The following is a 115,343-nucleotide window of genomic DNA, read 5'->3' on the forward strand; positions in this document are numbered from 1 at the left end:
GATGATTTTCCTCATATTGGCAGGACAACCCTGGTCCCTTGCTCTGCTCGAGTCCGATGGCGCGCAAGAGTTTAAAATTGCATGTTTAAGCATTATATTGGAAGCTTTTCCTTTCATCCTTCTTGGCGTTATCTTCTCTGCCTTGCTCCAGGTATTCGTAACCGACGAGATGATCCGGAAGCTGACGCCCAAGCATCACTTGGTCGGCATTCTCTTCGGCACCCTGCTTGGTCTTGTGTTCCCGTTATGCGAATGCGGAATGATTCCCGTTGTGCGGCGTTTGATCCGAAAAGGCATGCCCGCTTATATCGGTATTGTGTACTTGCTCGCGGGACCCATTATTAACCCGATTGTCTTTACGTCCACTTATGCCGCTTTCCGCTCGGAGCCGCAAATGGCCTACGACCGCCTTATCATTGCTTTTATCGTTACAGTTGTCATCGGGCTTCTCCTTCACCGGTTCATGAAAGGCAGCCCTCTGAAAGAAGCGTCGTCCGTCAACATCCCTGCGCATCGCCATGAACATCACATTGAACATGCACATCGGCATGCAAAGGAACATTCGCCCGAACCGGTCAAGAAAAACAGGCGACTGTCGGCAACGCTTAGCCATGCTTCAGACGAGTTTTTCGACATGGGCAAATATTTGATCTTTGGCGCATTGCTCACGGCCTTTATCCAGTCCTTCATTGACCGTCAGGCGTTTGAGGCCGTTGCCGGTCAGCCGGTTCTCTCCTATTTCTTCATGATGGGGCTAGCCTTCCTGCTGTCCATCTGCTCGACCTCGGATGCTTTTATAGCCGCTTCGTTCGGAGGCATGTTCCATACGGGACCGCTGCTTGCTTTTCTCGTGTTTGGCCCTATGATCGATTTGAAAAATACGCTGATGATGCTGTCCGCTTTCCGCGCGCGAATCGTTCTATCGGTTACGCTGATGGCCTTCGCCCTTGTGCTGGTTAGCGTATGGCTGCTGGAGGTGCTGCGATGAATCATAACTGGATACGGGCTGGCTTTCTTGCGGGATTTGCCTTTCTGATCATTTACCTCGACCGGTTAGGCCAGCTGCCGCTGTATGTATCCCCCGGGATTAAGCTATACGTCAAGCTGTCGGCCGTTGTCCTGAACGTCGCCGCCATTCACCAGGCTATGCTGGCCATGAAGCGCAAGCCCGATGCGGACTGCGAGGAATGCGGCCATATTCATTCCCATCATGACCATGACCACGACCACAATCATGACCACGATCACGATCATTCCATGTCCCCTCTAAAAAGCCTTCTTGTCTACGGATTGTTCCTTCTCCCGTTATTGCTCGGCTTCCTGCTCCCTGCGGCTGCGCAGGAGCACGAGGTCAACAGCGGCGGCATTCCCCATCTGCATTCGGGAGGCCATGAAGTTAAGTAAGCAAAAAAACAGCCGTGCAGGAAATCCTGCACGGCTGTCCGAATAAATAATGGCTCTAGCCTAAAAATCAAAGCCGGTATGTTCGCCGTTCTTTTCCCGCAGCATTTGTGGCTTCGGCTGCTGGTAACGATAACTCCAGTTGGCTGTATTATAATTCGATTCGTAACAGATGCTAGCCGACCAGGTGCCCGCGTGCTGCCGGACAGCGAAATCGTACATAATTTCGCCATGAGTCCAATTCCTTCTCAATTTCAAAGCATCAATCGCAAGTTTGCGGAACGCCTGGACCTGAGTCGGCGTCATTCCGCCTTCTCCGTCTTGCTCCAGCTTGCCGTTACTAGTCTCAATCGGATTGTGGCGAAGGCCGAATTTGCCCACCGCGTTATTCCGAATGTGAATATGAACCGTCCCCCCAACCGCATTTGTAAGTTCCTCTTCTAATTGGCGAAAAACAAAGTCAACTTGCCGTGCCAATGGCATAGCATCCAAATTCATATAATTTCTCCTCCTTTCTACCCTAAAATAGTTGTAATTAGTTGTTTCCAACTAGTTCTCAGGTCTGATTATAGAATCTTTTCAATAAATTGACAATATAGTAAATTATAATTTTTTACAATTATCGCGCAATTACATCTATTTTCCCGAAACTTATCTCGATCTTATTCGACATTTATAGACCAATTTCACCGCTGATGCTATAATATGGTTATTCTATAAAAAGGAGCGCTTACATAATGAGCCAATGGTACTATTCCTTATCCGTTAGAAGTAAGCTGATGACCTCCATTTATTTAAATTTGGTCCTAGTTGCAATCGCGCTGAACCTGGTTATTTTATTCAGCGGGGGCTCCATCCTGGCCGGCCTTATTGTAACGGTGGTACTGGCGGTTCTTGCTTATCCAACCGTCGGCTTTATCGAAAAGGCTTTAAACTCCTCCTTTGAAGAGATGTCAAACGCGGCGTTCCGGATCTCCAAAGGCGATTTTACGCAACGAATCGATACGGCTGCAAACGCGTCTCTTGGCGAAGTAGGCCATGCCTTCAACAGCATGGTGGACAAGCTGCGTGATATTTTGACCGAAACCTCTAATATTACAAGGCATGTATCCGAAACAAGCCGCAATATTTTCGATAAAAACAATCATATTCAGATCGCGATGGAGCAGGTTGCCGCCTCCTCCAACGAACTGGCTACGGGCGCTAACGAAATATCCGAGGATGTTGCGGACATGAGCGAATCCATTGCCGAGATCGAGAAGAAGGTTGCGAATTATGCCCATGCGACGAAAGAAATGAACGAACGCTCCGAACTCACCTTGAGTCTCGTAGACAAAGGACGCGGAGCACTGGAAGCGCAATCCGAAGGGATGCGCCGCAACGTGGAAGCAACGGAGAAGGTATCCGAGACGATTACCGACCTGGCTCGCAAGGCGCAAGGCATTACGGCAATGACTACGGCCATTTCCGATATTGCCGAGCAGACCAACCTGCTCTCGCTTAACGCCTCTATCGAGGCTGCCCGTGCGGGCGAGCATGGCCGAGGCTTTGCGGTAGTCGCCCAAGAAGTGCGTAAGCTGTCGGAAGAAGCTACGGTTTCCACGAAGGAAGTATTCAGCCTCGTGAAGAGCATCGATCAAGGCATTAAACAAACGATCAATCACATGAAGGTAAACGAAGAGGTCGTTAAAATGCAGACGGAGCGGATCCGCGAATCCGAGATGGTCTTCGCCGAGATCGTTCAAAGCGTACAGTTCATTACGGAGCAGATTGCGGCATTCGCAAGCGAAAGCGACCAAATGCTGGAGAGCGCGCGTAAAATTTCCGACGCCATCCAAAATATTTCCGCCATCACGGAGGAATCCGCAGCCGGCACCCAGCAGGTATCCGCCTCCATGAACGAGCAGATTTCATCCGTTCAAGGCGTTGTGCAGGAGACGGAGCGAATGCTCAATATGGCTACCCAGCTTCAACGCACGATTCAAGTGTTCAAGATGAAATGAGATCATATAATGAAACAGCCGCATCCGGCTTACCGGATGCGGCTGTTTTTATGATGCGCATGATCCCTTCCATTCCGGGGAAAAATAGCTTCGCGACTACATAAGAAACGGAGGCTTTATACGAATGAAGGGAATGCCGACGATGTCCGGCAATTACAAACGATGGCTTGCCTCTCTGCTTACCATCGTATTGCTGCTTGCTTCCGTAGAGCTGGCCTATGCCTCTGCACCCGCAAAGCAAAAAAAGAAAAAAACGGCGGATACGTCCTGGGTAAGGATGCATAAGCAGTTTCCCGATACGTTTATCCTTAACGGCCCAAGAAACGCCAAGCGGGTAGCCCTTACTTTCGATGATGCGCCGGATCCTCGGTTTACGCCTCAAATCCTTGACGTTCTCGCGAGCTACGACGTTTGCGCAACCTTCTTTGTGGTTGGCTCCCGGGCAGTGAAGCATCCGGCTCTGGTCCGGCGTATTCACCGCGAGGGGCATACCATTGGCAATCATTCTTACAACCATGCCGTCATGTCACAGCTTAGTTCCCGGGAATTCCATACCCAAATCTGGCGGACGGACGCGATCGTAAGCAAAATTATCGGGTATCATCCCCGCTTCATCCGCCCACCGTACGGGGAGATGCGGCCGGATCAAGTGGCATGGTCGGGCAAAAGCGGATATACCGTCGTCAACTGGGATGTGGATTCCGTGGATTGGCGCAACAATCCGAACAGCGGCATCGTATTGCATAACATTAAGAAGACGCTTCAGCCAGGTTCGATCGTCCTGCAGCATGCGGGCGGCGGCTACGGTCAAGATTTGTCCGGAACGATTGACGCGTTGCCCGTTCTAATCACGCAGCTTCGTAAAAAGGGATACAAGTTTGTCACGCTCCCTGAGCTGCTGAATCAGTCCGCGGATAAAATGAAATAACCGGCAGCCCAAGAGGCTGCCGGTTATCCGGTTACTTAAGAATAAATACCTTTACGTCCTGAATGCCGAAATGGCTTACCTCTGCGGGCGTGCCCGGCAAATAAATATCGATGCGATTGCCTTTAATCGCGCCGCCTACATCGGATGCCGTCGCGATCATCCCGCCTGTTGGGAGACCGTCGGAGTTATAGCCCGTAATGTACAGCTTGGTGCCGAGCGGAATAACCTTAGGATCAACCGCAACCGTGCCTACCTTCAGCTTATTGCCGAAGTAATCCAGACCTGCCCAGCCGCCGTTCTCGGAAGCATCGCCGCTGTAAGCCGTCGCTTGAATGGACAGCTGCTTGCTGAACGTATGGATCGTGCCTGCTTGATCCGTTACGCTTTGCGCCGTAACTTTAGCCGCTTTCGCCGTTGCTGCCTTGGCGGTAGATGTCGTTTTTGCCGTTGCCGCAGCTTTAGCCGTTGTTGTTGGAATAACGATCTTAAGACCGGCGTAAATATTCAGCGGATTAATCTTTGCATTCGCTTTCATTAATTTATCAACCGACACGCTGTATTTCTGCGAGAGCTTCCAGAATGTATCGCCCTCAACAGCCGTATGTGTCTTGCTGGCCGCATGAACCGATCCTGTGGCAAAAATAAGAGATAAGCCGAGTACTGCCGTCGTCATCATCGATGCTTTCTTCATTTGTGTTGTCCCCCTGGTTTCTGCGTATGGTAAGTACGGATTCCTTACTTATGTGAAGAAAAGAAAAGCGTCAGGCGGAACCGCCTGACGCTTGGTTCTTCCGGTTTAAATGACTTCAATAGCTTTATTGAAGGGTTAGCCCGTGAATTCTTGTACCCACTCGCCATTCACGTAAGCTACGCCGATTTTCGTGTAGTTTGCGTTCAGAATGTTAGCGCGGTGACCGGCACTGTTCATCCAAGCTGTCATAACTTCAGTTGGCGATTTTTGACCCATAGCGATGTTCTCGCCAGCGTAGTTGTAAGTCACGCCAAACGATTTCATCATGTCAAACGGCGAGCCGTAAGTTGGAGAGTTATGGTCAAAGTAGTTGTTTTGGTACATGTCTTGTGCTTTTGCCGTAGCCACTTTAGTCAGAAGAGCGTCAGATGTCAAAGCTTTCAGACCGGCATTAGCGCGCTCTTTGTTAACAAGCGTTACAACTTGGGATGCGAACTCGCTTTGCGATACGGTACCGCTGCCTGCGTTGCTTCCAGTGTTGCTGCCTGTGTTTCCTGTACTGCCAGTGTTACCGGCGGTGCTTCCAGTGTTGCCGGAACCCGTGCTTGGTTTAGACGGCGTAGTTGGCGTTGTTGGTTTAGATGGTGTAGTTGGCGTTGTTGGTTTAGATGGTGTAGTTGGTGTTGTTGGCTTAGTAGGCGTTGTTGTATTGCCAGTACCCGTGCTTGGGTTCGTTACTTGCGTTGGCAATTGAATCGTAATGCCGCCAAAAGTAATCTTGCTCAAATCGATACCGTATTGCTGAGCAATTTGATTAATTGTATCCATCGAAACATTATTACAATTAGTGGAGTAAGTCTTCACAGCTGGTGCTGCACCTGCAGTTGGAGTCGTTACACCTATGCTGATCAAAGCTGCTGCTGCTAAGCTAGTGACACCCACTCGTAATGTTTGCATCTTCATGATTTCATCCTCCTAAAATTGTATGTGGTATAAAAGTTGTTGTCTTGTTTGCTTGTGAGCTCGTTAAGCACTTGCCCTCCGACGCCACTTATCGTAACATGTGTTTCGAACTTGTTTCATGGCACAAAAACTGGTAAGTTACGCGTTTTCACTGTAAAAACAGGCGGTTGAGCGTGTTTATGAGAATGTGCTCACTTTTCGCTAAAACCGCAAATTCAGGCGGCCGTTGGCTATTCCGCATAAATGTCAGAATTTTTAAACTCTAGGAGGATGAAACATTAGAATCCTTTAAGAAAGCGATTTCAAAAAGATCGCAATAAACAAAAAAACTCCCCAAAAAACCGCCTTTTCGGGCAGCCTCTTGAGGAGTTTCTTCAATATATAGCGATATCGATATCGATTAGTTTACTTTGATGAATTGGCCTGTTGCTTGGGATTCAAATGCGCTCAGAATAACCTGAAGCGATTTGCGGCCTTCTTCGCCAGGGATAGCCGGCACAGTGTCGTTAACGATCGAATCGATGAACGCATCCACTACGCCGCTCGACAGCTGTTTCGTGTTTGTGGAGATTTCGCCGACTTTGTGCTTTTCGACGGAACCGTCGCGAAGCTCGACGATAACTTGATCTTCCGGATGCGTGCCGATCTTCATCACGCCTTTTTCGCACCATAGAACGGTGCTGTTGTCTTCGCCTTTGTAGTACGTCCAGCTTGCAACCAGGGAGCCGATTGCGCCGCTCTTCATACGCACAACAACGTTAGCGTTGTCGTCAACGTCGCCGGCTTTGTCGATTGTACCGATAAACGCGGCAACTTCCGATACTTCATCGTTCAGCAGGTAACGGATGAGGTCGGATTTGTGCACGCCAAGGTCACCCATTGCGCCCATGATAGCTTCAGGCTTGCGGAAGAACCAGCTTCCCGCGCCGTCGATGCTCCAGCCGTCCGGACCCGGATGGCCAAACGATGTGCGGAAGGTCAGAACGCGGCCAAGAACGCCGGATTCGAGAATTTGTTTAGCTTTTACGTGAGGAGGCATCAGACGTTGGTTATGTCCAACCATCAGCTTCACGCCGTTTTTCGCAGCAGCTTCAATCATAGCAGCCGCTTCTTCGTCCGTTACAGCCATTGGCTTCTCAACAAGGACATGCGCGCCAGCGTTAGCTGCCGCAATCGACATGGACGCATGCAGGTAGTTAGGCGTACATACGCTTACCGCATCCGGCTTAACTTCAGCCAGCATAGTCTCGTAATCGGCATAAGCTTTGCCGCCGTGTTTTGCGGCATACTCTTCCGCGCGCTCGATTACCGGATCAACGAATGCAACCAATTCAACATTCTCGTTGCTTGCATACTCAGGAATATGACGATGTTTGGAAATGGAACCGCAACCGATTACTGCTACTCTTACTTTGCTCATTTTTTTCCCCTGCCTCTTCTATAGTCAAAAGTCGAAATTTATTGATTCAGATAGTTCGTTTTCAGCCAGTTGAAGCTTTCTTCAACCGATTGAAGCGGCGGATTCGCGCAGCGGTCCTGCTCAACGATCAGCCATTTTACGTCCGCTTGCTCGGATTGCTTAATCAGAGGAAGCAGATCGAGATCGCCGCGGCCAAGTTCAACCGTGTCGATTTCGGCTTTTTCCGTATTTTTAACGAAGTCCTTCAAGTGAACAAGCGGCAGTCTGCCGGCATATTTGGAGATGTATTCAAGCACGTTGCGGCCTGCGTATTGCACCCAGCCAAGATCCATCTCGACTTGAAGCAGGTCAGCGCTAACCGTTTCGTACAGCTTGTCGAACACGATTTGTCCATCGATCTCAACTTCGAATTCGAATTCGTGGTTATGGTAGCAGAAAATAATGCCGGCTTCTTGGAATCGCTTACCGTATTCCGCGAAGTTTACGAGATGCTTCTTCCAGGCATCCGCGTCGCGCACTTCAACAGGGAGCCAAGGGCAGATGGCATATTTCGCTCCGATTGTAGTCAAATAAGCAATTTCCTCTTCAATCTTGGATTCAAGATTCACGAGAGGCACGTGATTGCCGATTGCAACCAGACCAAGCTCGTCCAGCAGCGCTTTCATTTGTTCGGCGGGAATATCCCCGTAACCGGCAAATTCAACACCTTCATAGCCCATTGCCGCAACCTTGCGCAGTGTACCTTCAAAATCTTGAGCTGTTTCTTCACGAAGCGTATACATCTGTAAACCGATACCCGGACGTGTCACCTGTTAAGCACTCCTTTATCATTCGATTCATTGTTGCTGTCTGTATTTTAAAGTTCCACGATTCTCATTATACGGGCTAAGGGAAACAAAAAAACAGTTGTCTTATTACTATTTTCTTATGCGATTTTGCCATTTCTTCGGTTTGAGCCCCTCAACCTGCCCTCTTTGGCGCCTGTCGTCGTCAGATTCCTTGAATTGTAAAGAAATCATAACCATTTTTTAAGTTTATCTTAATCTTTATCGCTTAAAATAAGATAATAAAGTAAGCTAATTAATATTCGGGCGAAACCTTCTGCGGGTTTTATCCGTATATGTTATATCAAAGTCTATTAATGGAATGGAGGCATTCCCCTATGAAAACAATGATTTTATTTAATAACCGCACAATTCCCGTCTATTTAACCGATACGAATAAAAAAGCAATCGAAAAATTGTCCGATGTCCTGAACCGCAAGCTTACAACGGGTAAAAATGCCTTAAAAAACTGTATCAAATCATTGATCAGCGTTGAAATCAACGGCAGTGAAGCCACGCTTCACTCGTTGTACGAGAAAGATACTTTAACGATCTCATTGTACTAATGTACTAAGCCTAATAGGAAATATTACAATAGCATGTCCCAAGCCGGCTGTTATCCATACGATGCAGCCGGCTTTGCTTGTTTTTGATGCTCAGCAAAAAAGAAGCCCTCCCGGGCTTCTTTTTACTTTGTTGCCGTTTGCTGATCGGACTGCTGCCCGTTCTGCGCGCCGCCGCCATTCTGGAATTGACCGCCGCGCCCGCCGCCTCCGAATCCTCCGCCGCCAAAGCCGCCGAGACGTATGGATTCCGCTTCCTGCGTATCATCCTTCAATTGCACCGTAATAATATCGTCGGCCTTCAAATCAGCCAGCGTCTTGTCTGTTTCCGTCATCTTCCCGTCGGTGAAGGATGCCGATACAATCTTGGTTGCATCCGTTACCGTAATATCCATCGTCTCATCGGAGAACATGTTCTGCATGTTGCGCTGGCGCCCGCCGCCGGAGTTCTGTCCGTTGCCCGCTTGAGGCGCCGAGCCGGCATCCCCTTGAGGCGGATCACCCGAAGGAGGGTTGCCGTATGCTGCATCGCCTTGATGAGGCTGTCCACCGCCTTCCGGTCTTTGAAACGATGATTTGTAAATCGTAATGGTCTGCCCGTTAATCGATTTGATTTTGCCGATCGTGCCCATCATCGCTCTGCCTTGGAAGCCTTGTTTTCCCTGATTTTGCTGTTGGGCTTGTCCGGTTGTTCCGTTTGCGGCAGTGCCGGACTCGCCTGATTTAGAACCGCAGCCCGCCAAAGCGACCGAGATGGCGACAGCGCTTAGCGCAATTTTCCAGTTGTTCATCTCTCGTATTCCCCTTTATGGCCTTTTGTTTGCATTGTAGCAGACCAATATGAACGAGAAATGAACATGCCTATTCCAACTCTTCTTCCCCGCCGAACATCGCCGTGATTAACTTCGGATTCTTTAGGGAAGCCTTTTTATGATGAATTTCCAACCCTACAAATAAAAAAGGACTTTATTCGGGTCTTTATTATATCCGTTAACTTGAAGCCGAGCGTTCGATTAAAGCTTTGCGGTTGCCGAGCAGGAACAGCGCGGTTCCGATCCAGCCGCATACGGAGGCAATCACAAGCAGCATCGTTAACGATACGCTGTCCGATAACCCCGCTCCAAGCAACGGCCCCAGCGTGCCCCGCACGCCAAACAGCATAAGATGCACGCCAAACACGGCGGCTTCCCTGCCCGGTGCTAATCTGGATACAAAAGCAAGGATGCCGATATCCCAGATGGCCTCGCCTATGCCTTGAATGCCGTTGCCCGCGATAACAGCCGAATAGCTACCCCATAAGCCATATAACATAGGAACTACCGCATACGCGCTGATTCCGCATAGAAGAACGTGTTTAATGTCAATCCGGTCAATCAGCCTTCCGGCGATTAAATACGTCAATAGCAAGCCTGCATAATAGGATACCCGGGCAAAGCCGATCTGCACGTTGCTCAGTTCCAGCACTTGCACTTGAATGATCTGGTACAGCGGATTGGACAGCATATTGCCGAAGCCGGAAAAGGTGGTCGCCGCCAGAAATACGGCCAGCTTGCGGTTTCCCGACACCAGTGCCCATTGATCGGGGAGCGAGAATCTCGCCCTTGTTCCGGCAGGCAGGGACATGGCCTGCTTAGGCAGTCGGAGAGAATTAAACAAGAAAATCGAAGCCACTCCGAAAATAGAGGCCGTTACCAGCGGACCCGACGGTCCCGACGCGTCAGCCCAGGAGCCAACGACATACGCAAGAGGAATCATTAATGCTCCGCTCGCGACGCGCACATAGCCCATCAGCCTGCCCCTGACATCCGCCGGATACATCCGCGCGACAAGAGAAGCATAAGCCGGAGCCTGGATTCCCATGAGAATTTGGAAGACCAGAGCGGTTGCTACGTAAACGGACGGATAAGCAAACAAAGCCGGAAAAATAATAAGCAATCTGCCGATGACGTTCGGAACGATAACAAACGGTTTGGGATTGCCCGTCTTCTCGATCCATGCCGCCCAAATCGGCGAGAACAAGAGACCTACCGCCGGCGCTGCGGACAAAAGCCCAACCTGCAGGTTGGTAGCCCCTTCGCGAATCGCGAACGGCATAAAAAATTGATTCAATACTACGTTAAAGATACTGAATAATAAAGTCGCGCTGAAATCGATCCGCGCATTAAACCAAACCCGCGGCATCATCTGCATGCCAAGCCTATAAACACTGCCCTTTGTTTCCATCCCGCTGCAATCCTTTCGCTCCACGATCCGTTTCGATTTTGCAAGTCATACCCATTAGAGCAGAGAATTCCGGAAAGCGCAACAAACATTTTTACCGGAGCTTGTCATTCCCGAAAACGGCCCTTATCGGACGAAAGAACCTGCGTTACACCAGTATAAGCAACAAACCGAAGCAGGCCGCGGATACGCCGGTATAACACCAGGCTGCTGCCTTGCTGCAATCCCGGAGACGCCAAATCCGGACGAGATACCCGATTGTGAACAGAACGGAGATAATCATAATTCCCATCATAATGCCGTCCATAAAAGGATCGTTCATCATGCCTTTCATTCCGCCGCCATGATGCTGCATGTTAGACCATTCCATAGCGCTAATGCCGCCCGTAAGGAGCAGCGGAAGAAGCAAATGTATGCCGTGCACAACGATCGGAAATAACATGCCTCCTATTGATAGAAGGGAGCTGCGCGGCAATCGTTTATCGGTCACGTAGAGTCGCCTCCATCCCTGTTGCGTTACAACAGTATATGGCGCATCCACGCATAGATTCGATTTTTTTCACGGATCGTGATGTTGTACTGGCAAGGTGAACCGGCTTTGGCGTCCTTAGGCGGCAGAATGCGTTTCAATCCCGAGAATTCGCTTGGAAATCGCAAAAAAAAAGAAGCAGGCATCGCCTGCTCCTCCTCCTAACTATTCCGGCTGCTCCTTGCCGAGGAAGCGCCAGAAGTTCCGGTTGAACAAATCGTCAAGATCCCGCTTGATTTCATCCTCCGTTACCTTCCAGCCGTTGTTGTACAAACGCTCGTATTTCGAGGCCAGCACCTGCCCGATGATCCGGCGCGAGTGCTCCCACTTGTAAATCAGCTGTTCGAATACGCGGCAGTCCGAGTGCTGCGGAATAACGGAAGTGCCGAGAAGCTCGAGACGGAACTTCGTCATCTCCTCCACCATCGATTCGATGTGAAGGAACCACCAGCAGCCAAACACCATCAGATTGCGGAATTTACGCGCAAGCACGGTCAGCTCATGCTGATTGCTGCGGGCCAGCATCGTGATAAGAAACTTTTGCTTCGGATAATTACGGCATAAAGCTTCAACAGCGGACACGTCCGAATCCATGCTCATATCGCCCGCAAGACGAAGCTCCGGATTCACGCGGCGGCGAACGCCGATCATAAGGGCAAACGGGATGCCGTGCTTCTGGCAGACCGGCACCATCGCTTCGTCAATCATGCGGGTGCGGTGATCCTCGGCGGGATAAACGAAATCGCCAGGCATCGACACCGCGAGATACAAAGCGTCCATTCGTACAATCCATTCGGACAGGAAGCGGCGTACCTCTTCCTTCGTTTTCTCCGTCCACTCCTCGGCGGCATCGTAACCAAGGGAACGAAGCTGCACAACCGCATTAGGCCAGTCATTCAGCAGGCTGTCGACCCGAAGGGCGGCGGAGAACCGGGAATCCGTATTGCCGCCGCGGTTAAGCCATACCTCGCGTTCTTCCGGATCAAACGGATCGTTGGTCATAAGGACATGCTTTACGTTCGAGATCCGGAGAACCTCGTCTACCTGCTGGGCGGTCGTGCGGCTGGCAAGCGCCTCGCGGTAATCATTCAGGTTGCGCGAGGATACATCAAGACCAAGACGGTGCAATATCGTAATAAAGCCGTTTGCCGCTTCGCTGACCGGCGAATGCTCGATAAAGAGCTTGTTCCAGATCCAGTCGGCCTGCTCCCGCTTCGACATAGCCCAGAACGCGTCATACGATTCCCCGTCATCGGCCCAGCGGAACGACTCCGAAATGAGATAATGATATATAAGCAGTTCATCGATGCCCCACAGCAGCAAATTGCCGAAATCGGCGGAAAACAAATGGGTATGCATATCCGTTACCGGCATGGTCATCGCCAGACGTTCAACGGTAGCTTTCATAGCACTGACGGATTCTATAGCCAGTTGTTCCTTGATCATCGCGTATTATCCTCCTCAACTTGTCCTATTCACATCGTACCACCGCCGGGGACTAACCGCTTCTATCCGGTTATCGTTCATCGCTTGCCGATTTATACGTGGTTGGTGTATTTGAAGGCCGAGCAGTATAATAAAACAACCGCTATTTCATTCGTGGAGGAATCGCATGAGCGTTCAAGAACGATACCCGCTTCCCGTTGAAGCGATGTACAATACATCCCAGATTCCAACCGACTTTCATTCCCATCTGGAATATGAAATCTATTATTTTCACAGCGGCAAATGCAAGCTGCTGATTGGCGACAGCATCTATGAGCTTGCTCCCGGCAACCTGATTCTGATGAACGGGATGACACTTCATTATCCATCCATCGATAACCGGTACGAATATTGCCGGACGGTTGTCCATTTTGACCCGGCTTTTGCTTCAGGTCTGTTCCAGCCGCCTTTTCTTGTGCCGCTGCTGCTGCCGTTCGAGAGACAGACGAACCGCCTGATCTCCCTCAAAGCCGAGGAGCAGGCAAGAATCGAGCCGTTGCTGGAGCGGTTATGCCAGCTTCGGCAAAGCGATGATCCGCTGTCGCATGACCGGTTAATCCTCTGTTTCCAGGAGCTGCTGCTGCTTATTTACGAATTCGCCCATATGCCTAGCTACGGACAAGCCTCACCGCCGAGCAGCATTAAGCATCAGAACGTCCAGAAGCTGATCGCTTATATCGAGGAGCATTACCGGGAGGAGCTTGAGCTGGACGATATCGCCGATTATATGCATCTGAACAAGCATTACCTGGTAAAGATCTTCAAGGAAACGACCGGCATTACCTTGTTCCATTACCTGTATCAACGACGGATCAACCAGGCTAAAATGCTGTTTACAATGAATCCGGACCGCTCCATAACGGAGACTGCCTTTGAAGTTGGCTTCAAATACGTCTCTCATTTCAGCCAAACGTTCAAAAAATTTACCGGACAATCCCCCGATGACTATCGGAAGGGGATCGCCCGGCCTCTTGCGTAAATCGGTATTGGATTCAAGAACGGAATTGCTCTCGGATCCCGGCCAGATAGACCTTAAGCACAACCTGAATACTCTCGTCCAGATTTACCGGTAGTCCGAAACCTCCGCTTCTCTCCAGCGTTGCGAAACCATGCATAAAGCTGCGGAAGCCTCTGACGAGATGGATCGTATCCTCCTGCTTCATCTTATAGGCATAGTCCATCACCGTAATAATGAGCCGAATCAATTCTTCGCTTACTTTGATCAGCTCCGCGTCCTCTGTCTGCTGGGCCGGAAGCGTTGCCTCGTACAAGCCCGGATGCTCTCTCGCGAATCCGATATAGGCCAGCCCAATGGCAAAGACGGCATCATCGCCAGATCTTCCGGCAACGGCGCGAAGCAGCCTGTCATGCAGATTTTTGAGTCCGTGCAAGGCAAGCTTCTCCTTAAGACCGGTTAATCCGTCCACATGGTTGTATAAAGAAGGAGAACGGATGCCGAGCCTCTGGGACAACGAGGCGAGGGTAACGGATTCCAGTCCGTTCTCGTCCGCCAGCTCGGCAGCCTTTTGTATGATGGTTGGCAGATCCAATCCTAATCTTGGTGACATGCTCTATTCTCCCTTTCTTAACGAACAATTACGGTATCAAGCTTGCTTGATGCATGCTGAATGGCCAACTCCATCAGCGCTTCCGGTTTAACTATCAAATCCCCGTGACCAACGGCCAGCAAGGATGGCTTCAGCGTCAGCAGCTTCATTGCGCTGCGGAGCGATTCGACCTTATTCCAGGTTGCCATAGCGGGAAAAGGAAACTTCCAGCGCACCTGTCCGCTTACCGCGATTCCCCCGCGAACCTGAAAAGCATCCCCCGCAATCAAAGCATGGCTTCGAGAGTCGAGAAAGGACATCGAGCCCGGCGTATGGCCCGGCGTCGAAATCGCCAGCAAGGAACCTACGCGGTCGCCGTCCTGCAGCAGCACATCCGAGCGTGTTGCGATTTTGCCCGGCTTAGGCACGCCGCCCCGAATTGGCGTATCCGGCTCGTTGGGATCAAGCGAGCGGTCGCCGTTAAGCAGTCTTGAATCCCGGGCAGATATATACACTGTTACATCGGTCAGTTGTTGCCTCAATGCATCCAAAGCTCCAATGTGATCGCTATGAGCATGGGTCAGAACAATACGCGTAATAGGCTTGCCGATTTGCTTTGCCGCTTTCAGAATAGCTTCGGCGTTACCCGGCATTGCGGCGTCAATCAGCGTCAAGCTCTTCTCTTCCTCCACCAAATAGCAATTCACCGGGAACATTGTCGGCATAAAAGTAAGCTGATAAACCTGTTCATGACGTGTCATCCTCATTTTAATTAACCACCTTCGCTTATAAACTAATGTCGTTAGTTTTATAATAACTAATGCCATTAGTTTTGGCAAGAGGTATTTTGCCCAAAAAAGTGAGTACAACACTTCAAAGACAAGAAAATCCCGATTAAGTTTTGAAACACGCATTCAACTGCCCCTAGCTGAGAAACATCAGCAGCAGGTCTTTATTGATCGGCTGCTGCACTGTTCTTATTAAACTAAAGTCCCTCGTTTAACGTAAGAGCTGTTGATCCAAAAAAAGCAATCAGCACCATTTCGTTTATGTCAGCCCAGTATAGAGGAATTTTCACGTCCAAAAAAAAGACATAAAAATACGTACCAATGAAAAAGAACCTTGATTTATCAAGGTTCTAAATCGGGAAATACAGAATCTGACCACTAACCTGTGCTGAACCTCCCATTTTGACCCTAACGAGTTCTTAAACTCGTTGTCGAACAACTAGCTGCGGACTTGCTTTCTTGTCGTTCTCCCGATATGGGGGCTCAGCACTGGTTGTTCTGGCAGCATTTCGGAAATCCTGGAGCCATTCCGAAAAGGCATTACCATAAGCATGTCCCGTAAGGGAACGCCCGTTGCTAATGCCCCATCGAACCATTCCATTCCACTTTAAAGTCTGAAAAGTTGCTGAATCCGATCTACTGGAAAAACTCTCTGAATAGCTTAATGGCCGCTTTAGGATTCTCCTCCATAATCCAATGTCCGGTTTTTTCTAGCTTCACCGTCTTTGAATTCGGCGCATGCTCGTTTAAGAACTGCTCCAGCATGCCGTAACCGGACACACCGGCGATACCAAGCGCGGGCACGGACAGAGGTTTGTACGTTTTAAATGTTTCGATATCGTCTCTGAACGATTTGTACCATTCGTTCCCGGCTCGGAGCGCATCGGGCTGGGAGTAAGCCGCGAGGTAAACCTCACGTTCCTTTTTGCTGAGAGCATTCTTGGTGTAGCCCATATAATCGTAAATCCAATTATAAACGAGATCCAGCTGTTTGCCCTGCAGCATTTGCTCCGACAAGCCCGGAATGGTATTAGTGGCAAACCACCAGTAGAACTTCGCGCGTTCGGGATTACTCTCGTCGTACACTCCCGCCGGTGGCAAAATCGGGATTTTCAAAAAGTTCTCATTCGGATGGGAAGCATCCATCAACACGACTTTCTTCGTGGCTTGCGGGTAATTCGCAGCATAAGCGTACGCGATTGTCGCGCCAATATCATGTCCTGCGATGTTAATGCTCTTGTAGCCTAGCGCTTTGGCCAGTTCATAAATATCCTTTGCCATTGTCTTCTTGTCATAGCCCGATTGCGGTTTGTCCGAGCTGCCCATGCCACGGTATTCCACGACATAAACATGATAGTTCTTGGCCAGCTCCGGCATCATTTTAGAGAATGAATACCAGGTAACGGGCCAGCCCGGCAGGATAAACAGCGGCTCGCCCTTCCCGCCTTCGACATAGTGAAGCTTGACGCCGTTCGCTTCCTTGTAGACGTTCTTGAAGCCTGGGAGCTCTTTGACCAGCTCTTCGTCGGAATTCGGCTTATTTGAGTTTGGCTTGCCTGCAGTTGTTAAGGCCACTTTCTTCGGATTGATATCCGCGGCGCTTTCGCTGACTTGCTGATTGCCGTTCTGCCCGCAGGCAGAAAGCAAAACAAGCATAAATGATGCAATGAGCAGAATTGCCATGCTTTTAGCCGGCCATCTCGATTGGTTCCCTAACATCACATTCACTCCTATGTGCATTTTATGGTTGGGCTGAACAGAGTCGCCTATTCAACGCACATCCTCATTTTGAAACGATCGCTGTCTTTCTATCCCCCTAACTGCGGTGCGGAGTTCGTGCAACCCTTTTTCTCCGCCATCACTTTTGATATTGAATCGCTAAATGTACGCGAGCCAAAGTGTTTCGTTAGTTCTTACACCTAGATCTTACCAAGGATAACGGAGTACCAAACCTGTTAAAGGTCATGAATATGCACAAAAAAAAAGCATCGCCTTCGGTCATTGCACATGACTTTTTTCATGCGCAAAGGCCAAAAGTAATACTTCATTTACTTAAATCGAATGCAGTGTTCCCGCTCTCGAAGGTACACTTTAAACTGCGGTAGAGCTTCTGTAACTTATTTTGATTGAACTATAGTCTCCCGATAGCTTAATCACTGGTTCTAATTGATACAGAAATGCATTTCACTATATCACCAGAATTTAAGATAACGCTTGTAATAATACGATTATCCTCTGCTAACTCTGCTTCTATAGAAAAAATATAAAATCCACTACCCCATGGCTCTTTAATAGGGACATGGATGTAACTTACTTGCTCAAATAAAAACTCAACCGTTTGGGAGGGGTTCTCTCTTGTAACTGCTGTAACCAATTTCAAACTAACTTCTTTACCTCTGTAATTTATCGTTATCTCTTGCAATTCACTATCATGTAAGTAAATGTTCTCTATTTCATGGTAATTGTCTAAAGAGTAGTTTGCCATTACGTTCTCCACCCCCAATAGGTTAATTTATCCCAATATTAACATGAAAACGGAGGAATGATTCGCTTCTGTTTTAGGATAAATTCATTGAATCTGTTGGTCGTCTTTAAGCGCCGCGATCACATCGGCAACCAGCCGATCGGCCCCAGCGATAAGACCATCCGGGTGATGTGACATGCCCAATCGTACCACTACCAACTGCTGTGAAGGGACGATTACAATTTGCTGACCCATATTGCCCATGGCGAAAAAGGCATCATGCGGCACATGGGGCATCCCCCATGGAAGACCATACGGCGCATTACCACTGGTAGTAAGGTTAATCCAGAAGCCAGCACCGTAACCAGTGTCGAGCGTCTGTGAGGTCGAGAATTTAACCCACCCTTCCGGCAGGATACGGTTAGTACCTGACATTCCGTCATTTAGGTACAATAGCCCGAAACGGGCCCAATCACGGGCGGATGCCAACATAGACATCGCACCGTTAGGTGTGCCGGTCGCATCAAACTCCAGCGTCACGTGGTTCATGCCGATTAGCCCGAAAAGTTCACGCTGTGCAAACTGTCTTACATCCGAGGCTCGGCCACCAACGGCATCACGAATGATGCGAGAGAGAAGGATATAGTTGCCATCGGTGTAAGCCCATTGGCTTCCAGGCGTCGTAACTAATTCTGCATTCTCGGCGTAACCGGCCATGTCACGCTCAAGAAAAATCATTCTGGATGCAGGATCGAAACCTGAACTGGTTTGTTTAAGAGCGAGGCCGCTTGTTTGCCGTAACAATTCTTCAATTGTTATTCTTTGGCGCGGATCACTTTCATTACTCCAAGCTGCAATCGGTGCGGGTTGGTCGATTGTCAATTTTCCTTGCCGGACCAGAATGCCAATAAGTGCATTAGTGACCGATTTTGTCGCAGAAAAACCCAATAATGGAGTATCCGCTTCTATGCCAGAAGCATAGCGCTCGGCAACGATCTCACCGTCTTTGACTACGACGACCGCTTGGGTGCGTATATATGGCGCTTGCTCACGCTCTTCAAAAGCCCGGTCGAGCGCGGTGCTAAGTTGTTCGTTCCTTGGTTCAATAGCAGCAGGTCCCACTATCTCTGGAGTCTGTGAATTGGATGGGCCAATTTGGGTAATAAAATCAGCAGATGCAGCCAAATGATCATCCTCAGGTTTATGTACCAGCATGCAACCAATGCCTTTGCTGTACACTGCCTGAGTTTTGTAAAATCCCGCGATTGTGGTTGTGACTTTGTGCTTGTCACGGTTAACATCGAAGTGGATCAAACGATTAATATACCTAATAGCCCCCTCTGGTTTAACCATATCGGCGTAAATCTGATCGGGATCCATGCCCGAGACGAAGGTTCCTGAACAGATTTCCTTGCTGGAATACCCAGAAGCAACCATCAATGGCTGATAAAACACGAAACCTAAGATAGCGGTTAGTGCCATCAAGGTTATAATAGCAGCTAACGTAAATCTGCGTTTTACTTTGCTTTTCAATGAAATGATCAACTCCCAAAAAAAGTATACACCGTATACATTGCATTATAAGTATACAGTGTATACTCGTCAACTTTCTTTTGTTATACTAAACCTTATACTTTTTCTTTAGGGAGCGTCGAACTGTGGTTCATAATAAAAATGATCAATTACCTGAAGGTACCCCTAACAAAAAAAGCTCTGTTCGCCTTAATCGAGAAGCAATCGTAGCGCTGGCTTTAAATATTGCGGATACGGAAGGAATCGAAGCAGTGAGTTTCCGACGATTAGCCCACGAATTTGAAGTAACAGCCATGGCCATCTATCGGTATGTGAACAACAAGGATGATCTTTTAGATGCCATGACCGAATATATGCTCGCTTCTTTCGATACCTCTGCAGTAAAGGAAACGGACTGGCGAGAACAGGTCACAGGATTACTTTATGCTTTGCGTCAGGTGCTGCTTGTCCATCCCTCAGGAAGTAACTTATTGTCCAGGCGATCTCTGCCTTTGACAAACAGGCTCAATATATTCGAGACTTCTCTTGGCATCCTGCGTGACGCTGGCTTCGAGTCTCAGGAAGCGTTTTTAATTTTTGAACACCTGTTGAATCAAGTCGTATCGTTGGTTGCAACGGGAGATGGTTACGTAAAAGGGGCAGAAGAAGAGCGCCAAAAGTGGGGGGCTAAATTGCTGAAGTTCTATGGCAGCCTTCCGAAGCAAGAATATCCTCGGCTCGTAGAGGCAGCCCCGAATATTGCTGCTTGCGTCGATACGAATGACCACTTTAAATTTGGTATCGAGCTCCTAATGGCAGGAGTAGAGGCGATGGCGTCCTCCAAACGATCAGACAAACTGTAACCCTTCATAGTAAGGCAACACCTTCAATATACTTCCCTTTAGTCAAATGAAAAAATGAGCAGATCCGCGGCGGACTGCTCATTTTGTCTGGTTGAACTAAAGTTCCCCGATAGTGAAAGTGAAGGTTGAGCCGTCTTTTGAAGGTATGAATTTATAAGAATTTAAGGCTACCGGTTTTTTATTTTAAACGTGAGGCTTTCTTCTACCGCGAAAATAAAGGTAAATGCCCACTAGAAGCATCAATATGCTTAGAATGAATATGACTATGGGAAAGAGATAAGACAGAATATTCATGGACGTATGTCCGAATTATAGCCTATCATCGGTCCCCCACTGTACTTTACGACCATTATATTTAAATAATTTTTTCTCGATGATTTAATGAAAAACGTGCCTGCTCCACTTTTTTGTTCTCGTTAATGTAATAGATCTGCCATTCTTCCGATCCAGGATGTGTTCCCAGTTAGTGTAATAACATGACATATAAGCTATGGTACAGCTCACCGGTCATGTATCTAACAGTTTATGATTTTTGAGTATACAGTTAGTATGTAATCTCTTTCTGTTTCATCATCATTTAAGTTTGAATCTTCCGTTTCAGCAATCGTAAAACCATGAAACTGTGCTTCCTCTTTGTATTGAAGCAGTACGTTCTGTATGTTACTAACCTTGTTAAATGTACCTCCAAACGGCAACTCTAACCCCTCATAATAGGAAACAACTGATAACCTTATGGCAGGTATTTGAAAATCTCCCCAAACGTAAAAAACAAATGATTTTCCCCTAAAATACTTATTTAAATACACCGACCATGAGTTTTCAATATAGATAAGAACCTTTTCTAACTCATAAATTGAAACATTGTCTTTTTTGATTAATTTGTTTAGCTTCTGAATGGTGTAAAGATTATAATTAGCTTCCGCATTATACTGACCACTGTCATTAGAGAACAAGAGGTTTGGTTGTTCTGCTATCTCAACAATTTCGTTGTACGCTTTAATTCCTTTATTTTTTAGAAATTCAATCATTAAACTGTTATCACCACTTTCAATTTACCATTTTGTTTTTGAACTAATGTTCTCCGTAAGCTCAATCATTTAAGACCTTACAACTTTTTTATTGCCGATTCAATTGTATCGCCAAACTTTTCAATCTTGCCGCCGTAGGCGTAATAAACAACAAACGCATTTTTTTGCTTGTAACTTTCACGAGGAGTAGTTTCTTCTGCGAAGACAAAGTTCTTGGTTGCTTCCATCATAGCCGTCTCAGATTCAAAAATATAAACTTTAATTTCTTCAGGTTTGACTACATCTTCATTTGCATTTGCTATGGTGAAAAAAGAAGGCTTCACATTGTTAAGAGCGTAGGACTTACCATCACGTGATAAAGGAACCACCGAAGGACCTTCAGTTCGAATTGCTGTTATGACGTCATCCAACGTCAACTTGCTTCCTGCTTCCCCCCCATTTGTGCAACCAGATAAAACTAAAACAACAGCAAAGATGAAGAGTACTGCTCGAAATTTCATTTCGCATTCCCCTTATTTCGTAGATACTTCATTTGACGTTCTATTTATCACGATTGTTACGTTCAAGCTTTAGTAATTAATGGTTGGTCTTCTTCGTTGCGGTTAAGCAAACCTGCCCGTTACTTCAATGAAAACGGCAGTTGACCATCGAGCCAGCTGCCGTCGTGTTGTATTGAGCTATCGTTCCCCGTTTAGTGTAATGAAACATACCGAATGGCCTGAAGCGTTAATTTGGTGTCTTCTGAAGAAACCGACTTCTTCGGAAATGCCTTCTAACTGTTTTATTGGCTCTTATTTATACTTTCTATTGCAAAAATAGATGATTCTTTTATATCGCGAATATTACTTCTTGAGAGTTCTTCTAATAAAGCTAAATCATCGTAAATTCCAATATATGACAATGTAGAGACCGCATATATTATGTCATATTTATTCTTTTTAATATCTTCCTTGTTAGTTAATATATTATCCAAAATCACTTCCCTAGCTCTTGGGTTTCTAGATCTCTTAAGTGAATTGATTGCTGAACGCCGAATTAACCAATTTCGATGTTGTGTGTGCTGAAAAATGGGGTCTAAATCTGTAGATTCAGGTTTTTCTAAATCTGATATTCGATCTAATAAGGTACTGATAACAAACTTGTCCTTCTCTAAATTAAGTTGATTAATCAGAAACTGAAGTGCTTCTTGATCCATATGCTTTAATAACAACTTTGAAAGAATGAAATACGCTTCTCTCCTGGATATCTTATTCTCCGATGTAATCGAGCTGTTAATAAGTTCAATTAAGATCGGTATCATCTCTTTATCGTTTAATGCTTCGGCTTCTCTATGCGCTTTGAAGCTAATTGATTCATCTGAACTCTTTGCATTATTAATAGTTGACATTCGATTAATGAGATTTTTAATATATTTTTCTTTTCTATTTATTGAAGAAGTATTAAGAAAATTTTCAAGAGTCCTTATCATTTAACCCCTTCTTTCGGTTTTCGGTTCTCTCCTTGACGTCTTGCTCGCGATTTCTCGCGAACTTCGCCAAATCGCCATGTCTAAGGCATTCGGTGAAATGATTCAACTATCCTGCCCTTTCGTATTCCTGTATAACGAATAATTTGGAGTTTGAACAAAAACGAGCTCCTCTGTATATCAACTCATTGAAACATTACCGTTAATCACTTGGTTATCGGCATAGATAGGGTACAAGAAGTCCATGTAGCTCTCGCGGTCAGCTTTCGAGGAATTGCTTTGCTTTGGGAACGAGTTCGGTAACCATCGTGAAGGGTTTAATTTGTTCGCACATCGGATTCAGATCTATACAAATCCTAAAAACTTAACAGCGTCATCGTTGGTATGGAGCCCACAGACACGTAGTCGGAATCAGCTTCGCAGCATTACTTCACTTTTGATCGATTTGCTCTTATGGATTCCGGTTTGAGAACGCCGCCCTATTAGAAACTTCTGGCAACCTCCTTAGCATGTGCAATTGCTTTTTCTTTAATTGCTGGAGCTTGCTTCTGTGATGTTAATGCCGTTCCTTCAATAAAAATTGCCTCAATAGATTGAATCCCATAGAACTGTAAAACCTTATTTAGATAGCTGTATCCCATTTCAAGTGGAGCTAAAGGACCTTCCGAATAAACAGAACCACTGGCTTGAATGTGTAAGACTTTCTTACCGGTCAACAAACCTTCAGGACCGTTTTCGGTATACCTAAAAGTCTTACCCGGAATTGAAGTCGCATCAGTGTATGCTTTCAAAACCGGTGGGATCGAGAAATTCCACATCGGGGAAACATATACATACTTATCGGCAGCAACGAATTGATCAACAACCGCTTCAAGACAAGCTACTTTTGACTTCTCATCATCAGTCAGTTGATCGAAAGATGAACCCGACCGAAGTTTTTCCCAACCTCTTAAAACATCAGCATCAAATTGCGGAATATTCTCTTTGTAGAGATCCAAATGAATAACTTTATCTCCCGGGTTTGCCTTGCGGTACGCCTCGATAAACTCTTTGCCTACCGCGAGGCTATACGATGATTGAGGATCGAGAGGGTGTGCGGTGATGTACAATACGGTTGCCATGAACCAAAACTTCCCTTCTGTAATCAGTTATACTTTCAAGGATAATCATATTATATATACTTACATATTTTAAGTACGCACAATAATGTGGTATAGTATTAAAAAAGGTACTGTAAACGGAGGCCTATGTATGCAAAAGAACCCTGTCCAATGTCAATTCGTTGTAGCGTTGGATTCGATCGTCGGCAAATGGAAGCCGATTATCCTTTATCATTTGCTTCAAGGTAAACCTTTGCGGTTCAATGAGCTAAGAAGATTGCTGCCCGATATCACTCAAAGGATGCTTACGCTCCATCTGCGCGAATTGGAAGAGGAAGAGATTGTTACTCGAGTCATTTATCCGCAAATCCCGCCGAAAGTAGAATACTCCATCACGGAATACGGTATGAGCCTGTCTCCCATTTTGGAAACCTTGCATCAATGGGGAGTGGCCCATGTTGAGCGAAAGCAGCTCAAAAAGGGGAAAAATGAACAAAATGAAACGGACTAGCGTTCGATATTACGCTAGTCCGTTTCCTTTTTCTCCGAGTCACAATATAACAAAAGTGATTACGAGGCATGTCCCGCAACGCGGCCTGTCCTCATATCCTTATTTCATTTTCACGAAATCTATTTTGTGCAAATCCTCATTTTACTCGTTATTGTTCCTCAATCAGGATATTCTTTACTCCGCATGCCCATATAATTCTTGGTCCTTTAGATTAGGTGTAGGAGCCAGAATATTATCTAAAGATGATTCAATCGGAAGACCATTCTCTGCTTTGAACACCCAGTCATGATTAGCTAGTGCGGCTTTTCCTAGTGAAATCAAATCTGAGCCTGCCTCCAGCGCCCTTTCGGCGTCCTCTGGCTGATCCAGTTGCCCATTAGCAATAACTGTCGTATTTCCATATTTTTTCGCTAATTCAGCTAGTGTTGAACCGCTATCCCCGAAGGCAGGTAAAAGGGCATTATATTCCGTGATGTGGATATAATCGGGCTTTTCTGCACCAATGGCTTCGAAAATGATTCGGGCGTCTTCTTCACCGTTCGCCCACTTGTGCACGAAGTAATTGGCTTTAGCCTGCGATATTCGAACGCCGACAACAAGGCGTTGACCAACTTTCTCCTTGACGGCTCTAATAATTTCGGTTACAAAACGTACACGGTTCTCCGTTGATCCGCCATATTCATCTTGACGCAGATTTGTGAAATCCGTCAAAAATTCGTCCAATAAATAACCGCTTGCCGCGTGAACCTCTACCCCGTCGAAGCCTGCTTGTTCGGCTCTTAAAGCTGCTTCCGCAAAACCGGCAATGATAGCTTTGATTTCTTCCAGTCTAAGTTCTTTCGGCGTTAAATACTCGCCTTCACCTCCGAATGCTGGTGATTGCTCACCTAATGGCTTAACAGCCGAAGGAGCCACTGTCCCTTTTTTATAAATATTACCCATAGAAAGAGCACCAGCATGGGCAATTTGCAATATTATTTTACCACCCTTAGCATGAACAGCTTCAGTTACTTGTTTCCATGCTCTGACATGTTCAGCATTTGCGATTCCTGGTTCCCCAATATACGCTTGACTGTATTCTTCATCTGGGTATGTTCCTTCGGTAATTACAAGACCAAATCCACCCGCAGCAAAGCTTTCATAATATCTCGCCATTCTATCGGTTGCATTACCATTCTTTTCGGCAGAAATGCGAGTCATCGGGGCAAGTACTACTCGGTTTTTCAAGGTGAGATTTCCTAGATTATATGTGGAAAGAAGTTTTTTAGGTGCTGTCATGAAAAGTATCTCCTTTAATGTAAAAAAGTTATTTTCTCCAAAAAATCACTAAGTCTCTAAGGTTTGAAAAATTCTTCCGGCCAGCTATTGCTTTAGTTGGACTAGCTGACTGGACATGTTTTATTCCTCCTTTAGGCTAGTTAGATGTACCGCATTTCCGTGAGCGCATATCGTATTGGCCTAACGGATGAACGATAATCAGGTATGACTCCTTTCCCCAACTCTCCGAAAGGATGAATTAATCATAATCCTAGATGAATAATTCCTCAGTAATATAGATTACCTAAACATGAAGCAATAAGAGGGAAATTTCCCCATCATACAAATCAAGATAATTCTTTCATGACTTTTTCGATATGAATCATAACCATCCTTCGGCTGGTAACGATAATACCTTCGTTCGATAGTTCTTGTAAGGTGAGTGACACCGCTTCTCGTGTTGCACCGATCATATTCGCCAATTCTTGATGAGTAAGCGGGATATCGATTTTCAGATATCCATTTTCTTCAATGCTGAATTTTTTGGATAGCCGGTTTAAAAAGTACAACACTTTTCCTCGAAGATCTCTAAAAACAAGTTTTTCCGCTAATTCAGCCTGCTCTCGTAATCTCTTACTCATTTCCGATAAAAATCGTAATGCAAGTTCGGAATACTTGCTCAAAAGCGGCTCGAATTGTTCAGCCGGGATCGAATAAATCATTGTTTCCTCCATCGTCTCTACGTAAGTTCCGCCTATGCCGAGAGAAAACGATTCAACTTCACCGAACATTCCGCCGTCGCTAAGGATGCAAACCGTATATTGTTTACCGTCCGAATCGGTTTTATAGGATCGAAGCTTGCCGGCGATTACGAAGCTCAATCCAGTCTTCTCGGTTCCAGGCGTTTGAATAATGGTTTTTTTAGGATACGCATTCAGATTGGATCCATTAGCCAGCTGTTCGATCTCATGGATAATGTGCGATGGAAGCGATTCGAATAGCTTGATCTGAGATAATATTGATAATTTCTTATTGTTCTGTTCCATAATCTTCGTTTACTTCCCTGCAGAGGAAACAGCGAGCTTATTCAGATAATCTCTGATTTGAGTCGGCGTTTTCGCGAATTTACTATGCAAATGGTCCAATTTTTGACCGTTCCTGAATACGAGCAAGCTTGGAATTCCTCGTACGTCGTATTTTTCCGCGAGCGTATCGAATTGTTCCGAATCAACGGCAAAGAACGATTTATCCTTATGCTCGCTCACGATATCTCCGATAAATCGGTCTAAATTTTTGCAATCCGGACACCAGGTTGCGTCGAATTTCATAATGGTATATTTATCTTGCGCAATTTCATCTTGAAATTGCTGTTGATTGTCGATTCTGTTCATTGCGTATCCCTCCTTGGTATGTCGCCATCTTAGCTCAATAAGCTGCACTTGTTCTGTAATGTAAATTACAGAAGGCCACCGTCATAGGTTTAAACGGTAAAATACCAAGTTCCATACGTTTAAACATTCCCCAGTTTCTCCATCGTTATCCCGCCGTTTCGGCGCGTCAATGCCCTCATCATGCGATCCACTTCGTTTGTTTTAGCAAATCAGCATTTCTATTTCTAATGGTGCATCAACATCGGTTTCTTGCGCTGCTACGAATATGTTAACTCCAGTATTTCCGCTACTTTAACGGGTGAAATGGAAATCGATTTCCGTCCGGTCTGAATAACATTGTTCTTCGCAAGCGTTCTTAAGATTACGGAGACCGCCTCGCGCGTGGCACCTGCCATATTCGCAACATCCTGATGCGTTAACGGCAAGTCAATTCTTATATTCCCCTCATCCTCGACACCGAATCGTTCGGAAAGATTGAGCAATAGATAGAGTATGCGGTCACGGACATCGCCAAGTGCTAACTTTTCGAGCATCTCATCCTTGAACTTAAGCACCTTGCTCAATTCGGTCAACATTTTCATGGCAAGCAACGGACGTTCGGCTAGGAAGTTTTCAAATTCTTGTTTAGGCACCGAACATATTAACGTTTCCTCCATTGTTTCGATGTAAAAACCTTTCGTTCCAAAAGAAAAGGTATCGATTTCACCAAAGACATTGCCTTTTCCCAAAATCACTATCGTGAATTGTTTTCCTTCCGAAGTCATTTTATATAAGCGGACCTTCCCTTCTTTTATAAAGAACAGTCCGTCTCGGGCAGTATCCGGCTTCTGTATGATACTACCTTTAGGCAGAGCATTAAAATGCTTCATCGGTGTTATTTGGTCCAGTTCATTTAAATCATCAGGAGTCAGCACATCAAAAATGCTCATTTTCGATAAATAGTATCGTTTATCTGACAATTTCTAGTACCCCTCCTGCTCTTCTTTTAGATCAATTCGAATGGCAGCCATTATTCTCATCCATGTAGCCATTGTTGCCATTCAACTTAAGACTATTCATAACATAGGGACGAACAATATTTAGAAGCAAATCGGTCTGATCATTTTCCCCAACCGTTAACCAATGAAATGTTGCGCCATAAATTGCTGAGCCTGTCATGGCCGAAAGGATCTCTGTACGGTAACGATCCGTTCTATGGAAGTTATCCTCTTTCAATAAAATACTTACTATTGTCTGCTGCAGCATTTTCTTTATTTTATCATCTACAATCGTTGCCATCGATTTGGAATCCATTCTGCATTTCCGATAAAAATCCATGATGTAGCGGTAAGTGAGCAAGATCAGTTGATCACATACTTCATCTGTAAATTCAAGTGCATCCATCACTTCTTTTGGCGTCATTTCCCGAAAAGCCTGTTCTGTGATCTCTTCCAGCAAAGCATACTTATCTTCATAATGGGCATAGAAGGTAGCTCGGTTAATGGTAGCTCTCTGGGCGATATCGTTTATCGTTATTGGCTGTCAGCCAAAAAGCGGAAATTATGTTATTGGATGAGTTGTTTCAAAAAAAATTCAAACAGAATGACAGCTGATATAACCATTGTTAGAAGTATGACATCTCATTTATGTACCAATACCAACAAAAATCTAACAGGATGCTCTCTATATGAAATAAAGAGCATCCTTTCTTTACCCTTCTGTCCGGTGCATACAATTATCACCCTTTATGCGATCTGCATAATAACAAGATGCGCGGAATCCGACCTGGTCCCTCCAGCTAATGGAGTGATAGTAAGTGCCGTGGAATTACCTGCAGGATTTCGAACTGTGAGTACTGAATTAATGACTGTTGTTTGCACTAGCGCCATTCCTACTATTTGAGTTGTTCCTGTTGCACGTCCGACCACCGTATAAGCTAGGTCAGCACCATTTAGTGTTAAAAGCAATTGGCCCGCTTCATTTACATTTACCTGAAACAAAACCTGATAGGTGCCAATTGCAGCCAAGTTAAATGAGCTCGCATTTATACGGGTTATCGCAGTCCCACTAACTGGGCCATCTTGCGGAAAACTCACATCTGTATTGGGAGCAACAGTTGCTGCATTGTCAGGAGGCATCAAGGCAAAGAAATCTGCAAAGCCTAACACTCCACCAGCCGGCCCTACAGGTCCTGCTGGACCCGCCGGTCCCGTTGCTCCTGTTAGACCCGTCAATCCGGCTGCGCCAATTGCTCCTGCAAGCCCCGCTAATCCTTGGGGTCCAAGTGCTCCTGCAAGTCCTTCAGGTCCAAGTGAACCGATCGCTCCTGCAAGGCCTGCTGCTCCTTGGGGTCCAAGTGCTCCTGCAAGTCCTTCAGGTCCAAGTGAACCGATCGCTCCTACAAGGCCCGCTACTCCTTGGGGTCCAAGTGCTCCTGCGATTCCTTGGGGCCCAAGTGCGCCAATCGCTCCTGCTAGGCCCGCTGCTCCTTGGGGTCCAAGCGCTCCTGCTAATCCTTCAGGTCCAAGTGCACCGATTGCTCCCACAAGTCCTGTTAATCCTTGAGGTCCAAGTGCTCCTGCAAGTCCTTGAGGCCCAGCATCTACAATTGCGTCAGCAAGTCCTCTTAATAATTGCTGTCCGTTCAGCGGGGGACACTTTATGCAAACATGCTTTTTATGCGGATGACGTTTCTTTTTCTTTCCTTTCGGATGGCATACAATAATGGGTTTCTTTTTGCACCGTTTTTTTGTATCGGAACAACTCAACCATGACACCTCCTATATAGATTGTACAGTGTACGTGAGTTGTTATTCTTCAGCATGGACCAATAACTACTATTAGCTAGACTGGAAACTATTTATAGAAAAATGGGTTAATGATATGGAGGTGCATGTAACTACTATTTTCCCGTTAGAATTCCTGTAAAACGAATAACTTGGAGGCGCAATATGGATTCTCATGTCCATAAAAACGACAAGTAAATACATATAAATGAAAAAGAACCTTGATTTATCAAGGTTCTAAACCGGGATTAAACGACCGTGTCATCCTACAGTCCGGCAAGCGCCTTGCGCTTAAGCGGCTTCATGTAGTAATACAAGACCTAGATCCGCACCAGAGTTAACGGCACTATCGATCGCAAACGGCAAGACGATCGTTTGGGTTCCATCGGCTGAAGTCACTTGAAGACAATGACCGGTTGTAATAGCTTCGGTTGAAGCAACGGCATGGCCACTACCATCTACAACGGAAATCGTCTGGACACCATTCAAGGATATTAACTCGTCTAACACATTGCCAGCCGTAGTTCCAGCCTTAATGACAATTGCGCGGCTTGAAATGGAATTAAGATGCGTGCTTGTATAGGCAATATCTACAGCTCTGTCAGTGGCAATGCTCGGGAATACGTAGGACTGTGACAGATTTGCCTGGACGGAACTATCGAACTTGGTACTGCCGTTCGCGTCAGGATACACCGTTGCCGTTTGCGTTTTATAATTTTTATTGAACGTTTTAATAGCAATATGGCTAAAATTATAGCTGGAGTTCCCTCTAACTTGTACGGCACTGCCGATTAACCCGCCTTGCAGAATATTTAGGTTACTTAGATGAACGTCAGTTCCATTGTCCACAACAATCGCAAATCGGTCATTTCTTAACGTGTCCTCATATTGGATTGAACTGTCTTGAATCGTGACATGGTCGACGTATTTCATAAGTATGCCATAGGCAGGGAATGAACTCGCATTTGAATAGGACGATGTTCGATAGTTGCCCCCGTTTTTAGCTTCGGCTATAACTTCCGTCGTGTTTGATAAAACGGGCTTGGAAGCAGGTTTGGCAGGATTATAGGATGCCGTAAGCTCCAGGTTTTTAATCGTTACATTACGAACGGGATACGTTTCCCCATCCACAATCGATCCTACGGAACCAACGTCAACCTGGCCTGCGGATCCGGTGCTTGGAAAACGTTTATAGCCTTGAATCACAATGGGAAAAGCTCCGTCTCCCCCTGCGTTCTTGGATAAAACAGCCCCGTCAACCGTTACGTTTGAAATCGAACCGGGTCTTCTTATTCCTTGAGGCAGCCTTGCGGTTTGGAGACTTCCGTCTTCGTCGAACCCGGCGCCTTCAAAGCGAGGTGAAACGCCAAACGCAATTCCGCCGGAAGTGTTTTCTAAATGCAGATCCGACAAGGTGACGTTACTTACGTTTGAACCGTCGTTAACCCAGATCGCAACGCCGGTTTTATTCGCATTTGTCGTTAACGTTAAATTTTTCGCGGTTATATTCTCCATATCTCCAACGGTTTCGGAGCCTAATTGGAACACGTTTCCGCCTGCGATGTCACCGGCAACAATTTTTTCGATATCGTTGTTGGAAACATGCCTAATAAATCCTAAAGAAAAGTCGCTTCCTAATTTGGCTACGTCGTTACTGGATTTCAATGTTGTAATGTTATAAGCGGACGCGTTGTTATTTTCCATAAAGTTAAAGGTGTCTCTTTGACGACCGGATGCAGAGTCAGGCAATAAGATATTCTGAACCCGAATGTTATCGCAGCCGGTTGTCAGTACAGAAAACCAGCCGCCTTGCTCGATAGTGAAAACATGATCCTCATCCGTTCCGCCGATCACGATATTTTTCGATAGTTTGAGCGAAATGGTTTTTGTTCCGTTGCCAGGAACATAAGGTTCACTATAGCCCGTGTATAAATTCATATTTCCGTATATTTTGGCTGAATTGCCGATGATTTTGATATTCTCTACGCGAACCCCCCACAAAAGAGCGTCCTCCCAATAGCCATGTCCGTCATCCTGCCCCAATGCAAAAGGATAATTTAAAGTGGCTTCTCTTGCGTCGATATGGTCTAAAGCGATAAGTTGAGCGTTTTTGTCCAAATATAAATGTACGTTGCTTCTTAAATGGATGCTGTTAGAGGCGAAATTGGAGTCTCCTTTGAAGTAAACCGTTCCGCCGCCATTTTTGCTTGCTGCAATAATGGCTGCATTAATAGCAGCAGCGTTGTCCGATCCGGTATATTTTATAATGCCGCCCTCGCTGTCCGATACTTTTGCGTCAGCAACCGCGCCATAATCCGTTACGTCATAATTGCCTGAATAATAGCTTACCATGTTGGAGCTTCCATCGGCTGTTACCAGCTTAAAGTAATAATTTGTTTCCGGTATTAGGTTCGTAAGTACCGCTTGTTGAGATTTGAATACGGCTCCTGTTCTCACCCAAGTTAAACCTTTGTCTAAACTTGCATACACATCCGCTTGTTTAGTCAAAGAGTCCGCTTCCAGCACAGCAGTTGTAGGAGTGCTATAGGACACATCAGCAGCTTTTCTGACTATATTTGTTACATTAGAAGTTACATTGAAATTTGCCTTCCCTGTTTCCGTATAATCCGCTTCGCGAGGTGTCCCTGAATAAGCCTTGCCGCTAAAGGTTGCGCTGAAGGTTCCGCCATGACTTGGCATTTTCTTGTTCTTCAAAACAAGCGTAACGTCAACGCCATTGTAGGCGCTAAAATCCGTATTTTTTATAGAAACCGTCTTTCCCCCGTCCGTTATTTCCACTTTGGTTCGCAAATCTTCATTTGAATCAATATCTCTAGCCCAGTCTCTTCCCGAATGGTTATAGTCTTTTGCGGCCGCGATAGCCGCATCATTTAATTGCACGAAGCCTCGGCCAATTAAATCGAACGTATCCGTTGAGGAGGCTCTTATTCCGTCCGGCAAATGAAAGGTTAACGTCCCGTATAAATATTTTCTTTCCGGGGTGGTTCTATTGATTGAGTATTCTAATATTACATCTTGAGTTTGACCTATTGTATATTGCTGCAGGTTGGCCTTCAAAGTGGATAGTTCGATTGTAAACTGCCTCGATGTTCCATCTTCAGCAACTACAGTTAGTCTATCCGTATTTACGATCTCATCAGATAGCTTCTTTTCGTTTCCCGAACGATCTGTCACCGAATACTGCTGAATCGAATGGTCGGTTGAGTCAATTTCAGCAAGCAATTGTTCCACGTCATATTGAGGTATCATGTAAATCGTGCTTCTGGCGTTGTCGATGCTTGATAGGTGAATAGCGTTATTCAGCATTCGGAGATCCGTGTTGGAGGAATTGGCCGGTTTAAAGTCAGCTTTTTTCAATGTAATTTTAGAATGATTAATTTCCAGCCTGTACGACTTAGCTTTATTAACGGCTGGTAAATTAGTTAGCGCGTAGGCTATTCCATCCGTGCCCTTTAGTACATTCATTTTAGCTTTAGACAAATCCAGTTTATTCGTTCCATCACTTATAGAAATATAAGAAGGAACACTGCCGCTTGTCATGTTCAATACGTCTATCGTTGAAGATGTCTTAAACGAAAAGGTATCCGACGTTCTTGCGTTAGACGAAAAGCCAAGTGGAGTTATTTTCTTGGACTGTCCGTGATTATCCTGTTCCGCTTGTTTCGAGCTGTCGTTAAGCTGCGGATTAGAGGCAGCCCAGGCACCGTAAGCCAGACTAAACATCATAGTTAGCGCAATAATAGTGGTTATAAGCAACCTATTTTTCAACTTCACTCTCTCCTCTTTCTATTTAATCGACTCCGTACTAGCATAAATCAGTTTTGTTTCATGATTGTTAACTAGTAAATAATTGAGTACAAAGTTGTATTTCGTGATTGAATAGCGACATTAGCCCATAACATAAAAAATCTGCGATTTACGCGGTCTTGCTGATCGAATTGTCATCGGATAATGATTCAACACTTCAATAAAAATGACAGCCGATCTTGTGATCGGCTGTCATGTTGTTTAGTTCAAAGGTATTAGTTTATGCAGAAGCTCGCGAGCCGTTTAGAGAATCACACCTGCACTTGCTCGCGCTTTCGGAACTGCTCCGGCGGCATGCCGGCATACTGCTTGAACAGTCTGCTGAAATGAGCCAGATGCTTGAAGCCCAGTCGGAAGCATACCTCCGTAACGGACAGCTCCGGCTGCATGAGGAACAGGATTTTTGCCTCATTGATCCTTCTTGTATAAATATAATGAAAGATCGTAACGCCTGTTACTTCTTTAAACAGCTTGGAAAGATAAGATTTGCTTAAGTGAAGCCTTTCTTCCAGCCGCTCCATGTTCAGATCCTCGGTATAATTTTCCTCCAGCACCGAAATAATGCGCTGCACCGTCGCTTCCTTCTCGGAGCTGTATTCCTGCCTGTTGCGGTTCAGAAGCGGCTGCTCGCAATGATCAAGGATCATATAGAGCAGATCCACAAACGCCAGCCGGAAGCGGTTGTCGCCAACCGCATCGCCGCGTTTCTGGTATTCGTCCATTCTGGCCAGAATCCGCTCCACCTCCGCTTTATCCTCTCCCCGAAGACGCAGCCGGTAATTGTTCAGCTGCTGAAACGGCTGAAGAATATTGCGGGCATGCGGCAATTCGAGATAGGGCTGCAGCGAGGTCGGCTCGAAATGGATGATCGAACGGATATATTCTTTCGACGGATCCGCCTTGGCGCAATGCAGCGTCATGCCGTACATAAGGATCAAATCGCCCGGTGCAAGCTCGTAAATCTGGTCGCCGATCAGATAATTGCATTTGCCTCCATGGAAGTAATAAACCTCGTAATGCATATGGGAGTGAAAAAACGGCTCGATCGGCTGGTCTGACCAGTAATGCAAATCCAGCATATTAACCCTCGGCTTGCAGCAGCTCGCGCATGTACAATACAAAATGCTTCAGCATTTGCTGAGTCTCGGGGAATTGTCCGCTGAAATCCTCCACGCCGAGATAACCGTCGTAACCTACCGCTTTCAGATCGGCAATAACCTGTTTCCAAGGCACGACGCCTTCCTTGACGCCGCTCCATTCCGATTTCCACTTCACGCTTCCGTCTTCGGCCATGCCGTCGGTTGCGAAGGCAGCGTTCTTCACATGGACATGGGCGAGGTAAGGACCAAGAATCTCCATTCCCATTCGGTAATTTTCAAAGCCTTCATGCACCATATTGCCCGGATCGTACAGGACGCCTATAAAGGAAGGATCAAGGCCTTCGACAAGGCGGTAAGCGGCCGATGCGCTTGGAGCGATTGTCTGATGGTGAGTCTCCACCAGCCCTTTAATGCCGTATTGGCGGCATAAGCCTTCCGCATCCTTCAAATATCGGCGCGCCAAGGTGAACAGCTCGCCGAACGGGCGGGAACGGTCATAGCCCGGAACGCCAAGGCGAATAAATTGCGCGCCTACTCGTTTGGCTTTACGGAGTACATCCTCCGTTGCTTCCAAATCGCCTGCCGTCAAATACGGCGTTACGCTGATCGAGCTTAGGCCTTGCGCTGCCGCGATTTCGCGGAACCGGTCCGCCATTTCTTCCCCGCCGGAAGGAAGCAGCGTACAGAGGTTGTTCCCCCAGAAGGACGGCTTTTGCTCGGACGCATTCTCGGGAGCTTCCTTGTAACGCCATTCAATGCCGTCGATGCCGGCCTCGCTTGCCACGCGCACCAATTCCTCGGGGGAAAGCTCGGGCGTTGCTACTGTAAAGATGGACAGCTTCATGATCAGAATCCCTCTTTCGCTTTTTGTTGTTCTATTCGACTTTGACAGCTTGTCTCTGCGCTTCGAGGCACAGCTCAGCAGCCTTAAAGGTATGCTCCTGCGGCATCGCGAGATCCGTGCCGTTTAAGATATCAAGGATAAGTGCGCCAAAGTAAGGGAAGCCTACTTGATCCTTCACTTCGATTTTATGCTCGCCTTCGCCGTTCACGAGGAACAGGTGATCGCCCGTATTGCTTCTGGCGATATCCACGTATTTGCGAAGCTCGATGTAACCGTCAGTGCCAAGAATCATCGTCCGGCCGTCTCCCCATGTGGACAGGCCGTCAGGCGTGAACCAGTCTACGCGGAAGTAGTTGGTCGCCCCGTTATCTCCGATAAGAGTAGCGTCCCCGTAATCCTCAAGCTCCGGATACTGCTTGTTATTATAGTTAGCCACCTTGCTGCTTTGCACTTTAGCATCCTTGGCGCCAGAGTAATAAAGGAACTGTTCGATCTGATGGCTGCCGATATCGCACAGGATGCCGCCGTATTTCTCCTTTTGGAAGAACCATTCGGGACGCATACGCGCATTCAGGCGGTGCGGCCCCAAGCCGATTACCTGCAGAACGCGGCCAATCGCGCCGTCTTTAATAAGCTGCCCCGCAAATTCCGCGCTTTCCACGTGAAGGCGCTCGCTGTAATAAACCGAGTATTTTTTGCCCGTCTCGGAAGCGGTTCTCTTGGCATCGGCCAACTGATCCAGCGTTGTAAACGGAGCTTTGTCCGTAAAATAATGCTTGCCATGCTTCATCGCTTTTACGCCAAGCGGCCCGCGCTCGTTCGTTACGGCTGCTGCGGCAACCAGCCGCACTTCGGGATCCTGAAAGATTTGTTCCTGCGAAAGAGCGACTTTCACTTCCGGGTACGCGCGGCAAAATACTTCCACCTTGGCAGGATCCGGATCGTACACCCATTTCAAGGTGCCGCCCGCTTCGCGGAGGCCGTTACACATGCCGTATATATGACCGTGATCAAGCGACATCGCGGCAAAAATAAATTCGCCTTGCTGTACGACAGGACGCGGCTTTCCTTGAGGCGCGTAATTCATTCCGTTTGCTTTCGACATTGTCAGGCCTCCTGATTAGTGCGTGCCGGATACGTCCAGCGTGCGGTATTCGTTGGCGTTTTTCTTCGAATCGGACTTGGCGATTTGCTCCTGAAGCTTCTCATAGAACAGATCTTCGTCAATCGGCAGATCTACCCAGTTATCCGTCCAGGTAGACAGCAGCATCGCGTTCGAGATCATGAGACCCTTGATGCCTTCTTCCCCCGGCGCTACGAGCGGCGTTCCTTTGTTAATCGCATCCGCCCAGTTTTGCGTAATTTCTTGGTGGCTGCCTCCGCTGCCCGTGATCGGAATCTCGAACTTCCAGCATTCCGGCTGGCCGAATCCGCCCGTATACGTCTCGTTAAATTCGGATTCCAACACGCGCAGGCGATGGAAGGTCAGCTTGTTGTCTTCGATCACGATTTTGCCGCGGTCGCCCGATATTTCAAAACGGTTCGTACCCGGCGATTCAAACGTCGAAGTTACGAACACGCCCGTAGCGCCGTTCTCGTATTCGACATAAGCCGTAACGTCGTTTTCGACTTCGATATCGCGGTGCTTGCCGAATTGGCAAAACGCGCGCACGCGTTTGGGCATAAGCCCCGTTGTCCACTGCCACAAATCCAGCTGATGCGGATCCTGGTTAATCAGAACGCCGCCGCCTTCGCCGGCCCAGGTTGCGCGCCAGCCGCCGGAATTATAGTAGCTTTGCGAACGGTACCAGTCCGTAATAATCCAGTTCGTGCGGCGAATCTCGCCCAGCTCGCCGGCAGCAATCAGCTCTCTCAGCTTTGCGTACAGCGGATTCGTGCGCTGGTTGTACATGATGCCGAATACTTTATCGCTTTTTGCGGCGGCATCGTTCATCTCGCGTACAGAGCGAGTATAGACGCCTGCCGGTTTTTCAATCAATACATGCAGTCCCGCGTTTAATGCCGCGATAGCCTGCTCCGGGTGATCGTAATGCGGCGTACAGATAATTACGCCGTCTACCGCGCCGGATTCGAACATTTCCTGCGGGCTCAAAAAGCCTTGGATGTGCTCGCCCCACTCTGCTTTCACCTCTGCCAGACGTTCCGGACGAACGTCGGATACTGCTGTCAGTTCAGCGCCTTTGACGCCGCCTTTAATCAAATAATGGGCATGCCCCGTCCCCATGTTTCCTAAACCGACGATACCGATACGTACCATGATTACACCCTCTCCATGCTTGATGAAATAAGGAATCTCTTTCTCCATTCTAGCACGCGGCATTGTGAAAGCGCTTGATTCTAATGAGCCAAAAACGACTCTCATTTAACTGTGGTTGTTCTAAAGGGGCGAACCGGGTGATGGCGAGGAGTGAGGCTGTGGCTTCTCTTGTGCTTTTGATCTAGGTTGAACTGTAACTTGGAATACAGTTTAACTGTGGTTGAACCTCATTTACCGTAGGGTCGCACTGCGAGAAAGCTTGGGCTTCGGCCGCTGTTGTTTTTGAATCTCCTGAATTTGACTGTAGTTGTCGAGATTCAAAAACAAAGGCGGTCGCTCACGCTCCTCAGCCTCAAGCTCTCTCTCCGCGCTCACACCCGGTTCTTGAAAAGGAATGATGTAAGCCGCCTGCTTCCATGGCGGCTTTTCTTTTTTAGGGTCGCACTGCGAGAAAGCTTGGGCTAGGAGCAAGCGATTGCGTTAACACTGCGCGAGAGCTTGCGCCGGGCTCCCAATTAAAAAATGGGTACGGCCTATCCACACGAATAACCTCTTATGGGAATATGATTGTTTAGATACGAACCTCCCAGGTTACGAGAGCTTACAAGGAGAAGTGGTTGAATGACGCAAAGCCGGGCGAAAGTTTCCAGACCTGTTCAGCTCTATTCCGGTCACGCCTACCGGTTTCTTGAAAAACTTGGCTGCAAGCCGGACGATCAATTGCATTTCTTATTAGTCTCTGACGCCAAAGGCAAAAACCGGGGCTATAGCTTTGCTACCGAGCTTCCCGCAATTACCTTGCGGAAGCCTTTTCGTTCCTTGGAAAAGCGGGTTCCCCAAATCAAGCTTTTTTCAAGAAGGAACAAGCTCGTTAACGTATTGTGGCTTAATAAGAAGGGGTATGCCGTTTTCGTGGAAATTAACGGCCGGGAATCGGCGAAGGACAGCCCGTTCAAAGCGATCAGAGCACAGTTCATCGATGTCGACCTCAACAAAATTACCGCGCGCTGCAAAACGAAAGAACAGATCCAGCAGAAGATAGAATCCATTCTCTCCGACCCTTCGGAACGGCTTCAATCCATTACGCTCACGCAAAACAAAAATGGCCAATACCAGCTCTTAGCCCAGCGGACAAGACAACGAGTAGCCGAATTGAAAAAACAATTCATGAACAAACACGCAGAGCGCGTTAAGGATACGATGATCGTCGAAACGAAAAACGGTTATCACATCTACTGGGTCATGCAAGGCGGAGACATAAGCAAATTCGTCCCTATTCAAAAAGCGTTAGCCCGAACCTTCGAGTCCGATCCGATGATCACCAACTTATCCAGGGTTATGCGCATACCCGGGTTCTACCATATGAAAAATCCCGAAAGTCCCTATATGGTCAAGGTCATCCAATGGGGCAGGGAAAAGCCGTTCACGCAAGAGGAGCTTATGAATCGGCTGGAATTAAAACCCGTAGTCACGGCGAAGCTGAGGCAAAAGCGCCGCAAGCTCCATGCCCGAAAAGTTTCGTAAGGCATAAAACGACAATAACCCCTGGCCTCCTCCGGCCAGGGGTTTACGCGCCTCCAATTAACGGCTATTCATCCTTCAATAATCCTCTGCGATAGATAATCGTCAGAATTCTAAAGAAATCGCGGGAGTTTCCGTCCGCGGGGGCTTCGATAAGCCCCAGCTCAACGGCCCGGTCTACCGCCGGTTTTGCCCAGGCGGGAACCTTCATGTTATGCTGCGCCTCCAGCTCGGCTACACGGCTTGCCAACGCTTCGAACTGCTTTCTTTCCGCTTCCGTCATCGGTACATCTTCCTCCCCCAAGTGAGCATTCAGCTGATTCCGGACCCCGTCTAGAAAGCTCTCCCAGCCGTTCTTCCGGGCCCTTATAAGATGCGGGCAGTTTTTCCCGCTCCAGTGGTTATGCTGAACAACCGCCGCGATCGGAAGCTTCAGCTTATACAGCAGATCCCCAATCAGTCTAGCGGCACGAGCCTCGGCCTCCGCGCGATTGCCGTCCTCGTTTTCGCAAATTTCAATCCCGATGGCGCTTAGGTTCCCCTCTCCCCGGCTCCCGTCACCCGCGTGCCAGCCATGCTCCGTTATCGGCAAATGCTGGACCACCCGCGTATCGTCAACGGTAAAATGCCAGGATACCGGCAAAGCCTCGGCGGCCTCACCTTTCAAATATTTGGCATGCATCAGGGCATTCGCGCCTTTTCCCGGATTCGCCGTATCGTGCACGGTAATAAAATAAGGGCCGTTAATCGGAGTGCCGGGACGATTGTTACGGCCGGCGGGAATCATATCGACTTGGATCGTCTCGAACATACGCCTCACTCCTTTGCAGCTGATCTTCTGGTTATAGTTATATTTATACTAAGAAGAGGCTTAAAGGGTTTGTGTGCTGACGAATAAAAAAAATCAGCCAGGCCAAGGGCCTGACCGCCTATATGTATGTACACCGTCATTGTTTGTCCGCTCTTCTTCTTAAAAAACCAAGCAAGCCGCTCTTTCGCTTCTCCTGCTTCTCCTCCAGGATCCTTTTTACGCCATGCAGCAGCAGCTTGGATCGAAGCTCGTCCTCGTGGCTGATTTTTCTCATTTCCGCAAAAAACTCTTTGTTCATCTCATCCGCTACCCTCTCCGCCACTAGCATCTAGATGCATCTTAAGTCCCAATTTATTGTAACGCCGCTACGGGGATCTGTCAAAATTTGTCGCATCTAGACGTAAAAATCCCACATATCCCCTTTTTTAAAAAGGAATACATGGGACTTTACACTTATACACTCTTTACGCTTTTCAAAACCTAAATTAGAAGCTTGCTGCCACTTTCTCCGCTTTTGCAACGCCTTCGGAAATGATTGCTTCCGCTTTGTCGCTGAATTGGTTGTGGCCTTCAACGATAACCGTCTCGAAGTTCGTTACGCCGAAGAAGCCCATGATGTTCTTCACATAGTTCAGGGACATTTCCGCTGCCGCGAAAGGACCTTCGGAATATACGCCGCCGCGTGCGTTCAGCAGTGCCACTTTTTTGTCGCCTTGCAGGCCGACAGGACCTTCAGCCGTATATTTGAATGTTTTGCCCGCACGGTTCAGGTAGTCAATGTACGTGTGCAGAACGGCAGGAATCGTGAAGTTCCAGAGCGGGAAGCCGAATACGACTTTGTCTGCGGCGATAAATTGATTCAGGTATTTGTCCGCAATGCTTACGGCAGTTTGCTCTTCGGGGGTCAGCTCAAGGCCTTGAGCCGCTTTGAAGCCGCCGTTGATCAGGTTGGCGTTCAGGTAAGGAAGCTCCTCCTTGAACAGATCCAGCTCAATTACAGTGTCTTGCGGGTGAGTTGCTTTATAGCTAGCGAGGAAGGCTTCATACAGTTTTACGCTGACAGCGATATCCCCGCGGTCATTTGCTTTTACGAACAGTACAGTACTCATCTTATTAATTCCCTCCATAAAATAATGTGTGGTTAACTTTTTGTAACTGTCTTTATTTTATAGAGTTTTACTTTCGCCAGCATCGGCAAATAGGCGGAAAAATAAAGCGAGACTGGTCTTACGACTATAGGCTGAGACCCGCTTAAGCCATCTGCCCCTTATTCTGAAAGAGCGGTGCCGCAAACAGGGCGGCTTGCGTGCGGTCTGACAAATCCAGCTTGCTTAAAATGCTGCTGACATGCGTCTTTACCGTTTTTTCGGCTACAACCAGCGTTTGCGCAATATCTTTGTTGCTCAGCCCCTTCGTCAGCAGCTCCAGCACTTCAAGCTCTCTTGGCGTCAAAGCTTCCAGCGACTTATCCTTATTCAAACTCCGGAGAACCGACTCCGGTCTTTGCTCCGGTTCCCGTTCCGGACGGCTCAGCAGGGCGCGCGAAATATCCGGATGCAGCTGAATATTTCCCTTGTACGCGCTTCGGATGGCTTCGGCAAGCTGGTCCGGCTCCACATCCTTCAGCATATAACCGATCGCGCCGGTCTGCAGCGCGGGGACGATATGACTCTGGTCGGCAAAGCTGGTCAGCACCAGAACCTTGATATGCGGATGCTGCTCCTTGATTAAGGCGCTTGCCTCAATGCCGTCCATAATCGGCATATTCAAATCCATCAGGACGATATCCGGCTGAAGTTCGCCGGCCTTCTCGACCGCTTCCTTGCCGTTGTGGGCCTCGCCGACCAATTCGAAATCCGGCTGCAACGCAAGAAAAAACGATATTCCTTTCAAAACGATCTGATGATCGTCCGCGAGTAAAATTTTGATCTTCATATTAAGTAATCACCGCTGCTTCCCTTCTCTTCCATGCAATGCGCTTGTACCGATTCCAGCGGAATCGTTGCCCGGACAATGGTCGGTGTTCCCCGTCCGCTCGTAATCGTCAGCGAGCCGCCAAGCGTTTCCGCCCGCTCCCGCATGGAGCGCATCCCCATCGTCTGGCGTCCTTTTTTCCGGTCAACCTGAAAGCCGATCCCTTCGTCCCTAACCTCCAGCACTGCCGCCCCGTCCTGCTGTTTAATCAGCCGGATATAGGCCGTCTCCTTGCCGGAATGCTTCCTTACATTGTTCAGAGCCTCCTGGCCAATCCGCCAGAACGCTTCTTCAATCGCGCGCGGCAGCTCCTGCACCCCGTCCGTCCGGTCATAGACGGTCAGGTTCAAGCCTTGCCCGTATTGCTTGAGCGCCGGCAGCAGCCCATTCTCGAGGCCTGCCGGATGCAGCTGCCAGATCAACGTGCGCATTTCCTTCAGCGCCTCCTGCGACAGCTGCTGGATCTCGCTCAGCGACCGCTGCACGACGGGATCGCGCCCGGCAAGCACGTTTTCCGCCCCTTTCGCGAGGAAGGACAAGGAGAATACCTTTTGCACGACGGAATCATGAAGATCCCGCGCCATGCGGTTCCGCTCCTCCATCCGGGCAAGCTCGCTGCGGTGCTCGTAAATACGGAGGTTTTCCACGCATAACGTAAAATGATCCCCCAGCGAGTACATAAAGTCCTCGTTAAGATCGTCGAACTGCCGCTGATCCGGACTGCTGATGAACATGACGCCAATCGTCCGGTTGCGCACGCGAAGCGGAATAGCCGCTGCCGACCGGTAAGGCGGAATGCCGACGGAGTCCAATTCATTGCCTTCCATGCAGGACGACTCGATAACAATCCTGTTGTCCCTGAGCGAATCTTTAATCGGACCGGCAGCTTCAACCGCAAGCGTCTGCCACTCCTTGGTCAGTTGGCCGTTCGAATACAAAGCCCGGAGCGACAGCTGCTGTCCGTCATACATAAACAAGGAGACATTCGGCCAGCTGAAGGCGTCTCCTATATACTGAACGGCCTTGATCGGCAGCTGATTAACATCCTGGACGCCGTTAATCCGCTGGATCACATCGCCTAGCTTGGCGTACAGCACCGCGTTCCGCTCTTGCGTCTGGTACAGGCGAATCCGGTTAATCGCCGTCCCGATCTGCAGAGCAACAGCCTGCAGCAGCGCCAGCTCCTCCTCGCTGAAATGCTCTTTGCCCGCCTGCGCGATATTGAGGAGCCCAAACCGGTCCTTGCCGGCCTTCAGCGGTACCGTGGCATGATGGGTAATGCCGTCCGTACTGCCAAGCTGATGGCTTACCGCATACGTAATGCGTTTGCACTCAATAATATTAACGGCATGGGTAAGCTTGCGCTGGCGGTAGCGCTCCACGCACCAGCAGTCCTCCCCGCACATAAGCGCATAGTTTCCGGCGGTCAAGGCGGGAGGCAGGTTATGATGGGCCGCGCAAGTATTTCCCGGCACGTCGTCATCGATCAGGAAAATCCAACCCGTCGTAAAATCCGTTACTTCAAGCAGCTTCGCCAGCACATCGCTGAGCATCTGATCCATGTCATTGGTCGTGTTGAGCATCTCCGCGATTTCTTTCAGCGCGGCGAGCTCGCTGACCCGAACTTCCCTTGGCATCCGGCTTCCCTCCTTCTCTGCCCCCATTATACACTTACTGTTCCCCATGCCTCCAGCAGGGCATCCCGAAAGAGCAGGTCCAGCTGTTCGTCCGACAAGCCTTCCGCCGTGTCCAAGGCTCCGGCCGCCTGCTCAAAATAACCGATTCGCTCCTCCAGATAATCATTAAGCCGCCCGATACGCGGCTCCAGACGAAGCTCGTCTCCGGCTCGTTTTCGGATGAGGAGATGCGCAATAATGCTATGGAGCTCACGATCGGCGGGAATCAAATCCTCCACGAGCTCCTCGAATAACATCGGCGGCATCGCGTTATATTTCTCAATCCAGCCGCAAGCCAGCAGCGGACGGAGCACGTAAAAATATTTTTTCGCCCGGACCGTTTCGCCCTGCAGATAATCCCGGTAATTGCCCTTAGCCATATGAAGATAATGGTACATGCAGGACTTAGGCGAAAAGGTTGCTCCGGACAAGCTGCGGATACGTTCCGCCGTGGAATAGGGCTCCTTGTACCTGATTGGCGACCGCAGCCATTCGAGCAAAGGCGGGTTGGACTTGTTAAACAGCGCTAGCGCTTTGCGGAGATCCCAGCCGTTAATGTCCAGCATATCGCTGATCGGTCGCTCGATCACGTCCCGGCGCTCGCGAACGGACAGATACCATTCCACCGGCCGCACGTAAAGAAAGCGGACATCGTAATCGCTGTCTTTGGACGGGAAACCCCAAGCCCGTGAGCCGGACTCGCAGGCATAGAGGATGCGGATATTCTCTTCCGCTTCCATGCGCGCAAGCTCGGCTTCGATTTTTAACCGGTACTGCTCATCCATTATGCTCACCTCCCTATCCTGAACGTTTGCCGCCAAGCAGCTGGTTCAATTGCTCAACCAGATTGCCTCCGCCCGTGAGCGATACGCTGCCGACGTTATCGCAAATTTTCTCCAGAAACTCGAGCTCCTTCAAGCGATACAGCGTGGCGTTCTCATCCATCAGCTTCGCCGTATTCAGAAGGCTTCTCGTGGAAGCCGTCTCTTCCCGGCGCGTGATAAGGTTAGCTTGCGCTTTTTTCTCGGCCAGAAGCACGGTATTCATAATGTCTTTTACTTCACCCGGCAGAATGATATCCTTCACGCCCGCGTTCAGGAACGTTACTCCATACTCCCCGCTCCTTGCCGCCAGCCTCTCCAGCACGAAAGCCCCAATCTCTTGCTTCGTGCGCAGCAGCTCATCCAGCTTCATTGTCCCTACGTATTCCCGCAAAATCAATTGAAGCTGGATGTAGAGCTGCTCTTCATAGCCCTTAATCTGAAGCGCCTTCAATGGATTGTGCAGTACGTATTGGCTGACAAAGTTAAGGCGAAGCGTTACTTTATCCTCCGTCATCATTTCCTGCCCGATCAGGTCGAGCTGCTGCCGGCGAGTATCCATCGTCTGCACGATAACCGACACCGGCGTACGCCAGAACCGGTATTTACCCGGACCAAGCTCGCGCTGCAGCCTATTGTCGTAGAACAGGAAGCCCTTCTCATGGCCGGCTACTTCATACGTGTTGTACAGACCGTTCAGCTTCATCAGGTCAGCCGCGTTTAAGGAAGCAGGCAGCTCAAGGCTTTGCGTATTCATTCGATTGAACGTATGCTTGATGGCGGATTTCCAGTAAGCATGCTTGCCGGCTTTTAACACGCTGCTGCATCTGCCGTCCTCGTAATGAAGCACGTATTCGTCATCGGCAACGTCAATGACATGTAGCTCCTCAAGCAGCTTCTCGTCATGCAGGAACAAGACCAGCTCCTTGCCAGGCACCGCAAACGGCTTGGTGACATCCATGATCGTTACCGTCGTTTTCGAGAACAACGGAAAGCGGTGTTTGCCAGGGCCCAGCAGCCTTACATAGCTTCCGTCCTTAAACAGCAGCCCGCGTTGATCGTTTTGAATCGTAATTTTGTTTATATATGCAGTCATAGGTATATAACCTCCTTTGATTTTGGGCGTTGTTTGGCGAAAATGCTCCCGTACCCGCGGCGGAGACCGCTTAAGAACGGCATTTTACCTGCCGGCCGGCCAGCTCCTACGGCAGCGCGGCAGACTTTTCTTGCATCCGGTCTGTCCGCGGTGCCTTTGGCAGCGGCCTTTCGCGCAGGTTTCTTCCCGTCCGGTATCCGCGGACTGCAAAGCTGCGGCGCAAGGTGCAGCTGTATAAGCCTGCTGAGCATTTTCCCAAGGCAACTTGAATAATTGGATTGGACTCGATTTGCAGTCGAGTTAAATTCAACCATGATCGTCTCCGTGAGGACGATGGAGGATTCGAACCTCCTTAACTTGGCGTAAAGTACGTACCCAGTCCGACAGCATACCGCGTACAGAGACTGTACGGGCACTGCGGGAATCCTACCGAAATCCCTGCCCGGTTCAGCCCGGCCGTTGCTTTACATCCTCATTATCTTCGATGCTCGGTTTCCGGAACATGGTAAAAGTATGGCGAAACGGAAAAAATGAATTTCTTTTTCTGTTCAAATCGACGCAGCTCCCTCAGGTGCCGCCCTGTGATGTTACTTAGCTATCGTTGCACGAAATACAGGATTTTCGCCCATTTGAGAAATGATGGACGCAATATATTGCACAGAATGCAGGATGTTGCGGCTATAAGGGTCGATTTGAGGACATTTTTCTCCGATATCCTGCATTCCGTGCATGATATATTGGATTACTGGACTAGATCACGCTATTATGCTGCTTTTCGTGCAACGTTGGCGAGAGGCGGGACTTTAAGAGCAAGTATCTCGCTATACAACGAATGATTACCTATCCTCTTTTACCGTGCCAAGTTACAATAGAGCTAACTACCTCTTCGGCAATGAAAGGGGCTTATGAACCGTGGCTAAAGAAAGCTTCGATAAAGAAATCCAGTTTCTGAGGATGCTGGTGCTCACTAGCGGCGCTTATAACCGGCAGCAATTCGCCGACCGGCTTGGCATCTCCGTACATACCTTCGACAAGACCATCCGGCGCCTGAAGGATATCGCCGAAACCGTCCAGCAGCCGGCAGCCGAAGAACAAAATAAAGCGATAGCCGACATGCTGCGAACCAGCTATTACGAAACGGCCGATCCGCTGCTGCTCTTCCTGTTCCGCTCCAAATCTCTGAAGGAATCCGAGAGCTACCGTTTGTCTATCCTGATCTCCGCCCTTCAGGAGCAGTCGCTCACTCCGCTGGAGCTGCTCGATCTATGCTGCGAAGGCATGCCGGAGGAGCTCGCGCTGCCGGATGAGAAGACCATCCGCTCCGATCTCAAATACTTGGAGCTGGCTGGCGTCATCCGCCGGCTTCCGGGCGGAAGACCCTACAAGTATACGGCCCACAATGACTTCGTGAATGTGCTCTCAAACGAGGAGTTGTCGGATCTGTATGCTTTTGTTGACGTGATGGCTAACACGCAGGTGCCTTCCGTTCAGGGCTATCTGCTGCGCGACAGCTTGAAGAAAGCGATGAAGCGGCGGCAGCTGCCGGACGGGGCAGGCGATCTATTCTTATACAAATACCATTACCATTCGCGCATTCTGGACGAAGCGCATTTGTACACGATCATGAGGGCGATTGAGACAAGGCGGAAGCTGAGCTTCCATTACTTCACGCCCAAATCCAATCAGAGCTATCATTCCAAAAATACGAATCCCATGTTCCTCAAGCCCTCCGAAGGCCGGCTCACCGAGATGCTGCCGCTTAAGGTCGCTTACGACCATCAATACGGAAGATGGTATTTGCTTGGCTACAGCTCGGGCCGGTCCCAGGTCGCGATTTTTAGAATGGAAGGAATAACGCAGCTTGAGGAAAGCAGCCTTGTAACGGAGGACGAATATGCGGCAAAGCTGGCAGCGCTGGAGCGCAACACGAGTTTCAGCTGGCTTGTCGATTTGGGCCGACCTGCCTCGGTGAAGGTTAGATTTTTTAATCCGGAAGGGGCAAAAAGAAACTTTATCAAGGACCGGGTGCAGCTGCAGGGGCAATGGGGCGTTATTACGGAGGAGGACGAAGCTTCATTCCTGTTCGAAATTACGGTGAACGGCACGCAGGAGATCAAGCCTTGGCTGCGCAGCTTTGGATCAAGCTGCGAGGTGCTTGAGCCGCTTTCATTAAGACGGGAATTGATCAAAGAATGGAAGGAGCTGGCGGAATACTATGAACCTGTTCGAAAAAATATTCAATTTCCGGATGATGGCACAGCTTGACGAGCATGGCGCCCTGGCGGTTACGGCTCAGGAACGCCGCTGGCTTCTGATGATGCTGGAGCATCCGGAGGCGGCAGCTGCCCTGTCGCCGGATACGCTGGAGAAGCTCCGGCAATGTCTTGACGGTTCGGATGAACGCTATGATTCGCTGCGATCCATTATTGTCGAGAAAGCAGGCAGTGCCGCCCCTTCCCTCTACCACCCTCTGCTGAGAACGCTAAGGCAGATGATCGTGAAGAAATCGGGCATGCAGCTGAGCCATACCCGCAAAGACGGCTTTCTCCTTCCCAGCCAAGCCGGCGTACCGTATAAACTGGAGTATTCGATGGTAAAGCGCGAATGGTATTTGCTCTGGTATAACCGGAGAACGCGCTCCCTGATGACAACCAGGCTGCGGAGTATTCACAGCGTGGAAGAAATGCCGGTAAGCGAGGAATTTTTCAACCAGGCGGCTGCGACGCTTGCCCAGCAGCTGGATAAGCGAATGCAGCACGCCACGATTGAGATTATTCCGGATTATAACAAGGAGTTATCCCGGATTTTGTATGCCTTCTCCTGCTTTGACAAGCAGGTACAATATGATGAATTATCGGATACCTATACGATCAGACTGACTTTTCTTGGCGACGAAACGGAATACGTGCTGTCCAAGCTCCGTTTTCTTGGGCTGCGCGTCCGCGTAACCGATCATCCTTACATGAAATTCCGGATGCGCGAAGCGGCGCAGAAATCTTTAGCCCGTTACGGCTATTCTTCAATCCTCGAAACGGCTAAGCACGATAACGGCATTATGTCCGCCGAAGCCGAATGAATTGGAAAGTCCGATGCGCAGCGGAGCGGACTGGGCTGTTGCAGGAACATTAGTCAGAGCGCATTCCGGATCAAGCTGCTCCAGATTGATGGTTGGCGGCACGATTCCTTCGCGCAGGCTCTGAAGGAGGGTAATCGCCTCAACGCCGCCTGCCGCTCCCAGCATATGGCCCAACATCGACTTGTTCGCCGTAACGGCAATCTTGCTGGCGTTCTGGCCAAACACCCGGCTAATCGCCTGGCCTTCCGAACGGTCTCCAAGACCCGTGCTTGTGGCATGCGCGCTTATGATGTCCACTTCATCGGGACGGATACCAGCGTCCGCAAGGGCTGTCCTCATTGCCGTGTACGCTCCGGTTCCTTCCGGATGGGTGGCAACAATGTGATAAGCATCCGAGCTTGCCCCGTACCCCAACACCTCGCCGTAAATTTGAGCTTCCCGCTTCTTCGCATGAGTCAAAGACTCGAGCACGACGATACCCGCTCCCTCAGACATTACAAAGCCGTCACGGCTTTGGTCGAAAGGCCGGCTTGCCTTCGTTGGCTCCTCGTTACGCGAGGATAAAGCCTGCGCGTTGCCAAAGCTGGCAAGCGACAGTTCATTTACCGTTGCCTCTGCGCCGCCCGCGATAACCACATCGGCTACACCGAGGCGGATAAGCCTCATCGCTTCGCCAATGGCGGTATTTCCGATGGAGCAGGCCGTAACCGGCGCAAGCGTAGGACCGGTTAATTGGTACCTGATACTGATCGTGGCTGCCCCCATATTGGCGATCATCATGGGCACCAGCATCGGACTTACGCGCTCGGGACCGCGGGTGCGCAAAATTTCGTCCTGCTCCATCAGCGTGCTTAATCCGCCAATCCCCGAACCGACATAGACCCCGATACGATCGCGGTCCATCTCATCCAGCTTAAGCCCGGAATCTGTTATCGCCTGATCCGTGGCGGCAACGGCGAATTGCACGAACCGGTCCATTTTCCTTGCTTCCTTGCGGCCAAACAATGCTTCCGGATCAAAATTTTGAACGGTTCCCGCGATTTTCGTTTTCAGCCTTGACGCATCAAACGCATCTATGCGGGAAATACCCGACTCTCCCCGCTTCATCCGGGACCACAATTCGTCAACCGATTGTCCAAGCGGCGAAATCACGCCCATTCCCGTAACTACTACACGTTCCATTAAGATCAACTCCTCAAATGTATGTGTACACCTTAAAATTAGTACCTGATATTAAATCATGTTGCCACATGAAGTATCCTATTACAAGTTGTCGTTTATCCTAGTATAATGAGTAACAGGATCACCCCTAAGGAGGTACGGCTTAATATGAATAACAAAACGCGGCTCACCGCGCTTTCCAGCTTTCTAAAAACGCAACGGGCCAAGCTTACTCCCGAGGAGGTTGGTTTTCCTCCCGGCAGCCGGAGAAGGACGCCCGGCTTAAGACGCGAAGAGGTTGCGGCGCTTGCCGGCGTCAGCACCACCTGGTATACCTGGCTGGAGCAAGGCCGGGACATTCAAGCTTCGCCGAATGTACTGGATGCTATAGCATCCGCCTTGCGTTTAACCCATGACGAACGCAATTATTTGTACGGTCTGGCGATTGAACCCGGTGCTGGCCCGTCCTTGGCGGCCGAAATGCCCGCGTACTCATCGGATGCTGTTAGTCCTCCTCTGCGCAAGATCCTGCAAGAGCTCCGGCAATGTCCATCCATTATTTCGGACCGCCGCTGTCAGATTGTCGGCTGGAACGAAGCTGCCGCCCATGTCTTTGTAGACTTCGCCCAGATCCCCGAGCAGGAGCGGAATATGATTCGCCTCATATTCACGAGAAAAGAGCTTCGCCGCTTAGCCGTTAACTGGAAGCAGTTCGCAAGCGGGTTTTTGTCGATCTTCCGGGCTTATTACGGGCAATATGTAGAGGATAACTGGTATGATCGGTTTCTGAAGGAGATGACGGAGCTGCATCCGGACTTTCAGGAGCTGTGGGAGCATAGCGAGGTACGGACGGCGCCTGAGGTTGTACTGGAATTTCGGCATGCCAAAGCGGGGAAAATGCTCTTCCATTTGACGTCCTTGCAGCTGCAAGGCGGATCGGATCTTCGCTGCAGCATTTACACCCCCGCGCCGGACAGCGATACGGAGGAGAAATTAAGCAAGCTGATGCGCGGAAAGCCGTCTTAACCTGAACTTCAGGCCAAGACGGCTTTCTTGTTTTAACCGCGGCATATTAGGCTTCCGCAACCATCCGGTTCGTAAGCGCCCCAAGCTTCTCGATCTCGATCGTGACGACATCTCCGTCTTGGAGATACACCTGCTTCTCCGGCGGATAGCCCATCACGACGCCCTCCGGCGTGCCGGTTAGAATAATGTCTCCGGGCGACAGCGTCATGCATTGCGAGATATAGCTGACAATTTCCTTGCAGTTAAAAATCATATCGGACGTATTCGAGTCCTGACGGACCTCTCCGTTCACCGTGCAGCTGATCCGCAAAGCATTGGGATCTCCTACTTCGTCCTTCGATACGAGGTATGGACCAAGAGGGGCGAATTTATCGCAGGATTTGCCCGCCAGCCACTGGCTTGTCCGGGTCTGCAGATCCCGGGCGGACAGATCGTTTGACGCACTGTAGCCGAATACGTAATCGAGCGCCTCGTCCACCGATACATTTTTCGCCTCGCGTCCGATTACAACGGCCAGCTCTGCTTCATAATCAACCTTTTGCGTCGACTGGGGCAAAGGGACATCCTCGCCATGCGCGGCAAGCGCGTTGTTAAACTTGCTGAACAGAATAGGGTATTCGGGCAGCGGCATATTCGTCTCCTCCGCATGCTTCCTGTAATTAAGACCGATACAGATGATTTTCCCCGGCTCCGGCACGCATGGCCCAAGAACAACCTCCGACTCGTCCAGATACCGGACATGCCGCTCCTTCGCCTCTTCAACGAATTGCTGAAGCTCGCGAAGTTCAGCCTCTCCGCCTTGCAATAAGCCGTTTAAGGTTACATGACCGGCATCAATGATGCCTTTATCCGTCCGTACGCCCAAACGGTAAGCGGAAGCTGCTGCCTCTTCCTTGAAACTGACTAATTTCACGAATAAGCCCTCCCCGTTTCCAATGATCGGCTATAAATACCTCCTTCATTATAGTCCTGCTTGGCCCAAGGGACAAATTGGTCTTAGCCGTATCTCTTCAGCATCCGGAGAAACTTGCTGCCCGTAAGCGTTGGCGTTCCGGCATTAAGGCGGAATGCTTCATCGGATCCCGGCTTGTTAATGCCGGGGTGCGTGGTGAAAAATAAAGATACGCCGGCGTTTTTCTCAATCTGCTTGGCCGTCCGGTTAAACACGCCATACGGGAAAGCGATAATCTGGTACGTGTTGCCGAGCTCTTCCTTCAGCCGTTTTTCCTCCAGCCGTGCATCGGCTTCAATGCGGGCTTTATATTCCGCCTCCGTCTCCACGCGGCCCTTGCCGGGCAGATAGATCGGATTGCTCAGCTTTGGCCCCGTCTTACGGCCTTTTTTATCAAGCGGGGCATAATCATGCTGGTTATACGTATGGCTGTAGAAGCTGAAGCCTTCCGCCTTAAGCTTCCGCATCGTATCCCAGGTCATATGCTTGGTATGAACGTTCTGCTTGTCGCTGCTTGCTCCAATGATGAAGTGGGCGGCGGTAAACTTATATTTTTTCAAAATCGGAACCGCGTATTGGTCAAAGCTCTCGTAACCGTCGTCAAACGTAATCACAACGGCATTATCCGGCACCTTTCCTTTGCCGCGCATGAAGTCCGCGAATTGCTCTATGCTGATGACATGGTAGCCGTTATCCTTCAGGATCTTCATTTGCGTGCCGAATCGGCTCGGGGATATCGTTGCCCCGCTTTCCGTTGCATCAAGATGGTGGTACATGAGGACAATAACTTTATTCTTATAATGTGCGGCGCTGTTGGAAGCAGCGTCAAGCTGGTTGACGGGCACCGGCCAAGCGATTACGATCGCGATAGCAAGCAGTGCGGCAATCCCTTTCCATTTCACTACGTATTCCTCCTTGAAACGCGATTCGGTTCTTTACTGCCTCAGTATATAAAGCCGTTATCTCCAAAGCGTTTCCGGATTGTAACGAACCTGCAAACATTCCAGGAGCAGGATCTATAACATAAAAAATCCCCCGCGCAGCCACGAAAGCCGTGCGGGGAATGCTGTAGAAGAGCTTATTTCAATCTTGCTATGCCAGTTGCCACTTGCTCGATTTGAGCTTTCGTCAGGCTTTTGTCCGCGGAGCTGATTGTGACATAACGGTCGTCAATCTGGAAGCCTAGCATAGCGGTACCGCTTGGCGTAAACCATTTCGCTTTTACGCCGTTTGGCAGCGTTGCGGCTGTGCTGTCGTAACCAACCGAGTAATCGCGCGGCGAAATTTGAACGCTCATGTGCTTGAACAAGAAGTTAACGGAATCTCCGCCCGCTACTTTTTGGAAGGCGTCGTTTTCCGTCATCAAGGTTGGAGCATACGCCGTTTCAAAGCCGTCGAACTTCGCGAACTCGTCTTTAATCGCGTTTGTTTGAGCTGTCGTATACGTCACTTTTGCCAGATCGGATTGCGCGGTGCCCACTTTCGCTACCGTCACGGCTACCTTTTCCAAACGTGCTTGCGTCAGATTGGCATTTGGCGAGCTCAAGGTAACATAACGATCATCCACTTTTAACGTCAGCATAAGAGTGTCGCCGGCTTTGTACCATTTCGCTTTCGCGCCGTTCGATAAAGTGACTGATGTACCGTCATAATCGTGGGAGTAATCGCGCGGCGACACGTTTACGGTCATGTTCTCGAAAAGGATGTTTACGCCGTCCGCTGAAGCTGCGGTTTTCTTCAGAACGTCGCCTTTAACCATCATTTGCGGAGCATACGCCTCTTCGAAGCCGTCAAAGCCGGCAAAGGCTTTCTTGAGCTCCTCAAGCTGCGCGGCTGTGTACAATACTTTTACCAGATCGGTTTGAGCAACGCCTACCTTCGCTACGCTGGCTGCTGCTTTTTCTACCTGGGATTTGTTTAGCTTCCCGTTTGGCGAGCTGACCGTTACGTAACGGTCGTCTGCTTTTACCGTCAGCATGTCTTTGCCGTTTACCTTATACCATTTTGCTGTTGCGCCGTTTGACAGCGTTACGTTTGTGCCGTCATAGTCATGCGAATAATCGCGCGGCGACACGTTTACGGTCATATTGCCGAAGAGCAGGTTGACGCCGTCGCTTGTCGCTGCTGCCTTTTGAAAAGCATCGCCTTTAATCATCATTTGAGGAGCGTAAGCCTGCTCGAAGCCCGCAAAGCCGGCAAATGCTTTTACGATCTGATCTAGCTGGGCAGCCGAGTAGTTGGTCAGTACCCATTGATCCGTCGTGCTTGTGCCGATATAGATCGTGTTGGTTTTGCTGTCGTATTGGATTGGCGTGTTTAATGCGTTCGAAAGCGCGCGCACCGGAAGGTAAGTCGTGTCATGATACGTGATTGGCGAAAGCTTATTGCCGTTCTCATCCTTTGGAATATACGTGCTGCCGTTGATTTTAAAGCCGATGCCGTGGTTCAGGAACGCGCTGATTTTCTCCATGTTTGCTCCGGCAAACGCCCCGGCTGCTCCCGATACGGTCATGCCTGCGATCATCATCGTTGCGACTGTTCTTTTTACGTTTTTGTTCATTTTTATAATCTCCTTTAGAGTTGAATTTGTTTTTTGTTTGAAGCTCCTTACAGACTTAAGTATAGATTCGCGTTATCTCGAAACCATTTCGAGCCTGTAACGAAGCTGTAAACCTTTTTGTCCGGGCTGTATGGATATTTCGAGGACAAAAAAACTCCCCGCACAGCTGGAAAGCCGCGCGGGGAGTGCCGAGAATGCTTATTTCAATTTCGCTACGCCTGTTGCGATTTGCTCGATTTGAGCCTTCGTCAGGCTGTTATCCGCCGAGCTGATTGTCACGTAACGGTCGTCGATTTGGAAGCTCAGCATAGCGGTGCCGCTTGGTGCAAACCATTTCGCTTTTACGCCGTTTGCCAACGTTACTGCCGTGCTGTCATAACCGTACGAATAGTCGCGCGGCGAGATTTGAACGTTCATGTGTTTGAACCAGAAGATGACGGAATCACCGCTCGCTACGTTTTGGAACGCGTCGTCTTTAGCCATTTTTGTTGGGGCATAAGCCGCCGTGAAGCCGTCGAATTTCGCAAATTCGTCTTTAATCGCTTTCGTTTGGGCATCCGTGTACGTTACGGTTGCCAGGTCGGATTGCGCAGCGCCTACTTTAGCTACGCTAACGGCTACTTTCTCCGCTTGCGCTTTGGTCAACGTTTTGCTTGGCGAGCTAACCGTTACATAGCGGTCATCTACCTTTACAATGAGCATATCCGTACCGTTTACGTTGTACCATTTTGCTTTTGCTCCGTTTGACAGCGTTACATTCGTGCCGTCGTATTCGAAGGAGTAATCGCGCGGCGATACGTTTACCGTCATGTTTTTGAAGAGCAGGTTTACGCCGTCCGCAGTAGCTGCTGTTTTTTGCAGCGCATCGCCTTTAACCGTCAGTTGAGGCGCGTAGGCTGCTTCGAAGCCGTCAAAGCCGGCAAATGCCTTTTTCATTTCATCCAGTTGAGCGGCAGTGTACGTTGCAGCGGCCATATCGGATTGCACGGCGCCAACGCTGGCAACGGTAACCGCTACTTTTTCCGCTTGCGCTTTGCTCAAGGCTTTGTTAGGCGAGCTAACGGTCACATAGCGGTCATCCACTTTCACGGTCAGCATGTCCGTACCGTTTACGTTGTACCATTTTGCTTTCGCTCCGTTAGACAGCGTTACATTCGTGCCGTCGTATTCGAAGGAGTAATCGCGCGGCGATACGTTTACCGTCATGTTCTTGAAGAGAAGGTTTACGCCGTCAGCCGTTGCCGCTACCTTTTGCAGAGCGTCGCCTTTAATCATGATTTGCGGAGCGTAAGCCGTTTCGAACCCTTCAAAGCCGGCAAATGCTTTTTTGATCTCGTCCAGCTGCGCTGCGGAGTAGTTGGTCAATACCCATTGATCCGTCGTGCTTGTACCAATGTAGATCGTATTGGTTTTGCTGTCGTACTGGATTGGCGTGTTCAGTGCGTTCGAAAGCGCGCGAACCGGAAGGTAAGTGGTGTCGTGGTAAGTGATTGGCGCAAGCGTTTTGCCGTTCTCGTCTTTCGGAATGTACGTGCTGCCGTTGATTTTAAACCCGATGCCGTGGTTCAGGAACGCGCTTATTTTTTCCATGTTTGTACCGGCGTACACTCCAGCTGCTCCGGATACGGTCATGCCAGCGATCATCATTGTTGCGACTGTTCTTTTCACGTTTTTGTTCATTTCAATGATCTCCTTTAGAGTCTAGTTTATTTTTTTTATTTCCGAACTTCTAACCTTTTTACTCTCTGTCTTTGTCTTTTTATAACCTGTTTGACTTTATTTGAAGCTCCTTACTGACTTCAGTATAGAGTGACGTTATCTCCAAATAATTTCGGGCTTGTAACGAACCTGTAAACATTTCTGCTTGATGTATATGAATGATCTTTATTTCATCCGCTCTCTCCTTCGTTGTTGTTTCTTGCCGATGAACTTAGTATAGTAAGCCGATATATCGAAAAAATTTCGAGCTTGTATCGAAGCTGTAACATTCACCCAACCAAATGGGCACAAAAAAATCCGGATCGCGTGATCCGGATTACCTTGCTCATGAGGATATTTTCATTGAAAATCGATAATATGCGTAACGGGCATGCTGTCCTTATCGGCGACCGTTACGCCAAGCCGCGTTCCCGAAGGATTCCAGCTTAACGGATATTGCGGAAAATAACTTGGACCAATCGGTGAAACCTTGCCGGTGGCCGAGTCGAAAATATACACCCCGTTCATCCCGCTCTGATTCTCGGTATACAGCGCAGCTGCCAGCTTGGAGGAATCCGGCGCCCAAGCGATATACGGAATCAGATCGCCCTTGGCAATGGAGAGCCCCTCCGCGCTTCCGTTCGAGTCGAAAATACGAAGCTCGCTGCCTGCCTCGCCGGCTTGCTTCTGGATTTCGACCGCGAGATGCTTGCCATCCGGCGATACCTGGAACGTCATCGCGTGTTTGACCAGCTCGGTCGGCTTCGGAGCATCGGGCGCAAACTGCTTTACGGTCTGGTTATTATCCGTGTAATAGATACGCCCATGGCCTACTCCGAAATTCGCAAACGGTTGATCTCCGAGAGCAGGGTCATCCAGCTTCAGCAGGGACACGGTCCCGTCTACCTTGATTTGGCGGATATCGCCAAGCCCGCTCATCGAGCCTGCGGCTAGAACATACGTCGTATCGTTGAGCCAGCCGCCGCTTTCCAAGTAGTTGCTGCCCTTGATTTCGGTCATCGTCCCGGTGCTGACTTCCTTGATAAAATTGCGTGCCGTATATTTATCCTTCCACTGCTGGACGAATGCATACTTGCCATCCGGAGACCGCTGTTCCTTCTCGACCGTTTGAACGTTCTTCACCGGTTCCTCAGCCGATTTCTGCTCATTGTTATTTAAATCCACTTCTGCGGTATTGTACTCGTATTTGGCCTCTTCCGTCGCTGTAGCCTGCTTGACAAGCTTGGTGTACATGAGCTGCACCCGATCATCGGACAGCCATTTATCCATGCTTGCCCCTTCAAAGCGATGTATCCGCTGCACCATGACGTCCTGGTTTGGTTTTTTCTCTGGGCTTTTTACAACCGTTAATTCCCCATGTTTATTCGAGTTATTGCCGTTACTGGCTTGATTACCGCTCTGGACAGAGGAACACGCAGCAAGTGCGGCGGCGAGCGACAACGCGGCGCCTAATTTAATGATCTGTTTCATCGTTATCCCCCCGGATATTTACCAATTTCCATCAGTATAGAAGGCCTCTATGTCGAAAACATATCTGAATTGTATCCAAGTTGTAACAACTTTTTATTAGAATGCCCAAATCAAAAAACAGCCCGGACCATGCAATGTCCAGGCTTGTTTTTACTCTTCTAGCGGCCCTGTCTCTAAGGCTGCGGGCTCACTGGGCAGGGAGATGACAAATCGGGAGCCTTTCGGTCCTGATTCGGCCAGTTTGACGGTGCCGTGCTGCTTCTCGGCCAAGCTCCTGACCAAAGCTAGGCCTAGCCCCGTACCGCCGGTTTCCCGGGATCGGTCGTCGCTAACGGTAAAGAACGGGTCAAAGATCCGGTTCTGAAGCTCCTCCGGAATGCCGATACCGCTGTCCGCAACCTCGATAATGACGCGTCTTTCACCAGTAGCCCCCGTTTCGGACCGGTTGGAAAGCCGAACCCATCCTCCGGGACGGTTGTACTTGATCGCGTTGCTAAGCAGATTGGTAACCATATGCATGAGGTTATCCGAATCCGCCCATACGAGGTCGTCCTTCAAATCGGACGAGAGCGTGATCCTTTGCTTTTCCGCCTTGATCTGCAGACGGCCTAAAGCATCCTCCAGCAGCGGCTTCACTTGGAAGTGAGCGGCGTTGGTCTCAAAATCGTAAATATCCATCGACGAGAGCTGAAGCGCCTTCTCGATCAGCGCATACAAGCGTTCCGCTTCCTTGCTGATCTGGGTCCGGGCATTTTGCAGCAAAACCGGGTCATCGCTGTACATGCCAAGCAGATCCGAATACGCCAGAATGGAAGTTAACGGCGTTTTCAGTTCATGGCTTATATTGCCGATAAACTGCTTTTGCTGCTGCTCGAGCTCCTGCAGGCGTTTGATAGCCGTTAGCAGCTTCTGCTTCTCTTCGTTTAGTTCATCGACATACGAAGCGATGCTGCCGCTCATATCGTAAATGCCTTCCGCAAGCTCGCCGATCTCGTCCCGCCTGCGCACGGGCGGCTTGTCGAGGTAACGGCCTTCCCCGATATCCTTGGCCGCCTGGTTCAGCTTGCCAAGGATAAAGGCTTGCCGCCACACGTACAGATAACCAAGCAAGAGACCGGCCGCCAATACGGCAGCCCCCGTACCGATAAACAAATCCCGGATATGGCCGTAGAACATTTTCTGTTCCTGGAGGGAGCCATGGAACTGTACGCTGCCAAGAAATTGATCGGCATTGTATAGCGGTGCCAGATACAGCACTTGATTGCCAAGCGTAATATAGGCTTCCTGGCCTTTCGCGGTATGGGCAAGCGCATCCTTCACGTCGGTCACGGGTTGTACCGGCAGCGAAGTCCCGGCGAATTCCCCGTCAGCGCTGTACAGCGTAACCGCCATGCCGCTTTGCCCCCCGAGATCTACCGCCAGGCTCTGTCCGTTGCGCTCCATAAATTCATCCGGCGACACCCGTTCACCCGTCAAATACTCCTCGCGTACGCGAAGATTCGCGGAATTCGCCAGCTGGGAGAAGCTTTGCTCCATCCTCCTCTGCTGATCCTCTCGGATACCCGCCAGCACCAGCGTGCTGAGCAGCACCACCACGAAAGCGAGCAGCAAAGCGAGAAAAACGGTAATTTTGCCCTTTAAACCAATCCTGAACCGATGCCGGGAACCGGCAGCTCGGGTCATCCGTTTGTCCTCGTGCTTTTATAGCCGATACCGTAAACGGTTTGTATTAAGCCCTGCCATTCGCCAAGCTTCTTGCGAAGCCTTTGCACGTGAATGTCCACGGTACGGGTACCGCCGGCAAAATCCATCTCCCAAACCTGCTCAAGCAGCGCTTCCCTGGAGTATACCCGGTCCGGATGCTTTGCCAGCAGCGCCAGCAGATCAAATTCCTTCGGCGTAAGATCCACAATCTCATCGTCAACCCTGACCGTGCGGCTTAACAATTCTATCGCAATTCCGCCAAGCTCCAGTCTGCCTTCCTTATCCGAACCCTGTTCCGGCGATTCAAACTGACGGCGTCTGTACAGTGCCTTCACGCGGGCGACGACTTCCCGGATATCAAACGGCTTGGTCATGTAATCATCGGCCCCAAGCTCAAGCCCAAGCACTTTATCTACAATATCGTTTTTTACAGTGAGCAGCATAATGGCCGGTCGGTCGCCCACCTCCAGCTTGCGGCATACCTCGTAACCGTTCATCTTGGGCATCATCACATCAAGCACCATAACATCCGGCTTGAAGGCAGCAACCTTCTCAAGCGCCTCCATCCCGTCGCCGGCTGTCTCCACCGTAAATCCTTCACGCTGCAATGCATAAGCGATCGCGCTGGAGATACTCACTTCATCGTCTACAACAAGCACTTTTATCATGCGATTTATCACTCCTTGTTCGGGCTTTCCTTAACACCGGCAGGTTTTATTCTATATGGCTTATTCTTTTCATTATAGTCGCGCTTGCTCCAAAGTCCAAAGTACAATCCGATTACAAGAAGAAAACATAAAAAAATCCCTTACACTCGTAAGGGATGGATCTGTTAAGTTATGGTGCGGTAGAGAGGACTCGAACCTCCACGGGCGTACGCCCACTACCCCCTCAAGATAGCGTGTCTGCCATTCCACCACTACCGCACATTTAATTTCATTTCCTTCATACCATCACTTCGAGGGAGAAGTAAAATGGTGAGCCATGAAGGACTCGAACCTTCGACACCCTGATTAAAAGTCAGGTGCTCTACCAACTGAGCTAATGGCTCTCATGCTGTAAAACGAACTCTCGAGAGCCGCTACATTAAGGAAATGGTGACCCGTAGGGGATTCGAACCCCTGTTACCTCCGTGAAAGGGAGGTGTCTTAACCCCTTGACCAACGGGCCTCGCTTGCTTGTTGTTCCTATCGTCATCTCTCTCGAGCGACTTGTCCACCAAGAAAATTATGGCGGAGAGAGAGGGATTCGAACCCTCGCACCACTTACGCAGTCTAACCCCTTAGCAGAGGGTCCCCTTGAGCCACTTGGGTATCTCTCCATGGCTCCCCGAACAGGACTCGAACCTGTGACAACTCGATTAACAGTCGAGTGCTCTACCAACTGAGCTATCAGGGAAAACTTCAATTTCTTGCTCTTTTTCTTTCGTTTTCAACCGCTTGATTACCGCGGCGACAAGTAATAATATATCACGGTCATTTCAGAAGGTCAAGCGTTTTTTAAAAAAAGTTTTCCGCGACATTTTCCGCATGCATAACGGGCCGGATCAAGCCTTCTTTTACGCGGATATTCGGTACCGCAGCTGCGGCAGACAAGCATGTATTTATAAGGGGTTGGCGCCTTTGCCGCCCTCTCCGGAAGCGATTTGCAGTAACGGGATCCGCCGACATAAGCGAGCAGCTTTTTGAAATCCTCGTCCCGGTGCTGGTACCCTCTCTTCATAAGATGAAGATGATAATGGCATAGCTCGTGCTTGATAATTTTTTCGGTTTCTTCTTCCCCAAACGCTTCCAATTGATGAGGACTGATCTCGATGTTATGCGATTTCGTGAAATAACGCCCGCCCGTTGCCTTTAAACGCCTGTTAAAGGTTGCCTGATGGATGAAGGGGCGTCCAAAGCTTTCGAGCGATACGCGCTCAACCCACTGCTGCAGCTGTTCATCATTCATTTTCATGGTCATTGTATTCTCCCCCAGTACTTGAATTTTAAAGCGTTCATACGCTACACTGTCAAGTAGCAATCATTATAGATGGTCTACGAGGGGAGTTTATTTTCACCATGCCTACAATGCGTTACGTCCTTATGAACGGCAGCAGCCGGATTTTCTTTGTTGAGATGCCGGAATCCCATGCTTACCAGCTCAGCGCGCTGAACCTGCGCCTTCATAAAGAAATGGACAAGCTTACAGCCGATCACGTGCCTCAGCTGCCGTACGCGGTTGCGGAATGCGACAATGTCGAGCTGCATGACAGCTCCATCCGGATCGTCTCCGGTCTGGACTACATTAATGAACTGGAACGCGATTTCGCGGCCGTGAAGGAATCGGCTTACCCGTTGATCGCCCTTCTCACCGAGATTCGCGCCCTTCAAGCCCAGCTTGAACAATGGTACGAGGAAGAAGAACTCTGAAATGAATAATCCTCAATAGAGGCTTTTCGAAGATGAGCGACCGCGTTTAAAGGTAGGATTAATCGCCGAATAGAACTTCGGTTTCCGCGGATTCGGAACTGAGAATTTCTATTGTGGTAGGACCTGCACGGACATTCGCCCTTCTCCATACTGTAGTAGTACATCAGGTATGGCCGGAAGGAGTAGATACGAATGCCACAATGGCTTTGCAATCAAATGATGCGTGCTTTTCAGAAGAAGGACCTTAGGCAGATTAAGCTGCTGAATGAATGCTGGTATTTCTATCGGAGCAAGCAAACGACAAAAAACGAAGACGAAAGCCGTCCCGAAATAACTTTACATTAAAGTCTTAATAAAAAACTCCCGCAAGCGAGCTGCTGCGGGAGTTTTTTTTGCGCATTACTTCACGCCGTTCCAGAACGTAATGTCGTCGAGCGGAAGACGTACGGTTGGGCGGCCTTCCTCTTTTGCTTTGCCGATTGGCAGAACAAGAAGCGGCAGGTAACGGTCCGGAATTTCGAAGAAAGCTTTCAGCTTGTCGCGGTCGTAACCGCCCATCGGTACCGTGTCATACCCTTTGGACCTAGCTGCCAGCATAATTTGCATCGAGACAAGACCGGCGTCAAAGGCAACGATCTCGGTCACGCGCTCCTTCGGAATGGAAGGGAACAGATTGGTGTAATGATCCGTAAAGCGCTGGGCAATCTCCTCGGTCATATAGCCGGCTTTAACGGCCGCTCCGTTGATCTCGCCAAGCTTAGTGTAGAACTCCAGGTCGCCCAGAATAACGACGACGGCCGATGCGTCGACAACCTGCTGCTGATTGTTCGCAATCGGGAGCAATTGATCTTTCAGCGCTTGGTCCGTAACAACCAGGAAGCGCCAGGATTGCGTATTCGCCGAAGACGGAGCCTTCGTCGAAAGCGCCAGAATTTCTTTGATTTCTTCGTCCGAGATTTTGAAAGACGGATCATAATGACGAACAGAGCGACGGGATGTCAGTACTTCCGTAAATTCCTTGCCAGCTTGCGTTTCGATAGCCATAATTGGTTCCCTCCAATAATGAAATGATCTGTGTACCAGATTGCTCAGTTAAAACCAAATAAAAGGCTTCAGGAAAAAGGTTGACTGCGAAAAATAAACCGCGGATTAACTGCGAATAATTTAACACAGTTACAAATATGCAAATGGGTCCTTTTATGATGTAAGTACGCTCGCATCTGTAACAGTTTTGATAACAGTATAAAATCGTGACGGCGGAAAGTCAACTGGGTTCGTGTGACTATTTTTTCCGCCGCTCTTTTCAACTATTCAAATCCATCCGTCTCAACGTGCAAATTCTCTCGGAGAGCTGAGCAATGGTAACCTGGCGCAGCACTTCCAATGTCTTCCGCTCCACTTCGTCGGTTATCTCCATAAAAGCCATCCGCATCTCCTGCCCAAAATCATGAATGCCGGTTGTATCCATCATGCCATTGCATAAAGGCGCTCCCACGCGCAAAGCCAAATACACGTCGGCAAGCGTAATCGTCTCAGGGGCGCGCTTCAAGCGGTAACCGCCGTCACGTCCTTCCCTCGTCTCAAGCAGCTGCTCCTTGGCCAGCTTGGCCAATACGCGCCGGAGCATCGTTGCTTCCGACTTTATATGGCCGGCTAGTTCAGCGCTTGTACACGCATTAGGTTTATGGGACAACACGACAAGCGCTTGCAGGGACAAACCAAACCATTTATGGTTAGGAGCGCTGCTGCTCCGTTCCTTGTCCGTTTGCACCGCATTGTTATCGGACTGCATAATGATGTCCATCCTCTCCTTCCTTAGTAGGATCTTAGAGGCACATCTGTATTATAGAATCCCTCACGAGAAGCCAGCAAGCCCGAAATTATGCCTGCTTGCGCATGGTAAGGGAAACCCGGCCCTTTTTCAAATCAACGCCAAGCACCCATACCGTGACATTGTCGCCAACGGATACGACATCCATCGGATGCTTCACGAATTTGTCGCTCATCTGCGAAATATGGACAAGTCCGTCATTCTTGATGCCGATATCGATAAAGGCGCCAAAGTCGATAACGTTCCGTACCGTTCCCTGCAGCTCCATCCCCGGAGTCAAATCTTCAATATTGAGGACATCGGTATGGAATATCGGCGGCGGCAGCTCCTCGCGCGGATCGCGTCCAGGACGGAGCAGGCTGTCGATAATGTCCTTCAAGGTTGGAACCCCTACGCCAAGCGAAGGCGCCAGGGCTGCAGGATCGATTCCCGACAGCTTCTCCTTCAGCTCATCCGTTCCAAGCTGATTCTGCTTCAAGCCAAGCTCGGCAAACAGCTTGCCGACAACCTCGTAGGATTCCGGGTGAATCGGCGTGCTGTCCAGCGGATTCGCCGCCTCCGGAATGCGCAGGAAGCCGATGCATTGTTCATAGGATTTGGCGCCAAGGCGCGGCACCTTCTGCAGCTGGCCGCGTTTCGCGAACCGGCCGTTCTCCTCGCGGTACTTGACGATATTTTTCGCAATCGTCGCATTGATCCCCGCAACGTAAGAAAGCAGCGACGCGGATGCCGTGTTTACGTCTACGCCGACGTGGTTAACGGCGGATTCAACTACGCCGCCAAGGCTTTCGTCGAGCCGCTTCTGGCTGACGTCATGCTGGTATTGCCCGACGCCGATCGCTTTAGGCTCGATCTTCACAAGCTCGGCGAGCGGATCCTGCAGGCGGCGCGCAATCGAGACCGCGCTGCGCTCGGCTACGTCGAGATCGGGGAATTCTTCCGCCGCAAGCTTCGAAGCGGAATAAACGCTTGCCCCCGCTTCGCTTACGATAATATATCTCAGCTCGGCTTGTCCGGCTGTCTTGCGTTTGCCGATCAGGCCGGCAATAAACTGCTCCGTCTCGCGGGAAGCCGTCCCGTTGCCGATCACGATAAGCGATACGCCGTAACGGTCAATCAGACCGTTGATGATTTTCTCCGCTTCCGCAACCTTGTTGTTGGGAGGAGTCGGATAAGTGACGGCTACTTCCATCAGCTTGCCGGTATCGTCAATCACGGCGAGCTTGCAGCCCGTCCGGTACGCCGGGTCAACGCCCAATACCACATTGCCGCGCACCGGCGGCTGGAGCAGCAGGTTGCGCAAATTTTCGGAGAAGATCGAGATCGCATGCTCTTCCGCCTTCTCCGTCAGCTCGCCTCGAACTTCCCGCTCGATTGAAGGGGAAATAAGCCGTTTGTAGGCATCCTCAATGACAGCCGCCAGCACATCGCGAACGGCGGGCGCAGTCTGCTGACGAAGCACTTTGCGCTGGATAAACTCATGGATCCGTTCCGCGGAAAGCTGAAACGAAACGCGCAGAATATCTTCCCGCTCCCCGCGGTTAATCGCCAAGACGCGGTGCGGCGGCAGCTTGCGGACCGGCTCCTGGTAACTGTAGTACATCTCGTAGACGGATTCGGCATCCGCGTTTTTCGCTTCGGTCTTAAGCAGTGCTTGGTCAAAGGTATGCTTCCGCACCCAAGAACGGATGGCGGCGTCATCCGCGATATTCTCGGCCAGGATGTCCATGGCGCCTTGAAGAGCATCCTCTGCCGACGCTACGCCTTTGTCCTCATTCGTATATTTTGCCGCTTCGGCAAGCGGTTCGCCCTGGCGGGGCTGAGCCCACAGCCACAAGGCAAGCGGCTCCAACCCGCGTTCCTTCGCGACGCTGGCGCGCGTCTTGCGCTTCTGCCGGTAAGGACGATACAGATCCTCAACCTCCTGCAGCTTGCCCGAAGCCTCGATCGAGCGGCGAAGCTCATCGGTCAGCTTGCCCTGCTCGTCAATCAGACGGATCACTTCGCGTTTGCGATCTTCCAGATTGCGCATATATTGCAGCCGTTCTTCAATCGCCCGGAGATCATTCTCGTCGAGCTCGCCGGTCATCTCTTTCCGGTAACGCGCGATAAACGGAATGGTATTGCCTTCATCAAGCAAAGCAACGGCCGATTTCACTTTCGTGATCGGAATCGACAGCTGCGATGCCATGCTTTTTATGATTTGTTCATTCTCGGCAGCAGCCTGCTCGGGTGTCCGTTTGCCCGTGCCTGCCGCTTCCTCTTCCACATGCTTTACTTTAGTATCCGCCAAACAACCGCACCGTCCCTTCAAACTTATCATTTACAAAAAGGCCATAACTATATTGTCTCAGATTTGAATCCGCTTTTCCATATTTCCGGAAACGAAACCGGAAAAGCAGCAAAACCGCCGGCAGAAATCAGCCGGCGGTTCGCTTGAAAAGCTATCTCACGTAAGGGTTATTGGCCATCTCATAGCCAATCGTCGTTTTAGGCCCATGTCCCGGGTAAACCTTAACTTCAGGCGGAAGCTTGTACAGCTTCAATTGAATCGAATCGAACAAATCCCGTTCCCGTCCGCCCGGCAGATCAGTCCGGCCGACAGATTGCCGGAACAGAACATCCCCCGAGAAGATATCATTTCCGCAGAGGAAGCTGACGCTGCCCGGAGAATGACCCGGCGTATGCAGGACTTTAAACGTATGGCCGATAAATTCCAGCGTCTGCCCTTCATCCAGCGCGTATTCGGCTGGACCTGTCGTCAGCGGCGGCGTCACGTCCGACCACCGCATCGAGCCGTTCTGGCGGGCATCCGTCAGCCAATCCGCCTCTAGATCATGGAGGTATACCGGACAACCCGCAGCGGTTCTTACTTCCTCTACGCCGCCCATGTGATCGAAGTGGGCGTGAGTAAGCAGAATCGCTTCGATTTTAACTCCGGCGATCCGGTCCAGCAGCCGCTTCGGCCCCATTCCCGGATCGATAATAATTCCGCGCTCTTCGCCGCTCTGCTCATCTTTTTCCGTCAATAAATAAGCATTGGTTTGCAGCGGGCCTAGCGTAAACGTTTCAATGCGCATGTTCGCCATACTCCAATCCGATCGGTTTAAATCGATTCTATTAACGCTCTAAGTTCCTGTACAACCAAAGCGTGGTAACCGGTGCCTTCCCCGTAACGGCGCATAATTTCCTTGCGGGTCTCCGCAAGCTTATCCTGGTAGTCCGCTGCTTCGCGGTCCGGATTCTCTTTCTTGAAAGACACCATTGGCTCCTGGACGTAGGTTGGTCTTGGCCCCCATGTGCCATGGATCACCTTGCCTTCCGCGTCGGTTACGATAACAACCGGAACGGAGCGGCCTCCCATCGTCAGGAATTGATCCATCGTATCGAGATTTTCTTCCATGATAAGAACCTCAACCGGAACTTCCCCCGTCTCCAGCGCACGGAATACAACCGGAATATTGCGGACAACGTCGCCGCACCAATCCGCCATCAGAATAAAGACGCGCAGGTCATTGCGGCTTTTCAGCGATTCGAAAAATTCGCGGTCGCTGTCGTTTGCCCATTCAAATTTGTCGTACCAGCCCTGGAAGGCTTCCTTGTTCTTGGTCATTCCTTCAACAAACTGCTGGGGGCTAATCCCTTTGTTTAATTTTTCGGCTACGCTTCTGCTCATGTTCATCCCTCTTTCTGTTATCGGTTTATTATACGGACTTGCCTCTCGAACGGATAAACTTGTACACCACATAAACAATCAGCAATGCTATGGCAATCAGAATAGCCGGCTGTACGTACTGGGCAGCCTTCTGATCGACGTCTTCCCAATTCTCACCTAATGTTTTGCCCAAATGAACAAATAATATCGTCCAAGGGATGGAAGCAAGCGCCGTCAGGAGCGTGAACAAGGTGAAGTTCATCTTGGCCATCCCTGCCGGAATCGAGATAACCTGGCGCATAACCGGGATAAAACGGGCGGTAAAGACGATACCCGCTCCGTATTTCTTGAACCAGCCTTCCGCGATATCGACATGCTTCATTTTGATTTTAATATATTTGCCGTATTTCTCGACCAGAGGACGGCCGCCGAATCTTCCAATCGCGTATAATATCCAGTTCTGTCCAACGGCGCCAAGCACGCCGAAAATAATAGCGCCCAGGTATGATATTTTCCCTTCCGACACTAAGTATCCGCCGAAACCCAATACTATTTCACTTGGAATCACCTCTATGAGCAATCCAATTAGTATCCCGAAGTAACCAAGACTTTCAATCCATACTAGAATTTCGTGCAAAATATCCTTTATCAAATCCATTCCATCCCGCCTTCCCCGATCCTAAATAATAGCAATTGACTGTATTCTACCATACGAAGCGGATAGGCATCCACCCGGCTATAGTCGGGCTTGTCCATGCGACGAAAGGTGTCATGCCGGGACAAGCCGCCGCATACACTAGCATAACTTCGAGTCCGTTCTCATTAAAAGAGTAACAAGGAGGAATCCCTGTGTCGCGTGTATTTATTATTAATAAAAAACATCTGCAGCTATTTGCGTTTGCCCTGCTTATCCTCCTCCTGGCAGCCGTCTATTTAAGCTGGGACCGTACGCGCACGGCAAGCAGCCAGATGGCAAAGGTACAGACCATCCAGCTCGTAACGGGCGAATTCAGCACAACGACCGAAGACGGCAAAAAGCTGGAGGTATACCGCTGGGATCCGGGCACCGTCAGCCTCCGCAAGGGCGAGCCCGTCGAGCTTCGCATCAGCGGCGTAAACGGCAGCAGCCATCCTTTTGTCATTGAAGGTCTCGGCATTAAAGGCGAGGTGAAAAAAGGACAAACCACGGTTGTCCGATTTACTCCCGAACAAGCCGGCACCTACCCCATTATATGCCAGGTTCATACCGATATGAACAATGGCGGACCGATGGTCGGCTACATCGAGGTCCATTAACAACCAGTAATACGCGGCTTACGAAGTGACCGTCTCAAACTCGGGCGCATATTTATGAGTTAGAGAGGAGTCGGTTCACGATGAAGTCCGCTACCCAGAAGCATACGTCCGGCCTGCCGTCCGCAAGAAAAATCCGCCGAGCCTGCAGCAATGAACTGTATCGAACCGTCAAACGGTTGAAGGTATGGGTACCCAAAGAGAAGATGGAGCAGGCCGAGGACTTGTATTACAAAAAGGTCATCATGAATCTGATCTTTATTGCAGAGAATGAAAAAAACCGCAAGGTTCTGTCCGACTGGTGGGACGAGAACGTTGCCGGCGACATCGCCGAGCTGTGGGAGGTTGATGTTGCCAAGCTCCGCTGGGCATTCCGCGATGCTTTCGGGGGATAAAGATAAGAATAAAAAAAGCTGACGGTTTCCCGCAATGTCATTTCGTTAAGGCGTTAATGACATTGCGGTCTCCCGGCAGCTTTTTTGTTGCATTTAAAAGGCTATCAATAATAATTGCTGTTCATAATCGGCGCATCCACTTTGTCCTGCAAGGTCGCAAGTCTAAGCAGAACGATACTGATTTGCGCTTTCGTAACCGGAGCGTTCGGGTTAAACTTCCCGTTCTCGGCCGTTAACAGTCCCAGCTTCATGGCAACCGTTACGGCGCCTTTGTTTTTGATGAGGGCAACATCCTTCAGCTTGGTCACATCGGCATCTCCGGACATGAACTCGGACAGCTTGTCGTATTTCAGCAGTTTGGTCAGCCATACCGCCAAGTCGCCGCGCGTCAAAGCCTGCTCGGGGTTAAGCTTTTGCGTTGGAGATGCTTTAAGGAAGCCTCTCTGCACCAGGTATTCTACCGCCGAAGCGTACGGGCTGTCGACAGGAATGTCGGCAAACCGCTGCTTCTGCGGAGTCGTATAGCTTTGTCCCCCCGTAAAGCCGTCCAGCAGCATGTTCACCCAGTCTCCGTTGTTAACGGTTTGGTCCGGGTGAATAAGTCCGTCCGCTTCCGGCTTGATAATGCCGTAGTCGAACATGACCTGCAGCGATTTGGACGCCCAATGCTTCTTGGCATCCGCCGGAATTTCACCCTTCTGCACCGTTGTGCCTGGGAAAATATACTGCTGCTCCAGCTTGCCGGTAACCGCATTTACAAGGAAGCCCCAGTTATTGTCATTCGTTAATTTGGGCATGTACACAAGCTTCACTTGCTGCTCCTGGAGCTTGCCATCCACGTAGCTGCCTCCGACCGTGGTGTACTGCAGTTCGGCATGAATAGAGTCACGGTATAGCTTAAGGGCTTGTTCCTCCGTGATTTTCGCGGTCAAGGAATCCAGCTTGCCAAGCTTATCCTCCGGTAAAGTCATATTATAATAGTTCGTCAGATTTCCTTGTCCGTCCAGATTAATCTGAACAGCTGCCGGCTGAATCGGCTTGTCTTTGTAGAACTGCTGGAAGCTGTAAATAAAGGCCGTATCCGGACTATAGGAGCCCGTTCCAGAGCGTTCGACCAGCTTCAGGCTGCCGGAGGCATTCGGATATAACGAAGTCACGAGATCCTGGGCTTTAACTTTCGCTTGCGCTTCCGTAATCGATGGCTTTCCTACCGTTTCATCGGCGGCGGAGGAATCACCGGTCGGATACGAAAAAGTAGAGTAATCGATTAATTGGCCCGTTTTTGCATCCACTGTAGCATGGGTTTGAATACCGCCAAACGGGCTGCCGTTATAGATCGACCAAGTCTTGCGGCCGTCGCGGTCCGTGCTGGAGGAAGCCTGCTGGGTTCCTTCAAAGGCGTCCTTGCCGACAACCGAGGTTACAACCGCAATCGCTTCCTCCTTCGTCAGTTCCCCTCCCGTATGAGGCTTGAAAGCAGCTGCCGAAGAGGAAATAGAGGAGTAGCCGGTTGCCGGAAAGGAATCGATAGCCTGTCCTTGATCATCAAGGAACTTGCCCGATTTGGCATCAATCAGGCCGATCCCCCCTACCGCAACATAGCCAAGGCGGTAAGCCGATGTATTCGTTTGGTTCACGTAATAATCGGCGCCCGGAACGTAGGCCAGCTGCAGTTTCAATTCTTTTTTCATTTTGTCGGCGGCTTGTTCCGCGGTCAGGTTTGTATCCGGAGACGGGTAATCTTTACCCGTGCTAAAACCGTAATAATTAATAATATTCCCGTTACCGTCAACAACCACCTGAATTTGATTGCTGGTTGTCGGAATGCCGTTCACTTGTGCCTGATAACTGAAGCTGTATTGAACCGGGCCAAACAAAGCTTGCGGATAATCGCTCTCTACGGGCTTAAGCTGAAGCTTGTCCGTCGACTTCATGGAAGGGGAAGCAACCAAAATGAACGCCTTGGCGATTTTCTCGGCTTCTGACCTCGATACTTTAGCCGGATAATAAGCTTCTTCCCTAGGGAGCGAATTATAATAGTTAATGATGTCTCCGGTAATCGCATCGATTCTGGAATCAAAGCCATAACTTCCGTTCTCGACGGTTACGTTCCACTGAATGGTCCAGACCATTTCGTTGCTTGGCGGGTATTGATTCGGATTACCAAGGTCTATGCTTGTCACCTCGGCATCCTTCAGCTCAGGGAACAGCTTCCTGAAGCGTTCAACGGCCTCATCCTTTGAAATTTTCGCCAGGCTTTCGTCCAGAATGCCGCCCGGGGCTGTACTTGCTCCCGTGCCAGTGGAGGCAACAACTGTCATTGTCCCTGAATCCGCCGCATAAGCAAGGCTTCCAACCGGAAGCAAGCTGAGCGCCAGGACCGTGGCAAGCAGCTTGCCCTTCATCGATTTCCTCATCCCTTTTCCTCACCTTCACTAAAATAGAAATCACTTCCAAAAATACACCTTAGTATAGACGATGGGAAAGGGGCAAAGGTTTCAATTTTTTTACAAATATAAAATGGCATCCCCGCCAAAAAGGTTATGCTTCCGGCAAAATAAAAAAGCCGTCCGGGTCCCGAGACCCAGACGGCTTCCTTCATTTCAAGCCATTAACCTTCTTGCAGACGGTCTACGGGTACCGTCTTGGAATGTCCTCCGACCTGTACGGTCGCTGTACCGCTTGCTTCGTCCACATGTTCAATCCATACGGAATTCCCGTCATCAAGATGGACCTTGATCGATTCCTCTGATTGATAAATTTGTTTGGCACGGTTAACGTCCATTGGCTTCGCGGCCTCCTTCGCACTTGCCTTTGCAGGTCAGTCCTTCGTTTCGGGAACCATGTAATCGGTTGTCGATTCATCGATTAGCCCGTTATGCTCGGACACGGTGCCCCCGCCCAAGCCTTCATTCACCATACGGTCAATATCCATAAAGTAATTGTCGCGGCCTTCGTCCCATTTGTCAGCCGGCGCCTTTTCTTTGTTTTCCAAGTCGTCGAATTCCATCATAGTCGCTTCACTCCTCCCTGCGGCAAGCATTGTTGGTTCAAGCAAAATATGCCCGATTTGATTGATTCTCATGCATTGCGGGAACAATAAAGAAATAGATGAAGGCATAAAAATAAATAATCATTTTAGGAGGAGTAACCAGATGCATACGGTGTGGAAAGGCGCAATCAGCTTCGGGCTTGTCCATGTGCCAGTGAAAATGTTTACCGCTACGGAGGATAAGGATATTTCGCTTCGCATGATCCACAAGCCTTGCGGCAGTCCGATCGCCTATGTACGGCGCTGTCCGAATTGCGACGTAGAGGCGGAATGGGACGATATCATTAAAGGCTACGAGTACGAGAAAGGCCGTTATGTGCTGTTCGAGAAGGAAGAGCTGGAGCAGCTGGCCGGGGAAAAGTCTCACACGATTCAAATTCTTGATTTTGTCGCGCTCGAGGAAATCGACCCCGTCTACTTCCAGAAGACGTATTATTTGTCCCCGGATCAGGCCGGAAGCAATGCTTACGGCTTATTGCTTCAGGCGATGTCCGATACCGGCAAGATCGGCGTAGCCAAAGTATCGATCCGTTCGAAAAGCAGCTTAGCCGCTATTCGGGTCATTGATAACTGTCTGGCAATGGAGACGATTTATTATCCGGATGAGATCCGCTCGATCTCCCATGTTCCCGGAATTCCCGAATCGTTTGCCATCAACGATAAAGAACTGACGATGGCCAAGCTTCTGATCGAGCAGCTGTCCACTCCGTTCGAACCGTCCAAATATACCGATGATTACCGGGCCAACATGCTTCAGGCCATCCATAATAAAGTGGCGGGCCAGGAAATACGCGTAGCTCCGCAGCAGGAGCAAACCAACGTGCTTGATCTGATGGCCGCGCTGCAGGCGAGCCTTGACGCGGCCAAGCTGCCTCCGGGCGGAGTGGGTCTCGATACCGGTGCCGGCAAACCTGCGGCCGCAGCTCCTGAAGCCGCCGCGGACAAACCGGTTGTAAAGCCGCGCAAACCTAGAACCAAGAAGCCTAAAGCAGAGGAGACCGTCTCTTAATGACGGTCTTTACGCTTCCTGCCGAGCCGATGATTCCTGTCGCGGATGACCGTATCCCTAAGGAGTCCGGCTGGATCTATCAGATCAAATGGGATGGCGTCCGTATCGTCGCGACGGTTCATGAGGATGGAAGAATAGACCTGTTCTCGCGCAAGCTGCTGAACAAAAATGCCGTTTACCCGGAAATCCGCCGGACATTGCAGGAGCAGGCGGAAGCGCTTGGTCCCTGCATGCTGGACGGCGAGATCGTCTATTACGATGGCGAACGCCCGAATTTTCAAATGGTGCTTAGCCGTGAGCGCAGCTTCGGCGGGGACCTCTCTTCTTCCTCAAGCAAAGGGAAGGTGCTGTATGTTCTCTTCGACCTGCTGCAGGACGGCGAGGAGGACCTGCGCCCGCTTCCCTATGCGGAGCGGCATAAACGGCTGGTTGCCAAGCTGGAGCCCGTCCAGTCCGACCGGCTTCTCATAACCGATCTCTATACGGATGCGGATGCTTTATGGAAATGGGTCGATGAGCATCAGTGGGAAGGAATCGTCAGCAAGAGGCTTGATAGTCCTTATAAGGAAGGCAAAGCCCATCGCGATTGGCTGAAAAAGAAAAGGGCGCTCCTGCTTGACGTCGGCATCGTAGGCGTAAAGCGCCGAGACGGCCGCGCAGCCAGCCTGATCATGTCCGATCAGGGCCGTTTTATCGGCAGCGTCTCGCTTGGTCTTGACGAAGCGATGCGGGAAGCGCTAGGTCAAACGCTGCAGCTGCGGAGAAGCGACGCTCCCTCGTGGCCGATGCCTTTTCCGGCTTTGCCGGCGGAGCTTAAGGGCGAGAGCATCGTTTGGCTGCCCTCCCCGCTTCCTTGCCGGGTTACCGGACTCGAGCTGACATCCGCCGGATTATTAAGACATCCCAAGCTTGTATCCTTTGGCCTAAAACCATTAGGAGGACACTCATGAACAAAACAAGCTCATCCGCCAAGCGGCCCGCAACCGTTACGGTGGAAGGACAGGAAATCACCGTCACCAATCCGGAAAAACCGCTTTGGCCCGAGCACGGGATTACCAAGCTGATGTATTTGGAGAAGCTTGCCATGCTGTCGCCTTTTTTGCTCAAGCATTGCAAAGACCGTTACTTGACGACCATCCGCTATCCCCATGGTTACTCGGGCAAATCGTTTTATCAGAAAAACTGTCCCGAACCAAAGCCGGATTTTGTCCGTATCGCAGCAAGCGAAGGGATCTCGTACGTGCATCTCGATAATCTTCCGACTCTGCTATGGCTTGGCAACCTGGCCTGCCTGGAGTTCCATGCTTCGTTCGACCGGATCAGCAATCCGGACTATCCGACCGAATGGATTCTGGATCTTGATCCTTCCCGCGAGGAGGAACCGCGCATCATCGAAGCCGCCGCGCTTGTCGGAAAGCTGCTGGGATCGCTGAACATCCGCTCCGTTCCCAAAACCTCGGGCGCAACGGGCGTCCAGATTGTCGTGCCGCTGCAGCAGAAATACACCTTCGATGAATTGAGAGGCTTGGGCCAGTTTGTCGGAGATTATTTGTCCAGCGCCTACCCGCAGCTGTTCACCGTGGAGCGGTTGACCAAAAACCGCGGCGATCTGATTTATGTCGATTACCTTCAGCATTACAAGGGCAAAACCATCTCAGCCCCCTATACGCCAAGAGCGCGCTATGGCGCTCCCGTCTCGACGCCGCTCAAGTGGGAAGAAGTATACGCCGGGGGCATTAAGCCGGCTGACTTCCATCTTCTGAACATCGGGGAGCGTTTGCAGCGTTACGGCGATTTGATCGATCTGGAGAAGCCGCAGGATTTGAGCCACGTCCTCAGCTTTATTCAAGCAAAAAAATAAGCCGCCCCTCACAAGAGCGGCGACAACAGTCTGGCAGCGGCCTCCGCTGCCTTTTCCTTTTTCCTTCTTTGCCGGAAGCTTTCCAGCTCCAGCTCGCGGCTGTCAAGCAGATCCTGCTCGTAATCCCGCCTCAAACGCTTGACCGTTTCCGCGTCGAGCAACACCGCATTTTGCTCGAAATTGCTGTGGAAGCTTCTCATGTCCATATTGGCCGTTCCCACTATCGCAAGCAGATCATCCACGACCATCACTTTCGCGTGAATGAAGCCTTTCTGGTAACGGTACACCCGGACTCCTGCTTCCAGCATCCGTTCCACGAACGACAAGGTCGCCCATAGAACGAACCGCGTGTCCGGCACGCCCGGGATAATCAGCCTCACATCTACCCCGCTTTTCGCGGCACTCCCGAGTACGGCCAGCAGGCTCTCATCCGGAATAAAATAAGGCGTTGAAATATAGACGCTTGTACGGGCCGCTTTCACGGCGGCGAACGCCGTCTCCAGGATCGGCTCCCCGTTCCGGTCAGGACCGCTGGAAACAATCATTACCGGCTCTTGCTTGGCTTCATCCGGATCATGCTCGGGCATGTAACCGGCATTCACCGGCAGACGCTCCTTGGCGGCAAGCTCCCAATCCTTCATAAACAGCTCCTGCAGAAAATAAACCGCGTCCCCTTCCAGCCGAAGCTGCGTATCCCGCCAGAAGCCCAGCTTCTTGTCCTTGCCCAGATACTCGTCTCCGATATTAATGCCGCCTACAAATCCGACTTTCCCGTCAATCACGGCAATCTTGCTGTGATTGCGGCTGTTCAGGAGCCGATTGAGCAAGGCGGTCCCCGGCGGGGAAAAACAGCTTGCCTGCACGCCAGAACGCTTCAGCTCCCGGACATACCGCTTGCTTAGTTTGACGCTTCCAATCCCGTCATACAATACGCGAACCTCAACGCCCGCCTGGGCTTTGGCGGTCAGGATCTTCAAAAATTCACGGCCAATCCCGTCATCGCGGATCGTGTAATAGTCCAGGTGAATATGATGACTGGCCTGGTTCATTTCTTCCAATATGGAGGCAAACGTCTCCCTCCCGTTCGTCAGCACCTTCACCTGGTTGCCTAACGTAACCGGTCTGCCGGAAGATACGCGCAGGACCCGAAGCAGCTGTTCCCGCTCCAGCAGGCCTGCTTGCCCCAGCTCGCCCGGACCGTCGGCGCAAACGGACAACCGCTCGGCAGCCTGTTCGTATTCTCTCGAGACGGCCTGTCCTTTCTTAACGCGTCTCGAGCGGCCAATCATCCAATATCCCGCAAAACCAAGAACAGGAACGGCCAGCGCAATGACAATCCAAGCGGCCGCCTTGGCCGGAAGACGCCTTTCGATCCATACAATGACAGCAGATTGAGCGCTATACAGGAGTAAAAATAGGATTATTCCGATATACCAACCGATCATCCTCTCACCCCGCTGCTAAAATTCCCATTCATTTAGTTTGGTCGACCCGCCTTAAGCGTATACTAGAAGAACGCAAAAACCGCCTGTCTGCCCGGTGATTCCGGCAGACAGGCGGTTACCCCTCAATACGATGATTGGACATTGGATAAATAACGGCGGAGCGCTTCCCGCCAAGGCGGGAGCGGCTTAAAGCCGTTGCTGCGAATCGCGCCATGATCCATGACCGAATAATGCGGGCGGGGAGCCGGCCGGGGAAACTCCTCCGTCGCGCAAGGCTCGATCCGGGTGCTGCTGCCGCTCTCCTCCATAATCGCCTGCGCAAACTCGTACCAGGAGCAGAATCCGCTGCCGGAGGCATGATAAATTCCGTAATAATCGGTGCTGACCAGCTCCAGCAGGAAGACGGCCAAGTCCCTGGTGTAGGTCGGCGAGCCCCACTGATCCGCCACAACCTTAAGCTGTTCCCGCTCCGAAGCAAGCTTGAGCATGGTTTTTACGAAGTTATTGCCATGAGCCCCAAATACCCAGGAGGTTCTGACGATATAATAACGGTCATGCAGGCTCGACACGGCCTGCTCGCCGGCCAGTTTGGACTGCCCGTATACCGTCCGGGGATTGGTCCGGTCATGCTCCTTATACGGAACCGTGCCCGTTCCGTCAAACACGTAATCGGTGCTCACCGCGCACAGCTTGGCGCCGATCTCCCTTGCGGCAACCGCTATATTACGCGTACCGGCAGCGTTAATGCGGAAGGCTTCATCGGGCTCCGCTTCCGCTTTGTCCACCGCGGTATAGGCCGCGCAGTGAATAACGGCATCCGGACGAAGCCGAGCCATTACGCTTCGGCATTGCTTCAGGTCCGTAATGTCGAGCTCCAAGCGGCTAAGCCCAATAATCTCGAACCGGCCTCCGGTGTCCAGCATCGCGAGCTCGCGTCCCAGCTGTCCGTTTGCTCCCGTGACGGCTACCTTCAGCCTTCTATTCTCCTCCGTTCCGGTCATTCGGACTCCAGCCTTTTCGCATACTGCGTATCGTAATAGCGCATGTAAGCGCCGGATACAACCTTCTCCAGCCATTCTTCGTTGCGAAGATACCAGGCAATCGTAGAGGCAATGCCTTTCTCGAAGCTGTGCTCCGGTGTCCATCCCAGCTCGGTTTTGATTTTATTCGCGTCAATCGCGTAACGCCGGTCATGGCCCGGACGGTCCTGCACATGGCGGATCAGCGAAGCCGGCTTGCCCAGCTCTTGCAGAATGGTCTGCACGACTTGAAGATTGGTTCGTTCATTGCTGCCGCCAACGTTGTACACCTCCCCGATCCGGCCCCGATGAAGCACCAGATCGATCGCTTTGCAATGATCCTCGACATACAGCCAGTCTCTGATCTGAAGACCGTCGCCGTAAACCGGCAGCGGCTTATCCTGCAGCGCGTTCAGGATCATCAGCGGAATTAGCTTTTCCGGGAACTGATACGGTCCATAGTTATTCGAACAACGCGTAATGACAGCCTGCAGGCCGTAGGTCTCGTGATAAGCGCGGACAAGCAGATCGGCCCCGGCTTTGCTTGCCGAATACGGACTGTTCGGCGCAAGCGGCGTGCTTTCCGTAAACAGTCCCTCTGCCCCAAGCGTACCGTATACCTCGTCCGTCGACACCTGCACGTATCTCTGCACTCGAAAAGTCTTGGACAAATCAAGCAGCGTCTGTGTCCCGACGATATTCGTATGCACAAACAGTCCCGGCTGCAAAATACTGCGGTCCACATGGGATTCCGCGGCAAAGTTAATGACCGCGTCAATACCCGATTCAAACAGCGGGGTAAGCGCCGCCTGATCGGCAATATCCGCTTTGACGAACGTATAGTTCGGATGCTTCTCCACCTGCCGCAGATTTTCCGGGTTGCCCGCATACGTTAAGGCATCGACGTTAATAATCTCGTAATCGGGATAACGGCTCAGCATATAATGAACGAAGTTGCTCCCGATAAACCCCGCTCCGCCCGTAATTAACAGTTTCATTGCGGAATGCTCACCCCTCATAGACAAAATTGATTTCCGCCTGGGCAAGCACGGGATGCTTAGCGTCTTTGTCCGACAGAATCGGTTTCGATACCGGCCAGTCAATGCCAAGCGCAGGATCGTTCCAGGCAATCCCCCTGTCATGCTCCGCGGCGTACAAGGCGTCCACCTTATACTGCACCTCGCAGTTTGGCACCAGCGTGCAGAAGCCGTGGGCGAAGCCTTGCGGAACTAACAGCTGTCTCTTATTGGCCGCGCTCAGAATAAAGCCCTGCCATTGCCCAAAGGTTGGCGAGCCGCGGCGTATGTCCACAACGACATCGTAGATCGCCCCCGCCGTAACCCGGACCAGCTTGGTCTGCGCTTTCGGCTGAAGCTGATAATGCAGGCCGCGGAGAACCCCCACTTCGACCGACAACGAATGATTATCCTGAACGAAAGCATGCAGGATGCCATTCTCTCGTGCCGTCTTCTCGTTATAGCTTTCGGTAAAAAATCCTCTGTGATCGCCGTATACAGGCGGCTCCAGCAGCTTCACTCCCGGCAGCCTTGTTTCCATTACGTTCATGCCTCACCATCCTGTTCAATCAGAACTCTGGCACTATCATTATATTCGACAAACTCGTACTGACCCGTAGGTATACGCCATTTTTCTCCTATCGCCGAAAGATAATTCTGGCATGTTTCGAGCTTTGCGAGAATAAAAGTCAATAGAACGTCAAATCCGGCCGAGCGGAAGGAGGATCAACCCATCCCATGTTCAAGGATAACAAGCGTGTTTCGGCGACCGATACGTTGATTGGTCTCGGAACGCATATCGAGGGCAAGCTGGTCTGCGAGGCGAACCTCCGCATTGAAGGAGAACATAGCGGAGACATTGAATGTCTGGGGGATGTCATTATCGGAGAAAACGGTATGGCACGCTCGAACATAACCGCCAGGGACATTACGATTGCGGGCAAGGTATACGGCGAGGTAACCGCCAAAGGAAGGCTGACCATTACCGCAACCGGGCAGCTGACCGGCAGCTTATCCGCTCAAGGCATTATTGTACAGGACGGCGGCATGCTGAACGGTACCTGCCACATGGAGCGCCAAACCGAGCGTACCCGCCCGTTGTCCGAGCCAGCCAAAGAACAAAGCCGCGAGAAGGAAAAAGCCCGCCAGGCCGTTTGATCGGACCTATACGGCCGGTCACGAAAAACTCCCATTCTGCTCTTCCGGAAGGAAGAACCGAATGGGAGTCTTTTCGCTATTAAGCCGCTACGTCCCTCTTCTTGAAGACATACCAGGCCAGAGCGACAAAGATGGCGTAATAGACGGCCAGGACGGCGATGGAAAAGCCCATCGTTGAACCGTCGCGCAATGGCGTATCGTTCAAATATTGCGTAAGGTCAAGGTGGATGAACAAAATGTAATCCGCCCATTTATACTTGAGCGCTGCCAGCAATGGCGTAAAGGAATTAACCCCCAAAATCAGGAACAGCGACAAGCCGATAGCGAGCGCGCCGCTGCGGGACACGGTCGCCAGCATAAAGGCAAGCGTTGTTGTGACGATCAGCGACACGTACTTCAGCAGGGCGTATTTAATCAAATAAGCCGCCATGGATCCCGACACAAGCGGGGAAATGATATCGGTTGCCGTATTATCGCCGGCATCGAACAGAATCAAATTCAGCACGATGGCAAACAGCAGCATAACGATAACCATGCCTAGCGCATACAGGAGAACGGCAATGTATTTGGACAGCAGAATTTTGGACCTTGTCCACGGACGAATCAGAAGCAGCTTGATTGTGCCGCTCGTAAACTCGTCGGCTACGCCCGAGGAAGCGATTATGATCGTAAATACGGTAATCAGCGTATACGAGATCATCACTTCCGTCATAATCATGCTCCATGCGGAGGTTGTATGATTCTGATCCACGAAATAACCGATAATCGATATTGCCGCGATTAACGCAAGCAAGATGCCCAGCATGACATACGTCCGAGGGCGGCGGTAAATTTTCATGTTCTCATTCTGAACCAGCTTGAAAAAATTAAACAATGCGCTCACCCCCCGTTACTTCAAGGAATTGATCCTCAAGCGACTTGGTTTGGACGCGGATGCCGTACACCTTGATGCCTGCGGCGACCAATCGGGCGTTAAAATCCGCCGCGAACTCGCGATTCGCTTCAATAATAAGGCTGTCGCCTTCCCTGAACGCAGCTTTGCCAAGCCCCGCCGCAACCTCGGATGCTTCCGCAGGCTTGTCTACTTCAAAGAGCATATTCACATTGCTAGCGGCATCCAGACCTCCCTGGTGGATGGTCCGCACATCGATCAGCTTGCCGCTTTGAATAATCGCAACCCGGTCGCACATCAGCTCCATCTCGGAGAGAAGGTGACTGGAGACGAATACGGCGATGCCTTCTTCCTTGGACAGCTGGCGGAGGTAATCGCGAAGCTCGCGGATACCGGCCGGATCCAATCCGTTGGTTGGCTCGTCAAGGATAAGCAGCTTAGGACGGTGCAGAATCGCTTGAGCGACCCCCAGTCTTTGGCGCATCCCGAGAGAATAAGTTTTCACCTTGTCATGAATGCGGGATTCCAGCCCAACAAGGGTAATGACCTCCTGAATCCTTTCGGGCGTCACACCCTCGATCATCCGCGCGAAATGGATAAGATTCTGATAACCCGTCAAATACTTGTACATTTCCGGATTCTCGACAATCGCTCCCACATTCCGAATAGCCTGTTGATACTGGGTCCGGATGCTGTAGCCGCCGATTTTGATTTCGCCCGCGGTCATGGCCATGAGGCCGACCATCATGCGGATCGTGGTCGTTTTGCCGGAGCCGTTGGGCCCAAGAAAACCAAACACTTCGCCTAAAGGCAGATCCAGCGTCAGATTGTCTATAATCGTCTTCTGCCCGATTCGCTTCGTCACTTGCTGCAGCTGTACGATCGGTTGCTCCATGATACCCTCCCTTTGAATGAATCATCGCTTGATGAATCATTGCTTGATTTTCCAAAATCTAGTTCTATGTATCGTCCGTCTATTATAGCGAATTAGAAGGGGGAGGGAAAGTGAACAGCCTATTAAGACTTTATTTAGAGGACGGCGCAGCCGTTTGCGCTTAGACCCGTGAACAATCCGAGCAGCAGCCTAACGGTAGGACAACACGGAAAAAGCCGGTCCGAAAAAGCGCTTTTGCATCATGCACCTTTACCATTTTTCCGCAGCCCACGCAATAAAAGCATTCTTCCAATTGCATCATCATTACTCCCCCGCTCACAATACTATTTGTATCAATATCGAATTGTTGTTACAATTCGTATCTTTACTTTATTGGATTTAGCGAAAGTTGTCAATACTTGTATGCAATTTGTCGCCTTTTAACGTGTAAGCGTTTACAGTTCGGCTGCAAAAAACAGCGTCCTGTTAAGACGCCGTCTGATTGGTATCCATTTGTTCTTTTAGCAGCTCGTGAATCCGCTCTTTCTCTTCCTTGCTTACAAGCATGTACCAGACTTTATTGATCATGCTTCCCGAACCGTTAATCTCAACGGTATCGATACTGCCGAGGTCTTCCCGGTAATCGGTCATAAAGGTCTTCATCTCGTCAAACGTAATGTTTGTTTTGACACTGCTCCCCAGCTCTTTCAGTATCTTTTGAATCTGAGTAATATTGGAGAACTGAAGCGAGCTCTTCATGACCTCCGTCAGAATCTCCCGCTGTCTGGCATTCCGGCCAAGATCCCCTCTTGGATCGTCGTAACGCATTCTGGAATATTTGAGCGCAAGCTCGCCATTCAGCTTAAGCGTGCCTTTATCGAATTGGTGATCCTCATAATAGAAGGCAAACGGATTGTTTACCTCGACGCCGCCGAGAATGTCAATCAGATGGGCGAAGCCTTCCATGTTGATCCGGATGTAATAATCGATGGGATAATCCAGAAAATGCTCGACCGTGTTTTTCGCCATCGATACGCCGCCAAAGGCATACGCATGATTGATTTTGTCCGTTGTGCCGTGACCGATGATTTCGGTTCTTGTATCGCGAGGTATGTTGAACATGAGGATGGATTTCTTCTCCGGATTAACCGCAAGCACAATTAAAGTATCGGAGCGTCCTTTATCGTTCTCCCGCTCGTCAACGCCCATAACCAATACCGTAAAAGGATGCCGCTTCTCGATTAAAGCCTGAGCCGCCTGCTGCGGTTTGACCGTTACCTCCGGATCCTTGCTTACGTATACCGTGGGCTTTATCGGCTCATAGATTTTGCCCGCCGTCTCTTTCACCGAACCGTACAGATGCCAGGCATAGCCGGCCGTCCCGACAGCAAGGATAACTAATCCCGCCCCAATGCCGATTAGCGCTCTTCTCCAGCCCCGTCTCACCCTTTTCTTCCCCCTTCTTCATGACCGCTGCACCTAGATGGCCGTGCTGACTTCCTCCCCGAAATCTCCGAGCACAATCCGGTCATCTTCGGTTAGATCCGTTCCGATATGCGCTTCCAGAAGCGTCAGTCCGGATCCGGCCACAACGGTATGCCGCTCTCCCGGCAGAAGCTCGACAACTTCGCCTGTCTTAATGATGCTTCTCTTCTCATTGCGGATTAGCTCTCCGGCACCGGCCAGCACTGTCCAGACGATTTTCCGCCGAAGATAAAAGGCATAGCTTAGAAACCCGCCTTCCACCACTTCGAGCTTTCTCGTGATGGCTTGCTGCCCTTCCTCGCTGGACATGCAGCTTATCACGATTGCCTTCCCCCACCTGCCTGCCTCATAACCGGGGACCAGCGGTTGTTGCTCCGCGCTTAGGTTCCGTACCTGTTCATCAGGAATAGAGGCTGTTTGATCGGCAATGAGAATGCCCGCGGAAGAAACCGCCACCGTAATATTGCTCAGCCCCATCATAATTACGGGAGCTGCCGAATCATTATAAATAGAAGCGTTTTCCGGGAACGCGGCAGCAAGAGCACTCCAGCTGTCAATGCGGCAGAAGGGCTGCTCCGGCATCCGGAAGGTGGGGCTTCTTTCAAATAATCGGGTCATTCCGTTTTCCAGCCGGCTATGAAGCTCCCCGTAATGACGGAACAGCTGCTCATACTGGACGGGAAGACCTTCTTCCGTCAAAGCGGAAATTACGCTTTCCAACCGGAAGACGATAATGCCGCTCTCATCGCTTGTCAACGCACGATCTAATTGATGTCTGCGAAGCTGTTCCGGCAGCTCCTTCAGCGTTTCAAGCCAGTCTTCTTCCTCCACATACAAGTCCGCCGGCAACACGGCAACCGTCTCGTGGAGAGGAATGGAAGCAACCGAATAAAGATAGGAAGCAGCAAGGGCAACCACGGGATAACGGCCTTTCGCTTCCGGCTCCTGAATCACGTTCAGATTGATGGAGAGCTGGTCGCGCAGGATATCCGTCTGATTGCGGCTGATCGCGATAAACGCATCCTGCTGCAGACCAACCTGGTCCAGCTGCCGCCACAGCCTGTTCAGCAAAGACTCTCTTTCACCATTCGGTCCAGACAGCAGGGGCAGAAGCTGCTTTGCGCGCTTCGCATGAGAAAGCGGCCACATCCGTCTGCCTTGACCGCCGGCTAATAATACGAGTCTTACTTGCTGCTCTCCCATTACATCCTCCCGTTAGTTCCGTAATAGGTGTAATACAACTGTTCCTTGCTTTTCTTTTTCTTATTGTTGAGCACGACTCCGAGCAGCTTCGCTTTTACATGCTCAAGACTGGCGTACAACTTTTTCGCTTGCTGGCGCTTGGTCATTCCAACGCTGATGACGGCAACTACGCCGTCGCACTTGGAAGCAAGCACAAGACCGTCGGTAACAACCAGAGATGGCGGAGCGTCAAACAGGATCATATCGTAATGGGCGGACAGCTCCTCGATAAGCTGATTCATTTTTTTGGAGCCCAGCATTTCCGACGGGTTAGGCGGAGTAGGTCCGGAGCCGATAAAAAACAAATTATCTACCGAGGTGGAATGCACCGCATCCTGCCAATCCATCTGATTTGCCAGAACATTCGTCAATCCGGACTGATTGGACAGCATAAATACCGTATGAAGGGTAGGCCGTCTCAAATCCGCATCAACCAAAAGAACACGTTTGCCTTCTTGCGAGAATGCAACCGCAAGGTTCGCAATCGTTGTTGTTTTGCCGTCGCCGGACTGACAGGACGTTACCATCAACGTCTTCACAGGTACATCTATTGAAGAAAATTGAATATTCGTGCGTAAAGAACGGTACGCTTCGGCAATAGGGGAATCGGGATTGCTCGTCGTGATCAGCTTGCTATTTTCCAATACGGATTGTTGCACGGGTTTACCACCTGCCAGCTATTATTGAATTGCTTTATAACTTAATGCCCGATATAATGCATGAATCTTGTACTGCCGCGGGCTTTGACGCAGAAGCTCCTGATTCAGCATGCGGACCAACACGGCCCGTAGCCTGCCCGGAGGATGAAAGACGATGCCGTATTCATATTGGTTCTCCCTCGCGTTGCGCCAAACGACATGGCCGCGAAGATTGATCGCCACTCCGGAGATTTTCATCTGGAAATCCAGCATGTAGCCTTTATGCACAGGAAAGCGCAGTCCCGACAAAAAGCACAGTCCATGACGGCTGATGTTCAGAATCAACACCGGACATGTCGAAGCCGTAAGCAGAAGGCCCTGCTCATCCAGCAGACCGGCCATGGCGGTTATCCCTTCATTCAGGTGAATACGAATATTAGACCGTGGTATAAACGGGTCGGCACCCATAGCGGAAGCATCTCCTTACCAGATTTTCACCCGCGAGACCTAAACTTTCGGTTACGCTGGCAGAGTGGAATAAAGGCGGCGAGACGTGTGAATACTGAGGATTGATGATACAATACGTATCTAGCATTTCCTTCACTTTACGATACGATTTGTAACATGTCAAGTGGAAATAAAGATAACGTGGATATTTTGCGACGTTTTGTTGCAACAAATGAAATTTTAACTTCTACGTATTAATATAGGTGTAGCGGAAGTCAGTCATTTTAGGAGGATATAAGGATGAATATAGGAAACCGAATTGCTGGCTTGAGGGAAGAAAGAAAATGGACACAGGAGCAAACCGCCTCAAAGCTCGGCATATCAAGGGCTGCATTATCTCATTACGAGAAAAACCGCAGAGAGCCTGATACGGAGACCTTGGCGAAGTTTGCTGACCTGTATCAAGTTACCATAGATTATTTGGTAGGAAGAACGACGAATACACAGGCGGCGTTAAGCGAAGATATTCGTAGCTTTGTCGATCATCTGGAGCTATCCGACGAAGAGCTGCTGGAGAAGTATAATTTAAGCGTGGACGGTCGTAAGCTTACGGCTGAAGAGACGAAACGATTTATTGCATTCGTTCGCGCGGAACGAATGATGAATTAGAATCGGGATAATTTGTTAGGGTTGGATAAGATCCGCTGGCCATTTTTCCGGCGGAATATTGAGTTGAATTAATATTTCCCTAATATTTAGCTCCGTACGTGTATCTTCGGTGCTTGCTACTTGCATTTCTGCATCTCTCATTTTATCCGACTCCCTACTTCTAATAAAGTAAAACAATAACGTTATTATACCTAACAGTACGACTGGAATATGTCGGAAAGTGTGGTAAGATTAGTTCTTTTTTTGTCGAAAATAGGAATATCGGCCCATTTTTTCGTAAAATTCCAGCTTCGGTTTCTTGGAAGCCTTTGTAAGATCCAATAATAAATGGTTAGAAATAGGTTAGAGACAGATAGCGGGCTCCTAACCTTTTTTTCATAGATAGGTATTCTTGGGCGCTTGTTTCCTACTGCTTTCATCCTATGCAAGTCCAAAACATAAAATAACCGTCTCCGTGGAGACGGTTATTTTATGTTGGGCGATGCCCTGAGATTAAACGGTGAGTTCATTCTCCGACTTGAGTTGTATGGCATTTTGCAGCAAACGCTCGAGCAATGCGCCAAACCCGGCGATTACGAATGAAGCATAAGCTGCAGCCAACCCTATTAGGATAATACCCGGCGCGTTCTCTTGCCTGGCCATGATAAATACGAACGGCATCATAGCCGACAATAGAATCCCCATGCATACACCGCAATACTTAATCTTCTTTAAGGCCCGTAAGGACAGCTCCGAAAACGCAGTGTTGTTATCGATATATCCAAGCAGCTTCATGGCCGTATATAAAGCAATAAAATACGGGATCATAGCAGCGAAAAAGCCGATATCCGATGGATGCATCCTGCCTGGAAATTGGTTTGGATTATCCCGGATTAAAGCAATTACCGCAAATACGCATACCGCGATCGCAGGTATTGCCATTAATAACACAGCCATCTTTAGAAAAAAAGTGGGCACGCGGTTCATAATAACCACCTCATCGTCTAGATTCAGTGTTATTATAATTCCTCATTTATTGTTTTACAATATATTTTAATCGTTTTGTCTCCTGGAGTTGGGCAAAGTATTTACCTTGCCCTTGCCCTTGCCCTTGCTCTTGCTCTTCGCCCTTCCCTGCCCCTCCCTTCAACAGGCGAGCGGCATTTTGCGCAGCCTGCTATTTTTGTTTTTTGTGATGTGGTTGGAGGGAATAGAGGGAATGTATCTCCTGGAGGAGCGGAGCGTTCGCCTTTGAAATCGTGGGATTACCTTAGCGCCTAATTGATTCAAAGCCCCACGATTTCAACAGCGGCCGTAAGGAGATACATTCCCGTCATTCCCGATCATCCCACACTCTCCAAATAACAAAAAACAGGCTGAGCAATTGCCCAGCCTGTTACCCATTATCCTCCGGTACGAGCCAGCTCTTTCATGCTTTCTTCGAAAGCAGCGAGAAGCGCCTTATCGTCCTTCAAGCCGGCATCCTCCGCTTTGCGGATATGCTCCAGCATTTTCTTGTAATCCTTCGGAATAACCTTTACGAATTTCGCGAGGCTTCCTTCCCAATCGTTCAGAACGCGCGAGCCAACTGCTGAGCCGGTGTACTCGACATGGCGCTCGATCAGGCCGCGAAGCTCGGCAACATCTTCTTCTGTCTCCAGACGCTCAAGGAGAACCATCTCGATATTGCAGTTGTTGAAGAAATCGCCTTTCTCATCGAACACGTACGCAACGCCGCCGGACATACCTGCCGCAAAGTTGCGGCCTGTGCCGCCAAGGACAACAACCCGTCCGCCGGTCATGTATTCACAGCCATGGTCGCCTACGCCCTCGACAACAACCTTCACGCCGGAGTTACGTACCGCAAAGCGTTCGCCTGCGATACCGCGGATATAGGCTTCGCCATCCGTTGCACCGTACAGCGCCGTGTTGCCGATAATAACGTTCTCTTCGGCTACGAACGTAGCTTTCGGAGACGGAGCTACGATAATTTTACCGCCGGAGAGACCTTTACCAACATAGTCGTTGGAGTCGCCTTCGAGCGAAAGCGTAATGCCTTTCGGTACGAACGCGCCAAAGCTTTGGCCCGCAGAACCAACGAAGTGGTACGAAATCGTATCTTCAGGCAAGCCCTTCGCGCCGTAACGGCGGGTTACTTCGCTGCCCAGAATAGTACCTACTACGCGGTTTGTGTTGCAGATCGGGAATGTGCCGCGAACGCGTTCGCCGTTTTCCAGAGCTGCTTGCGCACCCGGAACGAGCTCCTGCATGTCGAGCGACAGCTCGAGGCCATGATTTTGCTCTTGTACGTTATGACGCGCTGCGTCTTGCGGTACGTCCGGCGTATGCAGCAGAAGGCTAAGATCGATGCCTTTTGCTTTGTAATGGTCAACCAGGTTCTTCGATTCGAGAATGTCGACGCGGCCGACCATCTCTTGAATCGTGCGGAAGCCCAGTTCGGCCATAATTTCGCGAAGCTCCTGCGCAATGAAGGTTAGGTAGTTCACGACATGGCTAGGATCGCCCATAAACTTCGCGCGAAGCTCAGGGTTTTGCGTTGCAACGCCAACCGGGCAAGTATCCAGCTGACATACGCGCATCATGACGCAGCCCAGTACAACAAGAGGTGCAGTCGAGAAGCCGTATTCTTCGGCGCCGAGAAGGATGGCAATCGCAACGTCGCGGCCGTTCATCATTTTACCGTCCGTTTCGATTACGACGCGGTCGCGCAGGTTATTCAGCATCAGCGTTTGATGCGTCTCCGCAAGACCAAGCTCCCATGGCAGACCCGCATGGCGGATCGAGTTCATTGGAGATGCGCCTGTACCGCCGTCATAACCGCTAACCATGATCACGTCGGCACGGGCTTTCGCAACGCCTGCTGCGATCGTGCCTACGCCAACCTCGGATACGAGCTTCACGTTGATGCGTGCGCGAGGGTTAGCGTTCTTCAGGTCATGAATCAGCTCGGCAAGGTCCTCGATCGAATAAATATCATGATGCGGCGGCGGCGAGATGAGACCTACGCCAGGAGTGGAACCGCGAACTTCCGCAACCCAAGGATAAACCTTGCGTCCCGGAAGCTGGCCGCCTTCACCCGGTTTCGCGCCTTGCGCCATCTTGATTTGAATTTCGTCGGCATTCACCAAGTAGTTGCTCGTTACGCCGAAACGGCCCGATGCGACCTGCTTGATCGCGCTGCGGCGGGAATCGCCGTTCGCATCAGGGATAAAGCGTGCAGGATCTTCGCCGCCCTCGCCGGTATTGGATTTGCCGCCAATGCGGTTCATCGCGATTGCGAGGCTCTCATGCGCTTCTTTACTGATGGAACCAAACGACATTGCGCCTGTTTTGAAACGTTTGAAGATCGATTCAACCGGTTCAACCTCATCGATAGGTACCGATTGACGTCCTTCCTTGAACTTGAGCAGCGAGCGGAGCATCATATGCTTCTTGTCTTCGCCCTGAACCATGTTCGAGAACTTCTTGTACAGGTTATAGTCGTTCTTACGGGATGCCATTTGCAGCGTGTGAATCGTTTGCGGGCTGAACAAATGGTCTTCGCCGTCTTTACGCCATTGGTAATCGCCGCCGGAGTCAAGTTCTTTCTCCCCGCCCTCTTGGTCGGCGTAAGCTTTGTTATGAGGCTTCAGTGCTTCTTGAGCAATGATATCGAGACCGATACCGCCAATACGCGACGGTGTCCATGTGAAGTATTCGTTAATCAGCTCTTCCTGCAGGCCAAGCGCTTCGAAAATCTGCGCGCCGCGATAGGACTGAATCGTAGAAATACCCATTTTGGACAGTACTTTTACTACGCCTTTAGTTGCCGCTTTAATGAAGTTCTTAACGGCCTTCTCATGCTTGATGTTGCTCAGCATGCCTTGGCGGATCATATCGTCCAGCGTCTCGAACGCGAGATAAGGGTTTACCGCATTGACGCCATAGCCGAGCAGGAGTGCAAAATGATGCACTTCGCGCGGATCGCCGGATTCAAGCAGAATCGCTACCTTTGTTCTCGTACCTTGACGGATCAGGTGATGGTGCAGGGCCGCTACGGCAAGCAGCGACGGAATTGCAGCGTTGTCTTTATCAATACCGCGGTCAGACAAAATAAGAATATTATGGCCTTTATCAATAACGCGGTCTGCTGCTTCGCACATCAGCTTAAGCGCTGCGCGCAGGCCTTTTTCGCCTTCGGCAGCCGGGAAGAAGATCGGAAGCGTAATCGACTTGAAGCCTGGACGGCGTACGTGGCGAAGCTTCGCGAACTCTTCATTGGACAGGATCGGCGTATCCAGCTTGATATGACGAGCGCTTTCCGGTTCAGGCTTCAGCAGGTTGCGCTCAGGCCCGATTGTCGTGCTTACCGATGTAACGATCTCTTCGCGGATCGCGTCAATCGGCGGGTTCGTCACTTGCGCGAACAGCTGCTTGAAGTAGTTGAACAAGCGCTGAGGACGCTCGGACAATACGGCAAGCGGCGCATCGTAACCCATGGAAGCGATCGGCTCTTGGCCGCTGCTCGCCATTGGCTCGAGCACCTTGCGAACATCTTCGAACGTATAGCCGAATGCCTGCTGGCGCTGCTGCACGGTAGCGTGATCCAGTTCAGGAAGCTCCGGCGCGTCAGGCAATGCTTCGAGATCGACGAGATGCTCGTCGAGCCATTCGCGGTAAGGCTGTTCAGCCGCGATTTGCGCTTTTACTTCCTCGTCGGAAATAATGCGGCCTTCCTTCGTATCCACAACGAGCATGCGGCCTGGACGCAGACGGTCTTTGTACGCGATCTCTTCCGGAGCGATTTCGACAGTGCCGGCTTCGGAACCGAGGATGATATGATCGTCTTTCGTTACATAATAACGGGCTGGACGCAGGCCGTTACGGTCGAGGTAAGCGCAGATTTGCGTACCGTTCGTAATCGCCATTGCGGCAGGTCCGTCCCACGGCTCCATCAGAGTCGCGTGGTATTCGTAGAATGCTTTCTTCTTGTCGTCCATGCTCTCATGGTTCGACCAAGGCTCCGGTACCATCATCATCGCAACATGCGGCAGGGAACGGCCGGACAAATGCAGGAATTCAAGCGCGTTGTCGAACATCGCCGTATCGGAACCGTCCGGGCTGATGATCGGTTTTACCTTCTCCATGTCTTCGCCGAATAGTTCGGTTTCGAACAAGGTCTGACGGGCATGCATCCAGTTGATGTTGCCGCGCAGCGTATTGATCTCGCCGTTGTGGATCAGATAATGGAAAGGATGAGCGCGCTCCCAGCTCGGGAAGGTATTCGTACTGAAACGGGAGTGAACAAGCGCCATAGCCGACACGACAGCTTCGTCGTTCAGCTCCTGGTAGAACGAGCGTACCTGCTCGGTAGTCAACATCCCTTTGTAGACGATCTTCTTGCTCGAAAGGCTGGTGAAATAGAACATTTCCCCGCCTTCTTTGCCACCGAAACGGATTGCGATCTCGGCGCGCTTGCGGATAACGTACAGCTTGCGCTCAAAGGACAATTCGTCCTGAATGCCAGGATTCTTCGCGATAAACACTTGGCGAACGAACGGCTTCACCGACAGAGCGGATTGGCCAAGCTTCGAATCGTTCGTAGGAACCGTACGCCAGCCGATCAGCGATTGGCCCTCTTCGCGGATGATGCTCTCCAGTTCGCGCTCGAACGAGCTGCGGATCGCTTCATCGTGGGGCATAAACAGCAGGCCGACGGCATATTCTCCTTCTTGCGGAAGGTCAATCTCAAGCTTTTTCAATTCACGTGCGAAGAAATCATGCGGGATTTGAATCAGGATGCCTGCTCCGTCCCCCGTATTTGGTTCGCTGCCTTGACCGCCGCGATGCTCCATGTTCTCGAGCAATGTCAGCGCCTGACGAATGACAGTATGCGATTTTCTTCCTTTGATGTTTGCTACAAATCCCATGCCGCATGCGTCTTTTTCATAGCGCGGATCGTATAGACCTTGTTTCGGCGGTAATCCAAAAATTTTCTCTTTCATCGTGTGCAACCTTTCTATCAGAAGATTTTTGGGCAAGCATAGCTCAATAACGGTATCGAACGGCAGCAATCGAGGCGCACCGGCCTGTTGCTTGCCGTTCTTGCGAGCTTAAACGTGATGGCTTTATGGCATCTTATCCGCGGACACAAACTTTTCCGAAGCTTTTAAAGGAAATCGTTCGTATCTGGTCGAAAATGATTAGCTGCATGAAGCTTTCGTTTAAGATTGACCATGTTCCGGGCCGTGTTCCGCCATTGCGGTTATTATATTATTTTAACATCAGGCCAAAAGGGAATCAATTTAATATTTTTATGAATGTGATAAAACTTTACTTTACAGCACATTGTTCGTGTTCTTATACTATGCCTAACATTTTATCAAAAGGAGGATGAACATTTGTATAGCAAATCAAGGAAAATCCAATCTATTATGGCGCTGTTGGCTTTCGCGATCTTGGCCGCATCGGCCTGGGGAGGGTCGCCGGCTAGGGCTGAATCGGGGGTGCCGGAGCCTTATCGGATCGTTGCTCTCGGCGATTCCTTAACTGCGGGTTACGAGCATGGGTATACCGAAAAATCCGTTCCCTACGGGTATGTGGAGCAAGTGTACGAGCAGTCGCTGTTCCATGGACTCCGCGCGGAATACGTCAATTACGGGATTCTCGGACTAAAGGCCGAAGGTTTGAACCGCTTGCTCCAGGCTGTTTCCGACGGCCGTACCGTGAAGGCGGACGACATTCAGAAGGAGCTGCAGGATCCCCGCAAGGAGACCCTTGCAGGGCAAACCGCCCAAATGGCTAAATCCATACGTTCCGCCAACCTGATCATCCTAACGATCGGAGGAAACGATCTGCTGCCGGTGATGGCCAAGCTGGATTCCGGAGCAGCCGACGACGAAATTTCCGCTTACATCCAAACGATATTGGATCAATACGAAAAAGATCTCGAAGCTTCAATCCGAACGATTGCCGCCCTGAACCCCAAAACGCAAATCGTCATGTCGGATCAATATTTGCCGGTTCCCGCGCCTTTGCAATTCGGATCGACGACCATTGAGCTGTATCCCGAAGCAAAGCGCAAGCTTTTGCTCGACGGTGTAACGAAGCTCCGCGGCAAGCTAGATCTGGTAAGCACCCGTCTTGCTGCCGACGGCATCAAGCTTCAGGTAGCGGACGTCAACAGCTTGTTTGTCGGCCATGAGCTGGAATACACCTCCATCGCTCAAGGCGACATTCACCCGAACCATCAAGGTTACGCGGCAATCGGACGCGCTTTCGCTACCGCGATTTGGGGCGATTACAGGGCCGTCCGCCCGCGCCAGGCCAATGTTGAAATGTCCGTTGTCGTTGACGGCAAGGAGCTTCCCGCCTCGGCAGCCCCGCCCGTCCTTCGCAGCAATCGCAGCTTTGTCGCCATGAGGGATATAACGGATGCTTTAGGCGCAAAGCTGAGCTGGAATAACGCGGCTCAGAGCGCGACGGTTTCTTATAACAATCACGCGGTTGCCTTTACGATCGGTTCCGCATACGCAACGATCGACGGCAAGAAGGTCAAGCTGACAACGCCTCCCGCATTTTTGCTGAAATCCGGAAAGGAATCGAAAACTTACCTTCCGCTCGCCGCGCTGTCCGAAGCGCTTGGCCTCCAGGTCACATACCGAGGCACCCTGCAAACCGCCTTTATAAACAAATAAATCAACAAGACGGCAAGCTGACATTCTCCCACTATAGTAGAAGAAATTATTCTAGTTACTTATATTCCTTCCGTAATTCCTTCAAAATTTCCAGCCCGCGCGCGGACCAACGCATCAGACGGTCCAGCGCGGCGATCTGGGCTGCAACCGCCTCCTGCAGGGAGGCGCTGTAGTCCGGCACTTCCCCTTCAAACGGCTTCAAATCGCGAAGCAGCACATTCGTTTTTTCCGTATAGCTCAATGCCCTGCGCTCATGAAACATCGCCACGTCCGGATTATAAGGATGATGCAGGTCTCCCTGCTCCGGATGCTTCGATACTGCCAGCACCTTGAAGACCGCGCGCGGCCCGTTTACTTCGACAATCTCGCCAATATATTGCCCGGATCTGACATCCGCCTTGGCCAGCGCTCCCGGAACGACAAAATCTCGATTTTCTTGCATATGTATGATTCCTCCCAAAAAATTGATTAGCCTATTTTGCACATTCGAATGCTCGCTACTTATTTCCAATGTGCTATAATACCGCTTAGTACATTGATCGGCTTTTTCTTCATCCGACAGAAATTCACCATATCATATAAGAATGTTTTCTTGCAAAGCAACCCGTGATTTCCCGTTTGCGGCGGAGAGAGCCCTAGGGTAGGACTATCTCCCTGCAACTTCAATAGCAGGATGACTTGTTTTAAATCGAGCAGAGTCGTAATATGGAACTAGAAAAGTAGGTGACATTATGCGTAAGAAAAGAGTGCTCCTGCTCTCCGAAGGATTCGGATCAGGGCACACGCAAGCCGCGCATGCCTTGGCAGCAGGCCTGCGCCAGCTCAACCCGGATATACAGACCCGCGTGATGGAGCTGGGCAATTTTCTTAATCCCGTGCTAGGACCTTTAATTATTTCCGCCTATCGCAAAACGGTGAGCAGACAGCCCAAGATGGTTGGCCTGATGTACCGCAGCAATTATAAAAAATCGCTAAACCGATTCATGCAGCTTGCGCTCCACCGTATGTTCTATACCCATACTTCGCAGGTTATCGCCCAACTTAAGCCGGATCTCGTTATTTGTACTCATCCTGTTCCGAATGCGGTTGTCAGCCGCCTGAAGCGGCTTGGGCTGGACATAAAGCTATGCACCGTCATTACCGATTACGATGCGCACGGTTCATGGGTGAACCAGGAAGTGAACAAGTTCCTTGTCTCCTCTTCCCTGGTGAAGGACAAGCTCATTAAACACAGCGTGCCGGAGAGCCGGATTGCCGTAACCGGCATTCCCGTCCATCCTCATTTCTGGAAAACCTACGACAAGGCCCAGATCAGAGAACAGTTTGGGCTTAAGGCGCTTCCTACCGTCCTTATTATGGGCGGCGGCTGGGGTCTTATGTATGAAGACAGCCTGCTGGAATATATGACAGAGTGGCGCGAACGCGTTCAATTTATTTTTTGCGTAGGCAATAACGACAAGGTGAAAGAGAAAATGCTTTCGAATCCCAGGTTCAGGCATGACAACATCCGGATTATCGGATTCACCAAAGAAGTCAGCAAACTGATGGATGTGGCGGATGTTCTCGTAACCAAGCCCGGCGGGATGACCTGCACGGAGGGGATGAGCAAAGGCATTCCGATGCTGTTCTACGAGCCGATTCCCGGGCAGGAAGAGCAGAACTGCGAATATTTCATCAAACACGGCTTCGGCGAAATGCTGGAGACGACCGAAACGGTTGACAAATGGATGGCCGTCATTCAGCAGCCCGAAGCTTCGGCAAGCTACCGCCAGACCCTGATCAATAAAAGAAACGAAGAATATAATCCGCTTACTTGTCCTAAAGCCGTCTTGCAGCTGTTGCAATGACGGCTTTTTGCTTGCACAAATCCTCCCCCGCTCGAATAGTACAAACCTTTTCCGGTTATTGTTATTATAGAGAAGGATACGTGAATCGCAGTCGAATAGCAAAGGGAGCGGATTAGGATGAAGGAACGGAGCATGGACGGAAAAACAATCATTCTGCGTCTCGAGATCGATACCCAGCAGGCGTATTTCGGCAAAGCCGTCTCCGCCATCGAAGCGGCAGGCGGGGATATTGTAGCCATTGACGTCATTCAAACCGACAAGCAGATCAGCATACGGGACTTGACGGTCAAGATTGCGGAAGCCGGTGCTGCCGAACGGCTGCAAGCCGCTCTTCAGAGCGTGCCGGGCATTCGCCTCCGGCATGTATCCGACCGCACTTTTCTTTTGCATCTTGGCGGAAAAATAACGATACAGCCAAAAACCCCCATTCAAAACCGGGATGATTTATCCCGCGTGTATACGCCGGATGTCGCGAGGGTCTGCCAAGCCATTGAAGCCGATCCCAAGAAGGCATTCACTCTCACCATCAAACGCAATACGGTTGCCGTCGTTTCCGACGGGAGCGCGGTGCTTGGCCTTGGCAATATCGGCCCTTATGCGGCCATGCCCGTTATGGAAGGCAAAGCCATGCTGTTCAAGCAGTTTGCGGACGTGGACGCCTTCCCGATCTGCCTCGACACCCAGGATACCGAGCAGATTATCGCGTCGATCAAGCATCTTGCCCCGGCCTTCGGCGGCATTAACCTGGAGGATATATCCGCGCCTCGCTGCTTCGAGATTGAACGCAGGCTGCGGGAAGAGCTTGATATCCCGGTTTTCCATGACGATCAGCACGGGACGGCCGTCGTCCTGTACGCGGGGCTTTTGAACGCCCTTAAGCTGACGAAACGCAAAATCGAAGATACGCGGTTTGTCGTTTGCGGAATCGGAGCCGCCGGAACGGCATGCACGAAAATGCTGCTGGCCGGCGGAGCCAAGCATATTGTAGGGGTTGACCGCGAAGGGATTCTGACGGCAGACAAAACCTACAGCCATCCGATGTGGCAATGGTACGCGGAGAATACCAACGAGGCGAGAATCAGCGGAGGTCTAACAGAAGCGCTCGCTAATGCCGATGTATTTATAGGGGTATCCGCCGGCGGCATTTTGACCCGGGAGCATATTCAATCGATGGCTCCCGAGCCTATCGTGTTCGCCATGGCCAATCCCGAACCCGAGATCCGGCCCGAGCTGGCCGAAGATATCGTAGCTGTCATGGCCACGGGAAGAAGCGACTATCCGAATCAGATTAACAACGTCCTCTGCTTTCCCGGCATTTTCCGGGGGGCGCTGGACAGCCGTGCCGTCACGATCAACGAGCAGATGAAGCTTGCCGCAGCCGAAGCGATCGCCTCGGTCATCAACGAGGATGAGCTGAGCAGGTTCTATATTATTCCAAGCGTCTTTAATGCAAGAGTGGTTGAAGAGGTCCGCAAAAGAGTGATTCAAGCTGCGCAGGACAGCGGAGCAGCCCGCAGAAGACCAAGAGAATAAAACAAGGAATATAACAATATTTGTCTTAATCTCAACTGGGAGATTAAGACAAATTGTTGTATATGCCCTTTCGTTTATACTATAATGACTAGGTTACTAGGTTAATAGCTTAAACCTTAGGAAGGATGTATAACGAATGGCTACGGCTTCACCAACCTTGCAGAAAAGGGACAATATTCCCCAGCTGCTACTCGTACGGGCAATGGCTATCATAGGCGTCCTGTCCGTCCATTCCACTTCGTTCGCCACCGTGACCATGGTGGATTCGAACTATTTTTTTCTTTATAACTTTTTCAATATTTTCATGAAAATCGGAACAACAACCTTTATTTTCCTAAGCAGCTTTGTCCTCTTCTATAATTACTATACCCGCCCTTTGGACAAGCAGCTGCTCGGAAGCTTCTATAAGAAACGGCTGTTGTACATTATTATTCCGTATTTGGTCTTCTCTTTGTTTTATTTTGCGGTATTGCATTTCCTTTATTATCAGGACCGGTCCCTGTCAACGGAAATCCATAATTTTATCGATAAAATACTTACCGGCAAGGCTTATACGCATTTATATTTCGTGTATATAAACATACAGTTCTATCTGATGTTTCCGTTGTTCCTGTGGCTGATGAAAAAATATCCGCGCACGATCAAATGGGCCATTCCCGCGGGGATCGCCATTCAATGGGCCTTTTTTATCATCAACAAGCACGTGCTTCCTGCTCCAGGCGTTCCTAACCGCGGCAGCTGGTCGTTCTCGTATTTCTCGTATTACCTGCTTGGCGCCGCTCTAGGAATCTATTATCCGAAAATCAAAGAATGGATTATTATTGCCAGGAACCATGCCACAAACGCCCGCGTCGCAACATGGATTGCTCTTTGGGTGCTGTGGTTCGCGGCAGGCTTGGCCCACGTGTATTTGTATTACGAGACCAGGCTTCACCTGAAATCGTTCAACACTACATTGTTCGATCTGGTGTGGAATATTCATGGGGTGCTAACGGCACTTGTTTTATTGCAAATAGCGTTTGTTATGTCCAAGAAGCTGCCGAAGGTCCTAACCAAGGTCATCTCAAGACTTGGCGCTTTATCGTTTGGCGTATACCTGATTCATCCATTCTTCCTGCTTCTGTACCGGGAATACCCGCTTCATACGGGTACGGCATGGCTGCTTCATCTTTGGTATCTCGGCGGCTTCGCGCTTGCCCTGATCGCATCCTGGATCGTCGTTGGTTTCTTCGCCCGTTATGTGCCATTTAACTGGATCGCTTTCGGCAATCTGCCAAAGCCCAATAAACGGCCTTCTAAGCCGGTTATGCCGGAAAGACAGCTGGACGCGTAATACATCCTTAGGAGGAATAAGTTGTGAGAATGAAAGTGATTGCTGCACTCCTCGTCATCGCCATTGCGATCACTTGGCCGGTGTCCCAATACCAGCTTGAGGCTTCCGCCAACAAACCTTTGCATTACAAGAACAAGGTTATCGTCCTTATGTATCATCATATTGATGCGAAAGAAAGCGGAGCAACGATTTCACCGAGCCGTTTCGGGACTCATATGAAGCTTCTGAAGGAAAACGGCTATCATGTAATCAGCATAGAGCAGTTCGAGGATTTCATGCAGCACAAAGCGAAAGTGCCGGATAACGCCGTTGTTATTACCTTTGACGACGGGTACGAAAGCTTTGACCAATATGCGGTTCCCATTTTGAAAAAGTACAATTTTCCGGCCACGCACTTCGTCATTGGCTCAAGCAGCGACAATCAAAACGTACACACGAAGCACTTGACCTGGGACACGATGCGCAAGCTAAAAGGCGAAGGCTTCAGCTTCTACAGCCATACGTACAACCAGCATGACTATGCTCCGCTTGATAAGAACGGAAAGAAAAAAGGCCCTATGCTGAGCAATCCGATTTACCTGCCTGACAAGGGCCGCGTAGAGACGAAGAAGGAATACATGGCGCGCGTTGAAGCGGATGCCCAGCTGATGGAAAAACGGCTGAAGGAAGAGCTGAACAATACGCGTCAGATGCTTGCCTTCCCTTACGGCGCTTTCAGCCCGACGGCGAAGCAGCTTGAGAAAAATGCAGGCGTCACCTTATTCTTCACCGTGCATCCCGGCATTAACAGACCGGGATCGGACGAAGCGTTCCGCCTGAACGCCGGAACGCCGGCACTCTCGGGCAACAAATTCCTCGCGATGTTGAAGAAATACGGATAATCTCTTAAGAAACAGAGCTGTAAAACTTAAAGCCCTTGGTCCTCCAATCGGAAGGACCAAGGGCTTTTAATCTTTCATGAAGGCTTAATTCGAGAAGAAATCCCTTTTAATACTTAAAATCCACTTAAGTTTTAGTTAAGTTTTTAAGATTAAAATAAGTTGTCCGCTTAAACTTTCCTATACTATACTGGCTAGGTCGACAGCATGCCATTATGAAAGGATACATGTTCACATGTCACTAGACCTTCAGAAAAGAGACCCTATTCCCGAACTGTCGCTTGTAAGGGCGATGGCTATTATCGGTGTCCTGTCCGTCCACTCCACTTCGTTTGCCACTGTCGAAATGGTGAATTCGAATTACTTTTTCCTGTATAATTTTTTCAATATTTTCATGAAGATTGGTACAACCACCTTTATATTTGTCAGCAGCTTCGTTCTCTTTTATAACTATTATTCTAGGCCGCTGGACAAGCAATTGCTGGCGAGCTTTTATAAAAAGCGGCTGCTGTACATTATTATTCCGTATTTGGTCTTCTCCTTGTTTTACTTTACGATATCTCATTACCTATATTATTCGGACCGCTCTCTATCGACAGAAATTCATCTTTTTATCGATAAAATCCTTACCGGAAAGGCTTATACGCATCTGTATTTCGTGTTTATCAATATTCAATTTTATCTGATGTTCCCCTTTTTCTTATGGCTGATGAAAAAATATTCCAGAACGGTCATATGGGCGGTTCCGGCAGGTTTTGTCCTCCAATGGGGATTCATCCTGTTCAACAAATACGGCTTGGAGACGCCGGTGGCGAATCGCGGCAGCTGGTCCTTTTCCTACTTTTCGTATTATTTGCTTGGCGCTGCCCTAGGAATCTATTATCCAAAGCTTAAAGCATGGATTATCATCGCAAGGAATCATGCCACTGCAGTCCGGATCGTTACCTGGACCGTCCTGTGGACATGCTGGATCGCTGCCGGCTTAACGCATGCGTATCTGTATTATGAGACTAGGCTTAACCGGGCTGCGTATAATACTACGTTGTTCGATTTTGTATGGAACGTTCACGGTATACTGACAACCATTGTTTTATTGCAATTGGCATTTATTCTATCCAGGAAACTGCCGAAGGTTTTAAGCGGACTGATCGCAAGACTTGGTGTTTTATCGTTTGGCGTTTACCTGATTCATCCGTTTTTCCTGCTGATCTACCGACAGTATCCGCTTGATACGGGTACAGCCTGGCTGCTTCATCTGTGGTATCTAGGCGGCTTCTTTATCGCTCTGGTTGCATCCTGGATCGTTGTTGGCTTCTTCGCCCGTTATGTGCCGTTTAACTGGATCGCCTTCGGCAACCTTCCCAAGAAGCAGCATCGCCCGTTACAACCGGTTCAACCGGAGAGTCGGCTAGAGTCATAATGCATTCAAACCCAAATAACCTTAGCCCCTTTGGCTAAGGTTATTTGACTAATGCAGAGGCCCGGAACCGGGATAGGGCTCCTCATGCGGCTCCACATGCACATGGACGCTCATGATATTATGTTTGCCTTCCATCCGCCGCTCGATCTCATCGCTGATCCCATGACTCTCAATAAGCGTCAAACCGGGATCAACCTGCACGATCACGTCGATGAGCACATTGCTCCCGTGTACGCGCGCCTTAATGTCCTTAATGGATTTGACGCCCTTCGTCCCCTCTATCGTGGAGCGCAGCGTCATCAGCTCCTTGGCGTCAAAACCATCCGTCAGCGCATGGGTCGAGCTGTAGAAAATATCCCAGGCGGTTTTGCATATAATGGCGCCAACCGCAAGCGCGGCCACCGGATCCAGCCAAGGCAGGCCGAACTGGGCGCCGATAATCCCGACTGCCGCGCCGATACTGACAAGCGTGTCGGACAAATTATCTTTTGCGGCCGCATGCAAAGCCTGGTTATTGATTCGGCTTGCCAGCCTGCGGTTATAGAGGTATACGGCACCCATACAGGCTGCCGCAAACAAAGCAACCCATGCCGAAGTCAGCGAAGGCACGGTCTCCTGACCGGAGAATAGAGAACGTACCGTGTTGATAATGACCTGCAAGCCTACCGTTGCCATGATAAACGACGCAATAAGAGCGGCGATCGTCTCCGCCCGGAAATGCCCGTAAGGATGATCCTTGTCGGGCGGCTTTTGGGAGATGCGAAGGCCAATCAATACGGCAACCGAAGCGATAATATCCGTCAGGTTATTAAAACCGTCCGCAACAAGCGCTCCGGAGGCAAACCAATAGCCGGCGCCCAGCTTGATGGCCGACAGCCCGATATAAGCCCCGATACTCACCAAGGCTCCCTTCTCGCCCTGCTTGATCTCTTCATACTGATTCATTGCGGTAAACAGGCCTCATTTCATAGGGTCTAAAGAAACAGTGTTTACCCTATGCGCGCTTTTATGCATACACGAAAAAAAAGAGCCGTACAGGAAAGACTGTACAGCTCTCTCTATGCGATTATACCGCGTACATACGCTCGCGGAGAGCTTTAATCTCCTCGCTCTCAAGGTACTCGTCGTAAGTCATCATTCTGTCGATCAAGCCGTTAGGCGTAATCTCCATAATCCGGTTCGCAATGGTTTGCACAAACTGATGGTCATGCGAAGTAAACAGGACCGTGCAATCCGTTTCCGTCAGACCGTTGTTAAGCGCCGTAATGGACTCCAGGTCCAAGTGGTTAGTCGGCTCGTCGAGGATAAACACGTTTGCGCCGCTCAGCATGATTTTGGAAAGCATGCAGCGAACTTTCTCGCCACCGGACAAAACGGATGCTTTCTTCATCGCATCATCGCCGGAGAAGAGCATACGGCCCAGGAAGCCGCGGATAAACGTTTCGTCCGGATCCTTCGAATATTGACGAAGCCATTCGACGAGGTTCAGCTCAACGCCATCGAAGTAAGGAGAATTGTCTTTCGGGAAATAACCTTGGGTTGTTGTAACGCCCCATTGATACGAACCGGAATCCGGCTCCAGCTCTCCCATCAGCAGTTGGAACAGCACCGTCTTCGGAAGGCCGTTAGGTCCAACGAAAGCGATTTTGTCGCCTTTGTTCACGGCAATCGTCAAGTTATCAATTACCTTCTCGCCGTCGATTGTCTTCGTCAGACCTTCAACAAGCAGCAAAGATTTGCCCGCTTCGCGTTCGCCTTTGAACTGGATGAACGGATACTTGCGGTTCGACGGACGAATGTCGTCGAGCGTAATTTTATCGAGCAATTTTTTACGGGAAGTCGCTTGCTTGGACTTCGATTTATTCGCGCTAAAGCGTTGGACAAACGCTTGGAGCTCTTTAATCTTGTCTTCTTTCTTCTTGTTCTCGCTGCGTTGAAGCGCGAGAGCCAGCTGAGAAGACTCGTACCAGAAGTCGTAGTTGCCCACGTACATTTGGATTTTGCCAAAGTCGATGTCCGCAATATGCGTACATACGGTGTTCAGGAAGTGACGGTCATGGCTGACTACCACAACGGTGCCTTCATAGCCGGACAGAAAATCCTCCAGCCAACGGATCGATTCGATGTCCAAATGGTTGGTAGGCTCATCGAGGAGCAGGATGTTCGGCTCGCCGAACAACGCTTGCGCAAGCAAGACGCGAACTTTCTCGTTGCCGCCCAGCTCAGACATTTTCTTATCATGAAGATCCGGAGTGATGCCAAGACCGTTCAGCATCTCAGCTGCTTGCGATTCCGCTTCCCAGCCGTTCATGTCGGCGAATTCGGCTTCCAGCTCGCCTGCGCGCATGCCGTCTTCGTCGGTGAAGTCCGCTTTCGCGTAAAGGGCGTCCTTCTCCTTCATGACGTCATACAGCTTCTTGTGGCCCATAATAACCGTTTCGAGGACGTTGAACTCATCGTATTCGAAATGGTTCTGCTTGAGTACCGCAAGGCGCTCGCCCGGGGTAATGTGAACTTCGCCGCTGGACTGTTCAACCTCGCCGGACAAAATTTTCAGAAACGTCGATTTACCGGCGCCGTTCGCGCCAATCAAGCCATAGCAGTTGCCAGGCGTAAATTTAATATTTACATCTTCGAATAGTGGCTTCTTCCCGAAGCGAAGCGTTATGCCGCTTGTACTAATCATTGTATTTAATCCCGTCCTTCTCTTCCAAACTCAATTTATCTCGAACCATTATACCACAGTCTGAACGTTCAATTACACCTTGTGGCAAAAGATAAACAAAAAAGACTGCCACTTTCGGCAGCCTTTTTAATGCTACTATTAATCCCAGTTCAGCTTCACTTCGTTGCCGGTGCGGGACGATTCGTAAATCGCGTCCAAAATGCGGCTGTTGGTGTAGCCCGACAGCGCGGAGGAAATCGGCTCCTTGCCTTCGTTGATGCATTCCACGAAATGCTTGCTCAGCAAGACGCGGTCTTCCTCGCCCTCAAGCGGCTCGATGTTCGACTCGACAACCTCGTCGCCTGCATGGGTTACAAATTTCCCGTCATTGCCAATAAGCGCCGCGCCGCCTTCCTTGCCCATAAGGTGAACGAAAGGATCTTGGCTCAAGCCAGCCGCATGTGCCGCCCAGCTCACTTCTAGCGAAAGTGTTGCGCCGTTGTCCAGCTTGATAAGCGCCGATGCAAGGTCTTCAACGTCATAATAACCTTCCCAGTTTGGCGTTCCCCAGGTACCGATACCGCGGCGTTCCGGACCAAACTCGGCATAAGTGGAGCCGTATACGGATACCGGCTTGGGATTGCCCATCAGATAAAGGGCCAGATCAAGCATATGAACGCCGATATCGATAAGCGGTCCGCCGCCCGCCATATCCTTGCGGGTAAACCAGGAGCCCCAGCCCGGGATTCCTTTTTTGCGGAACCATCCCGTCTTCACATTATATATGCGGCCTAAATCGCCATTTTCTATACGGGCTTTAATCGCACGGTTAATGCCGGTCCAGCGCATTTGCTGCGCCATCATGAGCACTTTGCCCGAAGCTTTCTGCGCTTCATAAATGGTACGGGCCGCCTCGGCATCAATCGCCATCGGTTTTTCCAGCAAGACATGCTTGCCCTGCTTTAAAGCTTCAATGGCGAGCGGTGCATGGAACTGGTTCGGAACGCCAATAACCACGGCATCGATTTCCGGATCCTCCAGCAGGGCCTGCGGGTTCTCGTGAACCGTTCTTACGCCAAACTCCTCCGCTCTTTGCGCGGCAAGCGGCAAATAAGCATCGGTAATCGCGGCAACGTAGACCGATTCCGCTCCAACCTTCGCGAATGTTTCCAAGTGGACCTTGCCGATAGCCCCTGCTCCAATTATGCCAAGACGAATAGGCTGACTCATGTTCTCTAGTTTCCTCCTAAAATGAATTATCACCATAATGGCGATATTCTGGCCATTTCTGCTGATTCATGCTGCGAAGGCATGGGCCATAATCGATTGCAACAATATATCCATAAGTATAGCTCTCCTGCCCCGGAGAGTCACTGTGCTTATTTGGCTTACTCTTGTTCTCGTTTGTTATTTTCGCGGCTTGGGCAGCGCCAAGTTTCGCCATGAAGGAGAATTCGGACGCGTTCTTTATCCAGCCCAATTCGTTCCCGCTCGTTAGCAAGCCGGTCCAGAGCCTCGCGAGGCGTGTCGTCGGCAAGCTTGAACGCCCCGTAATGCATCGGCACAAACCATTTCGCACCCGTATCCCCGAACGCTTGCAGCGCTTCTTCCGGCGTCACATGCTGAGGTCCCATGAACCATTCCGGCTCGTAAGCGCCTATCGGCATTAAAGCGACGTCGATATCGAAACGGCTGCCTATCTCCTTGAAACCGGAAAAATAACCGCTGTCACCCGCGAAATAGATCGTTGGATCCAAGGAATCCTTCCGAACCGGCTCCATAACCCAACCGCCCCAATGGGAGCTGTTCATATCCCACAGATTGCGGCGGGTCCAATGCTGCGAGGGAACAAACGTAACGCGGATGCCGTCCATAACAACCGACTCCCACCAATGCAGCTCCCTTACATTCGTAAATCCCTTCAGCCTGAGCTTCGTTCGGAGCCCTGCGGGTACCAGCAGCAGCTTGTTGCCCTGAAGACGCCGGAGCGATTGGATATGAAGATGATCGTAATGGGAATGAGAGATAAGGATGATATCAACCGGTGGTACGTCTTCAATCGGCAGCCCCGGCGGTGCCAATCTTCTCTGAAAAGCCATCTGCCCGGCCCATACCGGATCGGTGATGATATTTTTTCCGGCAAGCTGAATAAAGAAAGTGGAATGCCCAACCCATGTCAAAGTTGGCTTTGCCCGATTCTCATGCAAAAATGGAAGGTCAGGCTCAACGCTCGGAACGGAATAGGAATAATCCTTCGTTTTTATTTTACGGAGACGCTCCTGGCGCCATCGTTGTAGATGCTTCATGGAATTTTGCAGCTGTACCGGCTCGCTGTTCGTAAATTTCGTAAATTTATTCTGCTTCAACCGTACATCCCTCCCAGATTGTCTAGCCCTGTTATTTAAAGATACCAACTTGGGAATGTCCAATCAACTGCTGCGGAGCTGTATTCGCGTAAGCTGTTTTTTTCATGTACACTATGATTATAAGCTCAAGTTAGTGAACGGGAGGCATAATGAAAATGAAACTTATTTCAATAGAACCGACTCCAAGTCCAAATTCCATGAAGCTGAACGTGGATGAATCGCTACCGCGCGGCATCAGACAATCCTATACGAAAAAAGAAATCGAATCCGCGCCGGAGCCGCTGAAAGCCCTCCTCGCCATCGAAGGCGTGCGCAGCATCTTCCGCACGGCCGACTTTATCGCGCTGGACCGTGTTGCCAGCGCGGACTGGGCGCGTATTCTCGCCGACGCGAGAGCGCTGCTGCAAGGCGGCAATGACGGCGACGCCGCGGCAGGAGCCGCGCTTGCTGCCGAGGGCTATGGCGAGGCGCATGTGCTTGTTCAAATGTACCGGGGCATTCCGATACAGGTACGCGTGAAGAATGGCGAGCGCGAAGCCCGCTCCGCGCTGCCGCAGAAGTTCACCGATGCCGTAACCGAAGCGGCCGGCGCATCGATGATCCGCGAGCGGAGGCTGGAGGAATTCGGCGTCCGTTACGGCGAGCTTGAAGAAATTGCTGCCGAGATCGTGAAGGAGCTGGAGGCTGCTTATACGCCCGACCGGCTGAAAGAGCTTATCTCCGCCGCTCAGGCATTAGGTCCGGGCGAAGAGCCAACTGCCCCCGCCAGACCGGCTCCGCTGTCCGGCGAAGAAATCGCCGAACGCCTCGAATCGCCGGAATGGCAGGTCCGTTACGCCGCGCTGGAGCGGATGGCTCCGGAGCCTGAGCTGCTGCCGCTGATTGCCAAAGCCCTGCATGACGAGAACATGTCGATCCGCCGTCTTGCCGTCGTTTATCTTGGCGATCTGCGCACGCCGGAGGCTATGCCTTACCTGTTCGAGGCGCTGCGCGACAAATCCGTGTCCGTGCGCCGTACGGCCGGCGATACGTTGTCCGATTGGGGCGATCCGGCCGCAACCGGCCCGATGATTGATGCGCTGCGCGATCCGAACAAGCTCGTCCGCTGGCGCGCGGCGCGCTTCCTGTACGAAGCCGGCGACGAGAGCGCCGTTGAAGCGCTGCGCGTGGCAGCGAAGGACGCCGAGTTCGAGATCCAGCTGCAAGCGCAAATGGCGCTTGAACGAATCGAGCGCGGCGAGGAAGCGGCCGGCTCGGTATGGCAGCAGATGACCGCTGCCCGAAGCCGCGAGCAGCAGCAATGAGAGTAATTGCATGCCGTATTTGAGCTTAAGTCCGGATGCGAAGTTGCACGCTGCGTTGCATCTAATGCTATACTGGAGCAATTTCGCGGGAAAAGCGGATTTACGCTGCACGAAGTACAATATAATACCTCAAATCTTTACTTTTTAAGCCTGTGTTGGCTATATACTTCAGAAAGCACACTCTGAACTTAACCTCTATACGGGCAATTATACTGCAGTATATAAAGCGTACAGCCCGGCCACCTTTGCAGGCATAGCAATCGCAGCGCACAAAAAGAGCATTCGCTTCATTACAAGCGAATGCTCTTTCCTGTTCTTTAGGCTTATTATTGATAATCCAGCTGGACCTGCACCAGCATCGAACCGTCGTTGCCGTACGGCTCGTAACGGGCCGAATAACGAACGGCCACATGCGCTACCTTGAAGGCCGTCGACAGATCGGTCGCAAGCTGCGAGCCATTCAAATAACGGAACTTCATGCCCGTCTGCTGCTCCATCACGGCCTCGCGGATCTCCTGCTCCAGCTCCACCAGGCTGGCTACCGTGTTGTCAGGCTCCGTCCAGTGCAGGCCTAGATCGGTAATAAGCTTCGCATAGACATCCGCCTTCCCGCTGTCCGTGCTCTTCAGCTTGGCTAGCTCGCTGCCGTACGAATGGTTTGCCGTTGGATACGTTTTAACCCATTGATGATCGACGCGCATCTCGTCATCCGTCTTCAAATAATAGTTATAGCTCAGGCGGGACTCCGTCTGCTGCGTGCCGGCCTGCTTCACGACGGGGTCATCCCAGGTCATATCGAGATGATACCAATTGCCGCCGAGCTGCACCATATTCCAGGCATGATCGCCGGTTTTTACCTTGCCCTCGGCAATGAGAACCGGAATTCCGACAGCCTTTAGCATTTTATAGGCTAGAAGCGAATAACCTTGACATACGGCCGTTCCCGTTGTGAGAGCATCGTAAGCGGTATAATGCTTCAAGGTTTCGTCGTACTGCAATCTGCCTACAATCCAGTCATGGATTGCCTTCACCTTCTCGTGCTCGTTCATCTGCGGAGTAATAATCTGCTTGATCGCTTTGCTCACCATTGCGTCAACGGCAGCGGTCTGGTCCGTCGTCTCGCGGTATCTGGCCTCCAGCTTGATGGTGGACAGATTGCCCCAGCTGCGGATGGTATAAAGATAGGAATCAAGGATATACGCGGTGTAATCGTCCTGCGCAAGCGCCAGATTAATCGTATTTTGCAAGCCGTCGGAAAGCTTGTGCTTGTCTCCTTTATATTGAAGCGTAAAATGCTCGGATCTGCTTTGAAATTGCGATGCCAGTTCATCCTCGAGCTGATCGATCGTGCCGCCTCCGCCGCTCGACGCGGACGCGAAAACGGAGAACAGATCGGACTTCATGTTTAAACCAATGGCAACGGCAACCAACGCTGCTACTGTCGCTATTTTCCAACCTGTTGTTCGCATAGGTACCTCCCGCTTAGGGAATATTAGTTTCTTTCTTATTTTATGCGATTCCCAATCGTGATAAACACTACAGTACCTAAAATATAAAGGATATGAATCTATCTCCATCATAACGCTATTTTCAGCTATGGCAAGATAAGATTTCGTTGTTAACCCATGCAAATGCTGGCTTAACGTCAGGTTGTCTTGCTTTTCTTTCTCTTCATGAATTATAGTAATAAGTAATTAATAGAGTCTTCGTACACCCGTGCTCGGAGGTTGATGCTTTGATGATTTCCCGTCAAGCGACCCCGCAGCACTTTTTCGTCTGCTGGCATGCATGATCGTACGATTTTGAACAACCCTATTACTAATCCCGCAAGTCGCGAGCTGAAATCCGTACAAACGGGAGCAGCCGTTCATATTATACAGTTTACCCCTGGTAATTAACTGAATGAAAGGGAGACGATTCGTTTTGACTAACGGATATCGGTGGAAAGCGCTGCTGAATAAGCCATTTGTTGTTTTTTCCATCATTATGATTCTAAAAATGCTCCTCGTCTGGATCATCGTGTTCGATGGCGGTACGGGTGATATCATTAAAATGCTGTTGACCGGCATTTCATCAATCGGATTTATTTTCTGTCTTATCGAGGCTTTCGCATACAGGAAGAAGTTTATGACCTACCTGATCCTCGACCTCATTCTAACCGGCATTTATTTCGCGGTTATTATGTACTACAAATATTTCGGCGTTATCGTTACTTATCATGAACTGCGCCAGGTGAACCAGGTAGGCGAAGTGAACAGCAGCGTCTTCTCGCTGATGGATCCTTACTTCCTGTTTATCTTTACGGATATCGTATTCCTGTTTGTCATGTTCGCCAGCAGCAAACGATTCCGCGCCTGGACCCGCACGCTATCGGTCAAAGGCAGAAGGAGCTGGTTCGTGGCTGGACAAGTGCTTGCGGTTGCCGCATGCGCGACTGCCATTGTTCCATACCGTCAGGATATGAACGAATTCCAGCAGGCGAAAAACATGGGAATTCTGAATTACGAGATCTATGCGACATTCGCTCCTTCCAAGGACTTGCCGATTAACGCGGAGGAAGTAACCCCCGCAATGGTCGTGCAGGAAAAAGGAAGCGCCCAGCCGGCGCAGCCTGCCTATTGGGAAGCGGCCAAAGGGAAAAACGTTATCGTGATTCAGCTTGAAGCTTTCCAGAATTTCCTCATCAACTTGAAAATCGACGGCAAAGAAATTACGCCGAATATGAATAAGCTGGCTGCGGATCATTTCTACTTCCCGCATTTCTTCCAGCAAGTGGGTCAAGGCAATACGGCGGATGCCGAGTTTGTCGTGAACACATCGCTTTACGTGCCGCCTAATGGCGCGGCTTCCGAGGTGTATGCGGGCAAGGAGCTGCCAAGCATGCCGAAGGCCTTTGCCGCAAACGGCTACCAGACGGCAACCTTCCATACCAACAATGTTATGTTCTGGAATCGTGACCAGCTGTATAAAGCGCTTGGCTGGGGCAAATATTATGATGACCGGTTCTTTGGCAAAGAGGATCCCGTTGCGTTTGGTCCTTCCGATGAAGTGCTGTACGCGAAGACGGCCGACGAGCTTGCGCGCATGCAGCAGACCGGCCAGCCGTTCTATGTGCAGCTGATTTCCATGTCCGGCCATCATCCGTTCCGCATTCCGGAAAGCAAATACAAGATGGAACTGCCGGACCGTTACAAAAATACGCTTGTCGGCGATTACATTGAAGCCCAGAACTACGCGGATTACGCGCTTGGCCAATTGATCGACGAGCTGAAGAAAAACGGCGTCTGGGATAACAGCGTAATCGTCTTGTACGGCGACCATCAAGGACTGCCGATTTACTCCCTGAACAACAACGAGAAGAAGCTGATGAAGGAAATCTACGGCCGTGACTACACGCTGCCGGATATGATGAATATCCCGCTGATTATGTCCGTGCCGAATCAAACTCCTCAGGTCTTCCCTCAGGTCGGCGGACAGTCGGATATTTTCCCGACCATCTCGAACCTGATTGGCGTCTCGCTTAAGGATCAGGTCCACTTCGGTCAGGATCTGCTCAATCATACAAGCAATATTTTGCCTGAACGTTACTATCTCCCTACCGGTTCCTTTATCACCGACAAAGGCGCGTTTGTGCCGGGCTCGGGTTACGCGGACGGCATCACCTATCCGATCTCGGGCGGTCCGGTCACAACGCCGCAGGATACGGAGGACACCTTTACGAGAGCACACCGACTGATCAGCATGTCGGACGAATATGTCGCTTCGCTGCCGGAATGGAATAAGAAAGTTACGCCGGCGGACGATACGAAGCAAGTTGCATCGGCAAAATAAACCTAAAAATAGCGAAGCAGGAATTAATCCTGCCTCGCTATTTTTTATTACATCCGATTAACTTCGCGGATCTTCTCGATCGGTATCTTTGGCTTGCGGTCTGCCGTAAGAAGTCCGTTTACTTCCTGCTGCACATCCGTAATTTGCGTATAGCAGTAACCTACGATATAATCCCTGTCCTTGATCGCCTGATGGATATTGCGGAACCGGTTCATGAACGCCTCGTCCGACGCAACCTGGTTGCCGTAGCCCCAGCCCGCTTCCGTCTGGAAGGCGATGCCGCCAAATTCGCTGACAATGACCGGCTGCCCTTGATATTCGTACCCATCCGCAAAAGCGTACTTCCAATGGTTAAACGAAATCTCGTTGTTCAGGATTTCGTCCTTGTTGCTGTAACGCTTCTCGAATTCTTCCTTCGTCTCCACGTAATCGTGAAGAGTCAGAATATCGGATACCGTATGCTCCCAACCGTCATTCGTAATAACCGGACGGTAAGGATCAAAGCTTTTGGTCAAATGATAAATCGCTTCGGTAAACTTCTGCTGCTTCTTGTCCTTCTTGATGTTCATGACACCCCAGGACTCGTTGAACGGAACCCAGGTAATGATGGACGGATGATTGTACTGCTGGCGCACGACCTCCATCCATTCATTCGTGAATTTATGGACGGCGTTGTCGTTAAACTCAAAGGTTGCGGCCATCTCCGACCAGACGAGCAGGCCTTTCACGTCGCACCAGTACAGGAAGCGCGCATCCTCCACCTTCATATGCTTGCGGACGCCGTTATAGCCCATCGCCAAAATAAGATCGATATCCTCAATCAGCGCTTCTTCCGACGGCGGCGTCAGATGGCTATCCGGCCAGTAGCCCTGGTCCAGAATAAGCTTTTGGTAGAGCGGCGCGTTGTTGAGCAGGATGCGTCCCTTCTCAATCGAAATCTTTCTCATGCCGAAGTACGAATAGACATGGTCCAGCTTGGTATCGCCCTTGTACAAAATAAATTCCACATCGTACAGATTCGGATGCTGCGGCGACCACATGCTATGCTTCCACGGGCCGTTCGCCTCGTGAACGAGATCGGCATCCAGCTGAAGCCAAGGACGGTCCACCGTCAGGCTCATCTGCTTCATTTGTTGGCCCTTCAGGCTGATGATAGTCTCAAGGCGGATATCCGAAGCCGAGTAATCGCCTTCTACCTGGTATTCGAAACGGACGGTGCGGTTGTCGATATCCGGTGTGATCTTGACGGAATCTACGCGGACGGGAGCGACAAACTCCATCCATACCGACTGCCAGATCCCCGTCGTCTGCACGTAGAAGCATTCGAAATTATCCTTCACCCAGCGCTGCTTGCCGCGCGGCTGCGTCGCGTCCATGCTGTCCTCTGCCTTAACGGTCAGCCGGTTCTCCCCGCCAATGGCGATATAAGGCGTAATGTCGAAGGAAAAAGCCGCATAGCCGCCTTGATGGGAGCCGACGTAAGTACCGTTAATCCATACCTTCGCGATATAGTCGACAGCCTGGAAATGCAGCAGCACTTTCGAGCCTTCCGCTTCAGCCGGAATATCCAGCGTACGGTTGTACCAGACATAAGGATGATGGCTTTCGTCGCCAATGCCGCTTGCCTGCGTTTCGTAAGTAAAAGGAACGTTAATCTTCAAATCGCTGCTGAATGCGGCCGGCAAATGCGACTCGCCCGTGTTCGCGTCGTCAAACGCAAAGCTCCATTCGCCGTTCAAATCGACCCACTGCTCGCGGACGAATTGCGGACGGGGGTAGTTTTTGATATACATTTTGGTTGACATACGGTTTCCCTGCTCCCTGTTACGCTTCATATTGCTGCGTTTGTATTTATGTGATGAGACTATTTCGTTGATACGGTCATCTGGCTGAACTGCCAGTCCGAAGAGCCAGTCCGAAGTCCTACCCGTCCGTGCAGGAAGGCGTTCCGGTCCGTCCAGGCCAGAACAGGTTCGTCGTTGTCCCCGTCATATACCTGAATGCCGGCCCCCTTCAGCTTGATCCGTATCGGGCGGGCTTTGCCTTTCTCCAGCTCAAGCAAGCCGGAAGTCAGTTCCTGATTCACTTCGTAGCTGATTTTCTTCAAGATGATCCTGCCGTTTCGGAAAGTCAGCTCATACCCGATAAAGGAATCGGCAACCTGGTCTCGGAAGGAAGATTCCATTGTTGTCCTTAGCAGAATCGATGCTTCTTCTTCTGTCGCCTCGGTCTGCGTTACGTTCACGCCAAGCTCCATATCCGACCAGCGGGTATCGCCGCCAAAGATCATGGAATTGTCGCCATCGAGCTGCAGTCCATAGGTACCGTTGTCCTCCTGCCAATAGCCAAAGGTCGAATCCGGGTCAAAAGTGACCTGCCGCTCTCCTTCCGGCGCTGCCGCTTCGCTCGTTTCGATGAACCGGATGTCCGGGTTCCCTTTTCCTTTCGAAATCGCCAGCCACTGCAGTCCCTGCTTTAACGGAAAAGTTCCTAGAGGAACCTTCATCCACTCCGAGGAATCGTCTTCGGTAACGAAGTCTTCCGCCTTAAGCTTCACGGACCGCCTCATACCGCCCGCTTCAATCTCTAGAGTGGAGCCCGCCGAAGCATCCGATACCATCGCGGCCAGCAAATATTCGCCATCCGCGCGCACGTATACCGGGAAAGCAAGCTCCGCAGCGTTGCCGGTCAGTTCGGCCGAGTAGCTGCCGTCCGGCGTTCCTTCATGATGAATAGTGACTTCATTATTGCCGGACGCTGCGGCGTGTACCGCTTCCATCGTGCCTGGCACCTGCTTGATCATTTCGCTGTCGCTGCTGCCGCCGGCTTCATTCGAGAATGCCGTGTACCGCAGCTCCGGCTTCAAGCCTCCCGTCCAGGCGTAGCCGATTTGTCCGGCTTTAGCCGCGAGCTCCGCATTATCGATAAGCAGAAGTCCGTCCCAGTAAACCCTAGTCCCGCTCTGATCCGCTTCCACCCGAACGGTATGCAGCTTGGAGAAATCCATGCCTTCTGGCAAAGAAGCCTTCTGCACTTCTCTATCCGCCGCAGCATCCCTCAAAGTAATGGCGTTGTCATCCGGATTAATCCGGATGCTGCGATAATCCTCCGCGCTTGCATAGGAGAAGACGGTCTCCAATTCACCGCTCTCGCTGCCTAGGGCAACGTTGTATTCCGCCGTAAAACGTTCCCCCGTCGGCACCGAGGTTACCCAGGCCTCATCGGCACCGGAGATTTCGGCCGATTGCCATTTATCCGCGCCAGGGCTGCTGCCGCCAAGCGGATCGCGGAACGCCGGAAGCGCGGGAGCCGAAACAGGCCGATCATGCGTTGGTCCAAGCACCGCCATTTTGTCCCCGTTAAACGTCAGGCGGTCCATGTTTAGCTTCCTTACCGGAGGTCCTTCGGCTGAACTGCCGACCAGATTGTGATAAACGATATAATAAGAGTCCATATCCGGGCCAAGCACCGTTGCGCTATGCCCAAGTCCGTTAAAATCCTTATCCGTCGAGATGAGAATCGGATTATTGTCGGGTATCGTATACAGGCCCGTGGGCGACTCATGCCCTACCGCGTAATTTACGCGATAGCCCTTGGAGAATACGTGATTGCCGGTATACGTGATGAAATATCTGCCGCCCCGCTTTATAATCATCGAGCCTTCCGTCCAATGCCCCAACGACGTGTTCAGCTTATCGCCCGCTTCGATCGTATAAGGATCGCTCATGCCGCTGGCCATAATGCCGCCGGATTCCGCATGGGTGAAATACCATTTGGCATCGTCGTCGATAAAGACGGAGCCGTCAATCGTCAGGCCCAAGTTATCCGTTTTCACCTTGAACGGTCCTGTGGGACTGTCGCTTTGCAGCACGTAATGCCCCTTGCCCGCGGGAGACGTATACATATAGAAGGAGCCGTTCCAATACACCACTTCCGGCGCATAGGCTCCTTCGCTTACCGGGTCCTCCGTTACCAGACCCTCGTAGCTCCAATTCACCAGATCGTCCGAGCTCCATGCTTTTATGCCGACCCGCCAGTCCTTCGTGCTGCAGTATAAATAATATTTGCCGTTGTAGCGCAGCACGTAAGGATCGCCGATACCGTAATCCTCCCATTCCTGTTCGAGCGTCATCGGATTCTGATAGGTCCGGTCCATCGTAATGGCTTCTCTTGCTTGTCCTTGCTCATCCTGCTTTTGCGTAAGCAACCATATCCCTCCTCCTGCTGCGAGTACGACCGCGATGCCAATGCCGATCAAGGATCGTTTCATTTGCCATCCGCTCATGCCGTTACCCCTTAATGCCGCTGATCGCCATCGATTCGATGAAGTAACGCTGCGCCATAAAGAACACGATCACTACCGGAACAAGCGCGATCATCGAAGCCGCCATCAGGGACGGATAGTTCGAGGTGGAGATGTAGTTGGACTGCATGCTTGCGATAAGCACTTGAATCGTCTGGCGTTCAGGCGTATGCAAGTAAATCAGCGGACCCATAAAATCATTCCAGATGCCCATAAAGCCAAGCGCGGCCTGAGCGGCAATGGCGGGCTTCGCAATCGGAAGCGCAACGGTCGTAAAGGTGCGGAAGTAGCCGCAGCCGTCGATTTTGGCCGCATCGATCAGATCGTTCGGAATCGAGCCCTGCATAAACTGCCGGAAGAAGAAGATCGTGACGATATTGCCGAATAACCCGGGCACGATGAGCGGCGCTAGCGTATCTACCCAGCCCAGCTCGGAGAAACCGATATACTGCGGAATCAT

At 50.3% G+C, this 115,343-nt stretch carries 107 protein-coding genes, 5 tRNA genes and 1 pseudogene (2 of these 113 only partly in view); 29 read left to right on the forward strand and 84 right to left on the reverse strand.

Annotated features, from left to right (window positions below; genetic code table 11):
- Together FHT67_RS18035 and FHT67_RS18040 are read left to right on the forward strand one after the other, a co-directional pair.
- A protein-coding gene (locus FHT67_RS18035; RefSeq protein WP_167200430.1) for a permease crosses the window boundary here: on the forward strand, positions 1 to 988 show its 3' portion. The gene continues 56 nt to the left of window position 1, outside the view; only the last 988 of its 1,044 coding nucleotides appear in the window; its start codon lies beyond the left edge, outside the window; the stop codon is at positions 986 to 988.
- The gene (locus FHT67_RS18040) at positions 985 to 1,404 is read left to right on the forward strand and encodes a DUF1980 domain-containing protein (protein WP_132307962.1); all 420 of its coding nucleotides are present in this window, start codon (positions 985 to 987) and stop codon (positions 1,402 to 1,404) included. The genes FHT67_RS18035 and FHT67_RS18040 overlap by 4 nt, the downstream gene beginning before the upstream one ends.
- 60 nt (positions 1,405 to 1,464) lie before the next feature.
- Here FHT67_RS18040 and FHT67_RS18045 read toward each other — a convergent pair whose 3' ends face one another.
- Positions 1,465 to 1,899: an O-methyltransferase gene (locus FHT67_RS18045; RefSeq protein WP_167200433.1), complete on the reverse strand. Its 435-nt coding sequence runs from the start codon at positions 1,897 to 1,899 to the stop codon at positions 1,465 to 1,467.
- Between the two features lie 239 nt (positions 1,900 to 2,138).
- Between FHT67_RS18045 and FHT67_RS18050 the strand changes: the two genes are divergently transcribed.
- Positions 2,139 to 3,404, forward strand: a complete 1,266-nt coding sequence (locus FHT67_RS18050) for a methyl-accepting chemotaxis protein (protein WP_132307966.1) — start codon at positions 2,139 to 2,141, stop codon at positions 3,402 to 3,404.
- A 124-nt stretch (positions 3,405 to 3,528) separates the two neighbouring features.
- Complete coding sequence (locus tag FHT67_RS18055) at positions 3,529 to 4,332, forward strand: polysaccharide deacetylase family protein (protein ID WP_167200436.1); 804 nt, start codon at positions 3,529 to 3,531, stop codon at positions 4,330 to 4,332.
- Between the two features lie 31 nt (positions 4,333 to 4,363).
- On the opposite strand, the gene FHT67_RS18060 is transcribed toward FHT67_RS18055, so the two are convergent.
- The 4 genes from FHT67_RS18060 to FHT67_RS18075 form a co-directional block, all read right to left on the reverse strand.
- Positions 4,364 to 5,023: a 3D domain-containing protein gene (locus FHT67_RS18060; RefSeq protein WP_132307970.1), complete on the reverse strand. Its 660-nt coding sequence runs from the start codon at positions 5,021 to 5,023 to the stop codon at positions 4,364 to 4,366.
- 135 nt (positions 5,024 to 5,158) lie between these two features.
- Complete coding sequence (locus FHT67_RS18065) at positions 5,159 to 5,986, reverse strand: CAP domain-containing protein (protein ID WP_167200439.1); 828 nt, start codon at positions 5,984 to 5,986, stop codon at positions 5,159 to 5,161.
- A 400-nt stretch (positions 5,987 to 6,386) separates the two neighbouring features.
- Positions 6,387 to 7,406, reverse strand: coding sequence for a Gfo/Idh/MocA family protein (locus FHT67_RS18070; protein ID WP_167200442.1), 1,020 nt, complete (start codon positions 7,404 to 7,406; stop codon positions 6,387 to 6,389).
- 38 nt (positions 7,407 to 7,444) lie between these two features.
- Positions 7,445 to 8,215, reverse strand: coding sequence for a sugar phosphate isomerase/epimerase family protein (locus FHT67_RS18075; RefSeq protein ID WP_132307976.1), 771 nt, complete (start codon positions 8,213 to 8,215; stop codon positions 7,445 to 7,447).
- 353 nt (positions 8,216 to 8,568) lie between these two features.
- On the opposite strand from FHT67_RS18075, the gene FHT67_RS18080 reads away from it, so the two are divergent.
- Complete coding sequence (locus FHT67_RS18080; protein ID WP_091185155.1) at positions 8,569 to 8,796, forward strand: 3-dehydroquinate dehydratase; 228 nt, start codon at positions 8,569 to 8,571, stop codon at positions 8,794 to 8,796.
- A 122-nt stretch (positions 8,797 to 8,918) separates the two neighbouring features.
- On the opposite strand, the gene FHT67_RS18085 is transcribed toward FHT67_RS18080, so the two are convergent.
- The 5 genes from FHT67_RS18085 to FHT67_RS18105 form a co-directional block, all read right to left on the reverse strand.
- Positions 8,919 to 9,584 (reverse strand): hypothetical protein, encoded by a 666-nt coding sequence (locus FHT67_RS18085; protein WP_167200445.1) that lies wholly within the window; start codon positions 9,582 to 9,584, stop codon positions 8,919 to 8,921.
- Positions 9,585 to 9,783: 199 nt separating this feature from the next.
- Positions 9,784 to 11,040 carry an MFS transporter gene (locus tag FHT67_RS18090; RefSeq protein ID WP_347880104.1) on the reverse strand — a complete coding sequence of 419 codons (1,257 nt, stop codon included), beginning with the start codon at positions 11,038 to 11,040 and terminating at the stop codon, positions 9,784 to 9,786.
- A 121-nt stretch (positions 11,041 to 11,161) separates the two neighbouring features.
- Positions 11,162 to 11,503, reverse strand: coding sequence for a hypothetical protein (locus tag FHT67_RS18095; protein WP_132307982.1), 342 nt, complete (start codon positions 11,501 to 11,503; stop codon positions 11,162 to 11,164).
- 26 nt (positions 11,504 to 11,529) lie between these two features.
- Positions 11,530 to 11,688 (reverse strand): hypothetical protein, encoded by a 159-nt coding sequence (locus FHT67_RS18100; protein WP_165930685.1) that lies wholly within the window; start codon positions 11,686 to 11,688, stop codon positions 11,530 to 11,532.
- Between the two features lie 19 nt (positions 11,689 to 11,707).
- Positions 11,708 to 12,988, reverse strand: a complete 1,281-nt coding sequence (locus FHT67_RS18105) for a glucuronate isomerase (protein WP_207918148.1) — start codon at positions 12,986 to 12,988, stop codon at positions 11,708 to 11,710.
- A gap of 166 nt (positions 12,989 to 13,154) precedes the next feature.
- Here FHT67_RS18105 and FHT67_RS18110 point away from each other — a divergent pair, with 166 nt between their 5' ends.
- A complete protein-coding gene (locus tag FHT67_RS18110; RefSeq protein ID WP_167200452.1) occupies positions 13,155 to 14,006 on the forward strand; it encodes an AraC family transcriptional regulator in 852 nt (283 codons plus the stop codon).
- Between the two features lie 13 nt (positions 14,007 to 14,019).
- Here FHT67_RS18110 and FHT67_RS18115 read toward each other — a convergent pair whose 3' ends face one another.
- The 5 genes from FHT67_RS18115 to FHT67_RS18135 all read right to left on the reverse strand — a co-directional run bounded on the left by FHT67_RS18115 (position 14,020) and on the right by FHT67_RS18135 (position 19,359).
- Positions 14,020 to 14,595: a TetR/AcrR family transcriptional regulator gene (locus FHT67_RS18115; RefSeq protein ID WP_167200454.1), complete on the reverse strand. Its 576-nt coding sequence runs from the start codon at positions 14,593 to 14,595 to the stop codon at positions 14,020 to 14,022.
- 17 nt (positions 14,596 to 14,612) lie between these two features.
- Positions 14,613 to 15,341 (reverse strand): MBL fold metallo-hydrolase, encoded by a 729-nt coding sequence (locus tag FHT67_RS18120; RefSeq protein WP_132307988.1) that lies wholly within the window; start codon positions 15,339 to 15,341, stop codon positions 14,613 to 14,615.
- 657 nt (positions 15,342 to 15,998) lie between these two features.
- The gene (locus FHT67_RS18125) at positions 15,999 to 17,081 is read right to left on the reverse strand and encodes an alpha/beta fold hydrolase (protein WP_208403342.1); all 1,083 of its coding nucleotides are present in this window, start codon (positions 17,079 to 17,081) and stop codon (positions 15,999 to 16,001) included.
- A 430-nt stretch (positions 17,082 to 17,511) separates the two neighbouring features.
- Positions 17,512 to 17,847 (reverse strand): hypothetical protein, encoded by a 336-nt coding sequence (locus tag FHT67_RS18130; RefSeq protein WP_132313647.1) that lies wholly within the window; start codon positions 17,845 to 17,847, stop codon positions 17,512 to 17,514.
- An 84-nt stretch (positions 17,848 to 17,931) separates the two neighbouring features.
- Complete coding sequence (locus FHT67_RS18135) at positions 17,932 to 19,359, reverse strand: serine hydrolase domain-containing protein (protein WP_208403343.1); 1,428 nt, start codon at positions 19,357 to 19,359, stop codon at positions 17,932 to 17,934.
- 125 nt (positions 19,360 to 19,484) lie between these two features.
- Between FHT67_RS18135 and FHT67_RS18140 the strand changes: the two genes are divergently transcribed.
- The gene (locus tag FHT67_RS18140) at positions 19,485 to 20,201 is read left to right on the forward strand and encodes a TetR/AcrR family transcriptional regulator C-terminal domain-containing protein (RefSeq protein ID WP_167200457.1); all 717 of its coding nucleotides are present in this window, start codon (positions 19,485 to 19,487) and stop codon (positions 20,199 to 20,201) included.
- A 515-nt stretch (positions 20,202 to 20,716) separates the two neighbouring features.
- On the opposite strand, the gene FHT67_RS18145 is transcribed toward FHT67_RS18140, so the two are convergent.
- From FHT67_RS18145 to FHT67_RS18160, 4 genes are all read right to left on the reverse strand, one after another.
- Entirely contained in the window at positions 20,717 to 21,229 is a 513-nt protein-coding gene (locus FHT67_RS18145) for a hypothetical protein (protein ID WP_167200460.1), read from the reverse strand.
- A 77-nt stretch (positions 21,230 to 21,306) separates the two neighbouring features.
- Positions 21,307 to 21,729: a hypothetical protein gene (locus FHT67_RS18150; protein WP_167200463.1), complete on the reverse strand. Its 423-nt coding sequence runs from the start codon at positions 21,727 to 21,729 to the stop codon at positions 21,307 to 21,309.
- A gap of 281 nt (positions 21,730 to 22,010) precedes the next feature.
- Positions 22,011 to 22,616 carry a HEAT repeat domain-containing protein gene (locus FHT67_RS18155; protein WP_208403344.1) on the reverse strand — a complete coding sequence of 202 codons (606 nt, stop codon included), beginning with the start codon at positions 22,614 to 22,616 and terminating at the stop codon, positions 22,011 to 22,013.
- 560 nt (positions 22,617 to 23,176) lie between these two features.
- Positions 23,177 to 23,815: an FMN-dependent NADH-azoreductase gene (locus tag FHT67_RS18160; protein ID WP_167200469.1), complete on the reverse strand. Its 639-nt coding sequence runs from the start codon at positions 23,813 to 23,815 to the stop codon at positions 23,177 to 23,179.
- Positions 23,816 to 23,945: 130 nt separating this feature from the next.
- On the opposite strand from FHT67_RS18160, the gene FHT67_RS18165 reads away from it, so the two are divergent.
- The gene (locus FHT67_RS18165) at positions 23,946 to 24,305 is read left to right on the forward strand and encodes a winged helix-turn-helix transcriptional regulator (RefSeq protein WP_132312146.1); all 360 of its coding nucleotides are present in this window, start codon (positions 23,946 to 23,948) and stop codon (positions 24,303 to 24,305) included.
- Between the two features lie 174 nt (positions 24,306 to 24,479).
- Here the strand turns inward: FHT67_RS18165 and FHT67_RS18170 are convergent, their stop codons facing one another.
- From FHT67_RS18170 to FHT67_RS18220, 12 genes and pseudogenes are all read right to left on the reverse strand, one after another.
- Positions 24,480 to 25,583: an oxidoreductase gene (locus FHT67_RS18170; RefSeq protein WP_167200472.1), complete on the reverse strand. Its 1,104-nt coding sequence runs from the start codon at positions 25,581 to 25,583 to the stop codon at positions 24,480 to 24,482.
- A 326-nt stretch (positions 25,584 to 25,909) separates the two neighbouring features.
- Positions 25,910 to 26,608 carry a Crp/Fnr family transcriptional regulator gene (locus FHT67_RS18175; protein WP_167200475.1) on the reverse strand — a complete coding sequence of 233 codons (699 nt, stop codon included), beginning with the start codon at positions 26,606 to 26,608 and terminating at the stop codon, positions 25,910 to 25,912.
- A gap of 9 nt (positions 26,609 to 26,617) precedes the next feature.
- Positions 26,618 to 26,953 carry a thioredoxin family protein gene (locus FHT67_RS18180; RefSeq protein WP_167200478.1) on the reverse strand — a complete coding sequence of 112 codons (336 nt, stop codon included), beginning with the start codon at positions 26,951 to 26,953 and terminating at the stop codon, positions 26,618 to 26,620.
- 257 nt (positions 26,954 to 27,210) lie between these two features.
- A complete protein-coding gene (locus FHT67_RS18185) occupies positions 27,211 to 27,912 on the reverse strand; it encodes a Crp/Fnr family transcriptional regulator (protein WP_132312140.1) in 702 nt (233 codons plus the stop codon).
- Between the two features lie 31 nt (positions 27,913 to 27,943).
- Complete coding sequence (locus FHT67_RS18190) at positions 27,944 to 28,354, reverse strand: hypothetical protein (protein ID WP_243867284.1); 411 nt, start codon at positions 28,352 to 28,354, stop codon at positions 27,944 to 27,946.
- Between the two features lie 33 nt (positions 28,355 to 28,387).
- A pseudogene (locus FHT67_RS30380) lies at positions 28,388 to 28,468 on the reverse strand (TetR family transcriptional regulator); the annotation flags it as partial.
- A gap of 209 nt (positions 28,469 to 28,677) precedes the next feature.
- Complete coding sequence (locus FHT67_RS18195; RefSeq protein WP_132312136.1) at positions 28,678 to 29,700, reverse strand: collagen-like domain-containing protein; 1,023 nt, start codon at positions 29,698 to 29,700, stop codon at positions 28,678 to 28,680.
- Between the two features lie 309 nt (positions 29,701 to 30,009).
- Complete coding sequence (locus FHT67_RS18200) at positions 30,010 to 33,507, reverse strand: hypothetical protein (protein ID WP_167200481.1); 3,498 nt, start codon at positions 33,505 to 33,507, stop codon at positions 30,010 to 30,012.
- A 290-nt stretch (positions 33,508 to 33,797) separates the two neighbouring features.
- Positions 33,798 to 34,625, reverse strand: coding sequence for an AraC family transcriptional regulator (locus FHT67_RS18205; RefSeq protein WP_132312132.1), 828 nt, complete (start codon positions 34,623 to 34,625; stop codon positions 33,798 to 33,800).
- Between the two features lies 1 nt (position 34,626).
- Positions 34,627 to 35,490 carry a sugar phosphate isomerase/epimerase family protein gene (locus tag FHT67_RS18210; protein WP_132312130.1) on the reverse strand — a complete coding sequence of 288 codons (864 nt, stop codon included), beginning with the start codon at positions 35,488 to 35,490 and terminating at the stop codon, positions 34,627 to 34,629.
- A gap of 31 nt (positions 35,491 to 35,521) precedes the next feature.
- Entirely contained in the window at positions 35,522 to 36,595 is a 1,074-nt protein-coding gene (locus tag FHT67_RS18215; RefSeq protein ID WP_167200484.1) for a Gfo/Idh/MocA family protein, read from the reverse strand.
- Positions 36,596 to 36,610: 15 nt separating this feature from the next.
- Positions 36,611 to 37,768: a Gfo/Idh/MocA family protein gene (locus FHT67_RS18220; RefSeq protein ID WP_208403345.1), complete on the reverse strand. Its 1,158-nt coding sequence runs from the start codon at positions 37,766 to 37,768 to the stop codon at positions 36,611 to 36,613.
- A gap of 621 nt (positions 37,769 to 38,389) precedes the next feature.
- Here FHT67_RS18220 and FHT67_RS18225 point away from each other — a divergent pair.
- On the forward strand, positions 38,390 to 39,292 hold the full coding sequence (locus FHT67_RS18225) for a DNA-primase RepB domain-containing protein (protein ID WP_167200487.1): 903 nt from the start codon (positions 38,390 to 38,392) through the stop codon (positions 39,290 to 39,292).
- A gap of 64 nt (positions 39,293 to 39,356) precedes the next feature.
- On the opposite strand, the gene FHT67_RS18230 is transcribed toward FHT67_RS18225, so the two are convergent.
- From FHT67_RS18230 to FHT67_RS18265, 8 genes are all read right to left on the reverse strand, one after another.
- Positions 39,357 to 40,100 (reverse strand): peptidoglycan recognition protein family protein, encoded by a 744-nt coding sequence (locus tag FHT67_RS18230; protein WP_132312122.1) that lies wholly within the window; start codon positions 40,098 to 40,100, stop codon positions 39,357 to 39,359.
- Positions 40,101 to 40,236: 136 nt separating this feature from the next.
- Entirely contained in the window at positions 40,237 to 40,398 is a 162-nt protein-coding gene (locus FHT67_RS18235; protein WP_165930807.1) for a hypothetical protein, read from the reverse strand.
- Between the two features lie 187 nt (positions 40,399 to 40,585).
- Positions 40,586 to 41,209, reverse strand: coding sequence for an FMN-dependent NADH-azoreductase (locus FHT67_RS18240; RefSeq protein WP_132312120.1), 624 nt, complete (start codon positions 41,207 to 41,209; stop codon positions 40,586 to 40,588).
- 142 nt (positions 41,210 to 41,351) lie between these two features.
- Positions 41,352 to 42,035, reverse strand: a complete 684-nt coding sequence (locus FHT67_RS18245) for a response regulator (RefSeq protein ID WP_132312118.1) — start codon at positions 42,033 to 42,035, stop codon at positions 41,352 to 41,354.
- Entirely contained in the window at positions 42,032 to 43,711 is a 1,680-nt protein-coding gene (locus FHT67_RS18250; RefSeq protein WP_167200490.1) for a GAF domain-containing sensor histidine kinase, read from the reverse strand. The genes FHT67_RS18245 and FHT67_RS18250 overlap by 4 nt, the downstream gene beginning before the upstream one ends.
- A 26-nt stretch (positions 43,712 to 43,737) precedes the next feature.
- Entirely contained in the window at positions 43,738 to 44,535 is a 798-nt protein-coding gene (locus FHT67_RS18255) for a nucleotidyltransferase domain-containing protein (RefSeq protein WP_167200493.1), read from the reverse strand.
- A gap of 13 nt (positions 44,536 to 44,548) precedes the next feature.
- The gene (locus FHT67_RS18260; RefSeq protein WP_167200496.1) at positions 44,549 to 45,667 is read right to left on the reverse strand and encodes a slipin family protein; all 1,119 of its coding nucleotides are present in this window, start codon (positions 45,665 to 45,667) and stop codon (positions 44,549 to 44,551) included.
- A gap of 106 nt (positions 45,668 to 45,773) precedes the next feature.
- On the reverse strand, positions 45,774 to 45,977 hold the full coding sequence (locus FHT67_RS18265; protein ID WP_167200498.1) for a hypothetical protein: 204 nt from the start codon (positions 45,975 to 45,977) through the stop codon (positions 45,774 to 45,776).
- A gap of 602 nt (positions 45,978 to 46,579) precedes the next feature.
- On the opposite strand from FHT67_RS18265, the gene FHT67_RS18270 reads away from it, so the two are divergent.
- Together FHT67_RS18270 and FHT67_RS18275 are read left to right on the forward strand one after the other, a co-directional pair.
- Positions 46,580 to 47,932, forward strand: a complete 1,353-nt coding sequence (locus tag FHT67_RS18270; protein WP_167200500.1) for a WCX domain-containing protein — start codon at positions 46,580 to 46,582, stop codon at positions 47,930 to 47,932.
- A complete protein-coding gene (locus FHT67_RS18275; protein ID WP_167200503.1) occupies positions 47,883 to 48,743 on the forward strand; it encodes a WYL domain-containing protein in 861 nt (286 codons plus the stop codon). Before FHT67_RS18270 ends, FHT67_RS18275 begins: the two co-directional genes overlap by 50 nt.
- Here the strand turns inward: FHT67_RS18275 and fabF are convergent.
- Positions 48,687 to 49,925: a beta-ketoacyl-ACP synthase II gene (fabF, locus tag FHT67_RS18280; protein ID WP_167200506.1), complete on the reverse strand. Its 1,239-nt coding sequence runs from the start codon at positions 49,923 to 49,925 to the stop codon at positions 48,687 to 48,689. The genes FHT67_RS18275 and fabF overlap by 57 nt on opposite strands.
- 147 nt (positions 49,926 to 50,072) lie before the next feature.
- On the opposite strand from fabF, the gene FHT67_RS18285 reads away from it, so the two are divergent.
- Positions 50,073 to 50,930 carry a helix-turn-helix transcriptional regulator gene (locus tag FHT67_RS18285; RefSeq protein WP_132312102.1) on the forward strand — a complete coding sequence of 286 codons (858 nt, stop codon included), beginning with the start codon at positions 50,073 to 50,075 and terminating at the stop codon, positions 50,928 to 50,930.
- Between the two features lie 46 nt (positions 50,931 to 50,976).
- Here FHT67_RS18285 and FHT67_RS18290 read toward each other — a convergent pair whose 3' ends face one another.
- The 13 genes from FHT67_RS18290 to FHT67_RS18350 form a co-directional block, all read right to left on the reverse strand.
- Positions 50,977 to 51,843 carry a fumarylacetoacetate hydrolase family protein gene (locus FHT67_RS18290; protein WP_132312100.1) on the reverse strand — a complete coding sequence of 289 codons (867 nt, stop codon included), beginning with the start codon at positions 51,841 to 51,843 and terminating at the stop codon, positions 50,977 to 50,979.
- A gap of 83 nt (positions 51,844 to 51,926) precedes the next feature.
- Positions 51,927 to 52,784: a polysaccharide deacetylase family protein gene (locus FHT67_RS18295; RefSeq protein ID WP_167200509.1), complete on the reverse strand. Its 858-nt coding sequence runs from the start codon at positions 52,782 to 52,784 to the stop codon at positions 51,927 to 51,929.
- A 176-nt stretch (positions 52,785 to 52,960) separates the two neighbouring features.
- A complete protein-coding gene (locus tag FHT67_RS18300) occupies positions 52,961 to 54,442 on the reverse strand; it encodes a hypothetical protein (RefSeq protein WP_167200512.1) in 1,482 nt (493 codons plus the stop codon).
- Between the two features lie 198 nt (positions 54,443 to 54,640).
- Positions 54,641 to 56,122: a hypothetical protein gene (locus FHT67_RS18305; RefSeq protein ID WP_167200515.1), complete on the reverse strand. Its 1,482-nt coding sequence runs from the start codon at positions 56,120 to 56,122 to the stop codon at positions 54,641 to 54,643.
- 378 nt (positions 56,123 to 56,500) lie between these two features.
- On the reverse strand, positions 56,501 to 57,631 hold the full coding sequence (locus FHT67_RS18310; protein WP_167200518.1) for a TolB-like translocation protein: 1,131 nt from the start codon (positions 57,629 to 57,631) through the stop codon (positions 56,501 to 56,503).
- Positions 57,632 to 57,781: 150 nt separating this feature from the next.
- Positions 57,782 to 59,314: a HAMP domain-containing sensor histidine kinase gene (locus FHT67_RS18315; protein ID WP_167200521.1), complete on the reverse strand. Its 1,533-nt coding sequence runs from the start codon at positions 59,312 to 59,314 to the stop codon at positions 57,782 to 57,784.
- Complete coding sequence (locus FHT67_RS18320; protein ID WP_167200524.1) at positions 59,311 to 60,003, reverse strand: response regulator transcription factor; 693 nt, start codon at positions 60,001 to 60,003, stop codon at positions 59,311 to 59,313. The genes FHT67_RS18315 and FHT67_RS18320 overlap by 4 nt, the downstream gene beginning before the upstream one ends.
- Before the next feature lie 172 nt (positions 60,004 to 60,175).
- A tRNA-Leu gene (locus FHT67_RS18325) sits at positions 60,176 to 60,261 on the reverse strand.
- A 49-nt stretch (positions 60,262 to 60,310) separates the two neighbouring features.
- Positions 60,311 to 60,386: transfer RNA gene (locus FHT67_RS18330), tRNA-Lys, on the reverse strand.
- Between the two features lie 44 nt (positions 60,387 to 60,430).
- Positions 60,431 to 60,505 (reverse strand) — tRNA-Glu (locus tag FHT67_RS18335).
- Between the two features lie 60 nt (positions 60,506 to 60,565).
- A tRNA-Ser gene (locus FHT67_RS18340) sits at positions 60,566 to 60,656 on the reverse strand.
- 1 nt (position 60,657) lies between these two features.
- A tRNA-Asn gene (locus FHT67_RS18345) sits at positions 60,658 to 60,733 on the reverse strand.
- Between the two features lie 90 nt (positions 60,734 to 60,823).
- On the reverse strand, positions 60,824 to 61,285 hold the full coding sequence (locus FHT67_RS18350; protein ID WP_208403381.1) for a SprT family protein: 462 nt from the start codon (positions 61,283 to 61,285) through the stop codon (positions 60,824 to 60,826).
- A 110-nt stretch (positions 61,286 to 61,395) separates the two neighbouring features.
- Here FHT67_RS18350 and FHT67_RS18355 point away from each other — a divergent pair, with 110 nt between their 5' ends.
- A complete protein-coding gene (locus FHT67_RS18355; RefSeq protein ID WP_132312085.1) occupies positions 61,396 to 61,746 on the forward strand; it encodes a hydrolase/acyltransferase in 351 nt (116 codons plus the stop codon).
- Between the two features lie 192 nt (positions 61,747 to 61,938).
- The gene (gene cmpA, locus FHT67_RS18360) at positions 61,939 to 62,091 is read left to right on the forward strand and encodes a cortex morphogenetic protein CmpA (RefSeq protein WP_015846520.1); all 153 of its coding nucleotides are present in this window, start codon (positions 61,939 to 61,941) and stop codon (positions 62,089 to 62,091) included.
- A 54-nt stretch (positions 62,092 to 62,145) separates the two neighbouring features.
- Here the strand turns inward: cmpA and FHT67_RS18365 are convergent, their stop codons facing one another.
- The 6 genes from FHT67_RS18365 to uptA all read right to left on the reverse strand — a co-directional run bounded on the left by FHT67_RS18365 (position 62,146) and on the right by uptA (position 67,890).
- Positions 62,146 to 62,790 (reverse strand): nitroreductase family protein, encoded by a 645-nt coding sequence (locus tag FHT67_RS18365; RefSeq protein WP_167200530.1) that lies wholly within the window; start codon positions 62,788 to 62,790, stop codon positions 62,146 to 62,148.
- Between the two features lie 259 nt (positions 62,791 to 63,049).
- Entirely contained in the window at positions 63,050 to 63,550 is a 501-nt protein-coding gene (locus tag FHT67_RS18370; RefSeq protein ID WP_167200533.1) for an Rrf2 family transcriptional regulator, read from the reverse strand.
- A 76-nt stretch (positions 63,551 to 63,626) separates the two neighbouring features.
- Positions 63,627 to 65,870: a Tex family protein gene (locus FHT67_RS18375; RefSeq protein ID WP_167200535.1), complete on the reverse strand. Its 2,244-nt coding sequence runs from the start codon at positions 65,868 to 65,870 to the stop codon at positions 63,627 to 63,629.
- Between the two features lie 151 nt (positions 65,871 to 66,021).
- Complete coding sequence (locus FHT67_RS18380) at positions 66,022 to 66,657, reverse strand: MBL fold metallo-hydrolase (protein WP_132312077.1); 636 nt, start codon at positions 66,655 to 66,657, stop codon at positions 66,022 to 66,024.
- A gap of 26 nt (positions 66,658 to 66,683) precedes the next feature.
- Positions 66,684 to 67,253, reverse strand: a complete 570-nt coding sequence (locus FHT67_RS18385) for a thioredoxin family protein (RefSeq protein ID WP_132312075.1) — start codon at positions 67,251 to 67,253, stop codon at positions 66,684 to 66,686.
- A gap of 28 nt (positions 67,254 to 67,281) precedes the next feature.
- Positions 67,282 to 67,890 (reverse strand): undecaprenyl phosphate transporter UptA, encoded by a 609-nt coding sequence (uptA, locus tag FHT67_RS18390; RefSeq protein ID WP_132312073.1) that lies wholly within the window; start codon positions 67,888 to 67,890, stop codon positions 67,282 to 67,284.
- A gap of 191 nt (positions 67,891 to 68,081) precedes the next feature.
- On the opposite strand from uptA, the gene FHT67_RS18395 reads away from it, so the two are divergent.
- Positions 68,082 to 68,528, forward strand: a complete 447-nt coding sequence (locus FHT67_RS18395) for a cupredoxin domain-containing protein (protein WP_132312071.1) — start codon at positions 68,082 to 68,084, stop codon at positions 68,526 to 68,528.
- 80 nt (positions 68,529 to 68,608) lie between these two features.
- Positions 68,609 to 68,920, forward strand: a complete 312-nt coding sequence (locus FHT67_RS18400) for a dehydrogenase (RefSeq protein ID WP_132312069.1) — start codon at positions 68,609 to 68,611, stop codon at positions 68,918 to 68,920.
- 104 nt (positions 68,921 to 69,024) lie between these two features.
- Here FHT67_RS18400 and FHT67_RS18405 read toward each other — a convergent pair whose 3' ends face one another.
- The 3 genes from FHT67_RS18405 to FHT67_RS18415 form a co-directional block, all read right to left on the reverse strand.
- Positions 69,025 to 71,337 (reverse strand): S-layer homology domain-containing protein, encoded by a 2,313-nt coding sequence (locus FHT67_RS18405; protein ID WP_167200537.1) that lies wholly within the window; start codon positions 71,335 to 71,337, stop codon positions 69,025 to 69,027.
- A gap of 194 nt (positions 71,338 to 71,531) precedes the next feature.
- The gene (locus FHT67_RS18410) at positions 71,532 to 71,705 is read right to left on the reverse strand and encodes an H-type small acid-soluble spore protein (RefSeq protein WP_132312065.1); all 174 of its coding nucleotides are present in this window, start codon (positions 71,703 to 71,705) and stop codon (positions 71,532 to 71,534) included.
- Positions 71,706 to 71,741: 36 nt separating this feature from the next.
- On the reverse strand, positions 71,742 to 71,930 hold the full coding sequence (locus FHT67_RS18415; protein WP_132312158.1) for a hypothetical protein: 189 nt from the start codon (positions 71,928 to 71,930) through the stop codon (positions 71,742 to 71,744).
- A gap of 145 nt (positions 71,931 to 72,075) precedes the next feature.
- On the opposite strand from FHT67_RS18415, the gene ku reads away from it, so the two are divergent.
- The 3 genes from ku to ligD are packed head-to-tail and all read left to right on the forward strand — an operon-like array spanning position 72,076 to position 74,842.
- Entirely contained in the window at positions 72,076 to 72,981 is a 906-nt protein-coding gene (gene ku, locus FHT67_RS18420; RefSeq protein WP_132312063.1) for a non-homologous end joining protein Ku, read from the forward strand.
- Positions 72,981 to 73,931: an ATP-dependent DNA ligase gene (locus FHT67_RS18425; protein WP_132312061.1), complete on the forward strand. Its 951-nt coding sequence runs from the start codon at positions 72,981 to 72,983 to the stop codon at positions 73,929 to 73,931. Before ku ends, FHT67_RS18425 begins: the two co-directional genes overlap by 1 nt.
- On the forward strand, positions 73,928 to 74,842 hold the full coding sequence (gene ligD / locus FHT67_RS18430; RefSeq protein ID WP_132312059.1) for a non-homologous end-joining DNA ligase: 915 nt from the start codon (positions 73,928 to 73,930) through the stop codon (positions 74,840 to 74,842). The genes FHT67_RS18425 and ligD overlap by 4 nt, the downstream gene beginning before the upstream one ends.
- Before the next feature lie 8 nt (positions 74,843 to 74,850).
- Here ligD and cls read toward each other — a convergent pair whose 3' ends face one another.
- The 4 genes from cls to rfbC form a co-directional block, all read right to left on the reverse strand.
- Positions 74,851 to 76,287: a cardiolipin synthase gene (gene cls / locus FHT67_RS18435; RefSeq protein WP_167200539.1), complete on the reverse strand. Its 1,437-nt coding sequence runs from the start codon at positions 76,285 to 76,287 to the stop codon at positions 74,851 to 74,853.
- A 122-nt stretch (positions 76,288 to 76,409) separates the two neighbouring features.
- Positions 76,410 to 77,261 (reverse strand): dTDP-4-dehydrorhamnose reductase, encoded by an 852-nt coding sequence (gene rfbD / locus FHT67_RS18440; protein ID WP_132312156.1) that lies wholly within the window; start codon positions 77,259 to 77,261, stop codon positions 76,410 to 76,412.
- 23 nt (positions 77,262 to 77,284) lie between these two features.
- A complete protein-coding gene (gene rfbB / locus FHT67_RS18445; protein ID WP_132312055.1) occupies positions 77,285 to 78,304 on the reverse strand; it encodes a dTDP-glucose 4,6-dehydratase in 1,020 nt (339 codons plus the stop codon).
- Between the two features lie 10 nt (positions 78,305 to 78,314).
- Positions 78,315 to 78,872 carry a dTDP-4-dehydrorhamnose 3,5-epimerase gene (rfbC, locus tag FHT67_RS18450; RefSeq protein WP_167200541.1) on the reverse strand — a complete coding sequence of 186 codons (558 nt, stop codon included), beginning with the start codon at positions 78,870 to 78,872 and terminating at the stop codon, positions 78,315 to 78,317.
- A 188-nt stretch (positions 78,873 to 79,060) separates the two neighbouring features.
- Here rfbC and FHT67_RS18455 point away from each other — a divergent pair, with 188 nt between their 5' ends.
- Positions 79,061 to 79,480 (forward strand): bactofilin family protein, encoded by a 420-nt coding sequence (locus tag FHT67_RS18455; RefSeq protein WP_132312051.1) that lies wholly within the window; start codon positions 79,061 to 79,063, stop codon positions 79,478 to 79,480.
- Positions 79,481 to 79,559: 79 nt separating this feature from the next.
- Here the strand turns inward: FHT67_RS18455 and FHT67_RS18460 are convergent, their stop codons facing one another.
- The 6 genes from FHT67_RS18460 to FHT67_RS18485 all read right to left on the reverse strand — a co-directional run bounded on the left by FHT67_RS18460 (position 79,560) and on the right by FHT67_RS18485 (position 85,079).
- On the reverse strand, positions 79,560 to 80,354 hold the full coding sequence (locus FHT67_RS18460; RefSeq protein ID WP_132312049.1) for an ABC transporter permease: 795 nt from the start codon (positions 80,352 to 80,354) through the stop codon (positions 79,560 to 79,562).
- Positions 80,347 to 81,267, reverse strand: coding sequence for an ABC transporter ATP-binding protein (locus FHT67_RS18465; RefSeq protein ID WP_132312047.1), 921 nt, complete (start codon positions 81,265 to 81,267; stop codon positions 80,347 to 80,349). Before FHT67_RS18465 ends, FHT67_RS18460 begins: the two co-directional genes overlap by 8 nt.
- Positions 81,268 to 81,732: 465 nt before the next feature.
- Positions 81,733 to 82,692 (reverse strand): LCP family glycopolymer transferase, encoded by a 960-nt coding sequence (locus FHT67_RS18470; protein ID WP_207918195.1) that lies wholly within the window; start codon positions 82,690 to 82,692, stop codon positions 81,733 to 81,735.
- A 33-nt stretch (positions 82,693 to 82,725) separates the two neighbouring features.
- On the reverse strand, positions 82,726 to 83,934 hold the full coding sequence (locus tag FHT67_RS18475) for a sugar phosphate nucleotidyltransferase (RefSeq protein WP_167200543.1): 1,209 nt from the start codon (positions 83,932 to 83,934) through the stop codon (positions 82,726 to 82,728).
- Positions 83,934 to 84,632 (reverse strand): CpsD/CapB family tyrosine-protein kinase, encoded by a 699-nt coding sequence (locus tag FHT67_RS18480; RefSeq protein WP_132312043.1) that lies wholly within the window; start codon positions 84,630 to 84,632, stop codon positions 83,934 to 83,936. Before FHT67_RS18480 ends, FHT67_RS18475 begins: the two co-directional genes overlap by 1 nt.
- Before the next feature lie 21 nt (positions 84,633 to 84,653).
- Positions 84,654 to 85,079: a PilZ domain-containing protein gene (locus FHT67_RS18485; protein WP_167200545.1), complete on the reverse strand. Its 426-nt coding sequence runs from the start codon at positions 85,077 to 85,079 to the stop codon at positions 84,654 to 84,656.
- Between the two features lie 279 nt (positions 85,080 to 85,358).
- On the opposite strand from FHT67_RS18485, the gene FHT67_RS18490 reads away from it, so the two are divergent.
- Positions 85,359 to 85,727: a helix-turn-helix domain-containing protein gene (locus tag FHT67_RS18490; RefSeq protein ID WP_132312039.1), complete on the forward strand. Its 369-nt coding sequence runs from the start codon at positions 85,359 to 85,361 to the stop codon at positions 85,725 to 85,727.
- A 15-nt stretch (positions 85,728 to 85,742) separates the two neighbouring features.
- On the opposite strand, the gene FHT67_RS30385 is transcribed toward FHT67_RS18490, so the two are convergent.
- The 3 genes from FHT67_RS30385 to gltB all read right to left on the reverse strand — a co-directional run bounded on the left by FHT67_RS30385 (position 85,743) and on the right by gltB (position 91,711).
- On the reverse strand, positions 85,743 to 85,868 hold the full coding sequence (locus FHT67_RS30385) for a hypothetical protein (protein WP_279513609.1): 126 nt from the start codon (positions 85,866 to 85,868) through the stop codon (positions 85,743 to 85,745).
- Positions 85,869 to 86,219: 351 nt separating this feature from the next.
- Positions 86,220 to 86,663 (reverse strand): DUF2975 domain-containing protein, encoded by a 444-nt coding sequence (locus FHT67_RS18495; protein WP_481856718.1) that lies wholly within the window; start codon positions 86,661 to 86,663, stop codon positions 86,220 to 86,222.
- A gap of 446 nt (positions 86,664 to 87,109) precedes the next feature.
- Positions 87,110 to 91,711, reverse strand: coding sequence for a glutamate synthase large subunit (gene gltB / locus FHT67_RS18500; protein WP_167200549.1), 4,602 nt, complete (start codon positions 91,709 to 91,711; stop codon positions 87,110 to 87,112).
- Between the two features lie 396 nt (positions 91,712 to 92,107).
- Here gltB and FHT67_RS18505 point away from each other — a divergent pair, with 396 nt between their 5' ends.
- Positions 92,108 to 93,403 (forward strand): SGNH/GDSL hydrolase family protein, encoded by a 1,296-nt coding sequence (locus FHT67_RS18505; RefSeq protein ID WP_167200551.1) that lies wholly within the window; start codon positions 92,108 to 92,110, stop codon positions 93,401 to 93,403.
- A gap of 55 nt (positions 93,404 to 93,458) precedes the next feature.
- Here the strand turns inward: FHT67_RS18505 and FHT67_RS18510 are convergent, their stop codons facing one another.
- Complete coding sequence (locus tag FHT67_RS18510; protein WP_132312031.1) at positions 93,459 to 93,845, reverse strand: kinase-associated lipoprotein B; 387 nt, start codon at positions 93,843 to 93,845, stop codon at positions 93,459 to 93,461.
- A gap of 289 nt (positions 93,846 to 94,134) precedes the next feature.
- On the opposite strand from FHT67_RS18510, the gene FHT67_RS18515 reads away from it, so the two are divergent.
- The 5 genes from FHT67_RS18515 to FHT67_RS18535 all read left to right on the forward strand — a co-directional run bounded on the left by FHT67_RS18515 (position 94,135) and on the right by FHT67_RS18535 (position 100,414).
- The gene (locus tag FHT67_RS18515) at positions 94,135 to 95,250 is read left to right on the forward strand and encodes an MGDG synthase family glycosyltransferase (RefSeq protein ID WP_132312029.1); all 1,116 of its coding nucleotides are present in this window, start codon (positions 94,135 to 94,137) and stop codon (positions 95,248 to 95,250) included.
- Between the two features lie 117 nt (positions 95,251 to 95,367).
- On the forward strand, positions 95,368 to 96,783 hold the full coding sequence (locus FHT67_RS18520; RefSeq protein WP_132312027.1) for an NAD-dependent malic enzyme: 1,416 nt from the start codon (positions 95,368 to 95,370) through the stop codon (positions 96,781 to 96,783).
- A 136-nt stretch (positions 96,784 to 96,919) separates the two neighbouring features.
- Positions 96,920 to 98,116, forward strand: coding sequence for an acyltransferase (locus tag FHT67_RS18525; protein WP_167200553.1), 1,197 nt, complete (start codon positions 96,920 to 96,922; stop codon positions 98,114 to 98,116).
- A 29-nt stretch (positions 98,117 to 98,145) separates the two neighbouring features.
- Complete coding sequence (locus tag FHT67_RS18530) at positions 98,146 to 98,997, forward strand: polysaccharide deacetylase family protein (RefSeq protein WP_208403385.1); 852 nt, start codon at positions 98,146 to 98,148, stop codon at positions 98,995 to 98,997.
- Between the two features lie 232 nt (positions 98,998 to 99,229).
- Positions 99,230 to 100,414 (forward strand): acyltransferase, encoded by a 1,185-nt coding sequence (locus FHT67_RS18535; protein ID WP_167200557.1) that lies wholly within the window; start codon positions 99,230 to 99,232, stop codon positions 100,412 to 100,414.
- A gap of 48 nt (positions 100,415 to 100,462) precedes the next feature.
- Here FHT67_RS18535 and FHT67_RS18540 read toward each other — a convergent pair whose 3' ends face one another.
- The 4 genes from FHT67_RS18540 to FHT67_RS18555 form a co-directional block, all read right to left on the reverse strand.
- Positions 100,463 to 101,359, reverse strand: coding sequence for a cation diffusion facilitator family transporter (locus FHT67_RS18540; RefSeq protein WP_132312019.1), 897 nt, complete (start codon positions 101,357 to 101,359; stop codon positions 100,463 to 100,465).
- Positions 101,360 to 101,480: 121 nt separating this feature from the next.
- Entirely contained in the window at positions 101,481 to 103,100 is a 1,620-nt protein-coding gene (locus FHT67_RS18545; RefSeq protein WP_132312017.1) for an ABC-F family ATP-binding cassette domain-containing protein, read from the reverse strand.
- A gap of 138 nt (positions 103,101 to 103,238) precedes the next feature.
- Positions 103,239 to 104,309: a Gfo/Idh/MocA family protein gene (locus tag FHT67_RS18550; RefSeq protein ID WP_132312016.1), complete on the reverse strand. Its 1,071-nt coding sequence runs from the start codon at positions 104,307 to 104,309 to the stop codon at positions 103,239 to 103,241.
- Positions 104,310 to 104,467: 158 nt separating this feature from the next.
- Entirely contained in the window at positions 104,468 to 105,385 is a 918-nt protein-coding gene (locus FHT67_RS18555; protein WP_167200746.1) for an MBL fold metallo-hydrolase, read from the reverse strand.
- A gap of 215 nt (positions 105,386 to 105,600) precedes the next feature.
- Here FHT67_RS18555 and FHT67_RS18560 point away from each other — a divergent pair, with 215 nt between their 5' ends.
- Entirely contained in the window at positions 105,601 to 106,749 is a 1,149-nt protein-coding gene (locus FHT67_RS18560) for a virulence factor (RefSeq protein ID WP_167200559.1), read from the forward strand.
- A 326-nt stretch (positions 106,750 to 107,075) separates the two neighbouring features.
- Here FHT67_RS18560 and FHT67_RS18565 read toward each other — a convergent pair whose 3' ends face one another.
- Complete coding sequence (locus FHT67_RS18565; protein ID WP_167200561.1) at positions 107,076 to 108,218, reverse strand: transglutaminase domain-containing protein; 1,143 nt, start codon at positions 108,216 to 108,218, stop codon at positions 107,076 to 107,078.
- Between the two features lie 433 nt (positions 108,219 to 108,651).
- Here FHT67_RS18565 and FHT67_RS18570 point away from each other — a divergent pair, with 433 nt between their 5' ends.
- Positions 108,652 to 110,580 carry an LTA synthase family protein gene (locus FHT67_RS18570; RefSeq protein WP_481856719.1) on the forward strand — a complete coding sequence of 643 codons (1,929 nt, stop codon included), beginning with the start codon at positions 108,652 to 108,654 and terminating at the stop codon, positions 110,578 to 110,580.
- Positions 110,581 to 110,627: 47 nt separating this feature from the next.
- Here FHT67_RS18570 and FHT67_RS18575 read toward each other — a convergent pair whose 3' ends face one another.
- The 3 genes in view from FHT67_RS18575 to FHT67_RS18585 are tightly spaced (at most 59 nt apart) and all read right to left on the reverse strand, a layout consistent with a single transcriptional unit that may run on beyond the window.
- Positions 110,628 to 112,385: a glycoside hydrolase family 2 protein gene (locus tag FHT67_RS18575; protein WP_167200563.1), complete on the reverse strand. Its 1,758-nt coding sequence runs from the start codon at positions 112,383 to 112,385 to the stop codon at positions 110,628 to 110,630.
- Between the two features lie 59 nt (positions 112,386 to 112,444).
- The gene (locus FHT67_RS18580) at positions 112,445 to 114,865 is read right to left on the reverse strand and encodes a glycoside hydrolase family 43 protein (protein WP_167200566.1); all 2,421 of its coding nucleotides are present in this window, start codon (positions 114,863 to 114,865) and stop codon (positions 112,445 to 112,447) included.
- Between the two features lie 4 nt (positions 114,866 to 114,869).
- Positions 114,870 to 115,343, reverse strand: the 3' portion of a protein-coding gene (locus FHT67_RS18585) for a carbohydrate ABC transporter permease (RefSeq protein ID WP_132312004.1). 366 nt of this gene lie beyond the right edge of the window; 474 of the gene's 840 nt are visible here — the last part of the coding sequence; the start codon falls outside the window, past its right edge; it ends in the stop codon at positions 114,870 to 114,872.

The sequence above is a fragment of the Paenibacillus sp. BK720 genome (assembly GCF_011761545.1).
Taxonomy (GTDB): Bacteria; Bacillota; Bacilli; order Paenibacillales; family Paenibacillaceae; genus Pristimantibacillus.

Coding starts and splice junctions, on each gene's coding strand:
- FHT67_RS18040 (WP_132307962.1), top strand. CDS start 985: ATGAATCATAACTGGATACGGGCTGGCTTTCTTGCGGGATTTGCCTTT.
- FHT67_RS18045 (WP_167200433.1), bottom strand. CDS start 1,899: ATGAATTTGGATGCTATGCCATTGGCACGGCAAGTTGACTTTGTTTTT.
- FHT67_RS18050 (WP_132307966.1), top strand. CDS start 2,139: ATGAGCCAATGGTACTATTCCTTATCCGTTAGAAGTAAGCTGATGACC.
- FHT67_RS18055 (WP_167200436.1), top strand. CDS start 3,529: ATGAAGGGAATGCCGACGATGTCCGGCAATTACAAACGATGGCTTGCC.
- FHT67_RS18060 (WP_132307970.1), bottom strand. CDS start 5,023: ATGAAGAAAGCATCGATGATGACGACGGCAGTACTCGGCTTATCTCTT.
- FHT67_RS18065 (WP_167200439.1), bottom strand. CDS start 5,986: ATGAAGATGCAAACATTACGAGTGGGTGTCACTAGCTTAGCAGCAGCA.
- FHT67_RS18070 (WP_167200442.1), bottom strand. CDS start 7,406: ATGAGCAAAGTAAGAGTAGCAGTAATCGGTTGCGGTTCCATTTCCAAA.
- FHT67_RS18080 (WP_091185155.1), top strand. CDS start 8,569: ATGAAAACAATGATTTTATTTAATAACCGCACAATTCCCGTCTATTTA.
- FHT67_RS18085 (WP_167200445.1), bottom strand. CDS start 9,584: ATGAACAACTGGAAAATTGCGCTAAGCGCTGTCGCCATCTCGGTCGCT.
- FHT67_RS18100 (WP_165930685.1), bottom strand. CDS start 11,688: ATGCCTGCTTCTTTTTTTTTGCGATTTCCAAGCGAATTCTCGGGATTG.
- FHT67_RS18105 (WP_207918148.1), bottom strand. CDS start 12,988: ATGATCAAGGAACAACTGGCTATAGAATCCGTCAGTGCTATGAAAGCT.
- FHT67_RS18110 (WP_167200452.1), top strand. CDS start 13,155: ATGAGCGTTCAAGAACGATACCCGCTTCCCGTTGAAGCGATGTACAAT.
- FHT67_RS18115 (WP_167200454.1), bottom strand. CDS start 14,595: ATGTCACCAAGATTAGGATTGGATCTGCCAACCATCATACAAAAGGCT.
- FHT67_RS18120 (WP_132307988.1), bottom strand. CDS start 15,341: ATGAGGATGACACGTCATGAACAGGTTTATCAGCTTACTTTTATGCCG.
- FHT67_RS18125 (WP_208403342.1), bottom strand. CDS start 17,081: ATGTTAGGGAACCAATCGAGATGGCCGGCTAAAAGCATGGCAATTCTG.
- FHT67_RS18130 (WP_132313647.1), bottom strand. CDS start 17,847: ATGGCAAACTACTCTTTAGACAATTACCATGAAATAGAGAACATTTAC.
- FHT67_RS18145 (WP_167200460.1), bottom strand. CDS start 21,229: ATGATTGAATTTCTAAAAAATAAAGGAATTAAAGCGTACAACGAAATT.
- FHT67_RS18150 (WP_167200463.1), bottom strand. CDS start 21,729: ATGAAATTTCGAGCAGTACTCTTCATCTTTGCTGTTGTTTTAGTTTTA.
- FHT67_RS18155 (WP_208403344.1), bottom strand. CDS start 22,616: ATGTCAACTATTAATAATGCAAAGAGTTCAGATGAATCAATTAGCTTC.
- FHT67_RS18160 (WP_167200469.1), bottom strand. CDS start 23,815: ATGGCAACCGTATTGTACATCACCGCACACCCTCTCGATCCTCAATCA.
- FHT67_RS18165 (WP_132312146.1), top strand. CDS start 23,946: ATGCAAAAGAACCCTGTCCAATGTCAATTCGTTGTAGCGTTGGATTCG.
- FHT67_RS18170 (WP_167200472.1), bottom strand. CDS start 25,583: ATGACAGCACCTAAAAAACTTCTTTCCACATATAATCTAGGAAATCTC.
- FHT67_RS18175 (WP_167200475.1), bottom strand. CDS start 26,608: ATGGAACAGAACAATAAGAAATTATCAATATTATCTCAGATCAAGCTA.
- FHT67_RS18180 (WP_167200478.1), bottom strand. CDS start 26,953: ATGAACAGAATCGACAATCAACAGCAATTTCAAGATGAAATTGCGCAA.
- FHT67_RS18190 (WP_243867284.1), bottom strand. CDS start 28,354: ATGACGCCAAAAGAAGTGATGGATGCACTTGAATTTACAGATGAAGTA.
- FHT67_RS18205 (WP_132312132.1), bottom strand. CDS start 34,625: ATGCTGGATTTGCATTACTGGTCAGACCAGCCGATCGAGCCGTTTTTT.
- FHT67_RS18210 (WP_132312130.1), bottom strand. CDS start 35,490: ATGAAGCTGTCCATCTTTACAGTAGCAACGCCCGAGCTTTCCCCCGAG.
- FHT67_RS18215 (WP_167200484.1), bottom strand. CDS start 36,595: ATGTCGAAAGCAAACGGAATGAATTACGCGCCTCAAGGAAAGCCGCGT.
- FHT67_RS18220 (WP_208403345.1), bottom strand. CDS start 37,768: ATGGTACGTATCGGTATCGTCGGTTTAGGAAACATGGGGACGGGGCAT.
- FHT67_RS18225 (WP_167200487.1), top strand. CDS start 38,390: ATGACGCAAAGCCGGGCGAAAGTTTCCAGACCTGTTCAGCTCTATTCC.
- FHT67_RS18230 (WP_132312122.1), bottom strand. CDS start 40,100: ATGTTCGAGACGATCCAAGTCGATATGATTCCCGCCGGCCGTAACAAT.
- FHT67_RS18235 (WP_165930807.1), bottom strand. CDS start 40,398: ATGAACAAAGAGTTTTTTGCGGAAATGAGAAAAATCAGCCACGAGGAC.
- FHT67_RS18240 (WP_132312120.1), bottom strand. CDS start 41,209: ATGAGTACTGTACTGTTCGTAAAAGCAAATGACCGCGGGGATATCGCT.
- FHT67_RS18245 (WP_132312118.1), bottom strand. CDS start 42,035: ATGAAGATCAAAATTTTACTCGCGGACGATCATCAGATCGTTTTGAAA.
- FHT67_RS18250 (WP_167200490.1), bottom strand. CDS start 43,711: ATGCCAAGGGAAGTTCGGGTCAGCGAGCTCGCCGCGCTGAAAGAAATC.
- FHT67_RS18255 (WP_167200493.1), bottom strand. CDS start 44,535: ATGGATGAGCAGTACCGGTTAAAAATCGAAGCCGAGCTTGCGCGCATG.
- FHT67_RS18260 (WP_167200496.1), bottom strand. CDS start 45,667: ATGACTGCATATATAAACAAAATTACGATTCAAAACGATCAACGCGGG.
- FHT67_RS18275 (WP_167200503.1), top strand. CDS start 47,883: ATGAACCTGTTCGAAAAAATATTCAATTTCCGGATGATGGCACAGCTT.
- fabF (WP_167200506.1), bottom strand. CDS start 49,925: ATGGAACGTGTAGTAGTTACGGGAATGGGCGTGATTTCGCCGCTTGGA.
- FHT67_RS18285 (WP_132312102.1), top strand. CDS start 50,073: ATGAATAACAAAACGCGGCTCACCGCGCTTTCCAGCTTTCTAAAAACG.
- FHT67_RS18300 (WP_167200512.1), bottom strand. CDS start 54,442: ATGAACAAAAACGTAAAAAGAACAGTCGCAACGATGATGATCGCAGGC.
- FHT67_RS18305 (WP_167200515.1), bottom strand. CDS start 56,122: ATGAACAAAAACGTGAAAAGAACAGTCGCAACAATGATGATCGCTGGC.
- FHT67_RS18310 (WP_167200518.1), bottom strand. CDS start 57,631: ATGAAACAGATCATTAAATTAGGCGCCGCGTTGTCGCTCGCCGCCGCA.
- FHT67_RS18315 (WP_167200521.1), bottom strand. CDS start 59,314: ATGACCCGAGCTGCCGGTTCCCGGCATCGGTTCAGGATTGGTTTAAAG.
- FHT67_RS18320 (WP_167200524.1), bottom strand. CDS start 60,003: ATGATAAAAGTGCTTGTTGTAGACGATGAAGTGAGTATCTCCAGCGCG.
- FHT67_RS18350 (WP_208403381.1), bottom strand. CDS start 61,285: ATGAATGATGAACAGCTGCAGCAGTGGGTTGAGCGCGTATCGCTCGAA.
- FHT67_RS18355 (WP_132312085.1), top strand. CDS start 61,396: ATGCCTACAATGCGTTACGTCCTTATGAACGGCAGCAGCCGGATTTTC.
- cmpA (WP_015846520.1), top strand. CDS start 61,939: ATGCCACAATGGCTTTGCAATCAAATGATGCGTGCTTTTCAGAAGAAG.
- FHT67_RS18365 (WP_167200530.1), bottom strand. CDS start 62,790: ATGGCTATCGAAACGCAAGCTGGCAAGGAATTTACGGAAGTACTGACA.
- FHT67_RS18370 (WP_167200533.1), bottom strand. CDS start 63,550: ATGGACATCATTATGCAGTCCGATAACAATGCGGTGCAAACGGACAAG.
- FHT67_RS18380 (WP_132312077.1), bottom strand. CDS start 66,657: ATGCGCATTGAAACGTTTACGCTAGGCCCGCTGCAAACCAATGCTTAT.
- FHT67_RS18385 (WP_132312075.1), bottom strand. CDS start 67,253: ATGAGCAGAAGCGTAGCCGAAAAATTAAACAAAGGGATTAGCCCCCAG.
- uptA (WP_132312073.1), bottom strand. CDS start 67,890: ATGGATTTGATAAAGGATATTTTGCACGAAATTCTAGTATGGATTGAA.
- FHT67_RS18400 (WP_132312069.1), top strand. CDS start 68,609: ATGAAGTCCGCTACCCAGAAGCATACGTCCGGCCTGCCGTCCGCAAGA.
- FHT67_RS18405 (WP_167200537.1), bottom strand. CDS start 71,337: ATGAGGAAATCGATGAAGGGCAAGCTGCTTGCCACGGTCCTGGCGCTC.
- FHT67_RS18410 (WP_132312065.1), bottom strand. CDS start 71,705: ATGGACGTTAACCGTGCCAAACAAATTTATCAATCAGAGGAATCGATC.
- FHT67_RS18415 (WP_132312158.1), bottom strand. CDS start 71,930: ATGGAATTCGACGACTTGGAAAACAAAGAAAAGGCGCCGGCTGACAAA.
- ku (WP_132312063.1), top strand. CDS start 72,076: ATGCATACGGTGTGGAAAGGCGCAATCAGCTTCGGGCTTGTCCATGTG.
- FHT67_RS18425 (WP_132312061.1), top strand. CDS start 72,981: ATGACGGTCTTTACGCTTCCTGCCGAGCCGATGATTCCTGTCGCGGAT.
- ligD (WP_132312059.1), top strand. CDS start 73,928: ATGAACAAAACAAGCTCATCCGCCAAGCGGCCCGCAACCGTTACGGTG.
- cls (WP_167200539.1), bottom strand. CDS start 76,287: ATGATCGGTTGGTATATCGGAATAATCCTATTTTTACTCCTGTATAGC.
- rfbB (WP_132312055.1), bottom strand. CDS start 78,304: ATGAAACTGTTAATTACGGGCGGAGCGGGGTTTATCGGGAGCAACTTC.
- rfbC (WP_167200541.1), bottom strand. CDS start 78,872: ATGAACGTAATGGAAACAAGGCTGCCGGGAGTGAAGCTGCTGGAGCCG.
- FHT67_RS18455 (WP_132312051.1), top strand. CDS start 79,061: ATGTTCAAGGATAACAAGCGTGTTTCGGCGACCGATACGTTGATTGGT.
- FHT67_RS18465 (WP_132312047.1), bottom strand. CDS start 81,267: ATGGAGCAACCGATCGTACAGCTGCAGCAAGTGACGAAGCGAATCGGG.
- FHT67_RS18475 (WP_167200543.1), bottom strand. CDS start 83,934: ATGGGAGAGCAGCAAGTAAGACTCGTATTATTAGCCGGCGGTCAAGGC.
- FHT67_RS18485 (WP_167200545.1), bottom strand. CDS start 85,079: ATGGGTGCCGACCCGTTTATACCACGGTCTAATATTCGTATTCACCTG.
- FHT67_RS18490 (WP_132312039.1), top strand. CDS start 85,359: ATGAATATAGGAAACCGAATTGCTGGCTTGAGGGAAGAAAGAAAATGG.
- FHT67_RS30385 (WP_279513609.1), bottom strand. CDS start 85,868: ATGAGAGATGCAGAAATGCAAGTAGCAAGCACCGAAGATACACGTACG.
- FHT67_RS18495 (WP_481856718.1), bottom strand. CDS start 86,663: ATGGCTGTGTTATTAATGGCAATACCTGCGATCGCGGTATGCGTATTT.
- gltB (WP_167200549.1), bottom strand. CDS start 91,711: ATGAAAGAGAAAATTTTTGGATTACCGCCGAAACAAGGTCTATACGAT.
- FHT67_RS18510 (WP_132312031.1), bottom strand. CDS start 93,845: ATGCAAGAAAATCGAGATTTTGTCGTTCCGGGAGCGCTGGCCAAGGCG.
- FHT67_RS18515 (WP_132312029.1), top strand. CDS start 94,135: ATGCGTAAGAAAAGAGTGCTCCTGCTCTCCGAAGGATTCGGATCAGGG.
- FHT67_RS18520 (WP_132312027.1), top strand. CDS start 95,368: ATGAAGGAACGGAGCATGGACGGAAAAACAATCATTCTGCGTCTCGAG.
- FHT67_RS18525 (WP_167200553.1), top strand. CDS start 96,920: ATGGCTACGGCTTCACCAACCTTGCAGAAAAGGGACAATATTCCCCAG.
- FHT67_RS18530 (WP_208403385.1), top strand. CDS start 98,146: ATGAAAGTGATTGCTGCACTCCTCGTCATCGCCATTGCGATCACTTGG.
- FHT67_RS18535 (WP_167200557.1), top strand. CDS start 99,230: ATGTCACTAGACCTTCAGAAAAGAGACCCTATTCCCGAACTGTCGCTT.
- FHT67_RS18540 (WP_132312019.1), bottom strand. CDS start 101,359: ATGAATCAGTATGAAGAGATCAAGCAGGGCGAGAAGGGAGCCTTGGTG.
- FHT67_RS18545 (WP_132312017.1), bottom strand. CDS start 103,100: ATGATTAGTACAAGCGGCATAACGCTTCGCTTCGGGAAGAAGCCACTA.
- FHT67_RS18550 (WP_132312016.1), bottom strand. CDS start 104,309: ATGAGTCAGCCTATTCGTCTTGGCATAATTGGAGCAGGGGCTATCGGC.
- FHT67_RS18555 (WP_167200746.1), bottom strand. CDS start 105,385: ATGAAGCATCTACAACGATGGCGCCAGGAGCGTCTCCGTAAAATAAAA.
- FHT67_RS18560 (WP_167200559.1), top strand. CDS start 105,601: ATGAAACTTATTTCAATAGAACCGACTCCAAGTCCAAATTCCATGAAG.
- FHT67_RS18565 (WP_167200561.1), bottom strand. CDS start 108,218: ATGCGAACAACAGGTTGGAAAATAGCGACAGTAGCAGCGTTGGTTGCC.
- FHT67_RS18570 (WP_481856719.1), top strand. CDS start 108,652: ATGAAAGGGAGACGATTCGTTTTGACTAACGGATATCGGTGGAAAGCG.
- FHT67_RS18575 (WP_167200563.1), bottom strand. CDS start 112,385: ATGTCAACCAAAATGTATATCAAAAACTACCCCCGTCCGCAATTCGTC.
- FHT67_RS18580 (WP_167200566.1), bottom strand. CDS start 114,865: ATGAGCGGATGGCAAATGAAACGATCCTTGATCGGCATTGGCATCGCG.